Source organism: Variovorax sp. AC103 (assembly GCF_979254005.1).
The window spans coordinates 1-113,369 of sequence record NZ_CEEDFC010000011.1 but is presented as its reverse complement, the minus strand read 5'-3'; the positions used below and the strand labels follow the sequence as shown (position 1 = coordinate 113,369).

At 68.7% G+C, this 113,369-nt stretch carries 99 protein-coding genes, 1 tRNA gene and 1 riboswitch (1 of these 101 running past the window's edge); of the genes, 62 read left to right on the top strand and 38 right to left on the bottom strand.

Going from position 1 to position 113,369, the window contains the following annotated elements; genetic code table 11:
* The 6 genes from AC0IYU_RS17435 to AC0IYU_RS17410 all read right to left on the bottom strand — a co-directional run.
* Positions 1–449, bottom strand: the 5' portion of a protein-coding gene (locus tag AC0IYU_RS17435; protein ID WP_472119351.1) for an extracellular catalytic domain type 2 short-chain-length polyhydroxyalkanoate depolymerase. 1,006 nt of this gene lie to the left of the window's left edge; 449 of the gene's 1,455 nt are visible here — the first part of the coding sequence; its start codon is at positions 447–449; the stop codon falls past the left edge of the window.
* A 203-nt stretch (positions 450–652) separates the two neighbouring features.
* Positions 653–1,840 (bottom strand): substrate-binding domain-containing protein, encoded by a 1,188-nt coding sequence (locus tag AC0IYU_RS17430; protein ID WP_472119348.1) that lies wholly within the window; start codon positions 1,838–1,840, stop codon positions 653–655.
* A 132-nt stretch (positions 1,841–1,972) separates the two neighbouring features.
* On the bottom strand, positions 1,973–2,200 hold the full coding sequence (locus AC0IYU_RS17425; RefSeq protein WP_472119344.1) for a hypothetical protein: 228 nt from the start codon (positions 2,198–2,200) through the stop codon (positions 1,973–1,975).
* Between the two features lie 56 nt (positions 2,201–2,256).
* Positions 2,257–2,595: a hypothetical protein gene (locus tag AC0IYU_RS17420; RefSeq protein ID WP_472119341.1), complete on the bottom strand. Its 339-nt coding sequence runs from the start codon at positions 2,593–2,595 to the stop codon at positions 2,257–2,259.
* 46 nt (positions 2,596–2,641) lie between these two features.
* Positions 2,642–3,763, bottom strand: coding sequence for a DUF4272 domain-containing protein (locus AC0IYU_RS17415; RefSeq protein ID WP_472119339.1), 1,122 nt, complete (start codon positions 3,761–3,763; stop codon positions 2,642–2,644).
* A 51-nt stretch (positions 3,764–3,814) separates the two neighbouring features.
* Positions 3,815–5,350 (bottom strand): sigma-54 interaction domain-containing protein, encoded by a 1,536-nt coding sequence (locus AC0IYU_RS17410; protein ID WP_472119337.1) that lies wholly within the window; start codon positions 5,348–5,350, stop codon positions 3,815–3,817.
* Between the two features lie 108 nt (positions 5,351–5,458).
* Between AC0IYU_RS17410 and AC0IYU_RS17405 the strand changes: the two genes are divergently transcribed.
* From AC0IYU_RS17405 to AC0IYU_RS17385, 5 genes are all read left to right on the top strand, one after another.
* Positions 5,459–6,658, top strand: coding sequence for a cation:proton antiporter (locus tag AC0IYU_RS17405; RefSeq protein WP_472119334.1), 1,200 nt, complete (start codon positions 5,459–5,461; stop codon positions 6,656–6,658).
* 85 nt (positions 6,659–6,743) lie between these two features.
* Complete coding sequence (locus tag AC0IYU_RS17400) at positions 6,744–7,448, top strand: TetR/AcrR family transcriptional regulator (protein WP_472119331.1); 705 nt, start codon at positions 6,744–6,746, stop codon at positions 7,446–7,448.
* Positions 7,445–8,986, top strand: a complete 1,542-nt coding sequence (locus AC0IYU_RS17395; protein WP_472119328.1) for an efflux transporter outer membrane subunit — start codon at positions 7,445–7,447, stop codon at positions 8,984–8,986. The genes AC0IYU_RS17400 and AC0IYU_RS17395 overlap by 4 nt, the downstream gene beginning before the upstream one ends.
* Complete coding sequence (locus tag AC0IYU_RS17390; protein WP_472119325.1) at positions 8,983–10,200, top strand: efflux RND transporter periplasmic adaptor subunit; 1,218 nt, start codon at positions 8,983–8,985, stop codon at positions 10,198–10,200. The genes AC0IYU_RS17395 and AC0IYU_RS17390 overlap by 4 nt, the downstream gene beginning before the upstream one ends.
* A gap of 18 nt (positions 10,201–10,218) precedes the next feature.
* On the top strand, positions 10,219–13,365 hold the full coding sequence (locus AC0IYU_RS17385) for an efflux RND transporter permease subunit (protein WP_472119323.1): 3,147 nt from the start codon (positions 10,219–10,221) through the stop codon (positions 13,363–13,365).
* Positions 13,366–13,463: 98 nt separating this feature from the next.
* Here AC0IYU_RS17385 and AC0IYU_RS17380 read toward each other — a convergent pair whose 3' ends face one another.
* The 3 genes from AC0IYU_RS17380 to AC0IYU_RS17370 all read right to left on the bottom strand — a co-directional run bounded on the left by AC0IYU_RS17380 (position 13,464) and on the right by AC0IYU_RS17370 (position 16,688).
* Positions 13,464–14,987: a tripartite tricarboxylate transporter permease gene (locus AC0IYU_RS17380; protein ID WP_472119320.1), complete on the bottom strand. Its 1,524-nt coding sequence runs from the start codon at positions 14,985–14,987 to the stop codon at positions 13,464–13,466.
* Between the two features lie 89 nt (positions 14,988–15,076).
* Positions 15,077–15,628 carry a tripartite tricarboxylate transporter TctB family protein gene (locus tag AC0IYU_RS17375; RefSeq protein ID WP_472119317.1) on the bottom strand — a complete coding sequence of 184 codons (552 nt, stop codon included), beginning with the start codon at positions 15,626–15,628 and terminating at the stop codon, positions 15,077–15,079.
* A 100-nt stretch (positions 15,629–15,728) separates the two neighbouring features.
* Positions 15,729–16,688 (bottom strand): tripartite tricarboxylate transporter substrate binding protein, encoded by a 960-nt coding sequence (locus AC0IYU_RS17370; RefSeq protein WP_435483570.1) that lies wholly within the window; start codon positions 16,686–16,688, stop codon positions 15,729–15,731.
* A gap of 137 nt (positions 16,689–16,825) precedes the next feature.
* Between AC0IYU_RS17370 and AC0IYU_RS17365 the strand changes: the two genes are divergently transcribed.
* From AC0IYU_RS17365 to AC0IYU_RS17340, 6 genes are all read left to right on the top strand, one after another.
* Positions 16,826–17,509 carry a response regulator gene (locus AC0IYU_RS17365; protein ID WP_435435846.1) on the top strand — a complete coding sequence of 228 codons (684 nt, stop codon included), beginning with the start codon at positions 16,826–16,828 and terminating at the stop codon, positions 17,507–17,509.
* On the top strand, positions 17,506–18,942 hold the full coding sequence (locus AC0IYU_RS17360) for a sensor histidine kinase N-terminal domain-containing protein (RefSeq protein WP_472119314.1): 1,437 nt from the start codon (positions 17,506–17,508) through the stop codon (positions 18,940–18,942). Before AC0IYU_RS17365 ends, AC0IYU_RS17360 begins: the two co-directional genes overlap by 4 nt.
* 18 nt (positions 18,943–18,960) lie before the next feature.
* Entirely contained in the window at positions 18,961–19,395 is a 435-nt protein-coding gene (locus tag AC0IYU_RS17355) for an RNA-binding S4 domain-containing protein (protein WP_435483567.1), read from the top strand.
* Positions 19,396–19,442: 47 nt separating this feature from the next.
* Entirely contained in the window at positions 19,443–20,249 is an 807-nt protein-coding gene (locus AC0IYU_RS17350; protein WP_472119311.1) for a PPK2 family polyphosphate kinase, read from the top strand.
* 141 nt (positions 20,250–20,390) lie between these two features.
* Complete coding sequence (locus AC0IYU_RS17345; RefSeq protein WP_472119308.1) at positions 20,391–20,582, top strand: hypothetical protein; 192 nt, start codon at positions 20,391–20,393, stop codon at positions 20,580–20,582.
* A 51-nt stretch (positions 20,583–20,633) separates the two neighbouring features.
* Complete coding sequence (locus AC0IYU_RS17340; RefSeq protein WP_472119307.1) at positions 20,634–21,305, top strand: DUF7716 domain-containing protein; 672 nt, start codon at positions 20,634–20,636, stop codon at positions 21,303–21,305.
* Between the two features lie 8 nt (positions 21,306–21,313).
* Here the strand turns inward: AC0IYU_RS17340 and AC0IYU_RS17335 are convergent, their stop codons facing one another.
* Positions 21,314–21,985 (bottom strand): hypothetical protein, encoded by a 672-nt coding sequence (locus AC0IYU_RS17335; RefSeq protein WP_472119305.1) that lies wholly within the window; start codon positions 21,983–21,985, stop codon positions 21,314–21,316.
* A gap of 147 nt (positions 21,986–22,132) precedes the next feature.
* Here AC0IYU_RS17335 and AC0IYU_RS17330 point away from each other — a divergent pair, with 147 nt between their 5' ends.
* The 3 genes from AC0IYU_RS17330 (at position 22,133) to AC0IYU_RS17320 (ending at position 24,777) form a co-directional block, all read left to right on the top strand.
* Positions 22,133–22,495: a c-type cytochrome gene (locus tag AC0IYU_RS17330; protein ID WP_472119303.1), complete on the top strand. Its 363-nt coding sequence runs from the start codon at positions 22,133–22,135 to the stop codon at positions 22,493–22,495.
* Positions 22,496–22,598: 103 nt separating this feature from the next.
* Positions 22,599–24,494 carry a sensor histidine kinase gene (locus AC0IYU_RS17325; RefSeq protein ID WP_472119681.1) on the top strand — a complete coding sequence of 632 codons (1,896 nt, stop codon included), beginning with the start codon at positions 22,599–22,601 and terminating at the stop codon, positions 24,492–24,494.
* 40 nt (positions 24,495–24,534) lie between these two features.
* Complete coding sequence (locus tag AC0IYU_RS17320; RefSeq protein ID WP_472119301.1) at positions 24,535–24,777, top strand: ATP-binding protein; 243 nt, start codon at positions 24,535–24,537, stop codon at positions 24,775–24,777.
* 70 nt (positions 24,778–24,847) lie between these two features.
* Here the strand turns inward: AC0IYU_RS17320 and AC0IYU_RS17315 are convergent.
* From AC0IYU_RS17315 to cysS, 6 genes are all read right to left on the bottom strand, one after another.
* A tRNA-Ser gene (locus AC0IYU_RS17315) sits at positions 24,848–24,940 on the bottom strand.
* A 27-nt stretch (positions 24,941–24,967) separates the two neighbouring features.
* Positions 24,968–26,236 (bottom strand): aspartate kinase, encoded by a 1,269-nt coding sequence (locus AC0IYU_RS17310; protein ID WP_435435827.1) that lies wholly within the window; start codon positions 26,234–26,236, stop codon positions 24,968–24,970.
* A 55-nt stretch (positions 26,237–26,291) separates the two neighbouring features.
* Complete coding sequence (tilS, locus tag AC0IYU_RS17305; protein ID WP_472119299.1) at positions 26,292–27,269, bottom strand: tRNA lysidine(34) synthetase TilS; 978 nt, start codon at positions 27,267–27,269, stop codon at positions 26,292–26,294.
* Positions 27,270–27,282: 13 nt separating this feature from the next.
* Positions 27,283–28,263 carry an acetyl-CoA carboxylase carboxyltransferase subunit alpha gene (locus AC0IYU_RS17300; protein ID WP_116908786.1) on the bottom strand — a complete coding sequence of 327 codons (981 nt, stop codon included), beginning with the start codon at positions 28,261–28,263 and terminating at the stop codon, positions 27,283–27,285.
* 16 nt (positions 28,264–28,279) lie between these two features.
* Entirely contained in the window at positions 28,280–28,930 is a 651-nt protein-coding gene (locus AC0IYU_RS17295; RefSeq protein WP_435435824.1) for a DNA-3-methyladenine glycosylase family protein, read from the bottom strand.
* Between the two features lie 17 nt (positions 28,931–28,947).
* The gene (cysS, locus tag AC0IYU_RS17290; RefSeq protein ID WP_472119297.1) at positions 28,948–30,324 is read right to left on the bottom strand and encodes a cysteine--tRNA ligase; all 1,377 of its coding nucleotides are present in this window, start codon (positions 30,322–30,324) and stop codon (positions 28,948–28,950) included.
* Between the two features lie 201 nt (positions 30,325–30,525).
* Between cysS and AC0IYU_RS17285 the strand changes: the two genes are divergently transcribed.
* The 6 genes from AC0IYU_RS17285 to AC0IYU_RS17260 all read left to right on the top strand — a co-directional run bounded on the left by AC0IYU_RS17285 (position 30,526) and on the right by AC0IYU_RS17260 (position 34,644).
* Positions 30,526–31,116 carry a tetratricopeptide repeat protein gene (locus AC0IYU_RS17285; RefSeq protein ID WP_435483557.1) on the top strand — a complete coding sequence of 197 codons (591 nt, stop codon included), beginning with the start codon at positions 30,526–30,528 and terminating at the stop codon, positions 31,114–31,116.
* A 75-nt stretch (positions 31,117–31,191) separates the two neighbouring features.
* Positions 31,192–31,797, top strand: a complete 606-nt coding sequence (locus AC0IYU_RS17280) for a peptidylprolyl isomerase (protein ID WP_472119294.1) — start codon at positions 31,192–31,194, stop codon at positions 31,795–31,797.
* Positions 31,798–31,823: 26 nt separating this feature from the next.
* Positions 31,824–32,336, top strand: coding sequence for a peptidylprolyl isomerase (locus tag AC0IYU_RS17275; protein WP_472119291.1), 513 nt, complete (start codon positions 31,824–31,826; stop codon positions 32,334–32,336).
* 33 nt (positions 32,337–32,369) lie between these two features.
* Complete coding sequence (locus AC0IYU_RS17270) at positions 32,370–33,146, top strand: UDP-2,3-diacylglucosamine diphosphatase (RefSeq protein ID WP_472119288.1); 777 nt, start codon at positions 32,370–32,372, stop codon at positions 33,144–33,146.
* A 17-nt stretch (positions 33,147–33,163) separates the two neighbouring features.
* Complete coding sequence (locus tag AC0IYU_RS17265; RefSeq protein ID WP_472119285.1) at positions 33,164–33,955, top strand: M90 family metallopeptidase; 792 nt, start codon at positions 33,164–33,166, stop codon at positions 33,953–33,955.
* A gap of 92 nt (positions 33,956–34,047) precedes the next feature.
* Entirely contained in the window at positions 34,048–34,644 is a 597-nt protein-coding gene (locus AC0IYU_RS17260; protein ID WP_472119282.1) for a hypothetical protein, read from the top strand.
* An 84-nt stretch (positions 34,645–34,728) separates the two neighbouring features.
* Here the strand turns inward: AC0IYU_RS17260 and AC0IYU_RS17255 are convergent, their stop codons facing one another.
* A complete protein-coding gene (locus tag AC0IYU_RS17255; RefSeq protein WP_472119280.1) occupies positions 34,729–37,599 on the bottom strand; it encodes a DUF349 domain-containing protein in 2,871 nt (956 codons plus the stop codon).
* A gap of 199 nt (positions 37,600–37,798) precedes the next feature.
* Positions 37,799–41,635: a DUF748 domain-containing protein gene (locus AC0IYU_RS17250; RefSeq protein WP_472119277.1), complete on the bottom strand. Its 3,837-nt coding sequence runs from the start codon at positions 41,633–41,635 to the stop codon at positions 37,799–37,801.
* 595 nt (positions 41,636–42,230) lie between these two features.
* Between AC0IYU_RS17250 and AC0IYU_RS17245 the strand changes: the two genes are divergently transcribed.
* The 3 genes from AC0IYU_RS17245 to nrdR all read left to right on the top strand — a co-directional run bounded on the left by AC0IYU_RS17245 (position 42,231) and on the right by nrdR (position 44,976).
* The gene (locus AC0IYU_RS17245) at positions 42,231–43,067 is read left to right on the top strand and encodes a lytic transglycosylase domain-containing protein (RefSeq protein ID WP_435435813.1); all 837 of its coding nucleotides are present in this window, start codon (positions 42,231–42,233) and stop codon (positions 43,065–43,067) included.
* A 32-nt stretch (positions 43,068–43,099) separates the two neighbouring features.
* Positions 43,100–43,225, top strand: a riboswitch (ZMP/ZTP riboswitch).
* Between the two features lie 41 nt (positions 43,226–43,266).
* Complete coding sequence (glyA, locus tag AC0IYU_RS17240) at positions 43,267–44,511, top strand: serine hydroxymethyltransferase (RefSeq protein WP_435435812.1); 1,245 nt, start codon at positions 43,267–43,269, stop codon at positions 44,509–44,511.
* A gap of 21 nt (positions 44,512–44,532) precedes the next feature.
* The gene (gene nrdR / locus AC0IYU_RS17235; RefSeq protein WP_435435811.1) at positions 44,533–44,976 is read left to right on the top strand and encodes a transcriptional regulator NrdR; all 444 of its coding nucleotides are present in this window, start codon (positions 44,533–44,535) and stop codon (positions 44,974–44,976) included.
* A 7-nt stretch (positions 44,977–44,983) separates the two neighbouring features.
* Here nrdR and AC0IYU_RS17230 read toward each other — a convergent pair whose 3' ends face one another.
* The 6 genes from AC0IYU_RS17230 to pilV form a co-directional block, all read right to left on the bottom strand.
* Positions 44,984–45,577, bottom strand: coding sequence for a GspH/FimT family pseudopilin (locus AC0IYU_RS17230; RefSeq protein WP_472119274.1), 594 nt, complete (start codon positions 45,575–45,577; stop codon positions 44,984–44,986).
* On the bottom strand, positions 45,565–45,990 hold the full coding sequence (locus tag AC0IYU_RS17225; RefSeq protein WP_435483547.1) for a type IV pilin protein: 426 nt from the start codon (positions 45,988–45,990) through the stop codon (positions 45,565–45,567). Before AC0IYU_RS17225 ends, AC0IYU_RS17230 begins: the two co-directional genes overlap by 13 nt.
* Complete coding sequence (locus AC0IYU_RS17220) at positions 45,987–49,373, bottom strand: pilus assembly protein (RefSeq protein ID WP_472119271.1); 3,387 nt, start codon at positions 49,371–49,373, stop codon at positions 45,987–45,989. Before AC0IYU_RS17220 ends, AC0IYU_RS17225 begins: the two co-directional genes overlap by 4 nt.
* Before the next feature lie 158 nt (positions 49,374–49,531).
* Positions 49,532–50,221, bottom strand: coding sequence for a pilus assembly protein (locus AC0IYU_RS17215; protein WP_472119268.1), 690 nt, complete (start codon positions 50,219–50,221; stop codon positions 49,532–49,534).
* Entirely contained in the window at positions 50,218–51,210 is a 993-nt protein-coding gene (locus AC0IYU_RS17210) for a PilW family protein (protein ID WP_472119265.1), read from the bottom strand. Before AC0IYU_RS17210 ends, AC0IYU_RS17215 begins: the two co-directional genes overlap by 4 nt.
* Complete coding sequence (pilV, locus tag AC0IYU_RS17205) at positions 51,188–51,772, bottom strand: type IV pilus modification protein PilV (RefSeq protein ID WP_472119262.1); 585 nt, start codon at positions 51,770–51,772, stop codon at positions 51,188–51,190. The genes AC0IYU_RS17210 and pilV overlap by 23 nt, the downstream gene beginning before the upstream one ends.
* A gap of 169 nt (positions 51,773–51,941) precedes the next feature.
* On the opposite strand from pilV, the gene ribD reads away from it, so the two are divergent.
* From ribD to AC0IYU_RS17125, 16 genes are all read left to right on the top strand, one after another.
* Positions 51,942–53,069, top strand: coding sequence for a bifunctional diaminohydroxyphosphoribosylaminopyrimidine deaminase/5-amino-6-(5-phosphoribosylamino)uracil reductase RibD (ribD, locus tag AC0IYU_RS17200; RefSeq protein ID WP_472119259.1), 1,128 nt, complete (start codon positions 51,942–51,944; stop codon positions 53,067–53,069).
* Between the two features lie 44 nt (positions 53,070–53,113).
* A complete protein-coding gene (locus AC0IYU_RS17195) occupies positions 53,114–53,779 on the top strand; it encodes a riboflavin synthase (protein WP_472119257.1) in 666 nt (221 codons plus the stop codon).
* Positions 53,776–54,930, top strand: a complete 1,155-nt coding sequence (gene ribBA, locus AC0IYU_RS17190) for a bifunctional 3,4-dihydroxy-2-butanone-4-phosphate synthase/GTP cyclohydrolase II (RefSeq protein ID WP_435435802.1) — start codon at positions 53,776–53,778, stop codon at positions 54,928–54,930. The genes AC0IYU_RS17195 and ribBA overlap by 4 nt, the downstream gene beginning before the upstream one ends.
* A 6-nt stretch (positions 54,931–54,936) precedes the next feature.
* Positions 54,937–55,401, top strand: a complete 465-nt coding sequence (gene ribH / locus AC0IYU_RS17185; RefSeq protein WP_472119255.1) for a 6,7-dimethyl-8-ribityllumazine synthase — start codon at positions 54,937–54,939, stop codon at positions 55,399–55,401.
* Positions 55,398–55,952, top strand: a complete 555-nt coding sequence (nusB, locus tag AC0IYU_RS17180) for a transcription antitermination factor NusB (protein WP_435435800.1) — start codon at positions 55,398–55,400, stop codon at positions 55,950–55,952. The genes ribH and nusB overlap by 4 nt, the downstream gene beginning before the upstream one ends.
* Positions 55,949–57,154, top strand: a complete 1,206-nt coding sequence (locus tag AC0IYU_RS17175; RefSeq protein ID WP_472119252.1) for a pyridoxal phosphate-dependent aminotransferase — start codon at positions 55,949–55,951, stop codon at positions 57,152–57,154. The genes nusB and AC0IYU_RS17175 overlap by 4 nt, the downstream gene beginning before the upstream one ends.
* Positions 57,151–57,609 (top strand): tol-pal system-associated acyl-CoA thioesterase, encoded by a 459-nt coding sequence (gene ybgC, locus AC0IYU_RS17170; protein ID WP_472119249.1) that lies wholly within the window; start codon positions 57,151–57,153, stop codon positions 57,607–57,609. Before AC0IYU_RS17175 ends, ybgC begins: the two co-directional genes overlap by 4 nt.
* Positions 57,606–58,325 carry a protein TolQ gene (tolQ, locus tag AC0IYU_RS17165; protein WP_435435797.1) on the top strand — a complete coding sequence of 240 codons (720 nt, stop codon included), beginning with the start codon at positions 57,606–57,608 and terminating at the stop codon, positions 58,323–58,325. Before ybgC ends, tolQ begins: the two co-directional genes overlap by 4 nt.
* Before the next feature lie 15 nt (positions 58,326–58,340).
* Positions 58,341–58,778 carry an ExbD/TolR family protein gene (locus AC0IYU_RS17160; RefSeq protein ID WP_116908760.1) on the top strand — a complete coding sequence of 146 codons (438 nt, stop codon included), beginning with the start codon at positions 58,341–58,343 and terminating at the stop codon, positions 58,776–58,778.
* 3 nt (positions 58,779–58,781) lie between these two features.
* A complete protein-coding gene (tolA, locus tag AC0IYU_RS17155) occupies positions 58,782–59,747 on the top strand; it encodes a cell envelope integrity protein TolA (protein ID WP_472119246.1) in 966 nt (321 codons plus the stop codon).
* A gap of 97 nt (positions 59,748–59,844) precedes the next feature.
* Entirely contained in the window at positions 59,845–61,575 is a 1,731-nt protein-coding gene (locus tag AC0IYU_RS17150; RefSeq protein ID WP_472119243.1) for a peptidoglycan D,D-transpeptidase FtsI family protein, read from the top strand.
* A gap of 102 nt (positions 61,576–61,677) precedes the next feature.
* On the top strand, positions 61,678–62,190 hold the full coding sequence (locus tag AC0IYU_RS17145; RefSeq protein ID WP_472119240.1) for a sigma-70 family RNA polymerase sigma factor: 513 nt from the start codon (positions 61,678–61,680) through the stop codon (positions 62,188–62,190).
* Positions 62,166–63,230 (top strand): FecR domain-containing protein, encoded by a 1,065-nt coding sequence (locus AC0IYU_RS17140; RefSeq protein ID WP_472119238.1) that lies wholly within the window; start codon positions 62,166–62,168, stop codon positions 63,228–63,230. The genes AC0IYU_RS17145 and AC0IYU_RS17140 overlap by 25 nt, the downstream gene beginning before the upstream one ends.
* Before the next feature lie 88 nt (positions 63,231–63,318).
* Entirely contained in the window at positions 63,319–65,859 is a 2,541-nt protein-coding gene (locus AC0IYU_RS17135; RefSeq protein ID WP_472119236.1) for a TonB-dependent siderophore receptor, read from the top strand.
* Between the two features lie 92 nt (positions 65,860–65,951).
* Positions 65,952–67,181 (top strand): SprT-like domain-containing protein, encoded by a 1,230-nt coding sequence (locus AC0IYU_RS17130; protein ID WP_472119233.1) that lies wholly within the window; start codon positions 65,952–65,954, stop codon positions 67,179–67,181.
* Complete coding sequence (locus AC0IYU_RS17125; protein WP_472119230.1) at positions 67,178–72,436, top strand: AAA domain-containing protein; 5,259 nt, start codon at positions 67,178–67,180, stop codon at positions 72,434–72,436. The genes AC0IYU_RS17130 and AC0IYU_RS17125 overlap by 4 nt, the downstream gene beginning before the upstream one ends.
* Here AC0IYU_RS17125 and AC0IYU_RS17120 read toward each other — a convergent pair.
* Together AC0IYU_RS17120 and dnaE are read right to left on the bottom strand one after the other, a co-directional pair.
* Positions 72,411–72,767: a YgiW/YdeI family stress tolerance OB fold protein gene (locus tag AC0IYU_RS17120; RefSeq protein WP_472119227.1), complete on the bottom strand. Its 357-nt coding sequence runs from the start codon at positions 72,765–72,767 to the stop codon at positions 72,411–72,413. The genes AC0IYU_RS17125 and AC0IYU_RS17120 overlap by 26 nt on opposite strands.
* Positions 72,768–72,855: 88 nt before the next feature.
* The gene (gene dnaE, locus AC0IYU_RS17115; protein ID WP_472119224.1) at positions 72,856–76,374 is read right to left on the bottom strand and encodes a DNA polymerase III subunit alpha; all 3,519 of its coding nucleotides are present in this window, start codon (positions 76,372–76,374) and stop codon (positions 72,856–72,858) included.
* A 61-nt stretch (positions 76,375–76,435) separates the two neighbouring features.
* Between dnaE and AC0IYU_RS17110 the strand changes: the two genes are divergently transcribed.
* The 5 genes from AC0IYU_RS17110 to AC0IYU_RS17090 all read left to right on the top strand — a co-directional run bounded on the left by AC0IYU_RS17110 (position 76,436) and on the right by AC0IYU_RS17090 (position 81,777).
* Positions 76,436–77,227 carry a sulfurtransferase gene (locus tag AC0IYU_RS17110; RefSeq protein ID WP_472119222.1) on the top strand — a complete coding sequence of 264 codons (792 nt, stop codon included), beginning with the start codon at positions 76,436–76,438 and terminating at the stop codon, positions 77,225–77,227.
* A 13-nt stretch (positions 77,228–77,240) separates the two neighbouring features.
* Positions 77,241–77,963, top strand: a complete 723-nt coding sequence (locus AC0IYU_RS17105; RefSeq protein ID WP_472119219.1) for a response regulator — start codon at positions 77,241–77,243, stop codon at positions 77,961–77,963.
* Positions 77,908–79,518: a sensor histidine kinase gene (locus tag AC0IYU_RS17100; RefSeq protein ID WP_472119216.1), complete on the top strand. Its 1,611-nt coding sequence runs from the start codon at positions 77,908–77,910 to the stop codon at positions 79,516–79,518. Before AC0IYU_RS17105 ends, AC0IYU_RS17100 begins: the two co-directional genes overlap by 56 nt.
* A gap of 155 nt (positions 79,519–79,673) precedes the next feature.
* A complete protein-coding gene (locus tag AC0IYU_RS17095) occupies positions 79,674–80,204 on the top strand; it encodes a tripartite tricarboxylate transporter TctB family protein (RefSeq protein ID WP_472119213.1) in 531 nt (176 codons plus the stop codon).
* A gap of 4 nt (positions 80,205–80,208) precedes the next feature.
* Complete coding sequence (locus tag AC0IYU_RS17090; protein WP_435483523.1) at positions 80,209–81,777, top strand: tripartite tricarboxylate transporter permease; 1,569 nt, start codon at positions 80,209–80,211, stop codon at positions 81,775–81,777.
* A 125-nt stretch (positions 81,778–81,902) separates the two neighbouring features.
* Here AC0IYU_RS17090 and AC0IYU_RS17085 read toward each other — a convergent pair whose 3' ends face one another.
* From AC0IYU_RS17085 to AC0IYU_RS17070, 4 genes are all read right to left on the bottom strand, one after another.
* On the bottom strand, positions 81,903–82,826 hold the full coding sequence (locus tag AC0IYU_RS17085; RefSeq protein WP_472119210.1) for a pirin family protein: 924 nt from the start codon (positions 82,824–82,826) through the stop codon (positions 81,903–81,905).
* 40 nt (positions 82,827–82,866) lie between these two features.
* Positions 82,867–83,418, bottom strand: a complete 552-nt coding sequence (locus AC0IYU_RS17080) for a flavodoxin family protein (RefSeq protein ID WP_472119207.1) — start codon at positions 83,416–83,418, stop codon at positions 82,867–82,869.
* Positions 83,419–83,551: 133 nt separating this feature from the next.
* On the bottom strand, positions 83,552–83,962 hold the full coding sequence (locus AC0IYU_RS17075; protein WP_435483520.1) for a DoxX family protein: 411 nt from the start codon (positions 83,960–83,962) through the stop codon (positions 83,552–83,554).
* 78 nt (positions 83,963–84,040) lie between these two features.
* Positions 84,041–84,742, bottom strand: coding sequence for a pirin family protein (locus tag AC0IYU_RS17070; protein WP_472119204.1), 702 nt, complete (start codon positions 84,740–84,742; stop codon positions 84,041–84,043).
* Between the two features lie 163 nt (positions 84,743–84,905).
* On the opposite strand from AC0IYU_RS17070, the gene AC0IYU_RS17065 reads away from it, so the two are divergent.
* The 5 genes from AC0IYU_RS17065 to AC0IYU_RS17045 all read left to right on the top strand — a co-directional run bounded on the left by AC0IYU_RS17065 (position 84,906) and on the right by AC0IYU_RS17045 (position 90,120).
* Positions 84,906–85,859, top strand: coding sequence for a LysR substrate-binding domain-containing protein (locus tag AC0IYU_RS17065; protein ID WP_472119201.1), 954 nt, complete (start codon positions 84,906–84,908; stop codon positions 85,857–85,859).
* A gap of 119 nt (positions 85,860–85,978) precedes the next feature.
* Positions 85,979–87,070, top strand: a complete 1,092-nt coding sequence (locus tag AC0IYU_RS17060; RefSeq protein ID WP_472119199.1) for an NAD(P)/FAD-dependent oxidoreductase — start codon at positions 85,979–85,981, stop codon at positions 87,068–87,070.
* Between the two features lie 7 nt (positions 87,071–87,077).
* On the top strand, positions 87,078–87,980 hold the full coding sequence (gluQRS, locus tag AC0IYU_RS17055; RefSeq protein ID WP_472119196.1) for a tRNA glutamyl-Q(34) synthetase GluQRS: 903 nt from the start codon (positions 87,078–87,080) through the stop codon (positions 87,978–87,980).
* Positions 87,977–88,759, top strand: coding sequence for a tRNA (guanosine(46)-N7)-methyltransferase TrmB (trmB, locus tag AC0IYU_RS17050; RefSeq protein WP_472119193.1), 783 nt, complete (start codon positions 87,977–87,979; stop codon positions 88,757–88,759). The genes gluQRS and trmB overlap by 4 nt, the downstream gene beginning before the upstream one ends.
* Before the next feature lie 176 nt (positions 88,760–88,935).
* The gene (locus AC0IYU_RS17045) at positions 88,936–90,120 is read left to right on the top strand and encodes an ABC transporter substrate-binding protein (RefSeq protein WP_472119191.1); all 1,185 of its coding nucleotides are present in this window, start codon (positions 88,936–88,938) and stop codon (positions 90,118–90,120) included.
* Positions 90,121–90,165: 45 nt separating this feature from the next.
* Here AC0IYU_RS17045 and AC0IYU_RS17040 read toward each other — a convergent pair whose 3' ends face one another.
* Positions 90,166–90,888, bottom strand: coding sequence for a Crp/Fnr family transcriptional regulator (locus AC0IYU_RS17040; protein ID WP_472119188.1), 723 nt, complete (start codon positions 90,886–90,888; stop codon positions 90,166–90,168).
* A 135-nt stretch (positions 90,889–91,023) separates the two neighbouring features.
* On the opposite strand from AC0IYU_RS17040, the gene AC0IYU_RS17035 reads away from it, so the two are divergent.
* The 12 genes from AC0IYU_RS17035 to AC0IYU_RS16980 all read left to right on the top strand — a co-directional run bounded on the left by AC0IYU_RS17035 (position 91,024) and on the right by AC0IYU_RS16980 (position 104,385).
* Positions 91,024–91,614 carry an HD domain-containing protein gene (locus AC0IYU_RS17035; protein WP_472119186.1) on the top strand — a complete coding sequence of 197 codons (591 nt, stop codon included), beginning with the start codon at positions 91,024–91,026 and terminating at the stop codon, positions 91,612–91,614.
* A gap of 25 nt (positions 91,615–91,639) precedes the next feature.
* The gene (locus tag AC0IYU_RS17030) at positions 91,640–92,407 is read left to right on the top strand and encodes a class II aldolase/adducin family protein (RefSeq protein WP_472119183.1); all 768 of its coding nucleotides are present in this window, start codon (positions 91,640–91,642) and stop codon (positions 92,405–92,407) included.
* A gap of 107 nt (positions 92,408–92,514) precedes the next feature.
* Entirely contained in the window at positions 92,515–93,441 is a 927-nt protein-coding gene (locus AC0IYU_RS17025; RefSeq protein WP_435483512.1) for a LysR family transcriptional regulator, read from the top strand.
* A gap of 77 nt (positions 93,442–93,518) precedes the next feature.
* Positions 93,519–94,946 (top strand): FAD-dependent tricarballylate dehydrogenase TcuA, encoded by a 1,428-nt coding sequence (gene tcuA, locus AC0IYU_RS17020; protein ID WP_472119180.1) that lies wholly within the window; start codon positions 93,519–93,521, stop codon positions 94,944–94,946.
* Positions 94,930–96,165, top strand: a complete 1,236-nt coding sequence (gene tcuB / locus AC0IYU_RS17015; protein WP_472119177.1) for a tricarballylate utilization 4Fe-4S protein TcuB — start codon at positions 94,930–94,932, stop codon at positions 96,163–96,165. Before tcuA ends, tcuB begins: the two co-directional genes overlap by 17 nt.
* 38 nt (positions 96,166–96,203) lie before the next feature.
* Positions 96,204–96,992 carry a class II aldolase/adducin family protein gene (locus AC0IYU_RS17010; protein ID WP_472119173.1) on the top strand — a complete coding sequence of 263 codons (789 nt, stop codon included), beginning with the start codon at positions 96,204–96,206 and terminating at the stop codon, positions 96,990–96,992.
* A gap of 40 nt (positions 96,993–97,032) precedes the next feature.
* On the top strand, positions 97,033–98,001 hold the full coding sequence (locus AC0IYU_RS17005; protein WP_472119170.1) for a tripartite tricarboxylate transporter substrate binding protein: 969 nt from the start codon (positions 97,033–97,035) through the stop codon (positions 97,999–98,001).
* 13 nt (positions 98,002–98,014) lie between these two features.
* Positions 98,015–98,923 (top strand): amidohydrolase family protein, encoded by a 909-nt coding sequence (locus AC0IYU_RS17000; RefSeq protein WP_472119167.1) that lies wholly within the window; start codon positions 98,015–98,017, stop codon positions 98,921–98,923.
* 18 nt (positions 98,924–98,941) lie between these two features.
* A complete protein-coding gene (locus tag AC0IYU_RS16995; RefSeq protein WP_472119164.1) occupies positions 98,942–99,937 on the top strand; it encodes a Bug family tripartite tricarboxylate transporter substrate binding protein in 996 nt (331 codons plus the stop codon).
* A gap of 7 nt (positions 99,938–99,944) precedes the next feature.
* Positions 99,945–100,928: a D-2-hydroxyacid dehydrogenase gene (locus AC0IYU_RS16990; RefSeq protein ID WP_472119161.1), complete on the top strand. Its 984-nt coding sequence runs from the start codon at positions 99,945–99,947 to the stop codon at positions 100,926–100,928.
* Between the two features lie 36 nt (positions 100,929–100,964).
* A complete protein-coding gene (locus tag AC0IYU_RS16985; protein WP_472119158.1) occupies positions 100,965–101,963 on the top strand; it encodes a tripartite tricarboxylate transporter substrate binding protein in 999 nt (332 codons plus the stop codon).
* Between the two features lie 109 nt (positions 101,964–102,072).
* Positions 102,073–104,385: a glycoside hydrolase family 3 N-terminal domain-containing protein gene (locus AC0IYU_RS16980; protein WP_472119156.1), complete on the top strand. Its 2,313-nt coding sequence runs from the start codon at positions 102,073–102,075 to the stop codon at positions 104,383–104,385.
* Positions 104,386–104,432: 47 nt separating this feature from the next.
* Here AC0IYU_RS16980 and AC0IYU_RS16975 read toward each other — a convergent pair whose 3' ends face one another.
* The 6 genes from AC0IYU_RS16975 to AC0IYU_RS16950 form a co-directional block, all read right to left on the bottom strand.
* A complete protein-coding gene (locus tag AC0IYU_RS16975) occupies positions 104,433–105,950 on the bottom strand; it encodes a YadA family autotransporter adhesin (RefSeq protein WP_472119154.1) in 1,518 nt (505 codons plus the stop codon).
* A gap of 40 nt (positions 105,951–105,990) precedes the next feature.
* Positions 105,991–108,243: a phosphocholine-specific phospholipase C gene (locus AC0IYU_RS16970; protein WP_472119151.1), complete on the bottom strand. Its 2,253-nt coding sequence runs from the start codon at positions 108,241–108,243 to the stop codon at positions 105,991–105,993.
* Positions 108,244–108,333: 90 nt separating this feature from the next.
* Entirely contained in the window at positions 108,334–108,537 is a 204-nt protein-coding gene (locus AC0IYU_RS16965) for a hypothetical protein (RefSeq protein ID WP_435483500.1), read from the bottom strand.
* A gap of 181 nt (positions 108,538–108,718) precedes the next feature.
* Positions 108,719–109,717, bottom strand: coding sequence for a phosphonate ABC transporter, permease protein PhnE (phnE, locus tag AC0IYU_RS16960; RefSeq protein ID WP_472119148.1), 999 nt, complete (start codon positions 109,715–109,717; stop codon positions 108,719–108,721).
* A complete protein-coding gene (gene phnC, locus AC0IYU_RS16955; protein WP_472119145.1) occupies positions 109,714–110,547 on the bottom strand; it encodes a phosphonate ABC transporter ATP-binding protein in 834 nt (277 codons plus the stop codon). Before phnC ends, phnE begins: the two co-directional genes overlap by 4 nt.
* A gap of 17 nt (positions 110,548–110,564) precedes the next feature.
* A complete protein-coding gene (locus AC0IYU_RS16950) occupies positions 110,565–111,509 on the bottom strand; it encodes a phosphate/phosphite/phosphonate ABC transporter substrate-binding protein (protein WP_472119142.1) in 945 nt (314 codons plus the stop codon).
* Positions 111,510–111,646: 137 nt separating this feature from the next.
* On the opposite strand from AC0IYU_RS16950, the gene AC0IYU_RS16945 reads away from it, so the two are divergent.
* A complete protein-coding gene (locus AC0IYU_RS16945) occupies positions 111,647–112,546 on the top strand; it encodes an HAD-IIA family hydrolase (RefSeq protein ID WP_472119139.1) in 900 nt (299 codons plus the stop codon).
* Here the strand turns inward: AC0IYU_RS16945 and AC0IYU_RS16940 are convergent.
* Positions 112,483–113,369, bottom strand: an 887-nt coding sequence (locus AC0IYU_RS16940; RefSeq protein WP_472119136.1) for a MurR/RpiR family transcriptional regulator, incomplete at its 5' end; no start/stop codon positions are given. The two genes, AC0IYU_RS16945 and AC0IYU_RS16940, sit on opposite strands and share 64 nt — an antisense overlap.

The window sequence follows — 113,369 nt, the reverse complement described above, 5'->3', positions numbered from 1 at the left end:
TTCTGGTAGTAGGTCTTCAGGTCGTCCATCACCGGCTGCTTCACGGTGTTGTCGGAGGTGCCCGAGAACAGGTACACCTTGGAGCCGCTCAGGTTCGACACCGGATCGACGGTGCCGCTGGCAGCCCAGCTGTTGGTGGTGCTCACGAGCGAGGACACCGGGATGCTGGTGCCGTGCGTCATGCAGCGACCCGTGGCGTTGAGCACCGAGCCCTCGGCGCAGTAGTACGGGCCGCCGGCCACCACGCCGGCGCCGCGCTTGAAGGTGGCCGAATAGGCCACGTGCAGCTGCACCGACATGAAGCCGCCGGCCGACAGGCCCGACACGCTCACCTCCGCCGGGTTGGTGCCCAGCGCCGGCAGCGGCACCGCCGCCGTCGCGGCATGCGCCGCCATTGCCATGGCCGCGGCTGCGGCCATCCCCTTCCAGTTGAATCTCATCGCTGGCATCGCTGTCTCCTGTTTTTAGGTGCGTCGAACGCTTGCTTGCTGACGAATCGGCCGTGGAAACGCGCCGTGCGAGAACGCTGGCGCTTCGCCCGGCGGCCATCCGGGGCGAAATGGGGGGCGGCGCTTAGGGATCGCCGAACTTTCAAGAACACCGCGGAACCGGCTTTGCCGGGCCGCAGGTGCGCGCAGCCTGGGGGCGAGCCTTACCTTTTGTTCTTGATGGGGATGTCCATCTCTTCGGGCTTGATCTCATGCACCAGCTCCGGCACGCCCCACGCGAACGCCGGGTCGACCTTGATCTTGAAGTGGTACATCGACTGCATCGCCTGGTGGTCTTCCTTGCGGAAGGTCATCTTGCCCTTGGGCGTGTCGAAGCTCATGCCTTCCATGGTGCTGATGAGCTTGTTGGTGTTGGTGTCGCCGTTGGTCTTCTTCAGCGCCGTCACCACCGCCATCGCGGCCGAGAAACCGCCGGCCGTGAAGAAGTCCGGCGGCGACTTGAATTCCTTGTAATGCGCCGACACCATGGCGTCGTTCACCGGGTTCTTCGGCAGGCCGAAGTAGTAGTACGCCGCGCCTTCCATGCCCGGCAGGCTCTTGTAGGCCGCCATGGCCGGCAGGATGTTGCCGCCGGTGGCGATCTCGATGCCGTAGCGCTTCAGGTCGAGGTCGACGATCTTGAACGGGTTGCCAGCGCCGGCCCACACGATCCAGATGATCTTGCGGCCCGGCTGGTCCTTCAGCTTGTCGATCAGGCGCTGCGCGCCGGCGGTGAAGTCGGTGGTGGCGGGCGGCAGGTATTCCTCGTGGACCAGCTTGGCCTTCTTCAGCGCGGAGCCGAAGGCCTTCACGCCATCGCGGCCGAAGGCGTTGTCCTGCGCCAGCGTGGCGACGGTGACGCCGGCCTTGTCGACGGCCACCGCGTTGGAAATCGCGTCCTGGCTCGAATTGCGGCCGGTGCGGAAGATGTACTTGTTCCACTTGTCGCCGGTGATCGAGTCGGCCACGGCGGGCTCGACCAGCAGGATCTTCTTGTACTCCTCGGCCACCGGCAGCATGGCCAGCGCCACGCCCGAGGCGGTCGGGCCGACGGCCAGCGCGGCTTTGTCGTCCGAGTAGGCGGCCGCCAGCAGCGACTTGCCGAGGTCGGGCTTGCCCTGGTCGTCCTTCTCGATGACGACGATCTTCTTGCCGTTGACGGCCATGGTGCCGCCGGTGGCGTAGTCCAGTCCCATCATGAAACCGGTCTGGGTCTGCTTGCCGTAGGCCTCCAGCGCGCCGGTCTTGCTGTAGATGTGGGCGATGCGAATTTCGTTGGATTGAGCCCAGGCGGGCGCGGCGGCTGCGCAGGCGGCAAGTGCGGCCAGGGCGACGAGGTGGCGACGGTTCATTCTTTGTCTCCTGATTAAGGTGACTGAATATTGCACACTTCGTGCCACGCGCTAAGCCATTGATAACAAACGTTTCTCCATTCGAGAAACGGCGACTTCGACTGGAATCAGAACACTTGCACTGTCTGAATTTTAGTCAATTGTCTTTTTATCAGTCAGGGTTTTCGCGGAGGCCTGGCGCTCGGCGATCCATTGCTTGAACTGCCGCTCGGCCTGCATGCGGAACTCGTTGCGCGCGTGGTTGCAGGCGGCGTGGGCCAGGCGGCGGTGTTTTGGCGACCGCACGCCGCCGAAGGTCGAGTCGACGAGGTGCTCGACGGTGGCGGATTCAGGTCGGCCGAACGGCTCGCTGAAGTCCATCGGAAGGCCGCACCAGTGGCAATTGGGACCGAAGGTGGAACGCAGGGCTTGCACGCTCACAGGCTTGCGTACTCCAGAATTTCCTGGCCCATCAGGTTGCAGTCCTTGCCCGACACGTAATAGATGAGCCGCATGCGGTAGTTGCCCTTGTAGATCGAGCCCCACACCTCCAGCACCTTGAACTGCTGCTGCTTGTTGGCGGGGTTGCGGATCGGCGGCATTTCCTTGACGGCGGGGTCGATCTGGATGCGGTCGTCCTCGCCGAAGTGGAAGGTCAGCAGCTTCCTGGCGCGAGAAACGGCTTCACTCGCGCACTGGGGCGCGGGCGCCGCGCTGGCGAAGCTGGCTGTAGCGCAGGCCGCAACGAGCACAAGGGAACGGATCGATGTCTTCATGAATGCAAAACAGGAGGATGGCCGGAGGAAGCGAGATTGTCGGGCGTCATGTGGGCGTGTCGATGTCGTCCCAGTCGTGGTCTTCGAAGCGAACCAGCCAGTTCAGCGCGCGATGCCGCTCCAGCACGACGCCGGCGTCGACGCCCGGAGGAGGCGCATCTTCCTTGAGACGCGCCTGGCGCACGAGCCAGTGCAGCCTGTAGTGCAGGTCCAGCGCATCGAGCAACTCGCCGTCCGGGCGCACCTTCGCGGCCCGCATCACGCCGTCCACGTCACCGGCATTCAGCATCAGGCGCGTGGCCAGCGGCACGTCGCAGATTTCTGCGGGAAACGGCAGTGCATCGACAAGGCCCAAGGCCCACTCGAGCACGAAGAGGCACTCGAAGCGCCAGCCGAACTGCGCCACCGTCGACTCGCCGGGCGCGTCGTCGGAAAGAAAGGCCTGCTCGTCGGGCGACAGGTGCGCCTGCGCGGACGGCAGCCGCCTGAACAGGTCGTCCATGGGCAGCGGCTCGCCGCTCGCGACCGACTCGGCGCGGGCCGATACGGCCAGCAGCGCGAACGCCCTGCCCGCCAGCTCCTGCGGCGTGCGCAGGCGCAACTCGGGCTCCGAAACAAGAGGCGGCAGGTGCTGCGGCACCGGCATGCCGCGCGATGCGAGCAGCGCCTCGGATCGCGCCTTTCGCTGCCATGCCTCGGCGGGATAGGGAATCGCGGCCTCCTGGTCGGGCTCCTCGCCCGCGGCTGAGAGCAACACCCGGCCGTTGGGGTCGCGGATGCCGCCGTCGGGCAGGAACACGATGGCGTTCGCGCGCTCCGCCCATGCAGAAAACGCGTCGAGCTGCGACTCGCCGATGGAGAAACTCAGGTGCTGGCGTACCCGCTGGATGTGTCGCATCACGTGATAGCGGTTGCGCGACATCTCGCCGTTGCCCCTGCTCAGCACATAGCCCACGAAGCCCGAAAGATGCGCCGCGAGCGCCGGATCGGAAAGATCGCGGCGCGCATGCAGCGTGTGCGGGAAGTCGAGCGCCGGCACGTCGGCGCGCGTGCAGTAGGCATTGATCAGCACGCCCTCGCCCTCCCCCGCGTCAGGCAATGCCGTGGATGCGGCCGGTGCGGCGCCCGAGCCGGCCAGCGCCTTCAGTCGTGTCAGCAAACCCTTCATGGAAATCCTCTCCCTGTCGATCAAGATCCGGCCGCCATCGGCCACCGCCAATTACTGGTTCGTCATGCGCTCATACAGCGTCGCCCGCGAAATCCCGAGCAGCCGCGCGGTCGCCAGCTTGTTGCCGCCCGTCGATGCCAGTGCCGCCGCGATCGCCTTGCGCTCCAGCTCGACCACCTGCTGCGCGAGCGGGCGCAGCAGCGCGGCTTCTTCGTCGGCGTCGTGCGCGTTCTGCAACACGGCGGGCAGCTCGATCTGCTCCAGCCCGGCTTCGCGCAGGATGCGCTCCAGCTGCACGGCGTCGATGCGCTGCGAGTCGCTGCGCATGGTCACCTGCTCCAGCACGTTGCGCAGCTCGCGGATGTTGCCGCGCCAGTGCTGGCCGGCGAGCAAGGCGAGCGCGTCGGGCGTGAGCTCGGGCGGGGCCTCGCCGCTGCGCAGCGCCATGTCTTCGCCCAGCGCCTCGACCAGCGCAGGAATGTCGGCGCGCCGGTCGCGCAGCGGCGGCACGCGCAGCGGCAGCACGTTGAGCCGGTAGTACAGGTCTTCGCGGAACTGGCCGCGCCGCACCAGCTCGGGCAGGTCGCGCGAGGTGGCGGCGATCACGCGCGCGTCGAAGGGCACGAGCTTGTTGGAGCCCAGCGGCTCGATCTCGCCCTCCTGCAGCGCGCGCAGCAGCTTGGCCTGCAGGCCGAGCGGCATGTCGCCGATTTCGTCGAGGAACAGGCTGCCGCCGTCGGCCAGCTTGAACTTGCCCTCGCGCCCCCTGCGGTCGGCGCCGGTGAAGGCGCCGGGCGCGAAGCCGAAGAACTCGGCCTCCAGCAAGGTGTCGGGCACGGCCGCGATGTTGACGCTGACGAACATGCCCTTGGCCCGCGCCGAAGACGCATGAATGGCGTGGGCAAGCAGCTCCTTGCCGGTACCGGTCTCGCCCAGCAACAGCACCGGGCTGGTCGACTGCGCGGCGCGGCGCGCATGGCGCTTCACCTCGACCGCCGCGGGGCTGCTGCCGATGAAGCTCGCAAAGGTGTACTTGGAGCGGCGCTGGCCGTCGGGCGCATGCTGGTAGAGCGGGTTGTTGCGCTGGCTCGCCAGCTCGCGCCGCGCGTCGTCCAGGTCGCGCTGCAGCAGCGCGAACTTGCTGATGAGCGGCTGCAGCGTGGTCTCGGGCTGGTCGAACAGCACGATGCCGATGGCGCCGATGACGTCGCCCGCTCCGCCCTGGGGACCGTCGCTTTCCGCGCGCAGCGGTATGCGGCTGACCACGAAGGTGCCGGCCTTGTTGGTGAGCAGGTCCACCAGTATCGGCTCGCCGGTTTCGAGCACGCGCCGCATCTGCGTGTTGGGAATCACGTCCTCCACCATGTGCCCCATGAACTGGTCGATGGACGAGAAGCCCAGTGCCGGCAGGAAGCGCCGGTAGCCCTCGTTGACCCACACGATGCGCCCGCCGCGGTCGACCAGGAACATGCCCTGGCTGATGCTGGAGAACAAATGGAACATCGAGCGCGCTGCGAGCGCGAGGATGCCTTCTGCGTCGAGGGGCAAGGCGGGCGGAGCGGTGGGAGCGGCTGGCATGGCGGGCATCGTAGCGCTCCGGCGCGGCTTCTCCTGCCCTCCTACTGCGCCGGCCCCCGCGCTCATGACAAACTCCGGCCGCCTCCTTTGACCTTCAGGCCTCGCGGCCACGACCCCATGAGCACATCCGAGATTTTCCTGATCGCCATGCTGATCATCTTCACCGCGCCCTACCTCGTGTGGCGGCTCGGGCGCACCGAATACTTCGCGCCGCTGGTGGTGGTGCAGATCGTCACCGGCATCGTGCTGGGGCCGGGGGTGCTCGGCGCGGTGTTCCCCGAGTACTACAAGTTCGTCTTCAACGCGCCGGTGATCCAGTCGCTCAATGCCATTGCGCAGTGGGCCGTGATGCTGTTCGTTTGGATCGCCGGCATCGAGCTCGACCTGCGCAAGGCCTGGGAACACCGGCGCGAAAGCGGCGTGACCGCCGGCCTGGCACTCGGCGTGCCGCTGCTCTTCGGCAGCGTGGCCGCGCTGGGCATGCTGGCGTTTCCCGGCTGGATGGGCGCAAAGGCGCAGACCTGGCAGTTCGTGCTGGGCATCGGCATGTCGTGCGCGGTGACGGCGCTGCCCATCCTCATCCTGTTCATGGAGAAGCTTCAGATCCTGCGCCAGCCCATCGGCCAGCGGATATTGCGCTACGCGAGCCTGGACGACATCGCGATCTGGGGCGTGCTGGCACTGATCCTCATGGACTGGGAGCGCGTGGGCAGGCAGCTCGCGTTCCTGGTGCTGTTCGCCGTCGCGAGCGCGGGCTTCCGCTGGCTGATGGTGCGCATTCCGGAGCGCGACCGCTGGTACCTGGGCCTGGTGTGGCTGGCGGCCTGCGGGCTGGGCGCCGACTGGTGCGGGCTGCACTACATGGTGGGCGCATTCATCGCAGGCGCGGTGATGGACGCCGACTGGTTCGACCAGAAGCAACTCGACGGCCTGCGCCACAACGTGCTGCTGGTGGTGATGCCGGTGTTCTTCCTGAGCACCGGGTTGCGCACCAACTGGGAGGTGGGCGGCGCGGCGGTGTTCGTGGCGGCGGGCGTGCTGCTGGTGGCGTCGGTGAGCGGCAAGCTCATCGGCACGCTGCTGGCCGGCCGCATCCTGCGCTGGCAGCCGGGCGAAGGCGCGCTGATCGGCTGGCTGCTGCAGACCAAGGCGCTGATCATGATCATCTTTGCCAATGTGCTGCTGGACAAGGCGCTCATCACCAACGAGGCGTTCACGGCCCTGCTGCTGATGGCGGTGGCGAGCACCATGCTCACGGTGCCGGTTGTTGCGCCGCGGCTGCAACGGATGAAAGAGATTGTTTTTCGCACCAGGTAGCCACAGGCGGTGGCCGTCGCCCCGGGCCTTCAGCAGGCCTTAAGTAAATCAATCGTTTGATTTCATGCGTGGTTTAATGCCACGCATGAACGCGAGCGAACCCCTCCTACCCGGCCCCCAGGCCCCGCGCCGCGCACCGCGCGCCGACGGGGCCGAGGCACGCCACCGCTTGCTGCACACGGCGCTGCGGCTTTTCGCGCAGAAGGGCTTCGCCAAGACGTCGACCCGCGAGATTGCGCGCGAGGCCGAGGTCAACATCTCGGCCATCAGCTACTACTTCGGCGACAAGGACGGGCTGTACGCCGCCACCTTCAGCGAGCCGATGGGCGGCGACGCCAACGACCTGGTGGCCGCCTGCAAGGTGCCGGGCCAGCCGCTCGAGGACACGCTGCGCATCTGCATGGTGTCGATGATCGACCCGCTCAAGCAGGGCGAGATCGTGCGGCAATGCATCCAGCTGCACATGCGCGAGATGCTGGAGCCGACCAGCCGCTGGGCCGAAGAACTCGACCGCGAGATCAAGGGCCCGCACCGCGCCATTGCCGAGCTGCTGTGCCGCCACCTGGAGGTGGACCGCGCGGACGACGACATCCACCGCCTGACATTCGCCATCACCGGGCTGTCGATGCAGCTCTACGTGAGCCAGGACTTCATCGAGGCGCTTCGCCCTTCGCTGCTGCGCACGCCGCGCGCCATCGACACCTGGGCCGACCGCCTCACGGGCTATGCGCTGGCGCTGGTGGAGGCCGAAGCGGCCCGCCGCCGCGCCGAGAGAAAGCACAACAAATGAGAAGACTCCGACTGAAACTGATCGCCACCCTCTTCCTCCCGCTGAGCCTGGGCCTGGCGGGTTGCTCGCTGACGCGCCCGCCCGCGCAGGTGGAGGCGCCCTTCCCCGCGCAATGGAACGCCCCGCTGCCGCACGGCGGGTCGCTCGCGTCGCTGGCCGACTGGTGGCGCCAGCTCGACGACCCCTTGCTGGTGGAGCTGATCGCCGCCGCCGAGGCCGCGAGCCCCAACGTGGCGAGCGCCGCGGCGCGCGTGGCCGAGGCGCGCTCCGCGCGCGTGCAGGCCGGCGCGGCGCTGCTGCCGAGCCTGGACGGCACGGTGTCGGCCAGCCGCGGCACCTCGGGCTTTTCTTCGGGTGCGCCGAGCTCGGGCAGCAGCGGGAGCAGTGCCGGCAGCAGCGAGCTGTCGGCCAGCACGCCCGTCACCACGCTGCAGGCAGGCCTGCAGTCCAAGTGGGAGGTCGACCTGTTCGGCCGCCTGCGCGCCGACCGCGACGCCGCGCAGGCCAAGCAGGACAGCGCCAACGCCAAGTGGCACGACGCCCGCGTGGCGGTGGCCGCCGAAACGGCCAATGCCTATTTCTCAGAGCGCGCCTGCCAGGAGCAACTGCGTGTGTCCGAGTCGGACGCGCGCTCCCGCTCGGAGACATCGCGCCTGACCGAGCTGTCGGCGAAGGCGGGCTTCACCGCACCGGCCGACGCCGCGCTGGCCCGCGCCAGCGCATCGGACGCGTCCGGCCGCCTGACACAGCAGCGTGCGCAGTGCGCGGTACAGCGCAAGGCGCTGGTCGCCCTCAGCGGCATCGATGAACCCACGCTCGCGCAGAAGCTCGCGGCCTCGCCCACGCAGCGCGTGCTGCCGGCCGTGGGCAGCATCGCCAGCGTGCCGGCCGAGGCGATCTCGCAACGTCCGGACGTGTACGCGGCCGAACTCGGCGTGGCCTCGGCCAGCGCCGACGTGGGCTCTGCCGAGGCCGAGCGTTATCCCAAGCTCACGGTGTCGGGCAACATCGGCCGCTCGCAACTGCGCGTGAGCGGGTTCCGCCAGTCGCTCGAGACCTGGACCGTGGGCCCCGTGTCGCTGACCGTGCCGCTGCTCGACGGCGGCGCGCGCAAGGCCAACACCGACGCGGCCAAGGCGCGCTACACCGAGGCCGTGTCGCTCTACCGCGCGAACGTGCGCCAGGCGGTGCGCGAGGTGGAAGAAGCGCTCGTGAACCTCGACGCCACCGACGCCCGCACCACCGACGCCGACAGCGCGGTGCAGAACTACCAGGCCTCCTTCGACGCCACGCAGGCCCGCTACAGCAGCGGCCTGGCGAGCCTGTTCGAGCTGGAGGACTCGCGCCGCACGCTGTTCACCGCGCAGACGGCGCGCGTCTCGCTGCAGCGCGAGCGCACCGAGGCCTGGGTGGCGCTGTACCGCTCGATGGGCGGCGGCTGGAACCGCACCGCCTCCGCATCCCCCGGCGCATCCCCCTCTTCCGAATCGTCCTCTCTGACCATCCCACCGGCCGCCAAGGTCGCGACGTCGCCATGAAAACAATGAAGCGTTCCACCCTCGTCATCGCGCTGCTGGCGCTGGTCATCGTCGTCGCCGGCGCCTTCTTCGTCATGCGCAAACCGTCCGACAAGGCGAGCGAGCCGACGGCCGCCGCCAAGGACGGCGCGAATGCGCCCAAGCCCGCGCTCACCGTCACCGTCGCCAGGCCCGAAACCACCGAACTCATGCTCACGCTCGCGGCCAACGGCAACGTGGCCGCCTGGCAGGAGGCCGTGGTCGGCTCCGAGTCGAACGGCCTGAAGCTCGCCGAAGTGCGCGTGAACGTGGGCGACGTGGTCAAGAAGGGCCAGGTGCTGGCCGTGTTCTCGCCGGAGACGGTGCGCGCCGACATCGCGCAGAGCCGCGCCTCCCTGGCCGAGGCCCGCGCCACCGCGGCCGACGCCGCCGGCAACGCCGCGCGCGCCCGCACGCTGCAGGCCACCGGCGCGCTGAGCCAGCAGCAGATCAACCAGTACCAGACCACCGAGCAGACCGCCAAGGCGCGCGTCGAGGCGGCCGAGGCCGTGCTGGCCGCGCAGGAAGTGCGCGGGCGCAACACGCAGGTGCTGGCGCCCGACGACGGCGTGATCTCCGCACGCACCGCCACGGTCGGCAGCGTGGTCGCCGCCGGCACCGAGCTGTTCCGGCTGATCCGCCAGGGCCGGCTCGAATGGCGCGCCGAAGTGACCTCGGCCGAACTGAGCCGCATCGCCGTCGGCACGCCCGCCTTCGTGGTGAGCGCCAGCGGCGCGCAGGTGCGCGGCAAGGTGCGCAGCATCGCGCCCACGGTCGACCCGCAGACGCGCGCGGCGCTGGTGTATGTCGACCTGCCCGCGGTGCAGCAGAACACCGGCATCAAGGCCGGCATGTTCGCGCGCGGCGACTTCGAGCTCGGCCGCAGCGCGGCGCCCACCGTGCCGCAGAGCGCCATCGTGCCGCGCGACGGCTTCAACAACGTCTTCCTGCTCAAGCCCGACAACAAGGTGATGCAGCTGAAGGTGCAGGTCGGCCGCCGGCTGAACGACCGCATCGAGATCACCAGTGCGCTGCCCGAAGGCGCGCAGGTGGTGGTGCAAGGCGCGGGCTTCCTCAACGACGGCGACCTGGTGCGCGTGGTGGAGGCGCCCGCTCAGCCCGCTCAGCCCGCTCAGTCCGCGCAGCCCGCCCGGCCGGCCGCCTCTGCCGCGGCTTCCGCCGCCGCGGCCAAGTAACCCATCAAGGAACACGCCATGAACGTTTCCGCCTGGTCCATACGCAACCCGATTCCGGCGGTGATGCTGTTCGTGCTGCTCACCTTCGGTGGGCTGCTGTCGTTCAACGCGATGAAGGTGCAGAACTTTCCGGACATCGACCTGCCGACCGTCACGGTCTCGGCGTCGCTGCCCGGCGCCGCGCCTTCGCAGCTGGAGACCGACGTCGCGCGCAAGCTCGAGAACTCCATCGCCACCGTGCAGGGCCTGAAGCACATCACCACCAAGGTGCAGGACGGCGCCGCCACCCTCATCGTCGAGTTCCGCCTCGAAAAACCCGTGCAGGAAGCCGTGGACGACGTGCGCTCCGCGGTGCAGCGCGTGCGCGCCGACCTGCCGGCCGACGTGCGCGACCCGGTCGTCACCAAGCTCGACCTGGCGGGCCAGCCGGTGCTGGCCTTCACCATCGCGTCGTCGCAGATGGACGACGAGGCGCTCAGCTGGTACGTGGACAACGACATCACGAAGAAGCTGCTTGCGCTGCCCGGCGTGGGCGCGGTCAACCGCGTGGGCGGTGCGACGCGGCAGGTGCACGTGGACCTCGACCCGGTCAAGCTGCAGGCGCTGGGCGCCTCGGCCGGCGACATCTCGCGCCAGCTGCGCCAGGTGCAGACCGAAAGCGCGGGCGGCCGCTTCGACCTGGGCGGCAGCGAGCAGCCGGTGCGCACGCTGGCCACGGTGCAGTCGGCCGACCAGCTGGCCGACATGCAGATCGCACTGAGCGACGGGCGCCGCATCCGGCTCGACCAGGTGGCGCGCATCAGCGACACCATTGCCGAGCCGCGCGCGGGCGCGCTGCTCAACGGCAAGCCGGTGGTCGGCTTCGAGGTGGCACGCAGCCGCGGCGCCAGCGAGGTGGAAGTGGGCCACGCGGTGCAGAAGGCGCTGGCCGACCTGCGCGTGCAGCGCCCCGACATCGAGCTGACCGAGGCCTTCAACTTCGTCGACCCGGTGGAAGAGGAATACAACGGCTCGCTGCACCTGCTGTACGAAGGCGCCATCCTGGCGGTGATCGTGGTGTGGCTCTTTCTGCGCGACTGGCGCGCCACCTTCGTGTCGGCCGTCGCGCTGCCGATGTCGGTGATTCCGGCCTTCATCGGCATGCATCTGCTGGGCTTCTCGGTCAACGTGATCTCGCTGCTGGCGCTGTCGCTGGTGGTCGGCATCCTGGTGGACGACGCGATCGTGGAGGTCGAGAACATCGTGCGCCACCTGCGCATGGGCAAGTCGCCCTACCAGGCGGCCATGGAAGCGGCCGACGAGATCGGGCTGGCGGTGATCGCCACCACCTTCACGCTGATTGCGGTGTTCCTGCCCACGGCCTTCATGAGCGGCGTGGCCGGCAAGTTCTTCAAGCAGTTTGGCTGGACGGCCTCGCTCGCGGTGTTCGCCTCGCTGGTGGTGGCACGGGTGCTCACGCCCATGATGGCGGCCTACATCCTGAAGCCCATCGTCACGCAGGAAACCGAGCCCGGCTGGATGCGCTGGTACATGCGCGCGGTGACCTGGAGCACCCACAACCGCTTCAAGACGATGGTGATGGCCACCGTCTTCTTCATCGGTTCGCTGGCGATGATTCCGCTGCTCAAGACCGGCTTCATTCCGCCGGACGACAACTCGCAGACGCAGATCTACCTGTCGCTCGCGCCCGGCTCCACGCTGGCGCAGACCACGGCCGCGGCCGAGGAAACGCGGCGGCGCGTGATGCAGATCGCGCATGTGAAGAGCGTCTACACCACGGTGGCGGGCGGCAGCGCGGGCGGCGACCCGTTCGCGAGTTTCGGCACGCCCGAGACGCGCAAGGCCACGCTCACCATCAAGCTCGACCCGCGCGGCGACCGGCCGCGCAAGCAGGTGATCGAGAACCAGATCCGCACCGCGCTGGAAACGCTGCCCGGCGTGCGCAGCACGGTGGGCCTGGGCGGCTCCGGCGAGAAGTACATCCTGGCGCTGACCGGCGAAGACCCGGTGGCGCTGGCCTCGGCCGCCAGCGCGGTCGAGAAGGACCTGCGCACCATTCCCGGCCTGGGCAACATCACGTCCACCGCGAGCCTGATCCGCCCCGAGATCGCCGTGCGCCCCGACTTCGCACGCGCCGCCGACCTGGGCGTGACCAGCTCGGCCATTGCCGAGACCTTGCGCGTGGCCACGCTCGGCGACTACGACCAGTCGCTCGCCAAGCTCAACCTGGCGCAGCGGCAGGTGCCGATCGTGGTGAAGCTGGAAGACTCGGCGCGCCAGGACATCGACCTGCTCGGGCGCCTGTCGGTGCCCAGCGCGCGCGGGCCGGTGATGCTGAACCAGGTGGCCTCGCTCAGCATGGAAGGCGGCCCGGCGGTGATCGACCGCTACGACCGCTCGCGCAACGTGAACTTCGAGATCGAGCTGTCGGGCGTGGGCCTGGGCGACGCCAAGGCGGCGGTGACCAAGCTGCCTTCGATCGTGAAGCTGCCGGCCGGCGTGCGCGTCACCGAAGTGGGCGACGCCGAGGTGATGACCGAGCTGTTCGCGAGCTTCGGCCTGGCGATGCTGACGGGCGTGCTGTGCATCTACATCGTGCTGGTGCTGCTGTTCAAGGACTTCCTGCACCCGGTGACGATCCTGTGCGCGCTGCCGCTGGCGCTCGGCGGCGCGTTCGTGGGCCTGTTGATCGGGCAGAAGGCGTTGTCGATGCCCTCGCTGATCGGACTGATCATGCTGATGGGCATTGCCACGAAGAACTCAATTCTTCTGGTGGAGTACGCCATCGTGGCGCGACGCGACCATGGCATGAGCCGCTGGGACGCGCTGCGCGACGCCTGCCACAAGCGTGCGCGGCCCATCATCATGACCACGCTGGCCATGGGCGCGGGCATGCTGCCGATCGCGGTCGGCTTCGGCGCGGCCGATTCGAGCTTCCGCTCGCCGATGGCGATGGCGGTGATCGGCGGGCTGATCACCTCCACCGTGCTGAGCCTGCTGGTGGTGCCGGCCGTGTTCACCTACATCGACGACATCGAGCACTGGATTCGGCGCACCGTGCGCAAGCTGCGGGGACAGCCGGCGGATCCGCATCTGGACGACGACCTGGCCGAGACGCCACCGCCCGCGCACGCGGCGGGCCACGCCAAGCAAGCCGGCCTGTAGCGCAGGTCGGGCATGCAGGGCACGCGAGCAAAGCGGCGCCCGAAAACGAAAAAACCGGATGCTGGCGGCATCCGGTTTTTTTTTGAGCGCGAGAAAGGTCAGGCGTCCAGTTGCGCCAGCCGCTTCAGCTTGCGTTCGCTCATGCGCTTGGCCAGGCGCGGCAGCACCAGCACGGCCACCACGATGATCACCAGCGTGATCGACATCGGACGCTGGAAGAACACCGCGGCGCTGCCCTCGCCGATCGACATGGCGTTGCGCAGTTGCGCTTCGGCCAGCGGGCCGAGGATCATGCCGACCACCACGGGGGCGGTCGGAAAGTCGAAGCGCCGCATCACCACGCCCAGGAGGCCGATGGCGTAGAGCAGGAACAGGTCGAAGGCGCTCTGGCGCATGCCGTAGGCACCCACCGTCGCGAAGATCAGGATGCCGGCGTAGAGCTGGGGCTTCGGAATCTTCAGCAGCTTGACCCACAGCCCCACCATTGGCAGGTTCAGCACCAGCAGCATCACGTTGCCGATGTACAGCGACGCGATCAGCGCCCACACCAGCGCGGCCGAGGTGGTGAACAGCTGCGGGCCCGGCTGGATGCCGTAGTTCTGGAACGCGCCCAGCAGAATGGCCGTGGTGTTCGACGTGGGAATGCCCAGCGTGAGCAGCGGAATCAGCGCGGCCGTCACCGTGGCGTTGTTGGCGGCTTCGGGGCCGGCCACGCCTTCGATGGCGCCGGTGGTGCCGAACTCGGCCTTGGCGTCCTTGTCCTTGGCGAGCTTCTTTTCCATTGCATAGCTCAGGAAGGTCGGGATCTCGGTGCCGCCGGCCGGGATGCAGCCGAACGGCGTGCCGATGGCGGTGCCGCGCAGCCACGCGGGAATGGAGCGCTTCCAGTCGCGCTTGGTCATGTGCACGCGGCTGAGCTTGTTCTGGCCCTCGGTGACCTTGCCTTCGTAGAGCACGGCATAGAGCACTTCGGCCACCGCGAACAGGCCGACCGCGACCAGCACGATTTCGATGCCGTCGAGCAGCTCGGGCACGCCGCCGGTGTAGCGGCCCTGGCCCGAGATCTGGTCGAGGCCGACGCAGCCGGCCGCAAGGCCGACGAACAATGCCGTCATGCCGCGCAATGTGCTCTTGCCGAGCACCGCGCTCACGGTGGTGAAGGCCAGCAGCATCAGCAGGAAGTACTCGGGCGGGCCGAGCTTGACCGCGAACTCCGCCACGAAGGGCGCGAACAGCGTGACGATGACGGTGGCGATGGTGCCGGCCACGAAGGAGCCGATGGCCGCGGTGGCGAGCGCCGCGCCCGCCCTGCCGCTCTTGGCCATCTTGTTGCCCTCCATCGCCGTCACCATGCTGGCGGTTTCGCCGGGCGTGTTGAGCAGGATGGACGTGGTCGAGCCGCCGTACATGGCGCCGTAGTAGATGCCCGAGAAGAAGATCATCGAGGCCGTGATGTCGACCTTGCCGGTGATGGGCAGCAGCATGGCCACCGCCACGGCCGGGCCGATGCCGGGCAGCACGCCCACGGCCGTGCCCAGGGCACAGCCGACCAGGCACCAGAGCAGATTGATCGGGGTGATCGCCGTGGCGAAGCCCGCCATGAGTGCGTTGAAGATTTCCATGTCAGGCCTCCCGCCGGGCCGTCCCAAGGGAGGCCTGCGCCCCCACGGGGGGCAGTGAATACACGAAGTGATGAGCGTGGGGGTTCATATCAAAGCCACCCGGTCGATGTGAGGCCCGGCAGGCTGATGGCCAGGAACTGCGTGAACATCCAGAACACCGGAGCGGCGATGAGCACGCCGGTGACGAAGTCGATGGCGAAGGTGCGCGGCGAATTCACGCCGGCCTGCCCGCTCGCGCGGCGCAGCCCCTGCACGGCCAGCACGTAGCACAGCGTGCAGCTGAGGATGAAGCCCAGCGTGGTGATGAGCGCCGCATTGAGCAGCAGGCCGGCCGAGACCCAGATGAAGCCGGGCCAGTAGGCGCGGTCGGCACCGGTGGGCGCGTCGAGCTCGCGAAAGCCGCCGGTGCGCGCTTCCCAGAGGATCCAGGCGCCGCAGAGCACGAGCACCACGGACACCATCCAGGGCAGGAAGTTGGGGCCGACGCCGCCGTAGCCGGCTTCGGAAGAAATGCCGATGGCGCCGAAGGCCAGCGCGAGGCCGGTCAGCAGGACGCCCGCGCCGACGAGGGTTTGCGGCCATACAGCCGCCGCTTGAGCCGCTGTGTCTGGCGGCGAGACCGAGGGTTCTGGAGTTGTCATTTTTTGCGCCCGGAATGTGGAGCTGGATTTGAAAACGGCACGCTGTCGTCTCTTGCGAGGACAGCGTGCCATTCGGCAGGCATGTGGCGCGCCGTGCGCTTCAGACCATGCCGGACTTGGTCATGATGGCCCTGAGGCTGGCGAAGTCGTCGTCCACGAACTTGGCGAACGCATCGCCCGACAGCACGGCCGGCGTCCATTCGTTCTTCTTGAGCGACTCGGCCCACGACGCGCTCTTGAGCGCGGCCAGCACCATGTCGGTGAGTGCCTTGCGCTGCTCGGCCGAGATGCCGGGCGCGCCGTACACGCCGCGCCAGTTGCCGATTTCGACGTCGATGCCCTGCTCCTTGAGCGTGGGCACGTTGATGCCCGGCAGGCGCTGGGCGGAGGTGACGGCAATCGCCTTCATCTTGCCGGCGGCGATGTATTCGGCGAACTCGCTGTAGCCGCTGCCGCCGATGGTGACGTTGCCGCCCAGGATGGCGGCGGTGGCCTCGCCGCCTCCGCGGAAGGCCACGTAGTTGATCTTGGAGGGATCGGCGCCGACCTTCTGCGCGATCATCGCTGCGGCGATGTGCTCGGTGGAGCCGCGCGAACCACCGCCCCACTTGACGCTGCCCGGGTCCTTCTTGAGCTGGTCGACCACGTCCTTCATGGTCTTGAACGGCGAATTGGACGGCAGCACGAACACGTTGTATTCGGTGGTCAGGCGCGCGATGGGCGTGGCCTGCTCGAGCTTGACCGGCGGCTTGCCGGTGATGATGCCGCCCAGCATGACCGAGCCCATGACCATCAGCGCGTTGGCGTCGGCCTTGGAGCCGTTGACGAACTGCGCCAGGCCCAGTGCGCCGGCAGCGCCGCCCTTGTTGTCGTAGGTGACGGTGTCGGCCACCTTGGCGTCGCTCAGTGCCTTGCCCAGCGCACGGCCGGTGGTGTCCCAGCCGCCGCCCGGGTTGGCGGGGATCATCATCTTGACGTTGGCAGCGGCCCGGGCCGACAGTGGCAGGGCGCCGGCGGCGGCCAGCGCGGCCAAGGACTTCAGAAAGGTATCGCGACGCATTGTGGTGTCTCCTGAAAACTGGAAGGAACTTGAAAGGAACCTGACTTGAACCTGAGCGCTATCATGCGCCGCCCCGCTGTCAGTTGGCTGTCCGCCAGACTGGGGAAAACACCGAAGCAATCACCCCGCTGTCCCGTATGAAGCTGCTGCTGGTCGAAGACGACCCCTCGATGCAAATCACCCTGCAGCGCACCCTCGGGCGCCGCCGCATCGACGTGCGCGTCTGCGGCGACGGCGCGCAGGCCGTGGCCCAGTGGCACGCCCTGGAGCCCGACGTGGTGGCGCTCGACCTGAGCCTGCCCAACCTCGACGGCCTGCAGGTGCTGGCGCAGGCCCGCGCCGAAGGCCTGCGCACGCCGGTCCTGCTGCTGACGGCGCGCGGCACGGTGGGCGACCGCATCATGGGCCTGAACGCGGGCGCCGACGACTACCTGCCCAAGCCCTTCGACCTGGACGAGCTGGAGGCCCGCATCCGAGCGCTGCGCCGGCGCAGCCACGGCGTCACCGGGCAGGACGCAGGCCTGAACCCGCAGGAGATCGGCGGGCTGCGCTTCGAGCCCGACAACGGCGCCATCTACAACCGGGCCGAGCTGCTGGAACTCACGCCGCGCGAGCTGGCGCTGCTGAAGGCGCTGATGATGAAGCCGGGCCACGCCGTGACCAAGGAGCGCCTGTTCGAACTGGTGTTCCCGGGCGAAGCCGACGTGCAGTACGAGGCCATCGAGGTGGTGGTGTACCGGCTGCGCAAGAAGCTCGCGGGCACGGGCGCGGTGCTCATGACCATGCGCGGGCTGGGCTACCTGCTGCGTCCGGAAACATGACCCGGGTCTCTTCGCTTCGTGCGCGGCTGCTGCTCGGCATCCTCGCGCCGATTGCGGTGTTCATCGTGATCAACAGCGTGAGCGTGTACCGCCAGAGCCTGGCGGCGGCCACCACGGCCTACGACCGCACGCTGCTGGCCTCGGCCAAGACCATCGGCGAACAGCTCGACGTGGAAGGCTACGACGATCTGGCGCAGCTGCGCGCCATCGTGCCCTACTCCGCGCTGGAGGCCTTCGAGGCCGACAACCGCAGCCGGTTGTTCTACCGCGTGTCGGCGCTCGACGGCGAAATGATCTCGGGCTTTGCCGAGCTGCCCTTCTGGCGCGGCCGCATTCCCGACCGCAGCGCCTACGCGGCGCTGGTCGACTTCTACGACGCGCAGTTTCGCAACCAGCCGGTGCGCGTGGCGGTGTTGTTGCAGCCCGTGGCGAGCGCGCGGGGGCGCGGCATGGCGGTGGTGCAGGTGGCCGAAACGCTGGAGCTGCGCGAGACGCTGGCGCGCAAGCTGCTGGTCGACATGCTGTGGCGCCAGCTGCTGCTGATGGGCGTGATCGCGCTGGCGACCGTGTACGTGGTGCAGCGCGCCACCCGGCCGGTGCGCGAGCTGGGCGAGGCCATCGAACGGCGCCAGACCGACGACCTGACGCCCATCGACGCGCCTGACGCGCCGCGCGAGCTGCGTCCGCTGATCGACGCCACCACACAGGTCATGGGCCGGCTGCAGCGCCTGCTCGACCACCAGAAGCGCTTCGTGCGCGACAGCGCCCACCAGCTGCGCACGCCGTTGGCGGTACTGAAAGTGCAGGTGCAGTCGGCGCAACGCGGCGACGTGGCGCCCGAGCAGGCGCTCGGCGAAATCAGCCAGACGGTGGAACGCGCGACGGCGCTGGCCAACCAGATGCTGTCGCTCGCCAAGGTCGAGCAATTGCGCCAGCAGCCGGAGTCGGTCACGCTGGACTTCGGCGAGGTGGTGCGCGGCATCGCGCTCGACCTGTCGCCGCTGGTGGCGGACAGGGCGCTCGACTTCGAGCTGGCCATCGACGGGCCGGTGCCCGTTCAGGCCCACCAGTGGATGCTGCAGGAGCTCACGCGCAACCTGCTGCACAACGCGATCAAGCTGAGCCCGGTGGGCGCGGCGCTGTCGGTGTCGGTGCGGCCCGAGGGCGCGCAAGCCGTGCTCACGTTGCGCGACAGCGGCCCCGGCATTTCGCCCGAACTGCGCCAGCGCCTCTTCGCGCCCTTCTCGGCGGGGAGCGCGTCGAGCGGGTCCGGGCTGGGCCTGGCGATCTGCCGCGAGATCGTGCTGGCGCTGGGCGGGCGCATCGCGCTGGACAACCGCAAGGCCGGGCTGCCGGCCATGCAGGACGGCGCCGCACAGGTCATCGGGCTGGACGCCGTCGTACATCTCCCCTTGTCGCGGCACAATTCCTGATATTCACTCCCGATATCCATGGAACGTCTGCGCATCGATAAATGGCTCTGGTCCGCCCGCTTCTTCAAGACGCGCTCGCTGGCCGCGGAGGAAATCGGCAAGAACCGCGTGCAGGTGAACGGCGACGTCGCCAAGGCCTCGCGCGAGGTCAAGTCCGGCGACACGGTTTCCATGCGCATGGGCCCGCTGACGCGGACCGTGACCGTGCGCGGCGTCAGCGGCCAGCGCGGGCCGGCGCCCGTTGCCCAACTGCTCTACGAGGAAACGCCGGAGAGCCTGGCGGCGCAGGCGAACTTTCGTGAACTGCGCCGCGCCGGCACCGAGCCGGCACTGGCCATCGAGCAGGGCCGCCCGACCAAGCGCGACCGGCGCGATCTCGACGGCGCGGTGCGCCATGCCGAGTGGGACAACCGCTGGAGCGCCTCGCTGGACACGGACGACGACGAGCGCTGATCGCTTAGGCTGTGGGCTTCCTTCGTTCTTCACGGGAGTTCCGCTTCATGGCCAGCTTCAAGAAATACCGCGTCGCCAGCAAGTTCAAGCTGTCGCACATCGACCCCGACGACACGCCCTTCTGCGAGGGCGACGAAGCCTCGCAACGCAGCGAGGTCGATGCGCTGGCCGTCGAGCTCGACGAACTGCAGGACCTGCTGCACGCCGAGGGCAAGCGCAAGCTGCTGCTGGTGCTGCAGGGCCTGGACACCAGCGGCAAGGACGGCACCGTGCGCTGGGTGTTCTCGCGCACCTCGCCGCTGGGCGTGCGCGTGACGGCCTTCAAGGCGCCCAACGACGAGGAGCGCGCGCACGACTACCTGTGGCGCTGCCACGCCGCCGTGCCGCGAACGGGCGAGATCATGGTGTGGAACCGCAGCCACTATGAAGACGTGCTGGTGCCGGTGGTCGAAGGCTGGATCGACAAGGCCGAGGCCAAGCGCCGCTATGCGCAGATCAACGACTTCGAGCGGCTGCTCGTCGAGACCGGTACGGTGGTCGTGAAGTGCATGCTGCACATCGACAAGGACGAGCAGCGCGAGCGCCTGCAGGCGCGCATCGACACGCCCGGCAAGCAATGGAAGTTCAGCATGGACGACCTCGAGGTGCGCACCAAGTGGAGCGCGTACCAGCAGGCTTACCAGAACGCGCTGAGCGCCACCTCGAGCGACCACGCGCCCTGGCACGTGGTACCGGCCAACAGCAAGCGGCACCGCAACGTGATGGTTGCGCAGCTGCTGGTGAGGACGCTGCGGCAGATGAAGCTGAAGCCCCCGCCGCCGGACCCGGCGCTCAAGGGATTGATCGTCAAGTGACCGTGCGGGCGAGGAAAGCGGTTTGGTTTCCTGTTTGTAAAGTGCGGCTTCGCCTACGGGGTACCCTGCGCTGCGTCACTAAGCTTCAACTCGTACCGATTCAGGTGCATTTGCGCTACCACACAGAAGGACTACATCAACATGAAAAAAACCATCTTCGTTCTTGCAGCTTGCCTGCTGGCTTCCACCGCTGCCTTGGCGCAGCCCGGCCCGCGTCATGGCGCCGGCCCGGGCCCGCGCTACGAACGGCCGCACCATCGCCCGCAAAAGGTGTGGGTGCCGGCGCATCGCGAGCATGGCCGTCTGGTGCGCGGTCGCTACGTCTGGCGTTGATCGGCTGCATGCGGAGGCCTCTTTCTTCTTCGGTTGAAGGAGGCCTCTGAAATGCCGCATTTGCTGAATTTTTGCCAGGCCGTCGAAACACTGGCGGCCTGCCTCGACGACGACGACATGTACCGTCGCTTCAGCTGGGTCTACGCCAGCGAGGACGTTCCGCTGCACCACGCACGGTTCCACCTGTCCAGCGACGAAGACGAGTGCGAAGACCCCGTTGAAGACGCGCTTGACCGCGAAATGCCGGCCTTCGCCGCTGCAAACAAGCTCGTGCACTACCTCGAGGCCGCGACCTTCGTATCGGTGCTGACCGTGCAGAAGGAACAACAGCCGCTGTCTTCGCTCGACGACTTTGCCGAGGCGCTCAAGCACTATCACGAGGAGGATGCGTTCCTCGACCACGGCCACTTCGCGAGTGACGACTGGACCGCCAAGGCCCCGGTCATCGCGGGCATCTCCCGGGAACTGTTTGCCGAATACGACCTGCAGCTGGTCGAGTGCCCCGCGCATCGCGTCGGCGATGCCGCACGCGCCACCGCGGCGCTGCTGAAGATCAGTGTGGGGGACGCGCTGGCGCGTTGCCGTCAGCTGCCCGTGTCGCTGGGCATGCGCATCGGTGGACGGGACAGGGAAGAGATCGAAGCGCGGTTCGCCGCGCTGTCACTGCCCCTGAAGCGAACGACCCACAGGTCGCTCGCCTGGTTGCCGCCGGACGGCGACTGAACCGAACTTCAGGAACGGCGGATGAGTGCTTGCGCGAGCACACGGCACTTGCCGAACTCGCAGCGCACGGCCCAGGTGCCGCCGTTGTCGCACGGCACGTTGTAGGTTTCGTACCCAGGGCCCTTGGCCGTGAGTTCGGCGCGCGGCTGCAGGTTGCACCGGCCGGCCTTGGCCAGCGTTTCCACGTTGTAGGTGTCGATGCCGGTGCGGCGCGGCTTCACGATGACGCCGGGGTCGAAGGTGTTGCCGTAGAAGCTGTCGCGCACGTTGGTGTCGAGGTTGCGGTAGCCACGCTTGGCCATGCAATGCACGATGGCGATCTGCTGGTGTTCGGCGATCAGTTCGGCGTCGGGACGGCCGTTCCAGTCGATGATGGCGGCGGTGATGCCGGTGTAGGAGGCCGCGGCAACGATGCCCTGGCCGTGGACCGTGATCAATCCGAGGCCCAGCGCCGCCCACATCGCATCGCCCGTTTCGCTGCGTGCCGTGATGCGGTTCGCTGCGGTTCGGCAGTCGGCCACGTCGTTGTCGTAGCGCACCGGGTCCACGCCTTGCATGGCCACCATGGGCACATAGGCCGTGCCGTGACCCGTTCCGGGCTCGGTGGGTGTCGGCGGTGGCGGGGTCACGCAACCGGCCAACACCGCAGCGGCAAACGCAATGCTCAGCAACAGCTTCATGCAATCCCTCTTTTTCTTCGCGATAGTTAACAGATTTAACCATACATCTGGTTACTCTTGAGCCACCTTGTCGCGCTGGCACGACGGCGAGCTGCACACCCCAGCCCTTCGCCAGCAGCTACGATCGCGCGCCAGCAACGAAGCCCCATGCACAAGAACACCCGCGCCCCGCGCCTCGCTTCACCCATCGCGATCGCCCTGCTCCTGACCTTGGCGTCGGCGGCGCACGCGCTCGATGCCCCGGTGCAGCCATCGGCCGCCGACCTGGCGCGCAGGAACGGCTGCATGGCCTGCCACGGGCTGGTGCACAAGCAGGTCGGGCCGGGTTTCGCGCAGATCGCGGACCGCTACCGCAACGACGGCAGCGCACCGGTGCGCCTGGCCGCGAAGATTCGCAGCGGCAGCGTGGGCACCTGGGGCCGGGTCATCATGCCGCAGCAGGCCCAGGTCTCGCAGAGCGAGGCGCAGGCCTTGGCGCAGTGGGTGCTGTCGCAGCCCTCGGCGCGCTGAACTGCACGCTTCACATCGGCCTTGAACGCGCGCCCACCCACCTCGACGCCTCTTGAACTTCCGCCTCGCCCCCTTCTTCGCCAACGTGGTGCTTGTCCTGTCGATGGCACTGCTGGGCGTCATCGGCGCGTTCTTCGGCGGAACGGCCGGGCTGAAGCACTCCGACGCCGTGCTGCACCTGACGCACGCCGACTGGCAGGTCGGCGACTCGCCGGGTTTCAGCGCGCCGCCGCTCATGCACGACAGCAGCGCCCTGCCGGACACCTGGCAGCCGGTCGAACTGCCCCTCGCGCTGCCCATCGCGCTGCTGCGGCAGGCCGAGACCGCAAGGGCCGCCGGAGCGACCCGAACGACCTGGATCAGGCTGTCCACGCGCGACCTGCCCCCTGCTTCCAGCCCGCTGGCGATCTACGGCGTCCGGATCAAGACCGACGGCACCATCGCCGTCTATGCCGACGGCCGACTGGTGCACCGGGCACAGCAGTCGGGGCCGCTGTGGAACAGCACCCGCACCCCGCTGTGGGTACCGCTGGACCACAGCACCGACCCCACGCCGCCCACCGAAATCCTCCTTCGCCTCGAACACACGCGAAGCGCCCAGGTGGCGCTTTCGTCGTTGTGGGTGGGGCCTGCCGATGCGCTGCGCGGCCGCTACGGCATGCGCCAGTGGCTGCAGCAGGAACTGCCCGCGATGCTCAGTGCAGCGTTCATGGCGGTCGGCGTTTTCGCCCTCTTCGTCTGGTTCAGGCGCCGCGATGAAACAGGCTACCTGCTGTTCTTCAACCTCTCGGCCACCTCCTTCATGCGGGGGCTGCATTTCTACGTGGGCCAGCCGGTCGCCAACGACTGGTTTGCCTGGCTGACCGTCAACTCGCTCTTCTGGCTGGTGATGGTCGTGCACTTCTTCCTGCGCCAGCTGCACGGCCGGCAGCTCAAATGGCTGACCCGTGGCGTGGTGGCGGCCACCACCGCCGTCGGCATCGCCACCATGCCGGGCCTGGCCATCGTGCAGAACACGCCGCAGGTGACGCCGCTGATCTACGCGGTGGCCGCGCTCATGGGCCTGGCGGTCTGCCTGGTGGGCGGCGTGAGCGCATGGCGCCGCTCCAACGAAGGGCGGCTGGTGGCGGTCGGAATCGGCATCTGCGTGCTGCTGGGCGCCACCGACTGGCTGCTGCAGAACAACTTCATCAGCCCCGAAGGCTGGTACCTGGGGGCCTACACCAACGCCGTGACCTTCAGCGTGTTCGGCGCGCTCATGTACCGCCGCTACGTGCACGCCATCGGCGAGGTCGAGCAGCTCAACGCGAGCCTCGCGCAGCGCCTGCTCAAACGCGAAGCCGAGCTCGAACTCAGTCACCGGAAGCTGCGCGAGATCGAACGGCTGCAGACCATCAGCGACGAACGCCAGCGCCTGATGCAGGACATGCACGACGGACTGGGCTCCTCGCTGATCAGCGCCATCCGCTCGGTGGAAGGCGGCGGCATGAGCGACGACAAGGTTTCGCAGATTCTCAAGAGCTGCCTGGACGACCTGAAGCTCACGCTCGACTCGCTGGAGCCGATCGAGGCCGACCTGCTGCTGCTGCTCGCCACGCTGCGCTACCGGCTCGAACCGCGGCTCGAAGGCACCGGCGTGTCGCTGCGCTGGGAGGTGCAGGAGTTGCCCGCGCTGGAATGGCTGGACCCGTCGAGCGCGCTGCACATCCTGCGCATCGTGCAGGAGAGCATCTCGAACATCCTGCGGCACACCCGCGCGACCGAAATCCGCGTGGGCACCTCGATCGCCGATGCGGGCGTGCAGGTGACGATCGAGGACAACGGCCAGGGCTTCGACGTGCAGCGCGTGACGGGCAACCCGTCGGCGTCAGGGCGCGGGCTGCAGAACCAGCGGCGGCGGGCCCAGGCGATTCGAGGCCTGGTGCGCTGGGAGTCGAAGCCGACGGGCACGCGGTTCGTGCTGTGGCTGCCGCTGCAGCGGGAAGCCAAGGGGGTCTAGCAGGTGGATTTCGCGCAGCCACGCGCACAGAATCGGCCCCATGGCACACCACACTCCCGCCCGGCCCCACCGCCCCGGCTGGCTGCCCGATGTGGACACCGCGCGTTGCACGGGCTGCGGCTGGTGCGTTGCCGCGTGCGACCTCCATCTGCTGAGCCTGGAGGTCAGGCAGTGGCGCAAGTCGTCGGTGCTGCACGACGCAGGCAAGTGCACCGGCTGCAGCGATTGCGCCGTGACCTGCCCGTTCCACGTGATAACGATGCGAAAAGTCGCGGGCACCTGAACGCGGGCCTGCCCCACGTGTGCAGCACAAAGAAAAAAGCCCCTGCAGCTGGGCTGCAGGGGCTTTTGTCTGGCGGAACCGGAGGGATTCGAACCCTCGATGAGGCTCTACACCCCATACTCCCTTAGCAGGGGAGCACCTTCGGCCACTCGGTCACAGTTCCTGAAAGAAGCCGCAATTATGCCATCACTTAAGCGGTCGGTTGATCGAGATCGAACGCTTTATGCAGTGCGCGCACTGCCAGTTCCATATATTTTTCGTCGATCACGACCGAAGTCTTGATTTCGCTGGTCGAGATCATCTGGATGTTGATGCCCTCTTCGCTCAACACGCGGAACATCTTGCTCGCCACACCCACGTGGCTGCGCATGCCGATGCCCACGATGCTGACCTTGCAGATCTTGGTGTCGCCCACGATCTCGGTCGCGCCCAGCGAAGGCATCACCTTCGACTGCAGCAGGTCGATCGTCTTCGCATATTCGTTGCGATGCACGGTGAAGCTGAAGTCGGTCTTGCCGTCCTTGCTGAGGTTCTGGATGATCACATCGACCTCGATGTTGGCGTCCGCCACGGCACCGAGGATGTGATACGCGATGCCCGGCTTGTCGGGCACGCCCAGCACCGAGATCTTGGCTTCGTCGCGGTTGAATGCGATGCCGGATACGACGGCTTGTTCCATGTTTTCGTCTTCCTCGAAAGTGATCAGCGTGCCGGACTTGGCCTCTTCATTGATGTCGATGTCCCACGGCGTGAAGCTCGAGAGCACACGCAGCGGCACCTTGTACTTGCCGGCGAATTCCACCGAGCGAATCTGCAGCACCTTGGAGCCCAGGCTCGCCATCTCGAGCATCTCTTCGAAGCTCACGGTCGTCAGGCGGCGCGCATCGGGCTCGACGCGCGGGTCGGTCGTGTAGACCCCGTCGACGTCGGTGTAGATCAGGCATTCGCTCGCCTTCATGGCGGCGGCAATGGCCACGGCCGAGGTGTCGCTGCCGCCACGCCCGAGCGTAGTGATGTTGCCCGCGTCGTCCACGCCCTGGAAGCCGGTGATGACCACCACCTTGCCGGCATTCAGGTCGGCCAGCACGCGCGCGTCGTCGATGCTCTCGATGCGGGCCTTGGTGTACGAGTTGTCGGTGCGAACCGACACCTGCCAGCCCGCGTAGCTGACCGACTCGACGCCTTCGGCCTGCAGCGCGATGGCCAGCAGTGCGGAAGACGCCTGCTCGCCCGTGGAGGCCAGCATGTCGAGTTCGCGGCTGTGCGCCACGCCGGGCTTGCTGGGCGCCAGCTCCTTGGCCAGGCCGAGCAGGCGATTGGTCTCGCCGCTCATGGCACTCGGAACCACGATCATCTGGTGGCCGGCGCGTGCCCACTTGGCAACGCGCTTGGCGACATTCTTGATGCGCTCGGTCGAGCCCATCGACGTACCGCCGTATTTGTGAACGATCAATGCCATGGGTGAAATCTGAGAAAAGAAAAGGGCCGCTTGAAGGGCGGCGCCCTGCAAGCTGTCAGAGCAAAGTCTTCGGCGAGGGCGGGGCATTGTACCAATGCAGGAAATCGCCCCGCCGCTCGGCAAAGCCGGCAGCCACCTTGAGGTGGATCCGGTGGCCGCGCGTGGTGCACGCACGCACCTGGTCGAGCAACTGGTCGAGCTGCGCGGCGCTGGGCGCGCCGCCGTGCGACTGCACCAGCCAATGGCGCAGCACGTTGGCCTGCCGGGCGCGCGACAGCGCTTGCAAGGCGACGATGCGGGGCGGGTCGCCGACCGTCTGCAGGTCTTGCGCGGCTAGCTCGCCCAGCAGTTGCTGGCCCTGCGCGGCATGGCCGATGCTGCGAGCGAAGGTGGCGCGGAATTGCGGGAACGCCTGCGCCAATGCTGGCAGCAGCAAGGCGCGGATGCGGTTGCGCGTGTAGCGCGCATCGACGTTGGTCGGGTCCTCTGTCCAGGGCAGGCCGCGCCCTGCCAGCCAGTCGCGAATGTCGGCGGCGGGCACGTCAAGCAAGGGGCGGTAGATGTCCAGCCCGTTGCGCTGCGCATGCGCCGGCATGGAGGCCAGCCCCGGAAGCCCGGCACCGCGCGACAGCGCCAGCAGCAGGGTCTCGACCTGGTCGTCTGCATGGTGCCCGAGCGCTACGGACTTGATAGCAGCACCCGCACCATCCATGCGCGTCATCTCGGCAAAAGCCTCGTAGCGCGCGCGGCGAGCGGTGTCTTCGGGACTGTCGCCCGGCGCGTGACGCGCATCGACATGGTGAACCACCAGCGGTACGGCCAGCAGCTCGCAAACCGACCGGCAATGCCGCACGAAATCGTCGGCCGCAGCCTGCAGCCCGTGATGCACATGAAAGGCGACCACCTGTCCGGGCCAGCGCGCCGCGCAGGCGGCCAGCAAGGCGGTCGAATCAGCGCCGCCGCTGAACCCCACCGCCAGCGGCCATTGCGCCGGCTCGAACGCGGCCATGGCGCGTTCGAAAGCGGCGTTCATGGCCGAATGCGCTTTATCTGCCGTTGTCGGCCTTGGTGTCGTTGAAACGGCCGTAGCTTTGCAGGCGCTCGTAGCGGCGGTCCAGCAGCTCCTTCGGCTTCAGGTCGCTGACCTGGCGGAACGCGTCGTTCAGCGCGCGCTTCAGGAAGGCGGCCATCTGGCGATGGTCGCGGTGCGCGCCGCCGACCGGCTCGTTCACGATCTTGTCGACCAGGCCCAGCGCCTTCAGGCGGTGCGCGGTGATGCCCAAAGCATCGGCCGCTTCCTGCGCCTTCTCGCTGGTCTTCCACAGGATGGAAGCGCAGCCTTCGGGGCTGATCACGGAGTAGATGGAGTACTGGAGCATCACGAGCTGGTCGCCGACCGAGATGGCCAGCGCGCCGCCGGAGCCGCCCTCGCCGATGATGGTGACGATGATCGGCACCTCGAGCTGCGCCATCTCGAAGATGTTGCGGCCGATGGCTTCCGACTGGCCACGCTCTTCGGCATCGATGCCGGGGTACGCGCCGGGCGTGTCCACGAAGGTGAACACCGGCAGCTTGAACTTCTCGGCCGTCTTCATGAGGCGCAAGGCCTTGCGGTAGCCCTCGGGCTTGCTCATGCCGAAGTTGCGCGCGGTGCGCTCCTTCGTGTCGCGGCCCTTCTGGTGGCCGAGCACCATGCAGGGCACGCCGTTGAAGCGCGCGAGGCCGCCCACGATCGACAGGTCGTCGGAGAAGTGCCGGTCGCCGTGCAGCTCGACGAAGTCGGTGAAGATTTCGTTGACGTAGTCGAGCGTGTAGGGGCGCTCCGGATGCCGGGCGATCTTGGTGATCTGCCAGGGCGTCAGGTCGCTGTAGATGTCCTTGGTGAGTTGCTGGCTTTTCTTGCCGAGCTGATCGATTTCTTCAGAAATGTCGACCGCCGATTCGGTCTGTACATAGCGCAGTTCTTCGATTTTGGTTTCGAGTTCAGCAATGGGCTGCTCGAAGTCGAGGAAGGTTCGTTTCGCCAACGTCTTCTCCTGTTGTTCAATACGCGACTGGAACCGGGTCCAGCGATCGCCAAATATACCAAGTCGCCACGCTGCAATACGGGGCCCAGGCCACGGCGACGTCGCGGGCATCGCTGCGGCTGACCGGGTCGCCCGAAAAGTAGTTGACGCTGATGCCGTTGAGCAGCCCCACGTCGTCGACGGGGAGCACGTTCGGGCGCATCAGGTGGAAGATGAGGAACATCTCGGCCGTCCAGCGGCCAATGCCGCGGATGGCCACGAGCTCCTCGATGATGAGCTCGTCCGCCATGTCCTTCCACGAATCGACGTGCGCCACGCCGGAATCGAAATGAAGGGCCAGGTCGACGAGGTACTCGATCTTGCGTGCCGACAGCCCGGCCGCGCGCATGTCGTCGACCTTGAGCTTGAGCACGTTGGCCGGCGTCAGCTTGCGCGGCAGCGCCACGAACTTGTCCCAGACCGTCTGTGCCGCCTTCACCGAAATCTGCTGGCCAACCACGCTGCGCGCCAGCGTGGTGAACGCGTCACCGCGCGACTCGAGGCAGGCGTTGCCGAACTTCGGAATCAACCGCTTCATGACGCGGTCTTTCTTGGCCAGGTGCTTGCAGGCCTCCTCCCAGTAGTCCGGCGTGTAGATCTGAATGCTGGACTTCCGGGTGGCGGGCATGGGGTTGGTCGTACCGTTCACTGCGCAGCCGCCCAGGTCGTGCCGCTGGGTGAATCCTTGAGCACAATGCCCTGCTCGAGGAGTTCCTTTCGAATGCGATCGGCTTCGGCGAAGTTCTTCGCGGCCTTGGCGGCGGCGCGCGCGTCGATCTGCGCCTGGATGGTCGTCTCGTCGAGCGTGGTGCCTGCGCGCAGGAAAGTCTTCGGATCGTCCTGCAGGATCTGCACGCACGCGCCCAGCGCCTTCAGCAGGCCGGCCTGCACGGGCGACTTCGTGCGGTTCACTTCGCCGGCCAGGTCGAAGAGCACCGCCACCGCCTCGGGCGTTGCGAAGTCTTCGTCCATGGCGGCCTTGAAGCGCGCCGCGTAGGGGTCGGCCCAGTCGATCTTCACGTCTGCGGGCGCCACCAGGTCGAGCGCCGTGTACAGCCGCTTGAGCGAGGCGCGCGCATCGTCGAGGTGCACGTCGCTGTAGTTGAGCGGACGCCGGTAGTGCGCGCGCAGCACGAAGAAGCGGATGGTTTCCGCGTCGTATTTCTTGAGCACATCGCGGATCAGGAAGAAGTTGCCCAGGCTCTTGGACATCTTCTCGTTGTCGGTCACGATGAAGCCGTTGTGCATCCAGAAGTTGGCCAGCGGCTTGCCGGTGGCGCCTTCGCTTTGCGCGATCTCGTTCTCGTGGTGCGGGAACTGCAGGTCTTCGCCGCCGCCGTGGATGTCCAGCGTCTCGCCGAGCAACTCGCAGGCCATGGCCGAGCACTCGATGTGCCAACCCGGACGGCCGGGGCCGAACTCGCTGGCCCACTTCACTTCTTCGGGCTCGCTGGCCTTGGCGCTCTTCCAGAGCACGGGGTCGAGCGGGTCGTCCTTGCCGTCGAGCACGGCCACGCGTTCGCCCGCGTGCAGTTCGTCGAGCGACTTGCCGCTGAGCTTGCCGTAGCCGGGGAACTTGCGAACGGCATAGTTCACGTCGCCGTTGCCGGCGCGGTAGGCCAGGCCCTTCTGCTCCAGCGTGCCGATCATCGACAGCATCTGCGGGATGTAGTCGGTGGCGCGCGGCTCGTGCGTGGGGCGCTCGATGCCCAGCGCGTCGGCGTCTTCATGCAGCGCGTCGATCATGCGGTCGGTCAGCGCCCGGATGCTCTCGCCGTTTTCCACCGCGCGGCGGATGATCTTGTCGTCGATGTCGGTGATGTTGCGCACGTAGGTCACGGCGAAGCCGCTCACCTTGAGCCAGCGCTGCACCACGTCGAACGCGATCATCGAGCGGGCATGGCCGAGGTGGCAGTAGTCGTAGACCGTCATGCCGCACACGTACATGCGCACCTGTCCGGGATGCAATGGGGAGAATTCCTCCAGTTCACGCGACAGCGTGTTGTAGATGCGCAGACTCATGAGATTCGGAAAACGTCATTTCGCGCACGTGAAGCACGGGCGACAGACGGTGTTTTTCAGGGGTGACGGGGGCTGTGGCGGCAAGGGGTTGGACATGGCCCCTCGGCTACAATCCGGCCAAGTATAAACGGCTGCCGCCGCGCAGCGTTCGGGTGTTCCCCAAGCCCGCATCTCCCCATTTCCGTTCTCTGCCGAGGCTTCATGAAGCACGCCGCATTCTCCAGACTCTCCATCGCCTTCGCATTGCTGTTCGGCCTGTGGGCCTCGGCCGCGCATGCCAACGACTACGACGAGGTGAACATGCTGCTGCGCCAGGGCAAGCCCACCGAGGCCCTGGCCAAGGCCGACACCTACATCGCCGGCAAGCCGCGCGACCCGCAGATGCGTTTCCTGCGCGGCGTGATCCTCACCGAGCAGAACAAGCAGGCCGAAGCCATCATCGCGTTCACGCAGCTCACACAAGACTTCCCCGAGCTGTCCGAGCCTTACAACAACCTGGCCGCGCTCTACGCCTCGCAAAGCAAGTTCGACCAGGCCCGCGCCGCGCTCGAGCAAGCCATCAAGCTCAACCCGAACTACGCCACGGCGCACGAGAACCTCGGTGACGTGTATGCCCGCCTTGCCGCGCAGGAATACGTTCGCGCGCAACAGTTCGCGAGCACCAACCCGAGCGTCGCGCCCAAGCTCTCGCTGATCCGCCAGATCTTCTCGACGAAGGCCGAAGCCGACGCAGCCGCCCTGCCCGCAGCACCCGCCGTGCTGCGCAAGCCGGTCGGGCGCACCAGCAAGTAACTGCCGCCGCCGGCATGGGCGCCCACAGGCGCTGCTGCACGGCCCACGCCTCTTCATTCGCACACGGAGCCTCACTTGACGATCCACGCCTCCTCCCGGTTCAACCTGTTCAGCCGCCGCAGCGCGCTCGTGCTGGCCGCCGCGCTCACGTTCGCCGCCACCGGCCACGCGCAGACGGCCGCCGCGCCGCGCGTCAAGCTCGCCACCTCGGCCGGCGACATCGTGCTCGAGCTCGACGCCGCCAAGGCGCCCAAGTCGGTCGAGAACTTCCTGCAGTACGTCAAGGACAAGCACTACGACGGCACGGTGTTCCACCGCGTCATCGACGGCTTCATGATCCAGGGCGGCGGCTTCACGGCCGACATGCAGCAAAAGCCCACGCGCGCGCCCATTCCCCTGGAAGCGAGCAACGGCCTGAAGAACGACAAGTACACCGTTGCCATGGCCCGCACCGGCAACCCCAATTCCGCGACCTCGCAGTTTTTCATCAACGTGAAGAACAACGACTCGCTGAACGCGCCCAACCCCGACGGCTACGGCTACACGGTGTTCGGCAAGGTCGTGGCCGGCACCGACGTGGTCGACAAGATCCGCGGCGTGGCCACCGGCAACAAGGGCGGCATGCAGAACGTGCCGCTCGAGGCCATCACCATCAAGTCCGCTTCGCTGCTGGCGAAGTGATCCATTTTCCGAAGAAGGAGTCCCTCATGAGCAACCCCCAGGTCGAACTGCACATCAAGAACCACGGCGTGATCACGCTCGAACTCGACGCCGAAAAAGCGCCGAAGTCGGCCGAGAACTTTCTCTCGTACGTGAAGAAGGGCCATTACGACAACACGGTGTTCCACCGCGTGATCCCCGGCTTCATGGTGCAAGGCGGCGGCTTCGAGCCCGGCATGCAGCAAAAGCCCACGGGCGCCGAGATCGAGAACGAGGCCAACAACGGCCTCAAGAACGACAACTACACCGTGGCCATGGCCCGCACCAGCGCGCCCCACTCGGCCACCGCGCAGTTCTTCATCAACATCGCCAACAACGGCTTCCTGAACCACACCGCCCCCTCGGCGCAGGGCTGGGGCTATGCGGTGTTCGGCAAGGTCATCAACGGCACCGACGTGGTCGACAAGATCAAGGCCGTGAAGACGGGCCGCAAGGGCTTCCACGACGACGTGCCGCTCGAAGACGTGGTGATCGAAAAGGCCGTCGTCATCGCCGAATGACGACCTGCGGGCACGGTGCGGCATGAACGCGGCATGAGCACGGTGGCGAATCCGGCTTTTCCAGAGCTGGTAGCGCCGCCCGCGTGGCGCACCGTCGACCTGATCTCCGACCTGCACCTGCAGGCCGGCGAGCCTGCCACCTTCGAGGCCTGGCAGGGCTACCTGCAGACCACGCCGGCCGATGCGCTGTTCATCCTCGGCGACCTGTTCGAGGTATGGGTGGGCGACGACTCGGCCGCCCAGGCCGGTTTCGAGGCGCAGTGCGCCGAGCTGCTGCGCCGCACGGCGCAACGCCTGCCGGTGTTCTTCATGCACGGCAACCGCGACTTCCTGGTCGGCCCCGCACTCGCGGCGCAATGCGGCTTCACGCTGCTCGACGATCCCACGGTGCTGGTGCTGCACGGCCAGCGCTGGCTGCTGAGCCATGGCGACATCCTCTGCCTGGAAGACACCGAGTACCTCAAGTTCCGCGCACAGGTTCGCACGCCCGAATGGCAGGCCGCGTTTCTCGCGCGCCCGCTGGAAGAACGCCGCGCACTCGCGCGTTCCATGCGCGTGCAGAGCGAAGACCGCAAGCGAAACCCCTCGACCGTCTGGGCCGACGTCGACACCGACGCCGCGCGCAACTGGCTGCAGCAGGCCGGTGCACACACGCTGGTGCACGGCCACACCCACCGCCCCGCCGACCACGACCTGGGCCACGGCCTGCGTCGTGTCGTGCTGAGCGATTGGGACGTTGCAGCGCACCCACCGCGCGCGCAGTTGCTCTGTCTTTCCACCGCCGGCGCGCAGCGCGTCGATCTGCGCTAGACGCGCCGCCGCCGCCGATGTTCAAGTGGCTGCGCCGGTTGCGCGCCCTGCCCCCGATTCCCGAGGCCGCCTGGCAGGCTGCGCTCAAGCGCTATGCCTTCCTGGGCGCCCTGCCCGAGCCCGACCGGCAGCGCCTTCGCATCCTTACCGCCGAATTCCTGCGCGACAAGGAATTCCATGGCGCCAAGGGCTTCACCATCACCAACGAAGTGGCGCTGGCCATCGCCGCGCAGGCCGTGCTGCCCGTGCTGCACCTGAAGGGCGGGCTCAACTGGTACGACGACTTCGTCGGCATCGTGGTGCACCGCTCCGAGGTGGTGGCAAGGCGCAAGGTGGTCGACGACGCGCAGGTGGTGCACGAATACGGCGAGGTGGTCGCCGGCGAGGCCATGGACCGCGGCCCGGTCATGCTGAGCTGGGACGACGTGCTGGCGAGCAGCCTGACCACCGAGCGCGGCTACAACGTGGTGATCCACGAATTCGCCCACAAGATCGACATGCGCAACGGGGACGCCAACGGCTGCCCGCCGCTGCCGCCCGGCTTTGCGGGACAGCGCAGCGCACGCGAGTCTCGCGCCGTGTGGCACGCCGTGCTGCAGTCGGCCTACGAGGGCTTTCGCGAGCAGACCATCATGGCGGACCGCTTCGGCGCCGAGCCGCCGTGGCTCGACGCGTACGGCGCCACATCGATCAGCGAGTTCTTCGCGGTGGCCTGCGAGGCCTATTTCGTGAACCGCCCGAACTTCGGACGCGACTTCCCCGAAGTGCTGGCTATCTTCGATGAATTCTTTCGGCCTAAACAGCCCTGAACGCACGTCCACCCTCATTTGTTTGCTATCTAGTTGATAGCAAAAGAGTCTTTACCATCGACGGGTCAACAACTCGTTAAAAAGGTAAAAACATGAGGGATTGGTTGTATCAAGTGACCGGCAAGGCGTGGCTCGCGCTGGTCGTCGGCATCGGCATCCTGGGGTGGGCGGGCTACGCGCAGTTCAAGGCCGGCGCCGACACGCACGGCACGGCGGTGGAAGACCTGGTGGCGAAGAGCGGCACCATCGTCAGCGGCAGCGAAATCACCGAAACCACCAAGCGCCGCCGCGGCGGCAGCACCACGCGCCACTATTTCGTGCTCGACGCCAAGCTGGCCGACGGCAGCACCGAGAAATGGCGTGTCGACTACGCGATCGGCCGCAACAAGCTCGAACCGCTGATCGACGAGGCCGTCGACGTGCGCATCGATCCTTCGGACAACAACCTGGTCTACGAAGTGAAGCTCAAGGGCAAGCCGGTGGTGGCGCTTGCCGACGTGCAGCAGATCATGGAGAGCAAGGACAAGGCCGCGGCCTCGAACGCCACGGAAAAGGGCACGCTCATCGTGGGCACGGTCGCCCTGCTGCTGGGCATCGGCGGGCTGTTCCTGCGGCGCAGGCTCGGCACCAGCCAGGCGGCGGAACAGGCTGCGGCGGTGCAGACGCCGGTGATCGGCGAAAAAGTCTGAGCCTGACCGCGGCCGACTGAAGTCGACCCCAAAAAAAGACGCCCCGCGGGGCGTCTTTTTCATGGCCGCAGCCTTCGGGCCTGCTTACTTGCGCAGCAGTGCCTTCAGCGCATTCTGCAGGCGGCGCGCGCTGGTGGCGTCGTGCGCCGCAGCCAGCACCTTGCCCGCGTCCTGGCCCCAGGTCTGGCTCGGTGCCGGGTCACCCCGCTTGGTGAGCAGCTTGAGTTGCAGCGCGCGGCGCGCATCGAGCTGCTCCGCCGGCGTTGGCACTTCGGCGGCCATTTCGAGGCGCAGCAACGCTTCGGCGGCATCGGTGGCGGCAGCCGACGGCGCAGCGCCCAGCGCTTGCGACCAACCGGTACGAACGGCGGGCGACACCGCACGGCCCAGCTCCTGCACGCTCGGCAGGCGGCTGGCGTCGCGCTGCTCCCACGCGCCCAGCACCTGGGTCAGCGCTTCACCGTGGGCTTGCGCCGCCAGCTTGCGCAGTGCCATGTCCGCACGTTCCAGCGCCTCGCGCTGTGCGCGGAAGGCGGCATCGCCCAGGCGAGGACCGCGGTCTTCGAAGCGCGGCGGACGGTCGCCGAAACGGTCCCCGCGGTCGCCACGCGCATCGGAGCGAGGCGCACCGCGATCGCCGCCGGGGCGACCCGGGCCTCCGGGGCCGGGGCGGCCGCCGTCGCGCCGGTCGCCGAATCGGCCACCCGCGCCGCGTGCCGCGGGCGCTGCTTCGTTTTTCTTGCTGCTCGGACGGTCGTCGCCGCGCATGGCCACGACGGGCTTGGGCGCGGGCTTCGGCGCCGCGGCAGGTGCCTCGACCGCGGCAGGCTCACCAGCCTCGTGTGCCGATTCGTCGGCGCGGGCAGACGCATCGGCGCCATCGGCGGGTGCCACCAGATCGGCCGGAGCCGCGGTTGCCGCATCCGTGTGCGTGCCTGGCGAAGCTTCAGCGTCGCTCGGGCTCGGCGCCTGCTCGGCGCTTTCTCCGAACTCGGCGGCGGCCTGGCCCGGGGCCACGATCTCGGTCGCGCCGACCGACGGGCCGTCACTCGAAGCGGCGGCGCGCTCGGTCTTCGGCGCGGGTGCCGGTGCGGGCGGCGGTGCTTCACCGCGCAGCGCGCCTTCGAGGCGCGCGATAGCGGCGCGGATCTTCTGCACGTCGCCGCCGGCATTGGCTGCGTCGAGCGCCTTGGAGGCGTCGAGTACGTAGCGGTCGTGATCGCTCATGGCCGACGATGCCTTTTCGCGCTCGGCGGTCTTGCGGTTGAACGCTTCGTCGATGGGTGCGCGGAAGGCGTCCCACAGCTTTTGTTCGTGGCGGCGGTCGAGCGGCACACCCTGTGCCTCGGCCTGCCAGCGCTGTTGCAGTGCCTTGACGGCGTCGATGCGCAGCACGGGCTGGGCGCCGAGCTCGACGGCCTCGGCAATCATGGCCTGGCGGCGTTCGACGCTGGCCTTCTGCGCCGTCTCGAACGGTGCGCGGGCGGCGCCGAAGGCTTCGTTCCACTGCGGCTGCAGCTCGGCGAACAGCTTCTCGCCCACGTGGCCGGCATCGCGCCAGCGGTCGGCAAACTGGTGCAGCGCGCGGTTGTGCGCCTTCAGGTCGGTGGCGCCGGCGTGTTCGGCGGCCCAGGCCTTGACCTCTTCGATCAGCGCCACGCGGTGCGCGCGGTGCTCGGCCGCATCGGCGCGGACCTTTTCGAGCCAGGCCTCGACCACCTTGTGGGCTTCGTTGCAGGCTTCGTCGAAGCGCTTCCACAGCGCGTGGTTCGGCACGCCGCCCTGGTCGGACTGCTTCCACTGGTCGCGCAGGGCGCGCAGCGTTTCCTGCATCTTGCGGCCGCCGAGGGCCTGGCCTTCGGGGCGCTTGAGCAGGCCTTCGGCCTTGGCGACGAGGTCTTCACGGACCTTGTCGGCGCTCCAGCGTTGCCAGCCTTCGAGTTCGCCGGCAGCCACCAGCGCGGCATGCACGCGTGCTTCGAGCGCGGCATCGACCATCTTGCCGTGCTCCTTGAGCACCGCGCGCAGCGCGGCGGCGGCACCGGCGCTGGCCTTGCCGTGGCCTTCGGCGGTTTCCTGTTCGAGCTTGGCGAGCGCAGCCTGCACCGCGTCTTGCGCGGCGGCACGCACGGCCGGGTCCACCTTGGGTGCGGCGGGGCGCGCAGGCGCGGCGGCGGCCTTGGGGGCGACGACTTCGCCGCGCGCGGCGCGCAGCTCGTCGGCCCACACGGGCACTGGCGGCAGCGGGGCCGAGGCGTCGGCGGCGGCGGCAATCGCCTGGGCCAGCGCGCCATGGAAGGCGTCGGACACCACCAGCAGTTGCGACTTCGAGGCGTCGAGCTGCGGTGCGAACTTGGCGTCCAGGCTGGTCCAGTTGGCGTCGGCCGTGATCTCCGTGGCCTGCTGCTGCCAATGGGCAACGTCGGCGCGCAGCGATTCTTCGGCACCCTGGGCGTCCTTCCAGCCCTTGGTGGACAACACCTCGAAGCGCTGCGCCAGCAGCACCGCGGCTTCGCGATGCACCTGGGCGCGGTGCTGCAGGTCTTCGATGCCCTTCACGCGCTCGGCCAGCCTGGCCTTCAGCCCGGCCAGCGGTTCGCGCGACAGCGGCGCGCCGGCCTTGGCGGCGTCACGCTGCCAGGCCAGTGCATCGGCGATGTTGAGCTTGGACTGGCCCAGCAGCGCCTCGGCCTTTTGCGCCCATTCGGCGGCAATGGCCTCCTGGCCCTTGGCGCGCTTGATTTCGTCGAGCTTTTCGCGCAGCAGGCGCGCGGCGCCCTTGTCGCGACCGCTCAGCTCCTTGAAGACCTCTTGCATCTGCTCGGGCGCGGGGTTGCCCGCGAGCCAGTCGCGGATGCGCGCGGAACGCTCCCCGGAGGTCGGCGCGGTGAAGGCGCCGCCGGTGAGCGTGTCGAGGGCTTGGAGGTCGTTTGGCTTGGAAGAGGTAGAGGTCACTGCGCGAAATCGTTGTCTGGGTAGAGAAAGCGAAGGCGCCGGCAAAGGCCGGCGCACATCGACATTTTCACCCACTTGCGGTTGGCCGCTGAATTTCGCCCTGAAACAGGGCGAACACCGGGTTGTGGGCGTGGAGGTTAACGGACTACATATATAGCGAGCTCGGGGAAAAAACCAAGTCCCTTCCCGGCACTGCGCTTCACTTCATTGTCAGGCTGAGTTCTGCGCCCGGCTTCCAGTCGCTGCCGCTGGCCGTGGTGCGCACGGCGCCCAGGAACAGCCGCTCGCTCGGCACCTTCTTCGCGAGCAGGTAGTCGCGCACGGCCGCGCCGCGCTCGACCGCCAGCTGGCGCATCGACTCCTCGTCGACCGGCACGCTGGCGAACAGCAGGTTTTCCATCTCCTTCAGGGGCAGGTCCTTCGCCAGCCCGACAAGGTTACGTGGCTTGGTGATGTCGGCGCGCTTGTAGACGGCCGTCAGCAGGTCGGGGTACTCGGCGTCGGTGACCGGGGGTATGTCGGTGCCCGTCTGGCCGCCGCGCACCGCCACCCGGCGCTTCTCGGCATAGGTCAGCTGGCGCACGCGCTGGCGCTGGTAGGCGTCGCGCTCCTTGTCGAGGCTGGAGGTACCGACCACCGTCATCTGCAGCGTGGGCCGCTCGGTCAGCGCCTTGGCCACCTTGTCCAGGCCTTCCTTCGCGGCAGGGCTGAGGTCGGAAGCGCCGGCCTCGAAGGTGATGGCGCTCGACTCGCCGCTGCCACCGCCCAGGCCACCCGTGAGCAGGCTGAACGGCGCCGTCACGGCCTTGACGATCAGGTTGACCACGGCCTTCCAGATCAGCGGCCCGATGCTGAACTGCGGGTCGTTGAGCGAGCCGCTGAGCGGCAGGTCGACGTCGATCACGCCGTTTCGGTCGGCCAGCAGGGCCACGGCCAGGCGCACAGGCAGGCTGGCGGGCGCGCCCGCCACCTCGTCGCCGAACTGCAGCTGGTTGAGCACCAGCTTGTTGGTGGCCGTGAGCTGACCGTCGGGCGCCACCTTGTAGGTGACGTCCATGCTCATCTTGCCGCGCTCGATGCCGTGGCCGGCGTAGCGCACCGAATACGGCGAGAGTGGCGCCAGGTCGAGATCGCGCATCTTGGCGGTGATGTCGAGCTCGATCGGCTTGACCAGCGGGTTCAGCTTGCCGGTGATCTCCAGCGCCGCGGTCTGCTGTGCCTTGCCGCGCAGTTCGAGGTCGGCCAGCGCGGGCCTTCCGCCCTCGCCCTTCGGCGGGCTCGACGAGAAGGAGCTGAGCTTGCCGGTCAGTTCGCTCAGGTCGGCCGAGTAGTTGGGCTTGACGAACAGGTCGGTGAAGTCGATCTTGCCGTTGACCAGGCTCATCGGGCCGAAGTTGATGACCGGGGCGAGCTTGCTGTCGGCGGCTGGCACGGCCGGCGCGGCTTGCGCCGTGGTGGTGGCCGTCGGCCGGGCGGGCTCGAGCGCGCCGCCGACCATGGCCTCGGCCGACACCGGGGCGCCGCCCGAAGGCCGGGCCGGTGCCGCACGGGTCGTGGTGGTCGCACCGCCCGGGCCCTTGCGGGTGCTGGCGTCGCCGGTGGTGGCCACGGCTGCGGCGTCGGCTTCGGCCTCGCCCTTCTTGGTGAGGTTCAGCAGGTTGAGCCGGCCGGTGGAATCGACGATCACGCGAGCGAAGAAGTCGGTGAGCGTGGTCTCGCGCACGTCGACGCTCGGCGCCGCGTTCGGCGCCATGCTGACCTGCAGGCCGCGCAGGCTCAGCGTCTTCCAGCTCAGCAACTGGTTGGTGTTGCGGTCGAAGCCGGGCGACTGGGTGAGCGACACGCTGTTGGCGCGGAAGTCGTCCAGCGCGGTGTCGCCGGCCAGCTTGATGCTCATGCCCGCCGGCAAGGTCGCATAGCGCACGGTGCCGCGGTAGCTCGCGAAGGCACGGCGGATGTCGACGTTGAGCGCGTCCGCGTAGTAGGCCTTGAAGGCATGCGCGGGGAACGATGCCACCTCGAGCCGGCCTTCGGCCGCGAGCGGCTTGAGCACGATGTTGCCCTTGTAGTCGAAGCGGCCCGGATCGGCCGCGCGGCCGGCGGAACCGATGCGCCCCGACACCTGCAGCGGCGAAACGACGTCGGTGTTCGGCGAGATCTTCTGGGCATTGAGCATGAACGCCGTGACTTCGACCGCCACCGGCGTGGCGCTCGCCTTGTCCGAGTACGACAGGCTGCCGTTGTCGACCGCCAGCGTGCCGATGGTCAGCGCCCATGGCTTTGTGTTGGCGCCGGGCTGCGGTGCTTCGGCCGCGGCGGGCTTGGGCGCGGCGACCTTGGCGTCGGCTTCCTTCGCGCCGTCAGCGCCGGCGGGCGCCTTCAGCCAGCGCTCGAACATCCAGCGCTTCTCGTTGTCGCGCTCGATGCGCACCTTGGGGTTGGTGGCGGTGAACGAGGCCACGTTCAAGGTGTGCTTCGTCATGTCGGCCTCGGCATCGACCAGCTCGAAGCGCCCGACGCTGGCCAGCGCCGTCTTGGCCTGCGTCAGCGCCAGGCCGTCGGCGGACAGGCGGCGCGCCTTGAACTTCAGGTCGGGCTGGGCCCAGGCAATGTCGATCTGCCCGCTGAGCTTGCCGTCCAGCGTGGGCTCCAGGCTCTGCGCCAGGTAGGGCGCGGCCAGCGACAGCGGCAGCGCGTCGACTTCGGTCTGCACGTCGGCCACCTTGTCGGTGGCGCGGCCCTTGAACTTGAGCGAGGCGCCGGCAATGGCGGTGCTGCCGCTGAACTCGGCCGGCTTTTCCATCGGCCAGGTGACGCCGGTGACGTCGAAGCCGAGCGCGGTCATGTCGATGGCCGCGGCCGGCTTGACGGTTTCGTCGCGCCAGCCGATGCGCCCGCCGCTCAAGGCCAGCTTGTCGACCTGCACCTTCAGCACCGGCTTTTCAGCCGGTTTGCCCGCCGGCGCGCTGGCCGCGGCCGCAGGCAGGGGCGCGACTTTCTCGGTCGCACCCGTCGCGGGGTCGGTCGCGAGCAGGTTGAGTTGGCCCGCAGCATCGCGCGCCACCGCCAGCTGCGGATTCACCAGGGCGATCTCGCTCAGATGGAACACCGATTCGAGCGGACGCACATCGGCCAGCGCCAGCTTGAGCGACTCGAAGCCCAGCAGGTCCCGCCCGCGTGCGTCGGCCACCTTGGTGGTGTGCGCCTCGACCGTACCGGTGATCTTCAGGCCGTTGGTGGCACCGTGCTCGAAGGCGATCTTCAGGTCGGCGTCCAGGCTGCCCGCCTGCAGGCGCACCGGCAGGCCGCCCGGCATGTAGCCCAGGTATGGCACGAGGTCGAGGCCCTTGAACTGCACCTGCGCGTCGGTCTTGCGGCTGTCGGAGAAAGGCGCGGTGAAGGCGGCCGAGTCGAACTTGCTGCCGTTGAGCACGAAGGCCAGCTTGGGCTCGGTGTTGATGTCGCGCTTGGAGTCGAGGTTGCTGAGGAACGGCACCTTGAGCACGAAGTCGCGCAACTCGTGCTTGCGCTTGACGGTCTGGTCGTCGAAGTCGACCGCGCCTCCGTTGATCGCGATGTTGTAGATGGCGAAGCGCGCGGGCTTGGCATTCGGGTCGGACGGCGGGCCGGCCGAGAGCTTGGCCAGGATGTCGTCGATGTCGTACTTGCCGTCGGCCAGGTGCGTGAGCAGGATAGCCGGCGCGTCGACGGTGACGGTGTCGATCACCGGGGCGAAACGGAAGATGGACTGCAGTTCGGCGTCGGCGTAGATGCGGGCGATGGCCACCTGCGGCTTGCTGCCGTCGGCGGTCGCGATGCGCAGGTCATTCAGCGTGAGCTCGAGCGTCCAGGGCTTGAAATCGATCTTGCCGACGGTGACCTGCCGGCCGAGTTTGTCGCTCGCGATCTTCTGGATCTGGCTCTTGGCGATGGGGGGCACGGCCAGCCAGGCAACGACCCAGAACACCAGCAGAACCAGCAAAGCGACGATCCCACGCCGCACCCATTTGTTTTGTTTGATCGAAGCTGCATCCATCGCGGGAGTGTGCCGCAAAGAGGTGCACCCAGAAACAAGAAAGCCCGGCGACTCGACTGCTGTCTTGTCGTCGGGCTTGATGGCGGGCACAAGACCCATGCCATCGATTCGCGCGACAGGAAGTCGATGGTTCCCACCGTGCTGGCAGCAAGAGATTGCCACCGTGGTTCCTCGGACGCTGAGCCTTCGACTTGCACCTCGGGCTGCGGGACTTCGGAAAAACGCCTGAAACCTCAGGCCCGTCCAGATTAGGCGGCGCTCCCTCGGATTGCAAACGCGTTTTACAAAGGGATTTCCCCTAAGCAGAAACGCTTCGAAACCGTCACTTTTTTAAGCACCCATTAGCATAAAGATTCAATTCCTTATGCTTGACCGGGTATTTAGCCACGCTAGAATCCGCCCTGCTCTGACCGCCCGACGCGGCAGGGCCCCCTGAATCCGCTGCCGAATCCCAACCGGCTTGATCAGGCCACCGCGCTCCCAACCCCCTTCACTCCATGCGCGGAGCCTGATTCGTACCAATCCAAGCGCCGCTGCCTTCATCCCTCGCCTTCACCGGCGTTGCGTTTCGGGTGCCGCACAGAAAGGAAGAGCGATGAACAAGGCGTTTGATGCCACAGCCCGCGGGCTAAGGACCTTCGTGTCCGATGTGGCAGACGGCTTTTTTGAGATCACCCACAACGGGTTTGCACTGGTCGGCCTGGCCATCGTGTTCGCGGCCCTCGCCCTCGTGGCGCGGCCCGACCTGCGCAAGACCGGCGAGGAGCAACTGATGGGCTGGCTGCAATCGCGCAAGCCGGCGCCGGAGGCCACCGACCTGGAGCCGACCGCCATCGAGCGGACCACGGCCGCGAGCCCCAGCGACCTGCCCAAGCAGCAGGCCGCCGTGGCTTACTGGCTGAGCAAGAAGTACCGCGTGGCCGCCGAGCCGCTGAGCGTGCTGGTGGCCGAGGCCTACGGCATCGGCAAGCGCACGAAGATCGACCCGACGCTGATCCTCGCGATCATGGCCGTCGAGTCCAGCTTCAACCCGTTCGCCCAGAGCCAGGTCGGCGCGCAGGGTCTGATGCAGGTCATGACGCGCGTGCACGGCGACAAGTACGAAAGCGCGGGCGGCACGCTCACCGCCTTCGACCCCGTGACCAACATGCGCGTGGGCGTCAAGGTGCTGCAGGAATGCATCGCCCGCGCCGGCTCGCTCGAAGGTGGCCTGCGCTACTACGTGGGCGCGGCCAACTTGGAGGACGACGGCGGCTACGCCAGCAAGGTCATGGCCGAACACGAGCGCCTGCTGCAGGTGGCCAACGGCCGCGCGCCGTCGACCACGGTCACGCCGCCGGGCGTGCGTGCCCAGCCGCTTCCGGTGGTGGCACCGGCCAAGCCTGAAGAGGCCGAGCCGGCCAAGGTGGCCCTGCTGTCTTCCGTCTCCTGACATTCATCTTGCCGGGTGCGGTGCGCTACACTCGGCGGGTACGCGACTGGCGATAGGCGCAGCACCCGCACAAGGTGCCCCGCGCTGACGTGGAATACCACTGGGAAGCGTGCCGCCTGACCACATCGGGCGTTCAGCCGTTCGCCTGGGCAGCCCTTGTTTGGTTGAAGAACAAGGACCTCGTCTTCAAAGGACTGCCATGTACCAACGCAATATCCTGGTCGAACAGACCGATCCCGAAATCTGGGCCGCAATTCAAGCCGAAAACGCGCGCCAGGAACATCACATCGAGCTGATCGCCAGCGAGAACTACGCCTCGCCGGCCGTCATGGCCGCCCAGGGCTCGCAGCTCACCAACAAGTACGCCGAAGGCTACCCGGGCAAGCGCTACTACGGCGGTTGCGAGCACGTCGACGTGGCCGAGCAGCTGGCCATCGACCGCGTCAAGCAGCTCTTCGGCGCCGACGCCGCCAACGTGCAGCCGCATTGCGGTGCCTCGGCCAACGAAGCCGTGATGCTCGCCTTCCTGAAGCCTGGCGACACCATCATGGGCATGAGCCTGGCCGAAGGCGGCCATCTGACCCACGGCATGCCGCTGAACATGAGCGGCAAGTGGTTCAACGTCGTGAGCTATGGCCTGGACGCCAACGAAGCCATCGACTACGACGCGATGGAGCGCAAGGCGCATGAACACATGCCCAAGCTGATCATCGCGGGTGCTTCGGCCTACTCGCTGCGCATCGATTTCGAACGCTTCGCCAAGGTGGCCAAGGACGTGGGCGCGATCTTCATGGTCGACATCGCCCACTACGCCGGCCTCGTGGCCGCGGGCGTGTACCCCAACCCCGTGCCGCACGCCGACATCGTCACCTCCACCACCCACAAGAGCCTGCGCGGCCCGCGCGGCGGCATCATCTTGATGAAGTCGCAGCACGAAAAGGCCATCAACAGTGCCATCTTCCCGGGCCTGCAAGGCGGCCCGCTGATGCACGTGATCGCCGCCAAGGCCGTCGCGTTCAAGGAAGCGATGGCGCCCGAGTTCAAGGCCTACCAGCAACAGGTGGTCAAGAACGCGCAGATCGTGGCCGACACCCTCACCCAGCGCGGCCTGCGCATCGTGAGCGGACGCACCGAAAGCCACGTGATGCTGGTCGACCTTCGCGCCAAGGGCATCACCGGCAAGGAAGCCGAAGCCGTGCTGGGCAGCGCCCACATGACGATCAACAAGAACGCGATCCCCAACGACCCCGAAAAGCCGATGGTCACCAGCGGCGTGCGCATCGGCACCCCCGCCATGACCACGCGCGGCTTCAAGGACGAAGAGGCCCGCGCCACCGCCAACCTGATCGCCGACGTGCTCGAGAACCCGCGCGACGCGGCGAACATCGACGCCGTGCGCGCCAAGGTGCACGCGCTGACGAGCCGCTTCCCTGTCTACCGCTGATCCACCCGAAGACCTGACCGCATGAAATGCCCTTTTTGCGGTCATCTTGAGACGCAGGTTGTCGAAACCCGCGTTTCGGAAGACGCCGACTTCGTTCGCAGACGCCGCCAGTGCGGCGCCTGCGACAAGCGCTTCACCACCTACGAGCGGCCCGACGTCAATTTTCCCGTTGTCGTGAAGAAGGACGGCAGCCGTGCCGATTTCGACTCCGCCAAGGTGCGCGCCTCGATGATGCTGGCGCTGCGCAAGCGGCCGGTGAGCATCGAGCAGATCGACAACGCCCTGCTGCGCATCGAGCAGAAGCTGCTGGCCAGCGGCCTGCGCGAAATCGAGTCGACGAAGGTCGGCGAACTCGTGATGCGCGAGCTCAAGAAGCTCGACAAGGTCGCCTATGTGCGCTTTGCCTCGGTGTACCGCAGCTTCGAGGACGTGGACGAATTCAGGCAATTGCTGCGCGACATCTGACGCCCACTCAGCCGCGCTCCTCTTTTTTGGCGGCCTTGCCGCAGACCCCGGTGCCGCAGTCTCCCTGCTGGTCCGGATTGCAGACCCGGGCCCGCCCCGATGCCGACACCACGATCGACGCCCTGCGGCCCGTGTCGGCCTTCAGCGTGAGACATCCCGCACCGAAGCCCGCACGGTTGGCCTGGCGCGAGAATCCGTTGCTGTCGTAGCGCACGCCCTGCGCAAATCCGTCGCCGAGCGATGCATCCACGCTGACACCGTCCGGCAACCCGTCGAAGCGGCGCAGCGTCGTGGGTGAATCGGGGCCGGTGGACCCGCGCGCACCCGTTGTCACGACCCAGCCCCCGGACCAGTCACTGCCCGCGAGCGCGGTCACCCGCACACTGCGGGAACGCTGGATGGCTTCCATGCGCGCAAGGCTCAAGGCGGCATTGAAAGCCTGCGCCGCTCCGGCCAGGCGCTGGTTGAGCAGCAGTTGGCGAAAGCTCGGCATGCCGATGCCGGCGAGCACCGCCACGATGGCCACGACCACCATCAGTTCCAGCAGCGCGAATCCGCCCGCGGGCCCCGCCCTGCATGCCCCGGCGTTCACTGCCAGCACCTCGTGCGCTGCGTGCCGTTGCAGCCCTTGGCGCCCGTGCTGTCGATCCAGAGTGCGCCAACCTGCGGATCGGCATATGCGGGCTTCAGGCTCGCAGTCAGCCGGATGCAACTGTCGATGCTGCCGAGTCCCTCGCAGTTGCCGCTCTCGATGATGTACTTGCCCGCCGCACCGCCGCCGCTTGAATCGCCCGAATCCCCCGTGTAGTGCCGATAGCGGCCGGCCTGGGTGTAGTGGCGCTCCTGGTGCTGCATCTGCTGCATCAGCGCGGCGCGGGCCTCGCTGCGCCACCCTTGGCGTACAACGTCCATGTAGGAAGGGTACGAAATGGCAGCCAGGATGACGGTGATCGCAACGACCATCATCACTTCGATCAACGTGAATCCACGCGCGCGATGCGCAGCCGCGTTCATCGCCTCGCCTCCCGGGCATCCACGACCTGGCGCCAGTTCAGGCGCCCCGCCACCTGCGAGACCGTGCCGCCCGCTACGGGCTGAGCCGTCGAGAAACCGCTCTTGCCGCCACGCCCGCCTGCCTGGATGACGGCCAGGCGGCGGGTGTGCGTACGGCGCCCGAACACGTCGGTGGCGCTGTAGACGCTTTCCCCCAACTGCACCACCTGCGGTGTGCCGGGAATGCCGGCGTCCGAGGGCACGCAGGTGCCACCCTTGGACAGGCCGGTCAGGGCATTCACGGCGCAACTGCGTCCGCCGCCACCGCCGCATGCGGTGGCGGCGGGAATGAGCGTGTTGAAGAACAGCAGGCCGTCGCTCAACAAGGGCTCGGCGACCACGCGCTCGCCCTTGTCGCGGGACTCGGGCAGGTCGAGGTACCAGCCGCGCCGGGTAGCCGTCTTGCTGTCGAAGGCGCCGTATGCAAATGCATCGCCGACGATGGAGAAGGGAGCCGATCCGCCGGCCGCCATCGCGCGCCGCGGCTCAAGCTGCGTGCGCGCGGCGCGCAGCCCGATGGCCTCGCCGTTGTCGTACACGCCATAGACCGTCTGCACGCCACGGCTCGAGCGGCCCAGGTCTTCCGGACCCACGAACTTGCCGGTGCCGAACAGCACGATCGCTCCACCGGACGGGCCGATGCCGACCTTCGGCGCCACGGTGATCGGCTGGCGCCTGGCGCCCTCGCCCCACGCGACCATCAGCGGCTGCTCCTTGAACGGCAACGCATTGCCCGCGCGCCACGGCGCATTGGCGGTGAAGGCGAACTTCCACAGATTGCCCTGCGTGTCGCCCGCGTACAGGAAGCGCGTGGCACCGTCGGCGCCCGCGTAGTCGCCCGGTGCGCCCAGGGCGTTCACCACGGTGGCGTCCGTGGGGGCCGGCAACACGATCTTGTGATAGTTGACGTCCAGCACCCACGGCGCGTTCGCGGGCTTGTCGAGCGACAACAGGAACAGGGCGGCGCGTTTTTCCGGGTTGGCGTTGTTGAAGCCGGACGGCACCACGGCAAACCATCGGTACCTGGCCGGCTCGGTGCGCGTCGCCGCGGTGGTGCGGAACTTCAGGATGCGTGGCGGCTGTGTCTGGTGCCCCATGTCGGCGTCGTCCGCGGCGCCGAACTCCCACATCACATGGCTCGAGGAAAAATGGGCCGGGTTGCTCACGTCGAGCGCGAGCACCCCGGTGGCACCGCCGCCCATGCCCGAGACCAGCACGCTTCGCCAGGCGCCGTCGGCCTGCTGCACATCGGCCACCGTCGCAGAGCCGTCGACAAGGCTTCTAGGCACATGGTCCGGCGAGGTGTAGGCCGCCAACCAGGGCAAGAGCGCGCGCGGAACATAGGCGAACAGCTCCTCGCCGGTGCGGGCCGAGAACGCATGCAGCATGCCGTCATTGGCGCCGACGTACACCGCCGGAACACGGCCACCACGGCCTTCCGCGAAGAAAGGAACCGAGTGAGCCACGCGCCCCATGACGGAATCGCGCACGCGAAAGACGCCGCCGGCAACAGACTCCTCACGGCGCCGATCGCCTCGCAGATAGGCCAGCCGATCGGGGCCCAAGTCATCAGATGCAGCAGGATCGGCATGGGGCGTTGCGCTCAGGTGGCCCTTCGACACCCCGTCGAGCGCGCTCCATTCGAACGGCATGCCTGCGCCGGCGGCGGACAAGGTGAAGATCCGCCGGCTCGCCGGATCGCGCGCCGGCACGGCCGGCCTGGCCGCGGGGCTGCCGCTCAGCAAGGCGCCGGCGTCCCAGTCGGGAAGATCGCGACGGCGCACGGCACCGGTGGCAGCGTCGTGAGTCAATGGAAACGACAGCAGGGTGCCCGCCCCGCGCTGTCCCGCGGACTGCGACACAAAGAGACTGGCGCCCTCCTTCGAAAGGCCTGACGACGAGATCGCGCCGGTGCCCATGCCGTCCGCGTCGGGCTGCGCAGCCCGCGCCAGGGCCCGTCGCATCGCCGTCGCCATCTCCAGGGGCGCACCGGCAAGAAAGTAAGTCCTGGGTTGTGGCTGGCCGTCTCCACCTAGGCCTTCCGCCCACTCGGCATTGCTTTTCACATCCGGGCGGCCCAGCCCGTCGGAGGTCCGCAAAGGGTTGCCATCGCCGTTGGTGTCGACGAAGCCGCCGTACTTCGCCGCCAGCGAGAGCCCGCTGACGCGCTGCCCCGTGTCGATGACGAAGGTGCGTGCGCGCACGTCCGGGTGGTCGTCACGAATCGTCTGGGTGTTGGCCCGGTAGGCGAGCCCCACGATGCCGGACGGACGCGCCGAGGACAGCGCCTCGTCCTCCGCGAACGCGCCCACGAGGCGTTTCCAGCCACCGTCGTCGGGCCGGTCGTCGTGCTGTGGCGCATTCCCGATGACGACCACGTGGTTCTTCTGGCAACCGACCGCCACCGGGTCCGCCACGCCACGGCCAAGACCGATGCCCTGCAGGTAGCGCAGTGACTCGTCGTACAGCGTGCGAACGGCGTCGGGCTGGCCGTAGACACCGCCGCGGCCGACGCGATGGATCGCATCGACGACACCTTTCGCCGGGCCCGGTCCCGTCTTGAAGACACCGGTGACGGCATCCCACTCCGCCTGCGCGTTGGCCACCTTGTCGAAGGCCGCATCGACCTTCAGCGGACCGGTGTGCTTCATCGGCGCGAGCAACGCACCGCCCGCCAGAGCGCCGAAGACCGAGAAGCGCATGTGTTCCGAATGGGTCTGGACGACGCCGACCGGCTTGTGATGGCCGCTCGGATAACGCAGGCACAGCGCGCCGCGTGTGGCCGCCTCGTCCGGGGTGCACACCGCCACGCGCGCCAGGTACGCGCCGTGGCGCCGGTCGCTTCCGGGCTCGGCGCACGAACCCGTGGCGGAAGGGCCGACGAAGACCTGATCGCCGCAGTTGTTGAAATGAAGGGCGTCGCCCGTGGTCAGCGGCGTGAACAGTTCCGCGCGCGCCTTCAAGACCTTGTCGGGAAAGTGCGCGCTGCGATAGAAGCTCGCTGGCAGTTCTGCCCGCCGCAAGACCGTTCGATCGACCTCGTCCACCGCGCGGTCGCCCCCGGTCAGCGCCAGCCGCACACCGTCGATGCTGGACGTCGCGGCCCAGTTCAACAGGTTGCCGCTCCATTGGCGATTGCAGACGATTTCGCCGCCGGCGCCCTTGCCTGCCGTGGCCTCCCGCTTGAAGTAGCCGTCGGTGCTCGCGTAGCTGTAGCAGCCCATGGGGTCCCACAGGCCGGTGTGGCGCACCGTGGCGTCGAACTCGCCGCGGTAGGCCGCGCCGGCATTCGAGACATCGAGCGCGAGGTCGAGCACGACATTGGGATCGACGCGCGACGCCAACGAAGCCAGCGGCTCGCTCGGCAGTACCGCGTCGGGCGGCGTGGCCGCATGGGCGTGGCGGCCCGCACAAACGGCGCAGATGGCGCAGAGTGCGCAGAGTGCGCAGAAGGCCCGCACAGCCAGGCACGGAGTTCGAAGGCAACGCATCGATTCGCTTCTCACGAAGGGCAGCCGGGACTGGCCGCCGTTTTGAACAAGGTGGTCTGCAAAACCACCTGCGTTTCTTCGCGCACGCCGTAGCCGATGGCCGTCACGCGAAAAAGGTAGCGGGCACCATCGGCGCTCGCGCTCTGGAGCTGGTCGGCCTGCCAGCCGCCATGGCTGCGCACGGCCTCGACGATGTAGCGCGGCGGCCGGGCCGACACCGCGCCGGCGCTCGGTCCCGTGCCTGTGCCGCCGCTGAGATAGGTCTGGCCGGTGAAGTCCCCGTAGGCCACCGACGTGCCCGCATCGGCCGAGAAATCCGCGCCCATCCACGCGGGTTCGTTGCCCGGTGCGACCGGCGCGCACAGCCCCTGGCGATCGCCGCCGGCACCGCACCCCGCCGCGAAGGCCGTGATGTCCCTGCTGTTGAAAACACACAGGCGCTGGCGGGTGTCGTCGTTGGGGCCAAGCACATCGGCTTCGGCGTCGAGCAGTGCGGCCTCGGCAGCCTGGAACGCCACCTCGGTGTCGCGGTCGTTGCGGGCACCGCGCTCACTCACGAGCGAGGTCTGTGCCGCCCCGAGCCCGAGCACCGTGACCACCAGCAGCATCAGCAGCACGACGATCAGCGAGAACCCGCGCGCCGGGCCCCCAGCGGCGCGGCTCATGGCGCGGTTCATGGCGCGGTTCATGGCGCGGTTCATGGCGTGGCGTCTTTCAGCGGGTTGCGCAGCATCACTGTGAACGTGGCCACGCGACGCAGCCGCCCGTCGGCCGCGGGCCTGAAGCTCACGCCGGGAAACTCGCGGCCCAGCGGGTACAGCACCTCGTCCGCCCCACGCGGCCAGCCGTTGGCGCGCGCGCTGCGCGCCACCAGGCCGAACCGCAGCCCCACCACCTTGCGCCATTCGGCGGCCGACTTGGTGGCCGATGGCGCGCGGGCTTCCAGTTGCGCCGCGTCGAGCCAGCGCTCGGGCACGCCGTCGCCGTCGCTGTCGTGGCCATAGACGACGTTGAACACCTCGACGCCCCGCGCCAGCGGCTCAGCACGGAAGCTCCCGCTCTCGTCGCTGCGGTACTTGCAGTAGAGCTCGGGCTCGCCGTCGGTGGCATTGGCGACGAAGAAGAAACTCCATGCGCGGTCCGCGGACGTCTGCTGGCCCGGCATGGGGCCCGGCTGGGGGAAGCCCATGCAGTCGACCATGGTGCCGTCGGGCTCGGTGGCATCGCCGTCCGCGCGGCTGCGGCCAAAGAAGCGCACGAGCAGGGAATCGCTGCCATTGACGCCCCGGCTGTTGTGGGTGCCGTAGCTTTCGTCCTTGCCCCCGACGCGGGCGTTGCGCGCTCCCACGATGTGCAGCTCCGAGGGGTCGTCCGACGCCATGCCCGTGCGCGGGCTCGTGCTCGAACTTGGCAAGGAGATTGCGCCGTCGGCGTCCACGCGGTCCGGCGCATAGTCGGCGTAGCCCGCCTGCCGAACAATGCCCTTCACGACGAAGCCGGCGAACCGGAGGGTGTCTTCCACCGCCTGTGCCTCGGCATCCGCGGTGAACAGCTGCTTGCTGCCGACGAATGCGGCCGTGGCGCACAGCACCACGAACAGCGCAAGACCCATCGCGACCAGCAGTTCGACGAGCGCCACGCCGCATTGGCGCGCGCGTCGTGCGGATTCAGGAACCGACGTGGCCGTCATCGGACGCACCTGGCACCAGTTGCATCACCAGCCGGGGTGCGGGCGTCGTCTGCCCGGTCACCGCCGTGCCGCGCGGCGTCCAGCCGAGCTTGACGACCACGCTGCGGCCGGTATGGCTGCAGGGCCACACGTAGGCGCCCGCCGCTTCGCTCCACGGCGCCTCGTCGAAGCACACGCTGACGCGCGCATCGGGCAACACGGCGGCGACGCGCTGCTTCCATTCGCGCAGGTCCCAGGCGGCAAGCTGCGCGGCCTTGCAAGGCGCACCCACCGTGGCGCAGGACGGCCCCGCGACTGCGGGTGCCGTGGCTTCGGTCCAGTGCTCGAGCAGATAGGCGTTCGCGGCGTCGTTTTTGGCCGCCACGCCCTTGTTCATGCGCGCCTTCTCCGACAGGTCGCGCACGAGGTTGACGGCCGCCGTGAACGTTGCCGCCTCGTTGCTGGTGCGGGCAGCCGCCAGCAGCATGCCCATGGCGCCGAGCAATCCCATGCTCAACACCACGATGGAAACGAGTACCTCCACGAGCGAAAAGCCCGCGCTGAAATGCTTTCTTGAAGCCATAGGCCGATGTCCTCCCTGCGCGTGTGCAACTTGAGTCGCCTCTGTTTCGCGCCATCGAAAACCGAGCCTAAGCGGGCACCGGCATCGCGGCGCGTACCGTTCGTCCGCGTTCGAATGCCGCTCGTATGATCCAGCGACACCGCTGCCAACTTCTTCCGCTCGAGCCCTCATGCCCTCTCACGAACAAGACGCCCTGCACATCGCGACCGCGCTGCGCCTGGCCACGTCGGCACTGCTGCTGACCGATCCGAACCCGCGCGTGGGCTGCGTGCTGTGCGACGCTGAAGGCCGCGTGCTGGGCCAGGGCCACACGCAAAAGGCCGGCGGCCCGCATGCCGAAGTGATGGCGCTGCGCGACGCCGCTGCGCAAGGCCGCTCGGTCGAAGGCGCGACGGCGTACGTCACGCTCGAGCCCTGCTCGCACCACGGCCGCACCGGCCCGTGCTGCGACGCGTTGATCGCGGCCGGCGTTCGCCGGGTGGTCGCCTCGCTGGCAGACCCGAACCCGCTGGTCGCGGGCCAGGGCTTCGAGCGACTGCGCGCGGCGGGGGTCGAGGTCAAAGTCGGTCCGGGCGCGGCCGAATCGCGCGAGCTCAACATCGGCTTCTTCAGCCGCATGGTCCGCCAGCGGCCCTGGGTGCGCATGAAGGTCGCTGCCTCGCTCGACGGCAAGACCGGCCTGGACAACGGTGTGAGCCAGTGGATCACCGGCGAGGCGGCCCGCACCGACGGCCACGCCTGGCGCGCCCGCGCCAGCGCGGTGCTGACTGGCGTCGGTACGGTGCTGGAAGACAACCCGCGGCTGGACGTTCGCCTGGTCGACACCCCGCGCCAGCCGCACCTGGTCGTGGTGGACAGCCGGCTCCAGACACCGCCCGATGCTCACATATTCATAGCTGGCCGCGCGGTCTGGATCTACGCGGCCAGCCGCAACGAAGAAAAGGCGGGGGCGCTCGAAGCCCGCGGCGCCACCGTCACCTGCCTGCCCAACGCCGACGGCAAGGTCGACCTGCCGGCTCTGATGGCAGACCTGGCCGCGCGCGGCGTGAACGAACTGCACGTCGAATCGGGCCACAAGCTCAATGGCTCGATGCTGCGCGAAGGCTGCGTCGACGAGCTGCTGGTGTACCTGGCGCCCAAGCTGATCGGCAGCGGCATGGACATCGCGAGCCACATCCATGCGGGCGGTCCGCTCACCTCGCTGGCAGGCGTTCTGCCCCTGCAATTCAGGTCGGTGGACCTGCTCGGACCCGACCTGCGCGTGGTGGCGCGGGTTGCCGGAAAGGACGCGTTCTAGCGTTTACCCCGAACAGGCCTCGTTCTCTGCGAAAATGCGGGGATATGTTCACCGGAATCATCACCGGCGTGGGGCGCATCGCCGCCATTCACGACCTCGGCACCTCCTCCTCCTACGGCAAAAGACTCAGCATTGCGGTGCCTGACGGCTACCTCGATGACGTCGGGCTCGGCGACAGCATCGCGCTCAACGGCGCCTGCATGACCGTCACCACGCTCGTCCCCGAGCGACAGCAGTTCACCATCGACATTTCGGCCGAGTCCCTCGACAAGACCGCCGGCCTGACCGACGAAGGCGGCCGCGTCAACCTCGAGAAGGCCCTTCGCGCGAGCGACCGCCTGGGCGGGCACATCGTGTCCGGCCACGTGGACGGCATCGGCAGCGTGAGCTTCTTCGAGCCGTTCGGCGAAAGCTGGCAATTGCGCGTGGTCGCGCCTCCCGCGCTGGCCCGCTTCCTGGCCTACAAGGGCTCGATCACCATCAACGGCGTGAGCCTCACCGTCAACAGCGTGAGCGACATCTCCGACGGCGCCGAGGTCAGCATCAACCTGATCCCGCACACCGTCGAGAACACCTCCCTCGGCGGCTTGAAGGCCGGCTCGAAGGTCAACCTCGAAATCGATACCGTGGCGCGCTACGTGGAGCGCATGCTCCAGGCGGGCGTGCTGGTGCCCCCTGCTTCCACGTATTCCAAGGACACAGCCGAATGAACGCCTCCGTCACGCCGATCGGCGCTCCCCGCGCCGCGCGCGCCCCCGCCTCGATCTCGCCGGTCGAGGAAATCGTGGCCGAACTCGCCGCCGGCCGCATGGTGATCCTGGTGGACGAGGAAGACCGCGAGAACGAAGGCGACATCGTCGTCGCGGCCGACCACATCACGGCCGAATCCATCAACTTCATGGCACGCCATGCCCGCGGCCTGATCTGCCTGACGCTGTCGCGCGAAATGTGCGAGCGGTTGCAGCTGCCGCCGATGGTGCAACGCAACGGCGCCAAGCATTCGACCGCCTTCACGGTGTCCATCGAGGCCGCCGAAGGCGTGACCACCGGCATTTCGGCCGCCGACCGCGCGCGCACCGTGCAGGCCGCCGTGGCGCCCAACGCCGTGGCCGCCGACCTGGTGCAGCCCGGCCACATCTTCCCGTTGCAGGCGGTGGACGGCGGCGTGCTGATGCGCGCCGGCCATACCGAAGCCGGCTGCGACCTGGCCGCCATGGCCGGCTGCTCGCCCGCCTCGGTGATCTGCGAGGTGATGAACGAAGACGGCACCATGGCCCGACTGCCCGACCTGCAGATCTTCGCGGCCGAGCACAACCTGAAGATCGGCACCATCGCCGCGCTTATCGAGCACAGGAGCCGCGTCGAATCGCTGGTCGAGAAGGTCGGCTGCCGTGAAATTCAGACCGCCTGGGGCGCTTTCACGGCCCACGCCTTCATCGACAAGCCCAGCCGCGGCGTGCACCTGGCGCTGGTGCGCGGCACCTGGGCCCCTGAAGACACGGTGTCGGTGCGCGTGCACGAGCCGCTGTCGGTGCTCGATGCGCTCGAAATCAATCGCTCGCTGCACTCGTGGAGCCTGGACGCCAGCCTGTCGCACATCGCGACCGAGGGCAAGGGCGTCGCCGTGCTGCTGAACTGCGGCGAAACCGGCAGCGAGCTGCTCGCGCAGTTCGACGGCACCGCGCGCCCCGCGCAGGCCCCCGAGCGTGGCCGCATGGACCTGCGCAGCTACGGCATCGGCGCGCAGATCCTGCGCGAATGCGGCGTGCACAAGATGAACCTGCTGGGCACGCCGCGTCGCATGCCGAGCATGGCCGCGGGCTACGGCCTCGAAATTGCCGGCTACCTCACGAAGGACTGAACGACCATGCAAGGTGCAAACAAGGGCGAGAGCAAGCCGCTCGACGGAAAAGGGCTGCGCATCGGCATCGTGCAGGCGCGCTTCAATGCCGACATCACCGCTGCGCTGGCCGCGGCCTGCCTCGCGGAGCTCGAGTCGCTCGGCGTAAGCGGTTCCGACATTCACCACCTGCACGTGCCCGGCGCGCTCGAAGTGCCGATCGCCCTGCAGGCGCTGGCCGAGCGCGGCGGCTACCACGCGCTCGTGGCGCTGGGCTGCATCATCCGCGGCGAGACCTACCACTTCGAGCTGGTGGCCAACGAATCGGGCGCCAGCGTGAGCCGCGTCTCGCTCGACTACAAGTTGCCCATCGCCAACGCGATCATCACCACCGAGAACCTAGAGCAAGCCGTTGCCCGCCAGACCGACAAGGGCCGCGACGCGGCCCGCGTGGCGGTCGAAATGGCGCGACTGCTGGCCACCCTTTCATGACCGACGACACCTCCAAGCCCCTCAAGCCCGTCACCGCCGCAGGCGACAAGCCGCGCCAGTCGCGCGTCGGCCTCACCAGCACGGGTGCGCGCAAGGCTTCGGCCAAGTCCAACCGCAGCCGCGCGCGCGAGTTCGCGCTGCAGGCGCTCTACCAGCACCTGGTAGGCCGCAACGACCCGACGGACATCGACCATTTCACGCGCGACCTCGCGGGCTTCCACAAGGCCGACGCCGCGCACTACGACGCGCTGCTGCACGGCTCGATCGAAGGCGCCGAGCAGCTCGACGCGCTGATCCGCCCGCTGCTGGACCGCAAGTTCGAGGAAATCTCGCCCGTGGAGCACGCCGTGATGTGGATCGGCGTGTACGAGTTCCAGAACTGCCTTGACGTGCCCTGGCGCGTGGTGCTCAACGAGTGCATCGAACTCGCCAAGGAATTCGGCGGCACCGACGGCCACAAGTACGTGAACGCCGTGCTCAACGGCCTGGCGCCGCAGCTGCGTCCCCTCGAAGTGGAAACCGACCGCGCGTCGGGCAAGGCACGCCCGTGAGGATTTCGACGCGCGCCCAGCGCATCGAGCCGTTCTACGTGATGGAGGTGGCCAAGGCGGCGGGCGCCCTGGCGCGCGAGGTCGCCCACACCGACCGGCCGATGATCTTCCTGAACATCGGCGAGCCCGACTTCACCGCCCCGCCGCTGGTGCAGGAAGCCGCCCTGCGCGCCGTGCGCGCGGGCGCCACGCAGTACACGCAGGCCACCGGCCTGGACCTCCTGCGCGAACGCATCAGCGGCTGGTATCGCCAGCGCTTCAACGTGGATGTGCCGGCACGGCGCATCGTCGTCACCGCCGGTGCCTCGGCCGCGCTGCAGCTGGCCTGCCTGGCGCTGATCGAATCGGGCGACGAGATCCTCATGCCCGACCCCAGCTATCCGTGCAACCGCCATTTCGTGAGCGCGGCGGACGGCAAGGCGGTGCTGGTGCCGACCACGGCCGAAGAGCGCTTCCAGCTCACCGCCGACAAGGTGAAGGCGGCATGGACCGACAAGACCCGCGGCGTGCTGCTCGCCTCGCCGTCGAACCCGACCGGCACCTCGATCGCGCCCGATGAGCTGCGCCGCATCCACGAGGTGGTGTCGCAGCGCGGGGGCATCACGCTGATCGACGAGATCTACCTCGGCCTGTCGTACGACGACGCCTTCGGGCAGACCGCGCTGGCCATCGACGACAACGTCATCAGCATCAACAGCTTCAGCAAGTACTTCAACATGACCGGCTGGCGCCTGGGCTGGCTGGTGGTGCCCGAGGCGCTGGTGCCGGTGGTCGAGCGCCTGGCGCAGAACCTCTTCATCTGCGCGAGCACGGTGTCGCAGCATGCGGCGCTGGCCTGCTTCGAGGACGCCAGCATTGCCGAGTACGAACGCCGCCGCGCCGAGTTCAAGGCGCGCCGCGACTGGTTCATTCCGCAACTCGACGCGCTGGGCCTGAACGTGCCCGTGGTGCCCGACGGCGCTTTCTACGCCTGGGCCGACTGCACGGGCTTCGCTGAAAGGCTGGGCATCTCGGGCAGCTGGGACTTTGCCTTCGAGACCATGAAACGCGCCCACGTCGCCGTCACGCCGGGGCGCGACTTCGGCACGGCCGAGACCGCGAAGTTCGTGCGCTTTTCCACCGCCAGTTCGATGGCGCACCTGCGGGAAGCCATCGAGCGCCTGCGCCCCATGGCCGACCGGGCGGACCACAAGGCGCAATGAGCTACGCGTTCCCGATCCGCGTCTACTGGGAAGACACCGATGCCGGCGGCATCGTGTTCTATGCCAACTACCTGAAGTTCATGGAGCGCGCCCGCACCGAATGGCTGCGCTCCCTGGGCATCGAGCAGCGCAGGCTGCGCGAGGAAACCGGCGGCCAGTTCGTGGTGAGCGAAACGCAGCTCAAATACCATCGCCCTTCCCGGCTCGACGACGAACTGCTGGTTACAGCCGATCTCCAACAATTGGGCACTGCGTCGTTGATAATCGGTCAGCGCGTGCTATCAAAAACAGAGCAAGAGCGAACAGGGGCCGCGGCACCTGTCTTGCTGTGCGAAGGCACGATCCGCATCGGCTGGGTGGATGCCGCCACGTTGCGTCCAGCGCGCATACCGAAACAAGTCACGGGAACCCTCGAGCGCTACAGCGGCTCCATGACTCAACCTATCAAGCCATGAACCAAGATCTTTCAATCATCAATCTCCTGCTCCACGCGAGCTTCGTGGTGCAGCTGGTCGTGCTGCTGCTGGTGATCGTCTCGATCGCCAGCTGGGCAGCGATCATCCGCAAGTACTTCTCGCTGCGCCGCATGCGCGCACTGAACGACGACTTCGAGCGCGAGTTCTGGTCTGGCACCAGCCTGAACGAACTGTTCGCCTCGGCCGCGCAGAACGCCAAGTTCGCCGGCCCCATGGAGCGCATCTTCGCCTCGGGCATGCGCGAGTATCAAAAACTGCGCGAGCGCCACGTCACCGACGCCCCCACGCTGCTCGACGGCGCCCGCCGCGCCATGCGCGCGAGCTTCCAGCGCGAGCTGGACGCGGCCGAACAGAACCTCTCGTTCCTGGCGACCGTGGGCTCGGTGTCCCCGTATGTCGGCCTGTTCGGCACGGTCTGGGGGATCATGCATGCCTTCACCGGCCTGGCCGCGCTCACGCAGGTGACGCTGGCCACCGTGGCCCCCGGCATTGCCGAAGCGCTGGTGGCCACGGCCATCGGCCTGTTCGCCGCCATTCCGGCGGTGGTCGGCTACAACCGCTTCGCCCGCGAGATCGACAAGATCGCCATCGCCCTGGAGACCTACATCGAGGAGTTCTCCAACATCCTGCAGCGCAACCTGTCGTCCAACCCGGGCGCGGGCGGCGCGTCGTCGGTGGCTCCGGCCAACCGCTGAGCGGAGGCGCAACGCATGCCCGCCGTTTCATCCCGGGGCCGAGGACGCCGCACGATCAACGAGATCAACATGGTCCCGTTCATCGACGTGATGCTGGTGCTGCTGATCATCTTCATGGTCACCGCCCCGCTCATCACGCCGAGCGTGATCAACCTGCCCACGGTCGACCGCGCCAACAAGCAGCCGGACAAGCCCATCGAGATCGTCATCAAGAGCGACGACGAAGTGCAGATCAAGAAAGACCCGTCCACCGGCACCGGCGGCACGTCGATCCCCATGACCCAGATCGGCGCCGCGGCCAAGCAGGCCCAGGGCGGCGACAACGACCGCCCGGTGGTCATCAGCGCCGACAAGTCGGTGAAGTACGAGACCGTGGTCAAGGCCATGAACCAGCTCAAGCGCAGCGGCGTCGAGCGCGTGGGCTTGTCAGTCACGACCACGGGCGGCAAATAAGGCATGTCGCTCGCACTGGATCGCCCCGAGTTCGCGCCGCCGCCGCAGCGCGGCACGCCGCGCGCCATCGTGCTGGCCCTCATTGCGCACGGCCTGCTGATCGCCGCGCTCACCTGGGGCGTGCGCTGGAAAAGCGAGGCCGACGAAGGCGCTGTCGATGCGGAGCTGTGGTCGTCCACGGTGCAGCAGGCCGCGCCTCGCCTGCAGGCACCGCAGGCGCCCGCCCCGGTTCCCACGCCGCCGCCGCCCGCACCTGCTCCCACACCGGCGCCAACGCCAGCGCCGCCGCCGCCGCCTCCGCCCCCGGTGGCCAAGGCGCCCGAGCCCGCTCCCGCGCCCAAAGCGCCCGACATTGCCCTGGAGCGTGAGAAGAAGCTCAAGGAGCAAAAGGAACTGAAGCAGCGCGAGCTCGAAAAGCAGCAGGAGCAAAAGAAGAAGGAGCTCGAAGCCAGGCAGCGCGCGGAGGACGAGGCCGACAAGAAGCAGGCGCAGTTGAAGGAGCAGCAGCAGAAGAAGCTCGCCGACCAGAAGAAGCAGCAGGAAGCCGAGGCCAAGCAGGCCGAAGCCAAGAAGGCCGAGGCCGCCGCGAAGCAGGCCGCGGCCGACCGTGCCGCCACGCTCAAGCGCATGCAGGGCCTTGCGGGCGCCAGCGGCGCCGACGACGCGAAGGGCACGGCCATGCGCACGTCCGGTCCGTCCAGCGGCTATGCCGGTCGCATCGCCGCCGCCGTGCGGCCGAACATCACCTTCCCCGATGCCGATACCGTCAACGGCAATCCGGCCGCCGAGTTCGAGGTGAGCCTGGCGCCCGACGGCACCATCGTTGGCGTGAAGCTGAGCAAGTCGAGCGGCCTGCCGGGCTGGGACGACGCGGCCGAGCGCGGCCTGCGCAAGACCGACAAGCTGCCGCGCGACACCGACGGGCGCATCTTCCCGTCGCTGATCGTGTCGCTGCGCCCCAAGCGCTGACCGCTGCGCGCGTCTGGCTCGCGTCTAACGCGCAGCTAAGAAAACGGGGCCCTTCCGGGTGACTTGCACGTCACCCGGAACTTGATAATCAGGGCTCATGAATCCCAACGGCCGCATCCGATACGGCAGCAGTCCACTGCTCGCCAGCCCCACTCCCGTGTGGCGCAGCAAGTTCATCGTGGCCAGCATCGCCTTCGGCTTCCTGCTGCTGGCCGGCCGCGCTGCCTACGTGCAGATCTTCAACAACGACTTCTTCCAGCACCAGGGCGAAGTGCGCTACCAGCGCACGCTGGAGTTGCCGGCCAACCGCGGGCGCATCCTCGACCGCAACGGGCTGATCCTGGCCTCCGACATGCCGGCGCCCAGCATCTGGGCCATTCCAGAAGACATCGAGCGCGACGACCCCGCCACGCAAGAAAAGCTCAAACAGGCCGCCAGGCTGCTCGGCATGCCGCTGAAGGACATCGACAAGAAGCTCGAGGACGAAGACAAGAGCTTCGTCTGGCTCAAGCGCCAGGTCGACGAGCCCATTGCCAGGCAGGTGGCCGCGCTCGGCATCAAGGGCGTCTACCTGCGCCGCGACTACCGGCGCCAGTACCCCGAGGGCGAGGCGGCGGCCCACCTGGCCGGCTTCACCAACGTGGAGGACATCGGCCAGGAGGGCGTGGAGCTGGCGTTCAACAACGAGCTGGCCGGCAAGTCGGGCTCGCGCCATGTGCTGAAGGACCGGCTGGGCCACATCGTGGAGGACACCGAGGACCAGGTGCCGCCCACCGCCGGCCACGACATCCAGCTGAGCATCGACGACCGCGTGCAGTTCGTGGCGTACGAGAAGATCCGCGACGCCGTGGTCGCCAACAAGGCGCGCGCGGGCAGCGTGGTGGTGGTCGACGCCCGCACGGGCGAGCTGCTGGCCATGGCCAACTACCCGAGCTACGACCCCAACGACCGCCACGCCCTTACCGGCGAGCAGCTGCGCAACCGCGCCATGACCGACGTGTTCGAGCCCGGCTCGACCATGAAGCCGATCACCGTCGCCACCGCGCTGCAGCTGGGCCGTGTCACGCCCAACACCATCATCGACACCAACCCGGGGCGCATCACCGTGTCGGGCGCGACCATCCACGACGACGAGAACTTCGGCGTGCTGACGGTGCAGGGCGTGATCCAGAAATCGAGCAACGTCGGCGCCACCAAGATCTCGCAGCGCATGTCGGCGCAGGAGATGTGGAACTCGCTCACCGCCGTGGGCATCGGTCAGAAGCCGCAGACGCCCTTCCCCGGCGCGGTCACGGGGCGGCTGCGGCCGTGGAAGTCGTGGCGGCCCATCGAGCAGGCCACCATGTCGTACGGCTACGGCCTGTCGGCGTCGCTGTTCCAGATCGCGCATGCCTACACCGCCTTCGCGCACGACGGCGAGGTGATTCCGGTGAGCCTGCTGAAGAATACCGGCGAGGAACCGGCCGGTGTGCAGGTGTTCTCGCCGCTCGTGGCCAGCGAGGTGCGCCAGATGATGCACCTGGCCGCCGCGCCCGGCGGCACCGCGCCGCTCGCGCAGACCCAGGGCTACTCGGTGGGCGGCAAGACCGGCACCGCGCACAAGCAGGTCGGCAAGGGCTACGCGAGCAACAAGTACCGCGCCTGGTACACGGGCATGTCGCCCATCGACAAGCCCCGCATCATCGTCGCGGTGATGATCGACGAACCCGGCGCGGGCAAGTACTTCGGCGGCCTGGTGGCCGCGCCGGTGTTCAGCCAGGTGGTGCAGCAGACGCTGCGCATCCTGAACGTGGTGCCGGACCTGGCTGTGGCGCCGATGGCGCACTGAGCGCGGCAGCAGGGCGGGCCGATGTGGCCTGCAGTAGATCGAACGTAGACAGATGGATAGAATGCGAACTATTCTCATCTTCGCGCGTTCCGCCGCCGTCCCGTGTCCGTCCTTCCGCTTCCGTCCGAGCCGGCATCCATCGATGCGATCTACCGCGAACACCATGGCTGGCTGCTGGGCTGGTTCCGCCGGCGGCTGGGCGGCGCGTCGTGCGCGGCCGACCTGGCCCACGACACCTTCGTGCGCCTGATGGTGTCGCGCGACGCGCAGGTGCTGAACGAGCCGCGCGCCTTCCTGCGCACGCTGGCGCACGGTGTGGTGGTGAACCACTGGCGCCGCCAGGACATCGAACGCGCCTGGCTCGAGGCCGTGGCCGTGTTGCCCGAACCGCTCGCGCCCTCCCCCGAGGAACGGCTGCTGGCGCTGGAAACGCTGTGCCGCATCGACGCCATGCTGGACAGGCTCAACCCCAAGGCGCGCACCGCCTTCCTGCTGGCACAGCTCGACGGCCTGGGCTACGCCGAGATCGCCGCGCAGCTGAAGGTGTCGCAGCGCATGGTCAAGAAATACATGGCACAGGCCATGCTGCAATGCCTGCTGCTGACGAATTCATGAGGAGCCTGGGCCTCCCGCCGCACGACGCGGCACCCGCACCGTCCCCGGCACCGTCCCAGGCACCGGCCTTCGAAGACCTGCAGCAGGCCGCCGAATGGTTCGCCGTGCTGCACGACAGCGCCGTGAGCGACGCCGACCGCCGCCGCTGGCAGTCGTGGCTCGATGCCGGCCCGCGCCAGCGCGCCGCATGGCACCGCGTGGAAAGCATCTCGGGCGAGTTCAGGGCGCTGTCCGGCCTGCCGGCGCGCAGGGCGCTCGAACGCGGCACGGCCACGGCCGGCCGGCGGCGCTCGGTGCTGCGCGCACTGGCGCTGCTGCCGGTGGCGGGCATCGCGGGCTGGATGGCTTCGCGCCACCTGCCCTGGCAAGGCTGGGTCGCCGCCCACCGCACCGACACCGGCGAGCGGCGCGAGCTCGTGCTGGCCGACGGCAGCCGCCTGTGGCTCAACACCGCCACCGCACTCGACATCGACTTCTCGCCGAGCCTGCGCCGCATCGTGCTCTACAAGGGCGAAGTGCTGGTCACCAGCGGGCACGACGACGCCAGCCCCGTGAACCCCTTCCGCCCGCTCGTCGTCGACGTGCCGCAGGGCCGGTTGACCGCGCTGGGCACCCGCTTCGCGGTGCGGCACGAAGAAGGCGGCGCGGTGCGGCTCGCGGTGTTCGAAGGCGCCGTCGCCTCGCGCCCGAGCGAGGGCGGCGAGTCGCTCACGCTGGTGGCCGGGCAGCAGGCCCGCCTCTTTGCCGACCGCGTCGAGACCCCCGAGCCCGTGGCGGGCTACGCCGAAGACTGGACGCGCGGCATGCTCGTGGCCGACGGCATGCGCCTGGGCGACTTCATCGCCGAGCTGGCCCGCTACCGGCCGGGCTACCTGGGCTGCGCGCCCGAGGTGGCCGACCTGCGCATCGTGGGCGCCTACCCGCTGGCCGACACCGAGCGCATTCTTTCGGCGCTGCAGGCCACGCTGCCGGTGCGCGTGCGCCGGCCGACGCCGTGGTGGACGGTGGTCGAGGCGGCGCAGGACACGCCGAAGCGCTGATTCAAGAATTTTTTCGGCGGGCGGGTTCCCTTTTGGCGGCGCCGGTTGGCAAGACAAATACCAACCTCCTTTTTGCCCGAAAGCCGCCATGCCCGCGCCCTTGCCGAACCGCCCTTCTTTCCGCCCCTCCCGTCCACGCACCAACCGGCAGCTAGCGCGGGCGCTGCGTGGCGCGACGGCCTTGCTGCCCGTGGTCGCCGCGGTGCAGGCCCTGCCCGCCATGGCACAGGCGCAGCCCCAGCCCGCCGCGTCGCGCGACTACGCCATTCCCGCCGGCCCGCTGGGCACCGTGCTGAGCCAGTTCGCGAGCCAGGCCGGCGTGCTGCTGTCGAGCGACGCGGCCATGACCGCCGGCCTGAACGGCTCCGGCGTGCGCGGCCGCTTCACGGTCGACGAAGGCTTTGCCATGGCGTTGGCCGGCACCGGGCTGCAGGCCGTGCGCGGCGCGGGCAACGTGTATGCGCTGCAGCGCGGCCAGACCTCCGAGACCTTGTCGGAAGTGCGCGTCACGGGCCAGCGCGCGGGCTCGCTCGCGCCGGTGACCGTCACCGCCAACGCGGAAGAAGAAAGCGGCAAGGGCCCGGGCAAGGGCTTCGTGGCGCAACGCAGCACCGGCGGCACCAAGACCGACACACCGCTGCTGGAAACCCCGCAGTCCGTCTCGGTGGTCACGCGCGACCAGATGGATTCGCAAGGCGCCACCACGCTGGTCGAGAGCCTGCGCTACACGCCCGGCATCGTCGCGCAGTACGGCAACACCGACCTGCGGCTGGACTGGCTCACGCTGCGCGGCTTCACGCCGCCGGCGCGCTACCTCGACAACCTGCGCCTGCCCTTCGGCGCGCGCGGCTACTCGCAGCCGCGCATCGAGCCCTGGGGGCTGGAGCGCGTGGAAGTGGTGAAGGGACCGTCCTCCGTTCTCTACGGCCAGTCGACGCCCGGCGGCCTGGTGAACATGGTGAGCAAGCGCCCGACGCTGGAAACCGTGCGCCAGGTCGAAGTGCAGCTCGGCAGCCACAACCGCCGGCAGACGGCCTTCGACTTCGGCGGTGCGATCGACGACGACGGCGTGTGGAGCTACCGCCTGGTCGGCCTGCACCGCGAAGCCAATACCGCCTACGACTACGTGTCGGAGAAGAAGAGCTACTTCGCCCCGTCGCTCACCTTCCGCCCTTCGGACGCCACCCGCATCACGCTGATGGCCCACTGGCAGACGCTCGATTCGCCCGGCGGCGGCGGCGCGCCCGCGCTGCCTTCGGCCGGCACGCTGGACACCAGCCGCTACGCCGCGCTGCCCACGCGCGCCTTCGTCGGCGAGCCCGGCTACGACCGCTTCAACAACCGCCAGCACTTCGTCGGCTACGAGGCCGAACACAAGCTGAACGACACCTTCACGCTGCGCCAGAACCTGCGCTACGGCAAGGTCGACGCGTACACGCAGCGCGTGCAGGCCTTCTGCCTGGCCGCCTGCAACCCGTCGTCGCTGCTGCGCTATGCGTGGGCCTTTCCCGAGACCGCCAAGCTCATGACGGTCGACACCCAGGTGCAGGCCGACTTCACGACCGGCCCGGTGCGCCACACCGCCCTGGCGGGCGTGGACTATTCCGACGAGAAATCTTCGTTCGACGAAACCAACCTGCGCATCATCACCACGCCGTTCAACGCCTACCTGCCGGTGTACGGGCGCGACAGCGGCCAGGTGCCCTCGGTGGCCACGCACATCGAACAGCGGCGCCGCCAGAGCGGCTTCTACCTGCAGGACCAGATGCACTGGAACCGCTGGAGCCTGGTGCTCGCCGGGCGGCAGGACCGCGCCATCACCGACACCCGCACGCTCACCATGACGCCGCGCCGCCTGGCCGCCGCCGACCAGCGCGACGGCAAGTTCACCGGCCGCGCCGCGCTGATGTACAGCTTCGACAACGGCGTGGTGCCGTACCTGAGCTACTCCACCTCGTTCCAGCCCGCGGCCGGCACCGACCGCCTGGGCAACGTGTTCCAGCCGACCACCGGCAAGCAGACCGAGGTGGGCGTGAAATACCAGCCCGCGGGCTCCAAGGCCCTGCTGACCGCGGCGGCGTACGAACTCACGCAGCAGAACGTGCTCACGCCCGACCCGCAGAGCCGCTCGTTCAGCGAGCAGACCGGCGAAGTGCGCGTGCGCGGGCTGGAGCTCGAGGCGCGCGGCCAGGTCCTCAAGGGGCTGGACGCCATCGCCTCCTATGCCTACACCGACAGCCGCGTGACACGCGCCAACCCGAACGCGGCCGGCGTCAGCATCCAGGGCAACCGCTTCGCCTACGTGCCGCAGCGCCAGGCCGCCTTCTGGCTGGAGTACGCCTTCCAGAACGAAGCGCTGGCCGGCCTGACCGTGGGCGGCGGCGTGCGCCACACCAGCGCCACTTACGGCGACAACGCCAACCAGTTCCGCATTCCGGGCGTGACGCTGTTCGACGCGGCGGTGCGCTGGGACCTGGGCCGCGTGCGGCCCGCATGGAAGGGCGTGCGCCTGGCGCTGAATGTGGCCAACGTGGCCGACAAGACCTACGTGGCCACCTGCCTCTCGTCCACCGGCTGCTACTACGGCGAGCGCCGCAGCGTGTACGTGACGGCCGGCTACAGCTGGTAGGTGCAGGGCGCGGCAAGGACAAGGCGGGGAACGGACGGCGTGGGCCGCTCGTTTAGGATCGTCGGCAACTCACTGTTACCGGCGCTCCAGACATGGTCGACACCTCCGAATCCACACCCGCCGTCCGCCTCGAAGACCTGACCCCGCTGCCGTACCAGCAGGCCCTGGCCGCGCACTTGCAAGTGCACGAGCCCGAGGTCTGGCGCTGGGCCGCCTCGGCCGAGGCACGCGAGGAACACGCTGCCGCGGTGCGCGCCGAACTGCTGCGCAACTCGTACCGGCTCGACGCGACGGCGCATCCCGAGCTGCACGCGCACGCCCGGCTCGCGGCGCAGCGCCTGGGCGTCACGGCGAGCATCACGCTCTACCAGGCGCGCGACGGCGCGATGAATGCCGCGATCCACTTCGTGCCGGGCGAGGCGCACATCGTGCTCTCGGGCCCGTTGCTGGAGCGCCTGCAGGGACCCGAACTGCAGGCCGTGCTGGGCCACGAACTTGCGCACTACCTGCTGTGGGCGCGCGACGGCGGCAAGTACCACGTGGTCGACCGATTGCTGCACGCCGCCTCGGCCGACCCGCGTGCCGATGCGAGCCACCTGCACGCCGCGCGGCGCTACGCGCTGTACACCGAGGCCTTCGCCGACCGCGGCGGCTGCGTGGCCTGCGGCGCGCTCGAGCCCGCGGTGAGCGCGCTCATCAAGATCGAGACCGGCCTCACGCAGGTCAACGTCGCAAGCTACCTGGCGCAGGCCGAGGAGATCTGCGCCGACCCGGCCACGCAGACGCGCGGCACCAGCCACCCCGAGGTGTTCGTGCGCGCCCGCGCCATGCGCCTGTGGACCGAGCGCCAGCACGACGCCGAAGACTGGCTGGCCACCGCCCTCGAAGGCCCGCTCGACCTGGGCACGCTCGACATGCTCGGCCAGCAGCGCGTGGGTGCGCTCACGCGCGGCGTCATCGCACAGCTGCTGCAGCATGCGTACCTGCAGTCGGAGCCGCTGCTCGCGCATGCGCGCCGCTTCTTTCCCGACTTCGCGCCGCCCGCGTCGGCCATGCCGCCGCCCGAGCCGGTGCCCGCCGGGCTGCACGACTACCTGGCCAGCGTGCTGGTCGACTTCGTCGCGGCCGACCCCGAGCTCGACGACGTCACGCTCGCCGCCGCGCTCGGCCTGGCCGAAGCGCTGGGCTGCGCCGAGCCGCTCGAACAGCGCGTGGTGAAAGACCTGCGCTTTCCCAAGCGCAGCCTCACGCGCGTGAAGCGCGACGCCACCGCCCTGCTCGACAAGGCCTCCACCCAACACCAGCAGGCCGCCGCCGCATGACCACCGCCCCCGCTCCCCTCCTGCAGCTGCTGGACACCGCCGATGCCCACGGCGGCCTGCAGACCGACGACGTGCTCAAGCTCGTGCTGCCGCTGCTGCGCGAAGTCTCCGCGCTGCACGAGCAAGGCAAGGTCGCCGCGCTCGGCAACGTGTTCGCCTACCGCGTGACCGATGCGCCAGCGCTGGCGCTCGCGCACCCCGAGGGCGCGGACCCGCACCGCAACCTCGAAGCCATCGCACCGCTGGAGCAGCCCGCCGCGTCGGTGCTGCGCGTGGTGGGCGAAGCGCGCGTCACCATCGATGCCGACGACGGCCTCTCGGTGGAAAACCTCGCGGTCATGGCCGATGCCGGGCCCGACGCCGTGCCCACGCGCCCTGCGTACCTGCCCGGCTACGCCGCGTGGGAGCTGCGCCTGGCGCACCACGACTCCCTCGGCGACATCCTGTGCCTGGGTCAGGTGCTCGCCAGCCTCTCTTGCGGGCTGGACTTCACCATCGGCGAAGAGCTGACGCGCTTCGCCGCGCACCGGGGCAACCTGTTCGAACTGAACCGCCGCCTGCATCCGGTGGTGGCCGCCGTGATCTTCGAGATGACCGCGCTCGACCGTCACGAGCGCGCGCGCGACCTGCCTTCGGTGATCCGCCGGCTCGAAACCTACCGCGACCAGCCGCTGGACCTGAACCTCGGGCTGGGGCTGGACCGCATCGCCCCCGCGAAGAACGGCGCCAGCCAGCGCCGCCAGGCCATCCAGCTGCACCTGCGCGACCGCCTGTTCGACCTGTCGCGGCGCAACCGCCTGCTGTACTTCAAGCCGACGCAGGCGCATGTGAACCTCACCATTGCCAGCGTGCCGCTGGTGGTCGACATGCACAGCATCCGTGTCGACCAGCTCTGCGTGTGGGACGGCCGCTTCGCCGCCGACATCGCCAGCTGCGACCCCGTGCCGCTGGCGCGCTGGCTGCGCTTCGAGGACCAGCCCTACCTGCCCGGCGCGCTCGACCGCATCCTGCAGGAGGCGCGGCGCGACCGCTCCGAATACGGCTTCTCGCAGATGTCGCTGGTCATCGCCTTCCTGCGCTGGCACAACCTGAAGGAAGGGGCTGCCGGCGGCGCCGAGCAGGCCGAGCGCATCGCCTCGCCGCTGCTGATGCTGCCGGTCGAACTCTCGCGCAAGAAGGGCGTGCGCGACCAGTACCTGCTCGAAGCCGCGACCAGCGAGGCGCAGGTCAACCCCACGCTGCGGCATCACCTGCGCCAGCTGTACGGCATCGTGCTGCCCGAGACGGTGGACCTGCGCGAGACCTCCATCGAGCAGTTCCACGCCCAGCTCTCGGCGCAGATTGCCCAGAGCGAGCCCGGCGTGCAGCTGCGGCTGGTGAAGCAGCCCGAAATCGCGGTGATCCACCAGCGCGCGCGCCAGCGGCTCGAACAGTTCAAGCGCCGCGCGCGCGTGCGCACGGCGTCCGCGGTGCCGGTGGCCGCACAAGATTTCAGCTACGCGCAGGACGACTTCCGCCCGCTCGGCCTGCAGCTCTTTCATGCGCGCGTGCGCCCGGTGCCCCTGCCGGTGCGCGACGCCGTCGGCGCCCGTCCGCAGCCGCGCGCCCCGCAGATGGCCGCCTCCGTGGCGGAAGAAACCGAACGCACCACGCTGCAGCTGCGCGAGAGCACCGGCAACCCGTACCAGTGGGACATCGACCTCACGGCCGTGACGCTGGGCAACTTCAACCACCGCAAGATGTCGCTGGTGCGCGACTATTCGGGCCTGGCCGAAAGCGACATCGCGAGCGAGGCCTTCGACCGCGTTTTCTCGCTGCAGCCGCGCCAGGTCGATGCCGAGGCGCCGCCCGCCCTGCCGCTGGCCGCGCAGTGGCCGGTGGTGCAAGGCGACGCCACGCAAACCGCCGCCGTCGCGCTGGCGCGCACCGGCACCAGCTACATCATCCAAGGCCCGCCGGGCACGGGCAAGTCGCAGACCATCACCAACCTGATTGCCGACTACGTGGGCCGCGGCCAGCGCGTGCTGTTCGTCTGCGAGAAGCGGGCCGCCATCGACGTGGTGTTCCACCGCCTGCGGCAGCAGGGGCTGGACGAGCTCTGCTGCATGATCCACGACTCGCAGGGCGACAAGAAGGCCTTCGTGCAGAACCTGCGCAAGACCTACGAGCAATGGCTGGAAGCGCCCGAGGCGCTCGCGCAGGAGTCGGCCGAGCGCACCAAGGTGCTCGACGCCATGGACCTCGACCTGCGCGCGCTGGAACGCTTCGACGCCGCCATGCGCGACGTGCCCGCGCACATCGCCGTGACGCTGCGCGAACTGGTGGCACGGCTCATCGCGCTGAAGGCCGACGACCCCGCGCTCACGCCGCTGCAGGCCGAAGCCCTGCCCGCCTTCTCGGCATGGCGCCAGCATGCGGAGCTGGTGTCGCGGCTGCACCTGGCCGTGACCGAAAGCCTGGGCGCGCCCAGCCTGGCGCAGCACGTGTTCGCGCAGCTGGCGCCCTCGCTGCTGAAGCAGGAGAAGCCGCTCGCGCGGCTGGTCGAACTCAGCGAGCGCGCCATCGCGCAGAGCGGCGCATGCCGCGATGCGCTCGTCGACGCGTGGCCGCCGCTGGCCGACGAGCAGGCACTGTGGCGCGATGCACTGGCCGTGGTGGCCGACGCGCGCCGCGTGGCTGCGCTGGCCGCGCGCGGGCAGCTCACGCTGCTCGACGCCGCGCACCCGAGCAGCCTGGCATGGACCACTGCCTTGGCCGAGCGCCGCAGCCTGCAGCAGGCCCTCGACGCCGCTCTGCAGCGCACCGGCCACTGGCGCGACAAGCTCTCGCCCGGCGACACCGAGGCCGGCCTCGCACAGGCGCGCGCGCAACAGGGCTCGATGCTGCGCTGGCTGCAGCCGTCGTGGTGGCGGTTGTCCGGTGAACTGAAGCGCCGCTACAACTTCGCAGCGCATGCCGTGCGCCCGCAGCCCAGCCAGGTGCTCGAGGAGCTGCTGGCCGAGCACGGCGCTCGCGCCGCGCTGCACAAGCAGCTTGCGCAGATCGAGTCCGGCTACGGCTGCACCGATCCCGAAGCCTTTGCGCAGCAGTTGCAGGCGCTGCGCAGCATCGACGACAGCGCCAGCCTGAGCGCGGCGTTCCAGGTGCACCTGCGCACGGAAGCAGCAACCGGCGCCAGCCGCAGCGTCGAGAAACTCGCCGCGGCCGGCGCGCGCACCGACACCCTCGACGCCCTGTGGCGCGACCTGCTCCAGGACGCCGGCGCCCAGCCCTTGAACGCGCTCGAAGCGCTGGCCCGCACGCTGCGCGAGCAGGCCGATGCCCTGCCCGGCGTGATCGTACCGCTGCAGGAACTGGCCGATGCCGACCCCGCCGTGGCCGCCGCGCTGCGCACACTGCCGCTGCCACCCGACGCCATCGAGTTCGCCGTGGCGCGCGAAGGCCTGGAGCGCGTGTACCGCACCGAGCGCTGGCTGCCGCGCTTCGACGGCGCCGCGCTCGCGCGCCATGCGCAGCGCCTGGGAGACGCCGAGCGCCAGTTGCTGGAGCGCAACGCGCGCACGCTGGCCGCCGCGGTGCGCCAGCGTTTCCGCGACCATGTGCAGAAAAGCGCCCTGCCCGCCAGCCAGCTGGACGCCGACGACAAGCTCTTCAAGAAGAGCTACAACGCGGGCCGCCGCGAGCTGGAGCACGAGTTCGGCAAGACGATGCGCTACAAGGCCATCCGCGAGCTGGCCAGCGGCGACACCGGCCGCGTGGTGCGCGACATGAAGCCCATCTGGCTCATGAGCCCGCTGTCGGTGTCCGACACGCTGCCGCTCGCGGCCGACCTGTTCGACGTGGTCATCTTCGACGAGGCCAGCCAGATCCCGGTGGAAGAAGCCGTGCCCGCGCTGTACCGCGCGCCGCAGATCATCGTGGTGGGCGACGAAATGCAACTGCCGCCGACCAGCTTCTTCTCGTCCAGCCGCGACCCCGAGGACGACACCGTGTCGGTGCAGGACACGGACGCCGATGACGGGGATGACAGCGGCGAAGGCGACCGCATCGCGGTCGTGCTCGACGCCGACAGCCTGCTCAACCAGGGCGCGCGCAACCTGCCGGCCACGCTGCTGGCCTGGCACTACCGCAGCCGCTACGAGTCGCTCATCGGCTTCTCGAACGCGGCCTTCTACGCCGGCAACCTCTACACCATTCCGGACCGCAGCCTGCCTGCGCCGGAGCGCGGCGAAATCCTCGTGCAGTCGCGCAGCCCGTCGAACGAGTCGGTGGCTGCGCACGTCGATGCCCTGCTGTCACGCGCCATCAGCTTCCACCGCGTGACCGACGCGGTGTACGAGAACCGCATCAACGACGGCGAGGCGCGCCACATCGCGCAGCTGGTGCGCGAACTGCTCCGGCGCGAAACCGGGCGCAGCCTGGGCATCGTGGCGTTCTCGGAGGCGCAGCAAGGCGAGATCGAGGACGAGCTCAACGCACTGGGTGCGGCCGACACCGACTTCGCGGCCCGGCTCGAAGCCGAATACGTGCGCGAGGAAGACGACCAGTTCTGCGGCCTGTTCATCAAGAACCTGGAGAACGTGCAGGGCGACGAGCGCGACATCATCCTGCTGAGCATCTGCTACGGCCCCAACCCCGAAGGCCGCATGCTGATGAACTTCGGCCCCATCAACCAGCGCGGCGGAGAGAAGCGGCTCAACGTGATCTTCAGCCGCGCCAAGCACCACATGGCGGTGGTCTCGACCATTCGCCACGAGGCGATCACCAACGACCACAACGAGGGCGCGGCGGCGCTGAAGAACTTCTTGCGCTACGCAGAGTGCCTGTCGCGCGGCGATGCGGACACGGCGCGGCGCGTGCTCGAAGGCATGAACCCGCTCACGCGCGGCGCCAGCCCGGTGGCGCGGCACGGGCGCGCGGACGATGTCACGGTGCAGCTCGCCGCCGCGCTGCGCGCACGCGGCCATGCGGTCGACGAACAGGTGGGGCAGTCACGCTTTCGCTGCGACCTGGCGGTGCGCGTGGAGGGCAGCACGCACTACGCGCTGGGCATCCTGGTGGACACCGCCACGCATTACGAGAACCGCAACGTGCTGGAGCGCTATGTGTCGCGACCCCGCATCCTCGATGCCTTCGGCTGGCAGGTGATGCAGGTGCTGGCCAAGGACTGGCTGCATGCGCCCGAGGCCGTGCTCGAGCAGATCGAGCAGGCCTTGGAGAAAGCCAGGGTCAGCGCACCACGCTCAGGCGCTTGACGTCGAGCTCGGCCTTGCCGACGAGGTCCTTGTCGAACTCGCCGGTGACTTCGACGCGCACCTTGTCGTCGATCTTCACGCCGGGCGGGAAATGCTTGGCGTCGATCTCCACCTTCATGCGGCCGGAGTCGTCGGCGAAGGTGTAGTGCTCACCACCGTCGTGCGAGACGATGAAGCCGCGCAGCGTGGCGTGCTGGTCGTCCTTGCCGGTGTCGAGCAATTGCTTCACGGTCATGGCCGGCACCGAGCTCGGGCCGACGTACTGGGCCGAGGCGGCGAAGGGCAGCGCCAGCGCCAAGGCCAGCGTGCATGCGAGGGTTGATTTTTTCATGGCGAGTTCCTCCTTGAACTTCGGGATTGCAAAGGCAGGAAGGATCGTAGCGAGCCCTCGAAAGGGCCCACGTCGGCGAAGCCCTTGATCAGTCGTAGACGATCAGCGCCTTGCCTGCGTCCGCCTGCGCGGTCCAGCTGGCCAGCGCCGCGTCGGTGGGGAAGAACTTGGCGCGCTCGCCCAGCTGCAGTTCGACCTGTGCCCCGCCCCGCGCCATCGACAGGCGCACCGGCAGGCCCTGGATCAGGTCGCCCACTTCGGTCTGCTCCTTGCGCGGCGGAAAGTCCTTCAGCAGCCGCGCGATGTCGGGCGCCTTGCCGTTCACCGCCACGCGCAGGAACTTGCCGAAGCGGCAACGCGCCGTGGCCAGGTCCCACACCTGCTGCACCTGGAAGCGTGCCTCGAAGCCGCCGCGCGCGGGCTGCAGCTTGCCGCTGACGATGACCAGTTCGTCGTCCTTCAGCGTGTTGCGGTTGGCATTGATGAGCGCCTCGTCGGCGGTGGCGTCGATGGACTCCGACTTGTCGTCGAGCTTGAAGATCGCCAGCCGGCCGCGCTGGCCGTTGATCACCCGGAAGTCGCTCACGATGCCTGCGATCACCTGCTGGTCGCGGCTGTCGAGCAGGTCGCCGATCTCGCGCTTGCAGAAGCGCCGCACCTCGTGCGAGACCTCGTCGAACAGGTGGCCCGACAGGTAGAAGCCCACGGCCGTTTTTTCGAGCGTGAGCCGCTCCTTGACACCCCAGGGGGTGGCGTCGACCAGGTCGGGCTCGGCGTTGGCCGAGCCGTGTTCGGCGTCGCCGAAGATGTCGACCTGCGCCGCATTGGCCGCCGTGGCGTTGGCGAATTCGAAGGCGCGGTCGACCGAGGCGATCAGCGACGCGCGGTTCTGCTGGATGGCATCGAAGGCGCCGGCCTTGATGAGCGCCTCGACCGTGCGCTTGTTGATGCGCTGGCGGTCGATGCGCACGCAGAAGTCGAACAGGCTCTTGAACGGGCCGCCCTCCTCGCGCGCCCTCACCACGGCCTCGACCGCGAGCTGGCCCGAGCCCTTCACCGCGCCCAGGCCGTAGCGAATCACCTTGTCGGTGACCGGCTCGAAGCGGTAGTTGCCGCGGTTCACGTCCGGCGGCTCGAAGGTGATGCCGAAGTTCTTCTGTGCGTCTTCGAACAGCAGCTTGAGCTTGTCCGTGTCGTCCATTTCCACGGTCATGTTGGCGCAGAAGAATTCGGCCGTGTAGTGGACCTTGAGCCAGCCCGTGTGGTACGCCAGCAGCGAGTAGGCGGCGGCGTGCGACTTGTTGAAGCCGTAGCCCGCGAACTTCTCCATCAGGTCGAAGATTTCGTCGGCCTTGTCCTGCGGAATGCCGTGCGTGGAGAGCGCGCCCGCGCGGAATTTCTCGCGGTGCTCGGCCATCTCCTCGAGCTTCTTCTTGCCCATGGCGCGGCGCAGCAGGTCGGCGCCGCCGAGCGAGTAGCCGCCCAGGATCTGCGCGGTCTGCATCACCTGCTCCTGGTAGACCATGATCCCGTAGGTCTCCGACAGCATCTCGGCCACGGCCGGGTGCGGGTACTCCACGTCTTCGCGGCCGTGCTTGCGCGCCACGAAGCTGGGAATCAGGTCCATGGGACCGGGGCGGTACAGCGCGTTCAGCGCGATCAGGTCTTCCAGCCGTGTAGGCCGTGCGTCCTTCAGCATGCCCTGCATGCCGCGCGATTCGAACTGGAACACCGCCTCGGTCTTGCCTTCGGAGAACAGCCGGTAGGTGGCCGCGTCCTTCAGCGGGATGTTCTCGAACGCGAAATTCTCCTGGCCCTTGTGGCGCGCGACGATGAAGTCCTTGGCGATCTCCAGGATGGTGAGCGTGGCCAGCCCCAGGAAGTCGAACTTCACCAGGCCGATGGCCTCGACGTCGTCCTTGTCGTACTGGCTCACGGCCGAGTCGCTGCCGGGCTGCTGGTACAGCGGGCAGAAGTCGGTGAGCTTGCCCGGCGCGATGAGCACGCCCCCGGCGTGCATGCCGATGTTGCGGGTCATGCCTTCGAGCTTTTGCGCCAGCTCGACCAGCATGCGCACTTCTTCTTCCTTCTCGATGCGCTGCGCGAGCTGCGGCTCCATCTCGATGGCGTAGTTGTTCTTGTCGCCCTCGATCTTTTTCTCGGGCGGGTACTGCAGCGTGACCGACATGCCCGGCTTGTTCGGAATCAGCTTGCTGATGCCGTCGCAGAACATGTAGCTCATGTCCAGCACGCGGCCCACGTCGCGGATGGCCGCGCGCGCGGCCATGGTGCCGAAGGTGGCGATCTGGCTCACGGCATTGCGGCCGTACTTGTCCTTCACGTAGTCGATCACGCGGTCGCGGTTGCCCTGGCAGAAGTCGATGTCGAAGTCGGGCATCGAGACGCGTTCGGGGTTCAGGAAACGTTCGAACAGCAGCTTGTATTCGAGCGGGTCCAGGTCGGTGATCTTCAACGCGTAGGCCACCAGCGAGCCCGCGCCCGAGCCCCGGCCCGGGCCCACCGGGCAGCCGTTTTCCTTGGCCCACTTGATGAAGTCGCCCACGATCAGGAAGTAGCCCGGGAACCCCATGTTCAGGATGGTGTTGATCTCGAACTCGAGGCGTTCAACGTAGCGCGGACGTTCGGCGTCGCGCTTGGCTGCGTCGGGGTAGAGGTGCGCCAGGCGCACTTCGAGCCCCTCGAAAGACTCCTGGCGGAAGAAGTCGTCGATCGGCATGCGCACGCCCTCGGCGATGAAGGGCGTCGGAAAGTCCGGCAGCTGCGGCTTGCCGAGCACCAGCGTCAGGTTGCAGCGCTTGGCGATTTCCACCGTGTTGGCCAGCGCGCTCGGCACGTCGGCGAACAGCGCCTGCATCTCGGCGCTCGACTTGAAGTACTGCTCGTCGGTGAAGCGGCGCACGCGGCGCGGGTTGCCGAGAATTTCGCCTTCGGAAATGCACACGCGCGCCTCGTGCGCCTCGTAGTCTTCGCGGGCCGCGAACTGCACCGGGTGCGTGGCGACCACCGGCAGCTTCAGGCGGGCGGCGAGCTTCACGGCGGCAATCACGTGCGGCTCGTCCTCGGGGCGGCCGGCGCGCTGCAGCTCGATGTAGAAGCGGTGCGGGAACAGGCCGGCCAGCCGCAGGGCCAGTTCGGCCGCGCGCTCTTCCTGTCCCTGCAGCAGGGGCTGGCCGAGCGGGCCGGCTTGCGCGCCCGACAAGGCGATCAAGCCGCCCGAGAGTTCCTCGATCCATTCGAGCTTGCAGGCCGCCTGCGATTGGCCGCGGCTCACGTTCTGCGTCCAGGCCCGCGCGAGCAGCTCGGACAGGTTCAGGTAGCCCTCGGTGCTCTGCACCAGCAGCACGATGCGGGTGAGCGCGCCGGGCTCCTTGCCCAGCCCGTCGACGAACACTTCGGCGCCGATGACGGGCTTGACGCCCTTGCTGCGGCCCTGCTTGTAGAACTTGATCGCCCCGAACAGGTTGTTCAGGTCCGTGATGGCCAGCGCGGGCTGGTTGTCGGAGGCGGCGGCCTTGATGGCTTCGTCGATCCGGTTGGTGCCGTCGACGACGGAAAACTCGGTGTGCAGGCGCAGGTGAACAAACATCGGTCCATTGTAGAAACCACCGCCCCACGATGTGGGTTGACGATCCCTACAATCGCCCCCCGTGCAAGAGATTTTGAATATCGCGGCCTACAAATTCGTAGGCATAGACGACAGCCCCGTGCTGCGTGAAGACCTGCGCGCCCGCGCCCAGGCCCTGGACCTCATGGGCACCATCCTGCTGGCGCCCGAGGGAATCAACCTGTTCCTGGCCGGCACCGCCGACGGCGTTCGGGCTTTTCTGGCCCATTTGCGCGCCGATGCGCGCTTTGCCGACCTGGAAGCCAAGGAAAGCTGGTCGCAGGCCCAGCCCTTTCGCCGCATGCTGGTGAAGCTCAAGCGCGAGATCATCCGCATGGACCACCCCGCCATCCAGCCCTCGGCCGGCCGCGCGCCCGGCGTGGACGCGCCGACGCTCAAGCGCTGGCTCGACCAGGGCCATGACGACGAAGGCCGTGAAATTGCGCTGCTCGACACGCGCAACGACTTCGAGGTCGACGAGGGCAGCTTCGACGGCGCGATCGACTGGCGCATCACCAAGTTCACCGAATTCCCGCCCGCGCTCAAGGCGCACCGCGCCGACTTCGCGGGCAAGACGGTGGTGAGCTTCTGCACCGGCGGCATCCGCTGCGAGAAGGCGGCGATCCTGATGCGCGAAGAAGGCGTGGAGCATGTGCTGCAGCTCGAAGGCGGCATCCTGAAATATTTCGAACAGGTGGGCGGTGCGCACTACCACGGCGACTGCTTCGTGTTCGACGGCCGGCGCGCGTTGTCGCCCGACCTGAGTGCGCGCGCGGCCGACGCCAGCGCGCGCGCGTCGGAAGACGTCGACCTGAATCTCGGCCTCAAGAAGTAACCGGCAGCCTCCCATGCGCATCCTCCTGGTGGAAGACGAACTGGACATGGCCTCGTGGCTGATCCGGGCGCTGACCCAGAGCGGCTTCGTCGCCGACCACGCGCCCGACGCGCGCACGGCCGAGGCCTTCATGGCCGGCACCGAGTACGACGCCATCGTGCTCGACCTGCGCCTGCCCGACAAGCACGGCCTGAGCGTGCTGGCCGACATGCGCAATGCCGACGACCGCACGCCGGTGCTGATCCTCACCGCGCAGGGCGCCCTGCAGGACCGGGTGCGCGGCCTGAACCTGGGCGCCGACGATTTCCTGACCAAGCCTTTCGAGCTGGTCGAGCTCGAGGCGCGCCTCGCGGCGCTGGTGCGGCGCAGCCGCGGCAAGCAGCACCCGCGCCTGCAATGCGCCTCGCTCTCGTACGACAGCGAAAGCCACGCCTTCACCTTGCGCGGCACGCTGCTGTCGCTCACGCCGCGCGAGCAGGCCGCGCTCACCGCGCTGCTGATGCGCAGCGGCTCGCCGGTGGGCAAGCCGCAGCTGTTCGCCAAGGTGTTCACCAACGACAGCACCGCGGGGCCCGACGCCATCGAGGTGGTGCTGCACCGGCTGCGGCGCAAGCTGGCCGACAGCGACGTGCGCATCGTCACCGTGCGCGGCCTGGGCTACATGCTCGAGAGCATTGCCGATGGATCCTCAGCCCCCCGTGCGCCCCTCGCTTCCGACCTCGCCGACACCGACTGAGCCCCAGCGCTTCGGCATCCGCGCGCGCCTGCTCGCGCTGCTGCTGCCGGGCATGGTCGCGCTGCTGGCGCTGGACAGCTGGAACGACTACCACGCGCTGACCGACTCGCTGGTGGTCGCCTACGACCAGAGCCTGCTCGAACCCGTGCAGGCGCTGGCCAACGGCATCGTGGTGGCCAGCGACGGCAGCGTGCGCGTGCAGGAGCCCTTCTCGATCCAGGCGATGTTCGAGTCGACGCACCTGCGCTACAAGTACCTGCATGTCGGGGTGCAGCGCATTCCCAAGGGCGAGACGCTGGACGTGAACTCGCCCGAGACCACGCTCATGGGGGTGCCGGGCCTGCCCCGCCCACCCGAACACATGCAGCAGCGCCCGCCCGACGGCACGCCGGTGTTCTACGACGCGGTGCACGAACAGCACCCGGTGCGCGTGGCCGCGCTGCGCCAGACGGTGTACGACCACGTGCACCCGGGCGTGTCGTACAGCGTGCTCGTGCAGGCGGCCGAGGGCACCGGCCCGCGCACCGACGCGCAGGCCGAATCGCTGCGCCAGGAGCTGCTGCGCGACACGCGCATGGTGCTGGTGATGGCGCTGCTGGTGTGGCTGGGCGTGGCCTGGACGCTGCGCCCGCTGGACCGCCTGCGCCGCTCGCTGCGCGAGCGCCCGCGCGACGACCTGAAGCCGCTCGATGCCAGCGGCGTGCCGCAGGAAGTGGCACCGCTGGTGGACGCGGTGAACCACCACATCGCGAGCCACCGGCGCATGGTGGCCGAGCAGTCGCAGTTCCTGGCCGATGCCTCGCACCAGTTGCGCACGCCGCTGAGCATCCTGTCGATCCAGGCCGGCTACGCGGTGCGCGAGACCGACCCGGCACGCATGCGCGAGTCGCTGCACGCCATCGTGGCGCAGCTGTCGCGCACGCGCCGCCTGAGCGAGCAGCTGCTGGCGCTGGCCCATGCCACCACCGAGGACGACGTCGCGCCGGCCGGGCTGCCCGTGGTCGACCTGAACGCCATTGCGCGCGGCGTGGTGCTGCAATACCTGCCGCTGGCGCGCGAGAACGACCAGGACCTGGGCTGGGTCGACGCGCGCGGCGACAGCGCCGCCCAACACATCGCCGCCCCTGACGACGACTCCGACGGCACCGACGAGGCAGACGACGCGAACGACACGCCCGTGCTGCCCGTGGCGGCCAACGCCGCCGAACTGCACGAGGTGCTGGCCAACCTCGTGCACAACGCCATCAAGTACACGCCACGCGGCGGCAACATCACGGTGACCGTGCGGCGGGAAGCCTCCCACGCATTGGCGGAGGTGTGCGACAGCGGCCCGGGCATTCCGCCCGAGCGGCGCGACAGCGTGTTCGAACGCTTCCATCGCGATGCGTCCGTGGGCGCGGGTGCCGCGCACGGCGCGGGCCTGGGCCTGACCATTGCGCGCAGCTATGCGAGGCGCAACGGCGGCGAGATCGAACTCGACAGCGCGGACATGCCCGAGAGCGCAACGGGCGGCGGACTGCGCGCCATTCTTCGGCTGCCGCTGCACGCCTTCTGACGGGCCCGCGAAGGCCGTTTTTGCAAGGGTTTCACCGGATACGACGGTACGTGATTACACGTATTTTGAGGGTCGGCGAGGCGTTTGAGACTTCTCCGAAAGGGGATTGAAAGCCTCGATTCCTAGACTGCGCTCCTTCCCAACGAAGGAGACTTATGCAGCACCCGCTCGGTGAAAATCCGGCCTCGCACGCGCTTCGGCCCACATCGAAATTCAAGAAAGACTACTACGGCGGCGCCCTGCTGATCGTCATTGGCCTGGCCGCCGTCTATGCCGGCGTCGGGTACCGCGTGGGCGAGCTCGCGCACATGGGACCGGGCTTCTTCCCGGTCGCGCTGGGCGCGCTGCTGGCGCTCACGGGCCTGCTGATCGCCGTCTCGGCGCGCGGCGACAAGCCCACTGCCGGCGCCAGCGAAGAGGCCGCCTCGCACGGTCACCCGGGCGGCATGCCCGACATTCGCGGCGGCGTCTGCATCATCCTGGGCATCCTCGCGTTCCTGCTGTTCGGCGAGTACGGCGGCCTGCTGCCGGCGACCTTCGCCATCGTGTTCATCTCGGCGCTCGGCGACCGCGACAACACGCTGACCGAGGCCTTGCTGCTCTCCCTCGCGATGTGCTTCATCGCGGTCGTCGTCTTCTGGTGGGCGCTCAAGCTGCAGCTCCCCCTGTTCCAGTGGGGAGGCTGAAATCATGATCGGTCAATCGCTACACGACCTGTGGTTCGGCTTCGGCGTGGCCTTCCAGGGCTCGAACCTGATGTGGTCCTTCTTCGGTGTGCTGGTGGGCAACCTGATCGGCGTGCTGCCGGGCATGGGCGCGCTGCAGGCCATCTCGATCCTGCTGCCGCTCACCTACGTCATGCACCCGGTGCCCGCCATCCTGATGCTGGCCGGCATCTTCTACGGCTCGCAGTACGGCGGTGCCATCGGCGCCATCCTGATGAACATGCCTTCGCACCCGCCGCATGCGGTCACCTGTCTCGACGGGTACCCCATGACCAAGCAGGGCAAGGGAGGCGTCGCGCTCGGGGTGACGATGATCGCCTCGTTCTTCGCGGCGTCGGTCGGCATCATCGTGATGATCTTCGCCTCGCCGCTGCTGGTGCAGATCGCCTTCAAGTTCGGCCCCACCGAGATCTTCTCGATCATGATGCTGGGTCTGCTGGCAGGCTCCACCATGTCGCGCGGCTCCCCGCTCAAGGGCGTGGCAATGACCCTCTTCGGCCTGCTGTGCGGCGTGGTCGGCACCGACGTGAACAGCGGCAGCTTCCGCTTCGCGTTCGGACTGCCTGAACTCAGCGACGGCCTGGAGCTGGTGGCGATCTCGATGGGCCTGTTCGGCGTGGCCGACTTCCTGCTCAACGTGAACCGCATGAAGGCCATCGGCGACACCGGCACGCTCAAGCTGAGCGACATGCGCCCGAGCAAGGAAGAGCTCAAGCGCGCCTTCCCCGCGATGATCCGCGGCACCATCGTCGGCACCGTGTTCGGCGCCATGCCCGGCACAGGCCCGACCATCACCACCTTCATCGCCTACGCGCTGGAGCGCAAGGTGTCGAAGACGCCGAACAAGTTCGGCACCGGCATGATCGAAGGCGTGGCCGGCCCGGAGGCCTCGGCCCACTCCAAGACGCAGGTCGACTTCATTCCGACGATGAGCCTGGGCATTCCGGGCGACGCGGTGATGGCGCTGATCCTGGGTGCGCTGCTGATCCAGGGCATCCAGCCCGGCCCGCAGCTCATCACCGAGCATCCGGACATCTTCTGGGGCCTGATCGCCTCGTTCTGGATCGGCAACGTGATCCTGGTGGTGCTGAACGTGCCGCTGATCGGCGTATGGGTGAAGCTGCTGAAGGTGCCCTACAAGTACCTGTTCCCGGCTGCGATGTTCTTCATTGCGACCGGCGTGTACAGCACGCAGAACAGCCTGTTCCAGATCTGGGAAGTGCTGGTGTTCGGCATCGTCGGCGCCTTGCTGATGTCGCTGGAGTTCTCGGTCGCGCCCATCCTGCTGGGCTTCGTGCTCGGGCCGATGGTGGAAGAGAACTTCCGCCGCGCGCTGCTGCTCTCGCGCGGCGACATGTCGGTGTTCGTGACGCGCCCGATCAGCGGCACCTTCATCGGCCTGTGCGTGCTGCTGCTGGCCGGCGTGGGCTTCTCGGCCTGGCGTGCCCGCGGTGGGCGCAATGCGGTGATCGAATTGCCGAAGGCCCCGTCGGGTGCGTCGCCCTCCGAAACCGTGGCGATCGGCAACGAGTAATCCGCTCACCCCGCGTGGTGCTCTTCGCGCCACGCAAAAACAAAAGGGCCCGATGCGTCGGGCCCTTTTTTCGTCTGCGCAAACCGCGCGGTGTCAGACCGGGGTCACACCGGGTCCTACCGGACTTACACCGGCGTGGTGCCCGTGTCCGGCTCGCGCACGCCGAAGGGCTTGCCCGGCAGCGGAATGAATTCGGTCTCTCCGGGCACATGGCCCATGCGCTGGGCTGCCCAGTCGGCACCCGCTTCGAGGATGCGCTCGCGCCGGCTGGAGACGAAGTTCCAGGTGATGTAGCGCGGGCCGTCGAGCGGCTCGCCGCCGATGACCATCAGCCGCGCCGCAGTGCTCGACGTGAGCACCGCGCCCTGCCCGTCGGACAGCACGGCCATCGTGTGCGCGGGAACCGGCTCGCCGTCGACGGCAATGTCGGCATCGACCGCGTACACGGCCAGCTCGGGCGCCAGCGCAGGCAATTCGAAGCGCCCGCCCGCGGGCAGCGCGATGTCGAGGTACACGGTGTGCGAGAGCGTCTTCACCGGCGAGCGCGCGCCGAAGGCCTCGCCCACCAGCACGCGCACGTCCGCGCCCTGCGCCACCAGTTCGGGAATCGCCTCGGCCGGCGTGTGCTCGAAACTGGGCTCGGCTTCCTCATGCGCCTGCGGCAACGCGGCCCACAGCTGCAGGCCGTGGTTGACGTAGGTGTCGGCCTTCAGGCGCTCGGGCTTGCGCTCGGAGTGCACGATGCCGCGCCCGGCGGTCATCCAGTTGATGGCCCCGGGCAAGATTTCCTGCACGCTGCCCAGGCTGTCGCGATGCATCATCGCGCCCTTGAAGAGATAGGTGACCGTGGACAGACCGATGTGCGGATGCGGCCGCACGTCGTGCTCGCTGCCCGGCTGCTCGGTGGCCGGGCCGAAATGGTCGAAGAACACGAAGGGGCCGACCGAGCGGCGCTGCGCCGCGGGCAGCAGGCGCCGCACCTTGAAGCCACCACCCAGGTCCTTGTCGTGCGGTGTGAGCAGCTGGGGGTCTTGGGTGGCGTCGGTCATCGTGTTCTCCGTGAGGGCTGGGTATGGACTGGTTGTCGAATTACCCGCGTGATGTTGCCACTGCGGCAATGCGCTCGCCGAACGCGCGGGCGGTGTCGAGGTCGCCCTTGGGAATCTCGGCCGAACTCGCATCCGACGGCGACTGCGTCAGCAGGCCGCCGTAGCCGCCCACGTAGTTCATCGAGTCGCGCGTGGCCGCCTTGTTGTTGGTCGGCAGGATGCCCATGCTGACCCAGATGCCGCTGTGCTGCATCGCCAGCGTCCACAGGTAGCTCATGGTGGTGACCTTGTCGCCGTTCATCGTCGCGCTGTTGGTGAAGCCCGCGAAGAGCTTGTCCTTCCAGCCCTGCGTGTACCAGACCTTGGACGACGCATCGGCAAACTTCTTGAACTGCCAGCTCACGCCGCCCATGTAGGTGGGCGAGCCGAAGACGATCATGTCGGCGGCGGCCAAGGTTTCCCAGCCGCCTTCGGGCAGGTTGCCGTCGGCGTCGATGGCGAGCAGCTGCGCACCGGCACTGTCCGCCACGGCCTGCGCCACGCGTTGGGTATGGCCGTAGCCGGAATGGAAGACGACGACGATGTTTGCCATGGTGAGAGCTCCTGAAGGGATGTGGGGGGTTTTTCGCGCAACACCGAGGAACCGGCCTTGCCGGGCCTGCGGTGTTGCCCCCGGCGAGAGGGGATTAGAAGCGACACGCAGTGCGCGACGCCTGGGGGAGAGCTTAGTTTCTATCGATGCTGAAGCGGCCCGGGCCGAAGGCTGCGAAGGACAGCAGGCCGCCGGCGATGGCCATGTTCTTGAAGAACTGGATATTTTGCGTCGCGTCGGCCCAGAACTTGTGGAAGAACAGTGCGGTGGCCACCGTGAAGATCGCCATGATCAGCGCCGTCCAGCGCGTCTTGAAGCCGACCAGCAGCGCGATGCCCAGGCCCAGTTCCACAATGATCGCGATCGCTGCGGCAACTTCGGGCAGCGGCAAGCCCGCTACCTTGGTGATGTAGCCGACGGTGCCCGCGAAGCCCATCAGCTTGCCGAAGCCGGCAGGGATGAACAGCGTGGCGATCAGGATGCGGCCGACGAGCGCCAGTGTGTCCTGGGCTGCAGCAAGGGGGTGGTTGGTGGTAGTTGCCATGGTTGAAAACTCCTCGGTTGTTGAAATGTGAAAGGGAACAGAAAAAAGCCGTGTGCGCGAGGCACCCGGCAGGGGAAATCAGGCGGCCAGGTCGAACACCAGCACTTCGGCGTCCTTGCCCGCGCCCAGTGCCAGTTGCGACTCGCCTTCGAGCATCGCGGCGTCGCCGCCCACGAGCTTCTGGCCGTTCACTTCGAGCTCGCCGCGCACCAGGTGCACGTAGCTCTTGCGCGCCGGGTCGAGCGCCAGGCTGGCCTTTTCTTCGCCGTCGAGCAGGCCGGCGTACAGGCGGGCGTCGGCATGCACCGTCACCGAGCCGTCGCTGCCGTCGGGCGAGGCGACCAGGCGCAGCTTGCCGCGCTTCTCGGCGTCGCTGAACGCCTTCTGCTCGTAGCCCGGGGTAATGCCGTGCACGTTCGGCTGGATCCAGATCTGCAGGAAGTGCGTGGTCTCGTCCTTCTTGTGATTGAACTCGCTGTGCATCACGCCGCGGCCCGCGCTCATGCGCTGCACGTCGCCGGGCGGAATGGACTCGATGTTCCCCATGCTGTCCTTGTGCGCCAGTTCGCCCGACAACACGTAGCTGATGATTTCCATGTCCTTGTGGCCGTGGGTGCCGAAACCGGCGCCCGCCGCCACGCGGTCTTCGTTGATCACCCGCAGGTTGCCGAAGCCCATGTGGGCCGGGTCGTAGTAGCCGGCGAAGGAAAAGCTGTGGAACGAGCGCAGCCAGCCATGGTCGGCATAACCGCGTTCCTGTGATTTACGGACTTGCAACATCGTGAACTCCTTGGCGGCCCTGCCCCAATGGGGGCTGTCCGGGCCTTCTTTGCATGCCGCGCCGGATGCGCAGCGGATGTGAAGAACTTTAGGCCCGCACCCCCTTCGAAAAGACGCCGCGGTTTGATGGCACCATTCAAATAATTTGATCAATGGAGCCGCCATGCCCAGCCCCCGAGATGTGCTGACCCCCGACGCCCTGTCGATGCTGCAGACCGTGGCCGCCACCGGCAGCTTTGCCGCGGCCGCCCGCGCGCTCGACCTGGTGCCCAGTGCGCTGAGCTACCGGGTGCGCCAGATCGAGGACGCGCTCGACGTGCTGCTGTTCGACCGCAGCGCCCGCCAGGCCAAGGTGACCGAGGCCGGCGCCGAGTTGCTGCGCGAGGCCGAGCGCCTGCTGAGCGACATCGACGCGGTGGCCAATCGCGTGAAGCGTGTGGCCACCGGCTGGGAGCCGATGCTGACCATCGCGGTCGACAGCGTGATCGCGCGCGACCCGCTGCTCGACCTGGCCACCGCCTTCTTCGCGCTGGAGCCGCCCACGCGGCTCAAGCTGCGCGACGAGACGCTGCTGGGCACCATCGAGGCACTGACCAGCGGCGAGGCCGACCTGGCCATCGGCGCGGTGATCGACGCGGCGAGCCTGACCTTCACCGCCACCGGCATCCGCAGCCGGCTGATCGGCGAGCTGCGCTTCGTCTACGCCGTGGCGCCGCACCATCCGCTGGCGCGCCTGCCGCAGCCGCTGAGCGACGCCGTGCTGCGCCAGCACCGCGCAGTGGCGGCCGCCGACTCGGCCCGCCATGGAACGCCGATGACGGTCAACCTCATGGGCGGGCAGGACGTGCTCACGGTGCCCAGCATGCAGGCCAAGATCGCGGCGCAATTGCATGGGCTGGGCGGCGGCTTTCTTCCCGAGCCGATGGCGCGGCCCTACATCGAGGCCGGCCACCTGGTCGAGCTGAAGACCGAGCGCAAGGCGCCGCTGGGCACCATGCATTGCGCATGGCGGGTGCGCAGCGCGGGCAAGCCGGGGCGCGCGCTCGAATGGTGGCTCGCGCAGTTCGAGCACGAAGGCACGCGGCGTGCGTTGCTGGAGCGGCACCGGGGTCGATAAGGATGACGCAGATTCCGCGCGGCCGCGCTAAGGGTGTGCCCTCAGGCGAAGCCCCTGCCGGACCGATGTAGAGTGCGGACACATCCAACCGCATTCCCTCCAGAAGAAAAGAGTCTTTCATGACCACTCGCGCCAAAGCACAGTCGGCAAAGCCGGCCGACCGCCACCGAACCCCAGCCACCCCGCGCCACTACGCCGTCGTCGGCGCCGGCATCGCCGGGGTGGCCTGCGCCCGCACGCTGGTGCAAGCCGGCCACAGGGTCACGCTGTTCGAACGCGACGCCACGGCCGGCGGGCGCATGGCGAGCATCGACACGGCCTTCGGCCGCTTCGACAGCGGCGCGCAGTACTTCACCGTGCGCGATCCGCGCTTTGCACTGGCGCTGGAGACCGCGCCCGGTGTGTGCAAGCGATGGAGCGCCAACCTGGTGCGCGTGCTCGACGCCCACGGCCGCGTGGCCGAGGCCGCCCTGCCCTCGCTCGAACCGCATTGGGTGGCCCAGCCCGGCATGCACGCGCTGGTGGCCCATTGGGCCAAGCCGCTGGGCGACAGCCTGGTCACCGGCACGCAGGTCACGCAGATCGAGCCCGATGCGCTCGACCCCAAGCGCTGGCAGCTGCGCACCGCGGGCGCGGAAGACTCCCAGCACGTGTACTCCGGCTTCGACGCCGTCCTGCTGGCCGTGCCGCCGTCGCGCGCCCGCGCGCTGCTGGGCGACGGCAAGCTCTCGGCCACGCTGAGCCGCAAAGTGGAGCCGGTGCGCATCGCTCCCTGCTGGACGCTGATGGTCGCCTACCCCCAGGCCAACCAGCCCACCATGTCGCACCTCGGCCCGCAATGGAATGCGGCGCGCAGCACCCACCACCGCGTGGCGTGGCTGGCGCGCGAATCGTCCAAGCCCGGCCGCGAACGCATCGAGCGCTGGACGCTGCAGGCTAGCGCCGCCTGGTCGCAGGAGCACCTGCGCGACGACGCACCGCGCGTCGAGGCCAAGTTGCTGCGCGCCTTTGCCGAGATCACCGGCATCCATGCCACGCCCTCGCATGCCCAGGCGGTGTGCTGGAACGAAGCGCAGACGCAGGTGCCGGTGGGCACCACCCACCTGTGGGATGCCAAGGCACGCATCGGCGTGGCCGGTGACTGGTGCACGGGCCACCGCGTGGAAGACGCGTTCCTTTCGGGCCTGTCGCTGGCACTTGCAGTGATCTGATGGCGGAATGGGGGAGACCGGCCGCTTCGCGCCCTCGCCCACCGGGCCGCTGCATGCGGGCTCGCTGGTGGCTGCGCTTGCGAGCTGGCTCGACGTGCGCGCCCGCGGCCCGCAGGCGCGCTGGCTGATTCGCATCGAGGACGCCGACACCGAGCGCTGCCTGCCCGGCATGGGCGAGCACATCCTCCAGCAACTGGCCGCCTGCGGCCTGCTGCCCGACGAAGCCCCCGTGTGGCAGACGCAGCGCACCGCGCGCTACGAGGCCGCACTGGCCACCTTGCAGGCGCGTGGCCTGGCCTACCCCTGCGGTTGCTCGCGCAAGGACATCGGCGAGGCGCTGGCCAGGCTCGGCCAGACACCTGAACGGCACGGCGAGCGTGTTTACCCCGGCACCTGCCGCGACGGCCTGCACGGCAAGCCCGCGCGCGCCTGGCGCTTTGCCGCTTTCAAGCTGGACGCCGGCGTGTGCTGGACCGACCGCCGCCTGGGCCCGCAGCAGCAGGACGTGGGCTGCGAGGTCGGCGACTTCGTGCTGTGGCGCGCCGACGGGCCCTGGGCCTATCAGCTCGCCGTGGTGGTCGACGACGCCGAGCAGGGCGTGAGCGACGTGGTCCGCGGCGAAGACCTGGCCGACAACACGGCGCGCCAGGTGCTGCTGCAGCGCGCGCTCGGTTTCCCCACACCCGGCTACCTGCACACGCCGCTGGTGCGCGGCGCCGACGGCGACAAGCTGTCCAAGCAGAACGGCGCCACGTCGATCGACACCGGCTCGCCGCAAGCCGCGCTGGCCGCGCTCGACCGCGCCGCGCAGGTGCTGGGGCTGTCCCCCGCCACGTCCACCGATTGCGCCGCCGCATTGGCCGCCTGGGTGCCCGAATGGCGCGCTCTCTACAATTCGCGGCCCTCATGAACATTCCCGACACCGTGCCCCACGACCTCCCGCCCAGCGACGATGCGCCCGCCTCCGAAGACGGTGACAGCGGCGACAGCAGCCGCGACGTGTCCAAGCCGCACCCGCTGCACCGCCGCCTCAAGAGCTTCGTGAAGCGCGCCGGGCGCACCACCGACGGCCAGGCGCGCGCCTTCGCCGAGCTGGGCCCGCTGTTTTTGCTGCCCTACCAGGCCGAGCCGCTCGACCTCGCGGCAGCCTTCGGCGGGTGCGACGCACCGACGGTGCTGGAGATCGGCTTCGGCATGGGCGAGGCCACCGCGCACATCGCCACGGTGCTGCCCGAAACCAACTTCCTGTGCTGCGAGGTGCACGAGCCCGGCGTGGGTGCGCTGCTCAAGCGCATCGGCGAGCAGTCGATCCCGAACATCCGCATCTGCGCGCACGATGCGGTCGACGTGCTCGACCACATGCTGCAGCCCGGCACGCTGGCCGGCGTGCACATCTTCTTTCCCGACCCGTGGCACAAGAAGCGCCACAACAAGCGCCGCCTGGTCCAGCCCGAATTCGTGACCAAGCTCGCGCAGCACCTGCGCCCCGGCGGCTACATCCACTGCGCCACCGACTGGCAGCCCTACGCCGAGCAGATGCTCGAGGTGCTGGCCGCCGAGCCGCTGCTGCGCAACACGGCCGAGGCCTACGCGCCCAAGCCCGCGTACCGCCCGCTCACCAAGTTCGAGAATCGCGGCATCAAGCTGGGCCACGGCGTGTGGGACCTGGTGTTCGAGCGCGCCGCCTGAGCGGGCGCCGGCCGGGGGCGGGCGCGCAAGGCGCCAAAGGGCCGAAGGGCCAAAGGGCCGCAACCTTTGAAGCCGGGCCGCCCGGCCCGGTGATTTGCGCGATCTACGCGTCCTCCGCCTTCCCCCTTGGCCCTGAAATTGCTACACTTTTTTACTACTGTTAAAGAAAGTGTCCAATGAACGCATCGCGCAGGGAATGGCTGGCCAAGGCATATGGTGCGACGCTGTTGGCCAGCGGCGTCGGCGGCATGGCGGGCCCCGTCATGGCGCAGACCACCCGCGCCGCGGCAGGTGGCGCAGGCGGTGCCCCGCGCGTGGTGCTGCTGGGCCAATCGGTGCCGCTCACCGGCGGGGCCAGCGAAATCGGCAGCGCCTTCGCCGCCGGCAGCCGCCTTGCAGTGACCGACTTCAATGAACGCAACGCAGCCAGCGGCCTCCAGCTGAAACTGCTGCAGCTCGACGACGGCTACGACGCCGCCCGCGCCACCGCCAACGCGCGCACCCTGCTCGGCGCGAACAAGGCCGACATGCTGTTCGGCTTCGTCGGCACGGCCAGCAGCGAGGCCGGCGCGAATGTCGCCACGCAGCAAGGCAGCCTGCTGTTCGCGCCCTTCGCGGCCGCCGACAACCTGCGCGGCACCGACCATCCCAACGTGTTCCATGTGCGCCCCGGCATGATCGACGAGGCTCTCAAGATCGTGCGCCAGTGCGCCACCGTGGGGCAGACGCGCGTGGCGCTGGTGGGCGACGACGACGCCATGGGCCGCGCCGGCCTCGCGGCGGTCGAGCAGGCCATCGCCGAGCTGAAGCTGCCCGCGCTGGTCGCCACCGCGCTGGTGCCGCCCAACGGCGACAAGCTCGGCGCCGCGCTGAAAGGCGTGCAGCAGAAGTCGCCGCAGGCCATCGTGCTGGTGTCGCTGTCGGGCACCACGGCCAACGCCATCCGCACGCTGCGCAAGAGCGGCTACACGGGCAACTTCATGGCCTTCTCGATCGTCGGCATCGACCCGCTCTACGCCACGCTGGGCAAGGACATCGGCGGCATCGTCATCTCGCAGGTGGTGCCCTCGCCGCGGCCCTCGGCCATTCCGATCGTCAAGGAATACCTCGCGGCCGTGGACACCTCCGACCAGACCGCGTCGTACGAAGGGCTCGAGGGCTTCATCGCGGCCAAGGCGGCCGGCGAAGCGGTGCGCCGCGCGGGCCGCGGCTTCAACACCGCGACCCTGCAACGCACCATGACCGGCATGACCGACTACGACGTGGGCGGCTTTCGCATCAACCTGCGTCCGGGCCTGCGCGACAACGTGCGCCGCATCGACCTGATCAGCATCTCGGCCGACGGGCGCATCCTGCGCTGAGCTGCGCACGGGCCGATGCCCGTGCGTGCCTCCCTGCAACGGGCATCAGCCGGTGCTCACCAGCGCCTGCAGCGCATCGAGCGACAGCAGTTCGATGCGCCCGTAGCCCAGCGCGATCACGCCCTCGCCGGCCAGCGCATTGAGTTCCTTCGACAGCGTTTGACGCGTCACGCCGAGCATCATCGCCAGCGCCTCCTGCGACAGCATCACCACATGGCGAAGGTGCACCGACTGCGTGGCGTCGCCGCGCGCCAGCACCAGCAGCCGGTGCGCCACCCGTGCGCGCAGGCTGCGCAGGGTGGCGTCTTCCGTCAGGCCGTAGAGCATGCGCACGCGCGCCGCCAGCAGCGCGACCATGGCATTGGAAAAGACCACGTCGCGCATCTGCCGCGCGAAGGCCTCGGGCGGCACCACCAGCAGGTCGAGCGCCTCGAGCGCGGTGGCATCGTGGGTGCGGGGCGACCCGTCGATCAGCGTGATCTCGCCGAACCAGATGCCCGGCTCCAGCATCGCGAGGATGGCCTCGCGCCCGTCCTGGCGCAGCGACGAAATCTTGATGGTGCCGGCCACCAGCCCGTAGAAGCCGCCGCCCGCCGCCTCGATCGAGTCGCCCTGGCGGAACACCATCGCGCCGCGGCGCACATGGATGAGCTCGGCCGCGCCCACCAGCGCGTCGCGCTGCGCGCGCGGCATGCTGGTGAACCACGGGTTGCGTTCCAGCGCCGCGCGATGCGGGGCGGAAAGGCGTGGCTTGGTGGTGGGAGGCATCTGTCCGCAAGGGTGGGCCGTCCCCCTGGGGACAGGGGTTTACGAGCACCTTGCATTGTCAAATTTTTGACAGTTGGGCGTCAAGCCGGGGTCTAAAGTGGCCGGCACCCCACGAACAGAAAACGGAGCCCCCCGATGAATGCACGCGCAAGTTTCAGGAGCATGCAGGAGAGCACGCGCGAAGACTGGCAATTGATCGGCGGCGAGTTCATGCAGTTCACCGGCGGCCTGCCCGCGCGCGTGATCAAGCACCTGCAGATCCTCGAAGGCGACTACGGCGGCTTTCCGGTCGACCGCTACACCCACTCGCTGCAGACCGCCACGCGCGCGCTGCGCGACGGCCGCGACGAGGAGTACGTGGTGTGCGCGCTGCTGCACGACATCGGCGACACGCTGGGCAGCTTCAACCACCCCGACATCGCTGCCGCCATCCTCAAGCCCTTCGTGAGCGAAGCCAACCTGTGGATGGTGCAGCACCATGGCATCTTCCAGGGCCACTACTTCTTTCACCACATCGGCCTGAACCGCGACATGCGCGACAGCTTCAAGGACCATCCGCACTACGAGCGCACGGCCGAGTTCTGCGCGCTCTACGACAACCCCGCCTTCGACCCGCAGGCCGAGACCCTGCCCATCGGCGAGTTCGAGCCGATGCTGCGCCGCGTGATGGCGCAGCCCAGGCAAAGCATCTACAAGGCCGCGCTCACCGAGCCTGCGGCCGCCTGAGACTCTTCCCAAGGACACACACCCCATGAACGCCTTCTCCCAACCCGAAATCCAGAAGCTGGTCTCCGCCGAGGAGTGGCAGCTTCGCATCGACCTCGCCGCCTGCTACCGCCTGGTGGCGCTGTACGGCTGGAGCGACCTGGTGTTCACGCACATCAGCGCGCGCGTGCCCGGCCCCGAGCACCACTTCCTGATCAACCCCTACGGCCTGATGTTCGACGAGATCACCGCGTCCAGCCTGGTCAAGGTCGACCAGCAGTGCAACAAGGTGATCGACTCGCCCTACCCGGTGAACCCGGCGGGCTTCGTCATCCACAGCGCGGTGCATGCCGCGCGCGAAGACATCCAGTGCGTGCTGCACACCCACACCAAGGCCGGCATCGCGGTGAGCGCGCAGAAGAACGGCGTGCTGCCCATCAGCCAGCAGTCGACCTTCGTGCTGGCCTCGCTGGCGTACCACGACTACGAAGGCGTGGCCTTCCGCGACGACGAGAAGCCGCGCCTGCAGGCCGACATGGGCCACGCCAACTTCCTCATGCTGCGCAACCACGGCCTGCTGACCTGCGGCAAGACCATTGCCGATGCGTTCCTGTCGATGTACACCTTCGAGAACACCTGCCAGATCCAGATCGCGGCGCAGTCCGGCGGCAGCGAGCTCACGCACGTGAACCCGAAGATCGTCGAGGGCGTGGGCCAGGCGATGAAGGTGCAGACCGGCGGGCTCGGCGGCAGCTTCGTGTGGCCTTCGCTGATTCGCAAGCTCGACCGGGTGGACGACAGCTACAAGCAGTAAGACGACACGGCGTTTCCGGTTTCCACGGCTGCCAGCGCCTGCGCGACGGGTGCCGGCGGCCATTTTTTTGTCCGTGTCTCCTGGCGGGTGTGCGCGATGATGCGCGCATGGAACTGAGACAACTGCGCTACTTCGTCAAGGTCTGCGAACTCCGCAGCATGGGGCGCGCCGCGCTCGAACTCGGCGTGGTCACCTCCGCGCTGAGCCAGCAGGTCAGCCGGCTCGAGGGCGAGCTGTCGACGCGGCTCTTGCAACGCAGCTCGACCGGCGTCACGCCCACCGACGCGGGCCTGGCTTTTCTGCACCAGGCGCAGCTCACGCTGCGCCATGCCGACGATGCGGTGCGCGCGGCGCAGCAAGCCCGCCTGTCGGGCCACGTGAGCGTGGGCCTGGCCCCCACCACCGCCACCGTGCTGGGCGTGCCCCTGATGCGGGCCATGCAGGAGCGCTACCCCGAGGTGCGGCTGCACATGGTCGAGGCACTGTCGGGCCACCTCACGCAAATGCTGCAGTCGCGCCAGCTCGACCTGGCCGTGCTGTTCCAGACCGACACGCCGCGGCGCTGGAGCGTCACGCCGCTGCTGGACGAAAAGCTTTTCGTGGTCGCGTCGCCGACGCTGGCGCAACGGCCCACGGGCGCCAAGGTGCGCCTGGCACAGCTGGCCGATGTGCCGTTGATCCTGCCGAGCGGCAGCCACGGCCTGCGCGCCACGCTCACGGCGGCCTTTGCGCGGGCGCGGGTCACGCCGAACATCGTGGCCGAGGTCGACGGCCTCGCGCTGCTGATGGACGCGGTGCGCGCCGGCTACGGTGCCACCGTGCAGCCCGGCGCCGCCACGGCCCGGCACGACCGCGACGACCTGGAGCTCACGCAGATCGGCGACGCCCACGTCGGCCGCCGCAACCTGCTCGTGAGCCTGTCGGACGACGAGCTTTCGCCCGCCGCGCTGGCCGCACGCGTGGTGGTCGCGGACACCGCCCGCGCCCTGGTGCGCGAGGGCCGCTGGACCGGCGCCAGTCTTCACAAGAACTGAACACCCGTTGCCCCAACCGGCCTTTCGCGTGAAGGCCCCGTTGCCTAAAGTCTCCTGCATTCCAAGGAGACCCACGAGTGATAGACGTACTGGTTGTCGGTGGCGGCAATGCTGCGCTGTGCGCCGCGCTGATGGCGCGCGAGGCCGGCGCTTCGGTGTTGCTGCTCGAAGCTTCGCCCAAGGCATGGCGCGGCGGCAATTCGCAGCACACCCGCAACCTGCGCTGCATGCACGACGCGCCGCAGGACGTGCTGGTCGAGGCCTACCCTGAAGAGGAGTACTGGCAGGACCTGCTGAAGGTGACCGGTGGCCTCACCGACGAGCACCTGGCGCGCCTGGTGATCCGCGCCTCGTCGAACTGCCGCGACTGGATGCGCAGCCACGGCGTGCACTTCCAGCCGCCGCTGTCGGGCGCGCTGCACGTGGCGCGCACCAACGCCTTCTTCATGGGCGGGGGCAAGGCGCTGGTGAACGCGTATTTCCGCAGCGCCGAACGGCTGGGCGTGCAGATCCGCTACGACACGCCCGTGGCCTCGGTGGCGCTCGACGGCGACCGCTTCGTGGCGGTGTGCACCGACGCCGGCGAACGCATCGAAGCCAAAAGCTGCGTGCTGGCCGCCGGCGGTTTCGAGTCGAACCGCGAATGGCTGCGCGAAGCCTGGGGCCAGAACGAGCGCGGCGAATGGCCGGCCGACAACTTCCTGATTCGCGGCACGCGCTTCAACCAGGGCGTGCTGCTGAAGTACATGATCGCCGCCGGCGCCGACAGCATCGGCGACCCGTCGCAGGGCCACATGGTGGCCATCGACGCGCGCGCACCGCTGTACGACGGCGGCATCTGCACGCGCATCGACTGCGTGTCGCTCGGCGTGGTGGTCAACCGGGAGGCCGAGCGCTTCTACGACGAAGGCGAAGACTTCTGGCCCAAGCGCTATGCGATCTGGGGACGCCTGGTGGCGCAGCAGCCGGGGCAGATTGCGTGGTCGGTCATCGACCAGAAGGCGGTCGGGCGCTTCATGCCGCCGGTGTTCACCGGCACGCAGGCGAACACGCTGGGCGAACTCGCGCAGAAGATCGGCCTGGACGAAGCCACCTTCGTGCGCACCGTGCAGGACTACAACGCCGCCTGCCGCGTCGGCCGCTTCGACCACACCGCGCTGGACGACTGCCACACCGAAGGCCTCGCCCCCGCCAAGACGCACTGGGCGCGCCCGCTCGACACCGCGCCTTTCTACGCCTACCCCGTGCGCCCCGGCATCACCTTCACCTACCTTGGCCTGAAGGTCGACGAGACGGCGGCCGTGCGCTTCGGCGGCCGGCCCAGCCCCAACCTGTTCGTGGCCGGCGAAATGATGGCCGGCAACGTGCTGGGCAAGGGCTACACGGCGGGCGTCGGCATGAGCATCGGCACGGCCTTCGGCCGCATCGCCGGCACGCAGGCAGCGAAAGCCGCCAGGACCCTTTCGACAAATTCCCCGGAGACCGCCCTTGCAGCAGCTCACTGATCTCGTCGCACGCGCCCGTGCGGATGCCGACGGCATCGGCAGCGCCCCGCCGCCGCCGCGCGTGATCCCGATCCAGCCCGCCCTGCCGCTCACGGCCAGCGAAGGCGAGGTCGCCCGCATCCTGCAGATCTGCAACGCCTGCCGCTACTGCGAAGGCTTCTGCGCCGTGTTCCCCGCGATGACGCGGCGGCTCGAATTCGGCAAGGCCGACACGCACTACCTGGCCAACCTGTGCCACAACTGCGGCTCCTGCCTGCATGCCTGCCAGTACGCGCCGCCGCACGAGTTCGCGGTGAACGTGCCACAGGCGATGGCGCAGGTGCGCATGCAGACGTACCACGACTACGCCTGGCCGCCCGTGATGGGCGCGCTGTACAAGAAGGCCGGCCTCACCGTCGCGCTGGCCCTGGCGGGCGGGCTGGCGCTGTTCCTCGTGCTGGCCGTGGCCATGTCGGGTTCGCTGCTGCACGCGCCGCTGGCGGGCAACTTCTACGCGATCTTTCCGCACAACTTCCTCGCGCTGCTGTTCGGTACGGTGTCGCTGTTCGTGGTGCTCGCGCTGGCGATGGGCGTGCGGCGCTTCTGGCGCGAGGTGTCGCCCGCAAACGACCCGGGCAATGCGCCCGCCATGCCCGGCGTGCGCGGCCCCGCGAGCACCGAAGCGGTGAGCGACGTGCTGCGCCTCAAGTACCTGGGAGGCGGCCACGGCGAAGGCTGCAACAACGAGGACGACCGCTTCACGCTGTGGCGCCGGCGCATGCACCACTTCACCTTCTACGGCTTCATGCTGTGCTTCGCCTCGACCTGCGTGGCGACGCTGTACCACTACCTGTTCGGCCTGCACGCGCCCTATGCGCTCACCAGCCTGCCGGTGCTGCTGGGCACGGCGGGCGGCATCGGCCTCGTGGTCGGTCCCGTCGGCCTGCTGTGGCTCAACCTGCGGCGCAACGCCGCGCACGGCGACGTGGCGCAGCGGCCCATGGACCGCGGCTTCATCGCCCTGCTGCTGCTCACCAGCCTCACCGGCCTGGCGCTGCTCGCATGGCGCGACACGCAGTTCATGGCGCTGCTGCTGGCAGTGCACCTGGGCGTGGTGATGGCGCTCTTTCTCACGCTGCCCTACGGCAAGTTCGCGCACGGCATGTTCCGCTCGGCGGCGCTGCTGAAGTCCGCGATCGAGAAGCGCCTGCCCAGCCGCCTGCAGCTGGGCGCCGACTGAACACAAGACCGAATCCTGCAATCGAAAGGACCCCCGCGATGACGAACCCTGGCGTGCTCCAGATCCCTTCCATGAAAGACCGCTGCTCCGAAGCCGAGTGGCAGGCCCGCATCGACCTGGCTGCGTGCTACCGGCTGGTCGACCTGTTCGGCATGTCGGACATGATGGCCAACCACATCTCCTCTCACGTGCCCGGCGAGCACGGCGCCTTCCTCATCAACCCCTACGGAATGATGTACGAGGAGATCACCGCGTCCAGCCTCATCAAGGTCGACGCCGATGGCCGCATCCTCTCGTCGCCCGACTTCGGCGATCTGAACTACGGCATCAACAAGGCCGGCTACGTGATCCACAGCGCGGTGCATGCGGCGCGCCCCGACGTGGCCTGCGTGATCCACACGCACAGCTGGGCCTCGATGGCGGTGTCCTCGCTCGAATGCGGCCTGCTGCCGCTCACGCAGACGGCCATGCGCTTCCTGAAGATCGGCTACCACGACTACCAGGGCGTGGTGCTCAACACCGAAGAGCAGGCCTCGCTGCTCGCCGACCTCGGCCAGGGCGAGGCCGTGATCTTCCGCAACCACGGCGCGCTCGTGGTGGGCCGCAGCGTGGGCGAGGCCTTCAACTGGATGCACCGGCTCGAGCTGGCCTGCCGCGCGCAGATCGGCGCGATGTCGTGCAACACACCGCTCAAGGCCGTACCGCAAGAGGTGCTCGAGGAAACCTGGAACAACTACCAGCCCGGCACCCGCCGCCCCTACGGCCTCATGGAATGGCCCGCGCTGCTGCGCAAGCTCGACCGCATGGACCCGAGCTTCCGCGACTGATGCCCAAGCGCACACCGAAGAACCAAAGAGACAACGCCCCATGAAGAGAAGATTCCTCCCCGCCGTGCTGACGGCGCTTGCAGCCGCCTTCGCGCTGCCCGCGCTCGCGCAGCAGAAATTCCCGCAGAAACCGGTCACGCTCGTCGTGCCGTTCGCGCCCGGCGGCAACCTCGACGTCGTCGCGCGCACGTTGGCACCGGCGTTGGGCCAGATCCTCGGCCAGTCGGTGATCGTGGACAACCGCGCGGGTGCCGGCGGCGCCATCGGGGCGTCGTACGTGGCGCGTGCGCAGCCCGACGGCTACACGCTCCTGGTCAGCACGCCCAACGCGCTCGTCGTGCTGCCGCTGATGACGAAGACGACCTACGCGCTCGACAACTTCGCCCCCATCGGCCTGGCCGCCACCACGCCGCTGGTGATCGCGGTGCGCGGACAAGGCCCGTACAAGGACATCGACGCCGTGCTCTCGGCCGCGCGCAGCAAGCCGGGCCAGGTCACGGCCGGCCATGCGGGCCCGGGCACCACCAACCACATCGCGCTGCTGCAGCTCGAACAGGCCGGCAAGCTGAGCCTGAACACCGTGCCGTACAAGGGCTCCGCCCCGGCGCTGACAGACCTCCTGGGCGGCCAGATCGACCTCGTGGTGGACCAGCTCACGAGTTCTGCCGCGCACATCCAGTCGGGCATGCTGCGCGCGGTGGCCGTGATGTCCAAGGACCGCGACCCCGCCTTGCCGAACGTGCCCACGCTGCGCGAGGCCGGCCTGAAGGATTTCGACGCCACGACCGCGACCGGCCTGCTCGCGCCCGCTGGCACGCCACCGGACGTCATCCACACGCTCAACGCCGCGCTGCGCAAGGCGCTGGCCGACGAGACCGTGAAGCGCCGCTTGATCTCCGTCGGCAGCCCCGGCCAGGCCTCGTCGCCCGACGAATGGCTCGCAACGCTGAAGAAGGAAGACGCCAGCGCGCACGTGCTCGCGAAGACCGGCAAGCTCAAGATCGACTGAGGGAGCACGCGCCATGACCCGCCCCTGCCTGCCGCCCCACGACGCCTTCGCCCCTGTCACGTTCACGCCGCCGCCCGGCGCCTGCGACAGCCACGCCCATGTCTTCGGCCCCTACGACCGCTTTCCGCTGGCCGACGACCGCAGCTACACGCCCGCCGAGCATCCGGGCGCGGCCTTCATCGCGCACCTCGACCGGCTGGGGCTCACGCGCGGCGTGCTCGTCACCGGCAGCGCCAGCGGCACCGACAACGGCGCCGTGCTCACCGCGCTCTCGCAATACCCGCAGCGCCTGCGCGGCATCGCCGTACCGCAGGCCGACACCACCGATGCCGAGCTCGACCGCTGGCACGCAGCGGGCATCCGCGGAGTGCGCGTCAACCTGTTCAAGCGCGACGGCCATGCCGTGTACCGCAACGGCGTGGGCATCGAAGTGCTCGAAGCGCTGGCGCCGCGCATTGCCGGGCGCGGCTGGCACGCGCAGATCTGGATCCACGCGCCGGACCTGATCGAGCTGGCGCCACGCCTGCAGCGCCTGGGCCTGCCGCTGGTGATCGACCACATGGGCCGCATGGCGGCGCTGCGCGGCGTGCATGACGAAGGCTTTCGCACGCTGTGCCGGATGCTGGCCGAGGGCAATGCCTGGACCAAGATCTCGGGCGCCGACCGCAACACCGGCATGGGGCCGCCCTACGCCGACATCGACCCCTTCGCTGCCGCCCTGCTGCAGGCCAACCCCGGGCGCGTGGTGTGGGGCAGCGACTGGCCGCACATCAACTACTTCGAGGCTGCGCAGGTGCCGGACGACGGCGCGCTGCTGAACCTGCTCGCGCGCTGGCTGCCCGACGAGGCGCTGCGCAGGCGCGTGCTGGTCGACAACCCGGGCGTGCTGTACGACTTTCCCACCGGGCGCCCCGCTACGTAACCCTTCGAGGACAGAACAATGACACGAGACAAAGACACCTTGCTCCCCCGCCGCCGCCTGCTCGGCACGGCCGCGTTGCTGGCCACCGGCCTGGGCGCCTTGCCCCAGGCCCGCGCGCAGGCGGCCTATCCGTCGAAGCCGGTGCGCGTGGTCGTGGCCTTCACGGCGGGCGGCACTACCGACATCCTGGCGCGCGCGGTGGCGCAGAAGCTGGGCGAGAAGTTCAAGCAGTCGTTCATCATCGACAACAAGCCCGGTGGCGGCGGCAACATCGGCACCGAGTTCGTGGTGCGCGCGCCCGCCGACGGCTACACGCTGATCGTCAATTCGGTCGGGCCGATGGCGGTCAACCAGACGCTCTACAAGAACATGAGCTACGACCCGCTTGCCGACCTCGTGCCGGTGGTGCAGATCGCCGACGTGCCCAACGTGCTGGTCGTGCACCCCGATCTGCCCGTGAAGACTCTGGAAGAGTTCATCGCCTACGCCAAGGCCAACCCGAACAAGCTCAACTACGGCTCCACCGGCGTGGGCACCTCGTCGCACCTGTCGAGCTTCATGCTGAGCAAGCGCGTGGGCGCCGAGACACTGCACGTGCCCTACAAGGGCGCCAACGCGCTCAACGACCTGCTCGCGGGCCGGGTGCAGTTCATGTTCGCGACCATCCCCTCGGTGATCGCGCACATCCAGGCCGGCAAGCTGCGCGCCATTGCGGTGAGCAGCCCGAAACGCTCGCGCTCGATGCCCGACGTGCCCACCGTGGCCGAGAAAGGCTTTCCCGGTTTCTCCGCCGGCTCGTGGTTCGGGTTCTTCGCGCCCAAGGGCACGCCCGGACCGGTGATCGCACTGCTCAACACCTCCGTGAACGAGGCCCTGCCGTCGCTGCAGGCGCAGATGATCCGCGAAGGCGCCGACCCGATCGGCGGTTCGCCCGAGCAGTTCGGCAAGTTCGCGCGCAGCGAGTATGAAAAGTGGAAGCTGATCGTGCACGAATCGGGCGCGACGGCCGAATGAAACACCCATGACGGACAGCGCCCCCCTTCGCATCCTGCTCTCCCCCGGCGCGCAGCGGCAGACCGCCGCCGGCCTGCGCCACGCCCTGGGCGGCCGTGCGCACACGCTCGTGGCCCTCGGGGAAGACGCCGACGTGGCCTTCGTCTCGCGCGACGTCACCGGGCTGTCGACCAAGAACAGCGTGCTGCCGCACACCAAGGCCTTTCACGACAGCCTGCGCCACGCGGCCTCGCTGCGCTGGGTGCACGCGCATTCGGCGGGCGCCGACCGGCCCGTGTACGGCGAGCTGCGCGCGCGCGGGGTCGAGGTGACCACGTCGTCGGGCGCCAACGCGGGCGTGGTGGTGCAGAGCGCGCTGGCCGGCGTGCTGATGCTGGCGCGGCAGTTTCCGCAGTTGCTGGCGGCGCAGCGCGCCAGGACCTGGGCGCCGCTGATCGGCACGACGCAGCCGCGCGACCTCGCGGGACAGACCGCCGTGGTGGTGGGCTGGGGCCCGATCGGGCAAGGGCTGGGTGCGTTGCTGGCGGCGCTGGGCCTGCGCGTGGTGGCGGTGCGCGGCAGCGACGCCCCCGCCGCTGCGTCGGCGCAGCACAGCGTGCCCTTCGAGCGGCTGCACGAGGTGCTGCCACAGGCCGACTGGCTGCTGCTGGCCTGCCCGCTGAGCGAGCGCACGCGCGGCCTGGTCGACGCGGCGGCGCTGGCCGTGCTGCCGGCCGGCGCGCGGCTGGTGAACGTCGCGCGCGGCGAGGTGGTCGACGAACCCGCGCTCATCGGGGCACTGCAGGGCGGCGCATTGGCCGGCGCCTTCCTCGACGTGTTCGCGAACGAGCCGCTGCTGCCCGCGTCCCCGCTGTGGGACTTGCCGAACGTGATCGTCACGCCCCACACCGCCGGCCACTCGGACGGCAACGAAGGGCGCGTGGCCGCCATCTTCCTGGACAACATGAGGCGCTGGTGCGCGGGCGAAGCGCTCGTGAACCGGGTCGCCTGACAACGCCTTCCTCACAACAACACGCAGACAAACCCGATGAACACCCCACGCCCCCGATTTCTTCGCACCGGCCTCGCCGCGCTGTTCCTCGCCGCGGCGGCCTCGTGCGCCGTTGCCGCCGATCCCGCCGATGCCGCCGCGTGGCCCACCAAGCCGATCACCCTCATCGTGCCCTTCGTGGCCGGCGGCACCACCGACATCGTGGCGCGCACTTTGGGCCAGAAGCTGTCGGAGTCGCTCAAGCAGCCGGTGATCATCGACAACCGCGGCGGCGCGGGCGGCACCGTGGGCGCGGGCATCGCGGCCAAGGCGCCGGCCGACGGCCACACGCTGTTCCTGGCGACCATTGCGCATGCGATCGCGCCGGGCCTCTACAAGCGCCTGCCCTACGACTTCCAGCGCGACTTCGAGCCGGTGGCGCTGGTCGCCTCCACGCCCAACGTGCTGATCGTCAACGAGAAGGTGCCCGCGAAGACGGTCGCCGAACTCGTGGCCTACATCAAGGCGAACCCCGGCAAGGTCAACTTCGGCTCGGCGGGCAACGGCAGCACCGAGCACATCTCGGGCGAGCTGTTCCGCTCGATGACCAAGACGGACATCACGCACGTGCCCTACAAGGGCGGCGCGCCGATGATGGCCGACCTGATGGGCGGGCAGATCCAGATGGCCATCGAGACCAGCCCCTCGGCCTCCCCGCACATCCGCGCCGGCAAGGTCCGCGCGCTGGCGGTCACCACCCGGTCGCGTTCGCCCGCCTACCCCGGCGTGCCCACGCTCGACGAGGCCGGCCTCAAGGCCTACGACATGACCACCTGGTTCGCCCTCATGGCGCCGCACGGCACGCCGCCCGCACTGGTGCAGCGGCTGAATGCCGAGGTGGCCCGCGCGCTGGCGCAACCCGACGTGGCGAAACGCTTCGAAGAACAGGGCGTGACGGCCGGGCGCATGACGCCCCAGGAACTCGCCGCCTTCGTCGGCACCGAGACCACCAAGTGGGTGAAGGTGGCCAGGGAGTCGGGCGCCACCGCGGAGTGATCCCGGCACGGCGCACAGCGCGCCGCGCGGCACCGCCGGAGAAGGCCTGCGGGCGACGCGGACGCCCGCCGAACCCCGTCGGCCGGCGTTGTCTGCAGAATAGAGCGCCATGCACGTTCGAATTCCGGCCTTGACGGGCTCCGCCTCCGTTCTTCTCTCCCTCGCGCTTTTTCTTCCTCCCGCTTCCGCCGCGCCCGCCACGCCGGTCGCGGCGCCTGCCGCAGCGGACGTCGCGAATGCGGCGCAAACGCCCGATGCCCGCATCGAAGCGCTCATCGCGCGCATGACGACGCAGGAAAAAGCCGGCCAGCTCAGCCTGTACGGCCCCGCCGACATCGACACCCCCAACAACCCCCAGGCCGGCTGGCGCAACGCGCAGCAGGAAACCGCCGACGTGCGCGCCGGCCGCCTCACGGGCCTGTTCAACAACGCGGGCCTCGAAGGCAAGCGGCGGCTGCAGCAGATTGCGGTGAACGAAACGCGCCTGGGCATTCCGCTGATCTTCGGCGCGGACGTGATCCACGGCTTTCGCACCATGTTCCCGATGCCGCTGGCCGAGGCCTCCAGCTGGGAGCCCGCGCTGGCCGAGCGCACCGCGCGCGCGGCGGCGGTCGAGGCCACGGCCGACGGCTTCCGCTGGACCTTCGCGCCCATGGTCGACATCGCACGCGACGCGCGCTGGGGCCGCGGCCTCGAAGGCGTGGGCGAAGACGTGTACCTGGCAAGGCAGTTCGCCGCCGCGCGCGTGCGCGGCTTCCAGGGCCCCGACCTGTCGCGGCCCGACGCGATGCTGGCCACGCCCAAGCACTTCGCGGCCTACGGCGCGGCCGAGGGCGGGCTCGACTACAACGTGAGCGACATCTCCGAACGCACCCTGCGCGAGGTGTACCTGCCGCCGTTCCGCGCGGCGCTGGACGCCGGCGCGCTGTCGGTCATGAGCGCGTTCAACGAAATCGGCGGCGTGCCCTCCACCGCCAACCCGGCGCTGCTCACCGGCGTGCTGCGCGACGAGTGGAAGTTCAAGGGCTTCGTGGTGTCCGACTACACGGCCGACGAAGAACTGGTGGAGCACGGCTACGCCGCCAACCCGCGCGAAGCCGCCAAGCAGGCCTTCATGGCCGGCACCGACGTGAGCATGCAAAGCGGCCTGTACATGCGCTACCTGCCCGACCTGGTGGCCTCGGGCGAAGTGCCGATGGCGCGGCTCGACGAGGCGGTGCGCCGCGTGCTGCGCGTGAAGATGAAGCTGGGCCTGTTCGACGACCCCATGCACGGCCTGGACGGCCCGCCCGCCGCGCAGCGCGCCGAGAACCCCGCGTTCATCGAGCTGGCCCGCGAGAGCGCACGCCGTTCCATCGTCATGCTGAAGAACGACCGCATGCTGCTGCCGCTGCCCAAGGCCGGCACGAAGATCGCGCTGGTCGGCCCCTTCGCCGAAGGCACCATCGACCTGATGGGCGCCTGGAGCCTGTTCCCGGGCCAGTCGGCGCCGGTGGGCATCGACCAGGGCCTGCGCAACGCGCTGGGCGCCGATTCGTCGGTGACGGTGGTGCGCGGCTCGGGCATCGAGAGCGCGCTGCCCGGCGGCATCGACGCCGCGGTGGCCGCCGCGCGCAATGCCGACGTGGTGCTGCTGGCCGTCGGCGAGAGCCAGAAGATGTCGGGCGAGGCGCGCTCGCGCAGCGACATCGGCCTGCCGCAGGCGCAGCAGGACCTGGCCGAAGCCGTGGCCGCCACCGGCAAGCCGGTGGTCGTGCTGCTGAGCAACGGCCGCGCCATGGCGCTGAAGGGCGCGGTGCGCAATGCGCGCGCCATCCTGGTCACCTGGTTCCTCGGCGTGCAGACGGGCAACGCCATCGCCGACGTGGTGTTCGGCGACTTCAATCCCTCGGGCCGCCTGCCCGTGAGCTTTCCGCAGACGGCGGGCCAGGTGCCCTACTACTACGGCCACAAGCGCACCGGCCGGCCCACGCCGGAGAACGCACCCGAGACGGCCTTCAAGGCGCGCTACGTGGACGCCACCAACGAGGCGCTCTACCCCTTCGGCTTCGGCCTGGGCTACGCGCCGGTGCGCTACGACAGCGTCGAGCTCAGCCAAGAGCGCATGACCCTGTCGGACACCCTGCGCGTGCGCGCCACCGTCACCAACACCGGCCAGCGCGAGGCCGAGGAAGTGGTGCAGCTCTACATCGCCGAGCGCGCCGCGAGCGTGACGCGGCCGGTGCGCGAGCTGAAGGGCTTTCGCAAAGTGACCATCGCGCCGGGCGCCTCGCAGCAGGTGGAGTTCACGCTCACGGCCGACGACCTGAAGTTCATCGGCCGCGACATGAAGCCGGTGGTCGAGCCCGGCGAGTTCGACGTGTGGGTGGCGCCCTCGGCTGCGGGCGGCGTCCGCAAGCGCTTCGTGCTCACACGCGACTGAACACGCGTGCTTTTGACGCGCGCGACTGACGCGCGCGCGGCCCAGGCTCAGTCGAACACGCCCGTGAACGCCACCCGCGTCACCACGCCCGAGCTGGTGGCACCCACGCCCAGCGTCACGCTGTAGCGGCCGTCCTGCGAGGTCTGGCGCAGCGAGCCGCCCAGCGCGCTTTCGCTGCGGTAGTTGCCCAGCCCGACGGCGTAGCTCAGCTTGCCCGGCACCATCGGCGCCGCTTCCATGGCGGCCACGCCCGCAATGCCCGCGTAGGCGCGGCGCGCGTTGTCGTCGATCTGGCCCTGCAGCCGCGCGGCCGTGATGTCCGTGTAGGCCTTGCCCAGCGGCCCGCCCTGCGCGGCGACGGTGTCGGTGTAGGCGTTGGCCGTGGCCACGCCGTCCTGCACCATGCCCTGCACCTGGCCCACGTTGGTTGCGTCGGTGGCTGCGCTGCCTGGCGCGACGCCCGTGAGCTGCCGGTTGCCCAGCGCCACCTCGCCCACCGACGACTGCACGCCCGCCAGCCCGATTGCCGTGTACGCGGCCTGCGCGCCGCGCGTGGTCGCGCTGCCCGCGCCCAGCGCAACGCTGTTGGCGTGCGCGGCCGTGGCGTTGCTGCCGAGCGCGACGGCGTTGTCGGCGCTGGCGCGCGACGACGTGCCCAGCGACATGCTCTGGCTCGCATTCACGTAGGCGCCCGCGTCGTTGCCGAGGGCGATGTTGCCGTCGCCGCTCACATGCTGGCCTGCGCCGTTGCCTTGCGCCACGTTGCCGTTGCCCGTCACGCCCTGGCCGGCCGCGTTGCCGAACGACAGGTTCTGGCTGCCCTGCACGCCGCCGCCGGCGGCCTGCCCCATCGCGAGGTTGTTGTTGCCCGACACGCCCGCGCCGGCCTGCTGGCCCGACGACTGGTTGCCCGAACCGGTCACGCCAAAGCCTGCGCCCTGCCCCGACGCGATGTTGTTGCTGCCCTTGACGTTGTTGCCCGCGCCGCTGCCGTAGGACTGGTTGGCGTTGCCGGTCACGTTGATGCCGGCGCTGGTGCCGTAGGCCTCGTTGTCCGAGCCGGTGACCTGCTGGCCGGCGTTGCTGCCGAGCGTGTTGTTGCGGCTGCCGGTCACGTTCATGCCCGCGTTGGTGCCCGTGGCGTTGTTGTCCGAGCCCTTGACCGTGCTGCCTGCATGAAAGCCGGTGGCATTGTTGTGATTGCCCGTTACGTTGTCACCCGCGCTGCGGCCGAACGACTGGTTCCAGCCGCCGACCACGTTGACGCCGGCCTGGTAGCCGATGGCCTGGTTGGCGTTGTCGCCGCTCACGTTCGACCCGGCGCCGTCGCCGATGGCCAGGTTGTAGTTGGTGCTGACGTTGTTGCCCGTGTTGGTGCCCAGCGCCTGGTTGTTGGTGCCGGTGACGCCGGTGGTGCCGGTGCCGGTGCCGATGCCGAGGTTGGACTTGGCCGGGTTCCAGGTGATGGTCTGGGCCCGGGCCGCGGGCATGAGGCCCGCGCCCGAGCCGAGCGCAACGGCCAGCCCGAGCAGGGCTGCGCCGCGCGTTGTGCGCTTTTGCTTCATGGTTCTCTTTGTTGTTGTCGTTGTCGTGGCAGGCGCCGCGTCAGGCCGCCAGGTGCATCGCCATGGCCGGGTCGCTCACGCTGGGCTTGCCGGTTTCGACGCGGCCCGAGAAACGGCGCTCGAAGTCGGCGGCGCTCACGGTGAAGTCATACCAGTGGCCGCTGTCGTCCAGGTTCCAGTGCAGCATGCCGGTGGCGCCCGCGGCCACGTCGAGCGACCAGGGGCCGTCGGTGCGGTAGGCGTTGGCCTTGACCGACACCGTGCCGCCCGCGGTGCCGGTGTTGTGCACCTTCACGTAGACCTGGCCGTTGGCCGGCTCGTAGCAGACCTGCACTTCGGGCTTGAACCCCGCCGCATCGGTGGCCAGCGCGTCGCCCTTGAAGGTGCGCACGTAGCCGTTGGTGCTGTACACCCACAGCTCGTACTTGCCGCTGTCGGTGTCGCCGGAGTTCCAGTAGTCGGTGAGCTGCTTGCCGGCCTCCACGGTGTAGCGGCGCGGAATGCGGTCCAGGTGCAGCTTGTCGTACACGTGGTACACGGCGCCCTGCGTGCCGGTGTTGGCGAAGATCAGCGACACCAGGCCGCGCGGCTCCACGCGCGCGCTGGTGTGCAGCTCGTAGGGCAACGCGCGCGAATAGCGCGTGCCGGTCTCCTGGAACAGCGGCTGCGGCGTGGCGGGCGCGGTGGTCACCGGGCCCGTGGGCAGGAGCCGTTGCGCCGCGTTGATGGCAAGGTAGGTGCTGGTGTCGGGCAGCGCGGGCACCACCGGGTTGTTCGGGTTCACGAAGTCGAAGCACGACGTGAGGTCGCCGCACACCGCGCGATGCCACGGGCTCACGGCGTCCACCGTGATGTCGAAACGCTTCTCCAGGAACATGGCCATCGAGGTGTGGTCGAACACCTGCGAGTTGACCCAGCCGCCCTTGCTCCACGGCGAGACCACGTACATGGGCACGCGCGAGCTCAGGCCCCAGGGGCGAATCTTGCCGCTGGTGGTGTCGGCCGCGTTCAGGTAGGAGCCCGCGGCGACGTCGAAGTACTCGCCGTCCAGCGGCACGGTCGACTTGCCCATCAGCACGCCGCTGGCGTCGTACGACGGCACGGCCGGCATTGCCAGGTGGTCGAAGAAGCCGTCGTTCTCGTCGAAGGTGACGAAGAGGGCCGTCTTGCTCCACACCGCCGGGTTGGACGTCAGCGCGGCCATCACGTCGGAGATGAAGTCGGCGGCGCCGGCCACGCCTTCGCTGCTGCCGGGGTGCTCGGCCAGGGCCTGCGTGGGCAGAACCCACGAGACCTGCGGCAGGGTGTCGTTCATCACGTCCTGCTTGAGCTGCGCGAGGAAGTTCACGGCGCCGTCGGCCGCCGCGGGGCCACCCGTCAGGCCGTGTTCATAGATCGGCGAGCCCGGCTGCGCGGTGCGGAAGCTCTCGAAGGCCAGGCAGCCGTTCATGGCGCCCGTCCAGTTGTTGTTCATGTTCTGGTAGATGTGCCAGCTGATGCCTGCCCTTTGCAGCACGTCGGGCAAGGTGTCCCACTTGAAGGAGTTGTTGACGTACTTGTAGTTGTAGGCACTGGTGACGGGGTCGGTCTGGCCGGTGCCGTCGGCCTTCTGCGCCCTGCCCGCGACCCAGTTGGAAGGGCTGGGCCAGCAGCGCGAGTTGACGGGCTCGGAGTCGGTGTCCGTGCTGTTGATGCCCCGCTTGCGCAGCTCGGGGTTGAAGTTGGAGCCCGACCAGAACACCACGCGGTTCGGATCGGTGCCGGTGAGGATGGAGCAGTGGTAGCCGTCGCACAGCGTGAAGGCGTCGGCCAGCGCGAACTGGAACGGAATGTCCTCGCGAAGGTAGTGGCCCATCGTCACCTGGTTCTTGAACTGGATCCAGCGGTCCATCTTTCCCTGGTTCCATGCGCCTTGCATGTCGGGGAAATTGTGCGGCGCGCCGGAGCCGATCAGCGCATTGGCAACCGTCGAGTCGCGGCGGAAGGGCTGGATGTCGGGGCCGCCGACGGTGGGGTTGGGCTGGTAGTACACCGGCTTGCCGCTGGCCAGCGGAATCGGGAAGCGGTCACCGAAGCCGCGCACGCCTCGCAGGGTGCCGAAGTAGTGATCGAAGCTGCGGTTCTCCTGCATCAGGATCACGACGTGCTTGATGTCCTTGATGGTGCCGGTGTCGACCGCGGCCTCGACCGCAAGGGCCTTGCGGATCGCGGGCGGCAGCATGGTGAGGGCCGAGGCCGCGCCGACGGCGCTGGCCGTCTTGCGGAAGAAGTCGCGACGGTTGGTGTGGTTCATGGCAGTCTTTCAACGCGAGGACAGAAAGGGAGAAAAGGGGGGGACGAAGCGGAAGGTGCGGGAGGCGTGCGAGCAGGCAGGCTGCCCGCCTCAGGGCGCGCACTTCAGCACGGGTGCCGGCTGGCCGGGTTGCTGCGGCGTGGTGGCCGGCGGCGGGCTGCCACCGGGCGGCAGCACGGGCACACCGCCACCGCTGCCCCCTCCCCCACCGCCGCACGCGGCGAGGCCCAGGCACAAGAGGAAGCCGGCCGCGGCCGAAGCGAAGAGGCCATGCCGGGAAGCACGTGGAGTCATGACAGGTTCCTTTGATCGAGAAGAAGACGGAAGACGTGGAGCGAACGGGAGTCGGAAAACAGGCGAACGGGGGCCGCGCAGCCCCCTTGCGGGGTTGCACCGGCTTCGAGAAATCAGGGGTGTGGCGCGCCGGGCGAACCCACGGCGTGGGCGCCCGCGCCGCGCCGCGCAGGGTCAGGGCTCAGGCATAGCGGCTGCGCAGGCGCGCTGCGAGGCGGTCGAGCACCAGCACGGTGAGGAAGATGGCGATGAGGATCGTGCCGACGTGCGCGTAGTTGTACATGTCGTAGCGCCCCTTCAGTTCCTGCCCGATGCCGCCGGCGCCCACCAGCCCCACCACGGTGGCCATGCGCACGTTGCGGTCGAGCACGTACAGCGTGTAGGCGATGAACTGCGGCATCACCTGGGGCAGCACCGCGAAGCGCATCACCTTCAACCTGTTCGCGCCGATGGCGCGCAGGGCCTCCTGCGGCTTGTCGTCGGCGGTCTCGATGTCCTCCGCGTAGAACTTGCCGAGAAAACCTGCCGAGTGCAGTGCCAGGGCCAGCACCCCCGCGATGGGACCGAAGCCGTAGGCCAGCACCAGGAACAGCGCGCTCACGAGCTCGGGCACCGCGCGGAACATGCCGACCAGGCTGCGCGCCAGCGTGTACACGACGCGGTTCGGCGTGTAGTTCTTCGCGCTGCACCAGGCCAGCGGTGCGCTCAGCAGGATGGCCAGCAGCGTGGCCCAGATGGCGATCTCGAAGGTCTCGAGCATCTTCACCGCCACGTGCCAGAGATAGCCGAAGGGCTCCACCAGCACTTCTTGGCTGTCGACCCGCTCTTCCATCTGCAGCGTCTGCGGGTTGAGCTTGGGCTCGCGCGTCTCGACCGTTTCCACATGCGAGAACCACGGCAGCCGGTTGCGGTCGAAGCCCTCGATGCGCGCGGTCTCGGTGCGCTCGGACACCTGCGGTGGAAAGAGCGAACGCGCGATGGTGCCCAGCCCCGACAGCACCTGCGAGTGTTCGCGCAGGCCGACCGCCGCGAGCACGCCTTCGCCGGTGAGCGACAGCATGCGGCCCATCTCCACGCGCTGGCCGGCGAAGAAGCCCGCCACCAGCACGAGCAGCAGCACGGCAAGGCTGCGCGCGCCGTAGGGGCGCGGCAGGTTCCAGGCGGATGCGGGGCGGCTCATTGCGCGAGCTCCAGCACGCCTGCGCGCAAGGGCAATGCGGCTTCGGGTTCCATGGTCAGCCCCTCGGGCCGCGCGGCGTGGACGGCGTGGGCGGCGTCGGCGGTGCGGCCGTAGACCGCGTCGAACACCCGCGGATCGAAAGCGCCGGGCACCCCGTCGAACACCACCGCGCCGTGGCGCAGCGCGACGATGCGGTCGGCGAACTCGCAGGCCAGCTCGATCTGGTGCAGGCTGCACAGCACGGTGGTGCCGCGCTCGCGCGCCTGCCGGCGCAGCAGCGACAGCACGTCGTGACTCGTCCGGGGGTCGAGGCTGGCCACGGGCTCGTCGGCCAGCACCAGCGGCGGGTCGAGCATGAAGGCGCGCGCGATGCCCACGCGTTGCTGCTGGCCGCCCGAAAGCTCGCTCACGCGGCGCAGCAGGTGCAGCTCCTGCAGGCCGACCGCTTCGACCAGCTCGCAGGCCTTGCGGCGTGCGTCGTCGGAAAACAGACCCAGCAGCGCGCGCCAGGTCGGCATGGCCGGCAGTGCGCCGGCGAGCACGTTCTCGGCCACGGTGGAGCGCAGCACGAGGTTGAACTGCTGGTGGATCATGCCGATGCGCGGGCGGATGCGGGCCAGCGAACCGTCCGCGATGCGCACGCCCTCGACCTGCACCGCGCCCTGCGTGGGCTTCACCAGCCCGTTGGCCATGCGCAGCAGCGTCGACTTGCCCGCGCCCGACGAGCCCAGCACCACGCAGAACTGACCCGCGGGCACCTGCAGCGAGACGCCGCCGAGCGCCTGCGTGCCGTCGGCGTAGCGCATGGCGACCGATTCGAAATTCAGCATGGCGTGCCTTGCCCCGCTCAGCGCTGCGCGGCCTTGGCCAGGATGCGGCCCTTCAGCTCGTCGGTGAGCAGGCCCAGCTTCTCGGCCGCGACGTTGAACTCGTCTTCCGAGAACCTGGTGTCGTAGCCGTCGATCTTGCCGCCGCCGTAGCCGCGGATCATGTCGGGCGTGATGCCGGGGGCCTTGTTCACGGTCTGGAAGGCGTCCTTCAACTTGGCCTTCAGCGGCTCGGGCAGCTTCGAATTGAGCGCGAGCGGCGGGTACGGAATGGCCATGCTCTTCGCAATGACCTTCACCGTCTTCGGATCGACCGCGCCCTGCTTCACCGCCTTCTCGTACGAATCGAACGAGAGCGAGGCCACGTCGACCTGGTCCTGCACCAGCGCGGCCAGGCTGCTGGCGTGGCTGCCGGTCATGCGGATGGCCGAGAGGTCGCGCGCCGGGTCCATGCCCGCGTCCATCAGCATCGCGACCTGGAAGGTGAAGCTCGACGCCGAGTTGACGTCGCCGAAGGCCACGCGCTTGCCCTTCACGTCGCCGATGGAGGCGACGGGCCCGTTCGCCTTGGCGAACATGCCGGCGTAGTACACCGAGGCGCCCTTCTCCACCCCCACGGCCAGCAGCTGCGCGCAGCCGCGCTTGTGGGCCTTCACATAGGCCACGGGGCCGAAGAAGGCGATGTCGGCGAGCTGGTTGCACATGCCCTCGACCACGGCGCCGTACGACTGGCCCACCTTCAGGTCGAAGTTCAGGCCCGTGGTGCGCGTGATGGCGTTGAACACCGGCGCGTAGTCGGCCTTGGTGCCCGACTCGGTGCCGCCGTCGGCCGGAATCAGCAGCACGCGCAGCGGATGCTCGCGCGAGCCGTCGGCCACCGACTGGGCATGCGACGGGAGGGAGAGTGCCGCGGACAGCGACACGGCGGCGGCGGCCGTGGTCGCAAGGGCGATGAGCTTTTTCATGGGGTGTTTCTTTCGTTTCGAGGCGGTGTTCGGGAGCCGATGCCCGGAACTTTAGAAAACGAAGATGACAAGCAAATGAAATTTACTCATTCCAAATTCAATAAAACACTGAGCAATGTTCAATACAATCCGCCGCCATGAGCAACAACCCCAAGACACCAGGGACCGCCGCGGGCCATGACCGCCGAGGCAGCGTGGTCACCGATGCCCGCCTGGCGCGGGCCCGCCACCTGCTGGTCGACCTCGACGGCACGCTGGTGCGCCAGCAGGAGCCCATTGCGGGCGCGGCCGAACTGCTGGCGCATTTCGACGGGCGCTACGCCATCGTTTCGAACAACTCCACGCACACCGCGCCGGGCCTGTCGCAACGCCTGCGCCGGCTCGGGCTGCGCGTGCCGCCCGAGCGCATCGTGCTGGCTGGCGAGCTGGCCGTGCGGCAGCTGGCGCGCGAACACCCCGGCGCCCGCGTGCTGCTGGCCGCGAGCCCGGCGCTGCAGCGCTTCGCGCGTTCGCTGGGCTGCCAGCAGGTGCAGGCCGATGCCGACTTCGTGCTGCTCGCGCTGGACATGCACTTCAGCCACGCGCGGCTCGCGCTGGTGGTGAACGAGCTGCTGCGCGGCGCGCGCCTGGTCGTGAGCAATGCAGACGCCACCCACCCCGGCCCGCAAGGCCGCGTGGTGCCCGAGACCGGCGCGCTGCTCGCGGCCGTGGTCGCGGCCAGCGGCGTGCAGCCCTGGCGCGTGATCGGCAAGCCCGCGCCGCTGCTGTTCGAGGAAGGCCTGCGCTGCCTGGGCGCGCGCGCCGAAGACACGGTGGTGGTCGGCGACAACCCGCTCACCGACGCCGAGGGCGCCGCGCGGCTGGGCATGGCGTGCGTGCTGGTGGGCCAGGCGAGCGGCGCGGTCGCGCCGTCGGTGGCCGCGCTGCTCGCCGAGCCCGCGGAGACCGCCGCAGCCCGGTCCCCGTCTCCGTCTCAGTACCGCTTGAGCGACAGCACGTCGAAGGTCTGGCGCAGCGTGCGCACCGAGGTGTCGTAGTCCGACAGTGCCAGGCAGGCGATCAGCACGTCGATGATCGCCAGCTGCGCGAGCCGGCTCGTCATCGCCTCGGTGCGAAAGTGGGTCTCTCGCGCCATGGTGAACAGCAGCACGTCGGCATAGGCCTGGATCGGCGACTTGCCGAAATTGGTGATGCACACCGTCGACGCGCCCGCCTCCTTGGCCAGGCGCGTGGCCGTCACCGTCTCGTGCGAGCTGCCCGAATGCGAGATGGTGAGCACGGCCGTCTTCGCATCGGTGAGCGAAGCGCTGATGGCCTGCACGTGCGAGTCGACCGCCAGCTTCACGTTCAGGCCGATGCGCAGCATGCGGTAGTGCGCGTCTTCCGCGATGGTGGCCGAGCTGCCGATGCCGTAGACCTCGATGCGCTCGGCCTTGCGGAACAGCTTCACCGCGCGCTCCATCGCCTTGGCGTCGAGCGTGGCCTCGGTGTCGTGCAGCGTCTGCACGTTGCTCTGGAAGATCTTGCGGATCACCGCCGTGGCGTTGTCCTGCGGGTCGAGGTCTTCATGGATGAACTGCACCGGCCGCACCAGTTCCTGCGCGAGCGCGATCTTGATCTGCTGGAAGCCGGTGGCGCCCAGGTTCTTGCACAGGCCGACGATGCTGCCTTCGCTGGAGCCCGTGCGCTCGGCCACCTCGCTGACCGACATGTGCACCACCTCGCGCGGGTTCTTGACGATGAAGTCGGCGATGCGCTGGCCCACCGGGCCCAGCGACGACCACAAGGCCTGGATGCGCGCCAGCACGGCGGACACCTGGACGTCGGGGCCTTCGGAGGCGGGGGCGGAAGGGGTTGCGG

What these genes read in the sequence shown, in the direction of transcription:
- AC0IYU_RS17430 (WP_472119348.1), bottom strand. Translation starts at nt 1,840, where the DNA reads ATGAACCGTCGCCACCTCGTCGCCCTGGCCGCACTTGCCGCCTGCGCA.
- AC0IYU_RS17425 (WP_472119344.1), bottom strand. Translation starts at nt 2,200, where the DNA reads ATGGACTTCAGCGAGCCGTTCGGCCGACCTGAATCCGCCACCGTCGAG.
- AC0IYU_RS17420 (WP_472119341.1), bottom strand. Translation starts at nt 2,595, where the DNA reads ATGAAGACATCGATCCGTTCCCTTGTGCTCGTTGCGGCCTGCGCTACA.
- AC0IYU_RS17415 (WP_472119339.1), bottom strand. Translation starts at nt 3,763, where the DNA reads ATGAAGGGTTTGCTGACACGACTGAAGGCGCTGGCCGGCTCGGGCGCC.
- AC0IYU_RS17410 (WP_472119337.1), bottom strand. Translation starts at nt 5,350, where the DNA reads ATGCCCGCCATGCCAGCCGCTCCCACCGCTCCGCCCGCCTTGCCCCTC.
- AC0IYU_RS17405 (WP_472119334.1), top strand. Translation starts at nt 5,459, where the DNA reads ATGAGCACATCCGAGATTTTCCTGATCGCCATGCTGATCATCTTCACC.
- AC0IYU_RS17400 (WP_472119331.1), top strand. Translation starts at nt 6,744, where the DNA reads ATGAACGCGAGCGAACCCCTCCTACCCGGCCCCCAGGCCCCGCGCCGC.
- AC0IYU_RS17395 (WP_472119328.1), top strand. Translation starts at nt 7,445, where the DNA reads ATGAGAAGACTCCGACTGAAACTGATCGCCACCCTCTTCCTCCCGCTG.
- AC0IYU_RS17390 (WP_472119325.1), top strand. Translation starts at nt 8,983, where the DNA reads ATGAAAACAATGAAGCGTTCCACCCTCGTCATCGCGCTGCTGGCGCTG.
- AC0IYU_RS17385 (WP_472119323.1), top strand. Translation starts at nt 10,219, where the DNA reads ATGAACGTTTCCGCCTGGTCCATACGCAACCCGATTCCGGCGGTGATG.
- AC0IYU_RS17380 (WP_472119320.1), bottom strand. Translation starts at nt 14,987, where the DNA reads ATGGAAATCTTCAACGCACTCATGGCGGGCTTCGCCACGGCGATCACC.
- AC0IYU_RS17375 (WP_472119317.1), bottom strand. Translation starts at nt 15,628, where the DNA reads ATGACAACTCCAGAACCCTCGGTCTCGCCGCCAGACACAGCGGCTCAA.
- AC0IYU_RS17370 (WP_435483570.1), bottom strand. Translation starts at nt 16,688, where the DNA reads ATGCGTCGCGATACCTTTCTGAAGTCCTTGGCCGCGCTGGCCGCCGCC.
- AC0IYU_RS17365 (WP_435435846.1), top strand. Translation starts at nt 16,826, where the DNA reads ATGAAGCTGCTGCTGGTCGAAGACGACCCCTCGATGCAAATCACCCTG.
- AC0IYU_RS17360 (WP_472119314.1), top strand. Translation starts at nt 17,506, where the DNA reads ATGACCCGGGTCTCTTCGCTTCGTGCGCGGCTGCTGCTCGGCATCCTC.
- AC0IYU_RS17355 (WP_435483567.1), top strand. Translation starts at nt 18,961, where the DNA reads ATGGAACGTCTGCGCATCGATAAATGGCTCTGGTCCGCCCGCTTCTTC.
- AC0IYU_RS17350 (WP_472119311.1), top strand. Translation starts at nt 19,443, where the DNA reads ATGGCCAGCTTCAAGAAATACCGCGTCGCCAGCAAGTTCAAGCTGTCG.
- AC0IYU_RS17345 (WP_472119308.1), top strand. Translation starts at nt 20,391, where the DNA reads ATGAAAAAAACCATCTTCGTTCTTGCAGCTTGCCTGCTGGCTTCCACC.
- AC0IYU_RS17340 (WP_472119307.1), top strand. Translation starts at nt 20,634, where the DNA reads ATGCCGCATTTGCTGAATTTTTGCCAGGCCGTCGAAACACTGGCGGCC.
- AC0IYU_RS17335 (WP_472119305.1), bottom strand. Translation starts at nt 21,985, where the DNA reads ATGAAGCTGTTGCTGAGCATTGCGTTTGCCGCTGCGGTGTTGGCCGGT.
- AC0IYU_RS17330 (WP_472119303.1), top strand. Translation starts at nt 22,133, where the DNA reads ATGCACAAGAACACCCGCGCCCCGCGCCTCGCTTCACCCATCGCGATC.
- AC0IYU_RS17325 (WP_472119681.1), top strand. Translation starts at nt 22,599, where the DNA reads ATGGCACTGCTGGGCGTCATCGGCGCGTTCTTCGGCGGAACGGCCGGG.
- AC0IYU_RS17320 (WP_472119301.1), top strand. Translation starts at nt 24,535, where the DNA reads ATGGCACACCACACTCCCGCCCGGCCCCACCGCCCCGGCTGGCTGCCC.
- AC0IYU_RS17310 (WP_435435827.1), bottom strand. Translation starts at nt 26,236, where the DNA reads ATGGCATTGATCGTTCACAAATACGGCGGTACGTCGATGGGCTCGACC.
- tilS (WP_472119299.1), bottom strand. Translation starts at nt 27,269, where the DNA reads ATGAACGCCGCTTTCGAACGCGCCATGGCCGCGTTCGAGCCGGCGCAA.
- AC0IYU_RS17295 (WP_435435824.1), bottom strand. Translation starts at nt 28,930, where the DNA reads ATGCCCGCCACCCGGAAGTCCAGCATTCAGATCTACACGCCGGACTAC.
- cysS (WP_472119297.1), bottom strand. Translation starts at nt 30,324, where the DNA reads ATGAGTCTGCGCATCTACAACACGCTGTCGCGTGAACTGGAGGAATTC.
- AC0IYU_RS17285 (WP_435483557.1), top strand. Translation starts at nt 30,526, where the DNA reads ATGAAGCACGCCGCATTCTCCAGACTCTCCATCGCCTTCGCATTGCTG.
- AC0IYU_RS17275 (WP_472119291.1), top strand. Translation starts at nt 31,824, where the DNA reads ATGAGCAACCCCCAGGTCGAACTGCACATCAAGAACCACGGCGTGATC.
- AC0IYU_RS17270 (WP_472119288.1), top strand. Translation starts at nt 32,370, where the DNA reads ATGAGCACGGTGGCGAATCCGGCTTTTCCAGAGCTGGTAGCGCCGCCC.
- AC0IYU_RS17265 (WP_472119285.1), top strand. Translation starts at nt 33,164, where the DNA reads ATGTTCAAGTGGCTGCGCCGGTTGCGCGCCCTGCCCCCGATTCCCGAG.
- AC0IYU_RS17260 (WP_472119282.1), top strand. Translation starts at nt 34,048, where the DNA reads ATGAGGGATTGGTTGTATCAAGTGACCGGCAAGGCGTGGCTCGCGCTG.
- AC0IYU_RS17250 (WP_472119277.1), bottom strand. Translation starts at nt 41,635, where the DNA reads ATGGATGCAGCTTCGATCAAACAAAACAAATGGGTGCGGCGTGGGATC.
- AC0IYU_RS17245 (WP_435435813.1), top strand. Translation starts at nt 42,231, where the DNA reads ATGAACAAGGCGTTTGATGCCACAGCCCGCGGGCTAAGGACCTTCGTG.
- glyA (WP_435435812.1), top strand. Translation starts at nt 43,267, where the DNA reads ATGTACCAACGCAATATCCTGGTCGAACAGACCGATCCCGAAATCTGG.
- nrdR (WP_435435811.1), top strand. Translation starts at nt 44,533, where the DNA reads ATGAAATGCCCTTTTTGCGGTCATCTTGAGACGCAGGTTGTCGAAACC.
- AC0IYU_RS17225 (WP_435483547.1), bottom strand. Translation starts at nt 45,990, where the DNA reads ATGAACGCGGCTGCGCATCGCGCGCGTGGATTCACGTTGATCGAAGTG.
- AC0IYU_RS17215 (WP_472119268.1), bottom strand. Translation starts at nt 50,221, where the DNA reads ATGAACCGCGCCATGAACCGCGCCATGAACCGCGCCATGAGCCGCGCC.
- AC0IYU_RS17210 (WP_472119265.1), bottom strand. Translation starts at nt 51,210, where the DNA reads ATGACGGCCACGTCGGTTCCTGAATCCGCACGACGCGCGCGCCAATGC.
- pilV (WP_472119262.1), bottom strand. Translation starts at nt 51,772, where the DNA reads ATGGCTTCAAGAAAGCATTTCAGCGCGGGCTTTTCGCTCGTGGAGGTA.
- ribD (WP_472119259.1), top strand. Translation starts at nt 51,942, where the DNA reads ATGCCCTCTCACGAACAAGACGCCCTGCACATCGCGACCGCGCTGCGC.
- AC0IYU_RS17195 (WP_472119257.1), top strand. Translation starts at nt 53,114, where the DNA reads ATGTTCACCGGAATCATCACCGGCGTGGGGCGCATCGCCGCCATTCAC.
- ribBA (WP_435435802.1), top strand. Translation starts at nt 53,776, where the DNA reads ATGAACGCCTCCGTCACGCCGATCGGCGCTCCCCGCGCCGCGCGCGCC.
- ribH (WP_472119255.1), top strand. Translation starts at nt 54,937, where the DNA reads ATGCAAGGTGCAAACAAGGGCGAGAGCAAGCCGCTCGACGGAAAAGGG.
- nusB (WP_435435800.1), top strand. Translation starts at nt 55,398, where the DNA reads ATGACCGACGACACCTCCAAGCCCCTCAAGCCCGTCACCGCCGCAGGC.
- ybgC (WP_472119249.1), top strand. Translation starts at nt 57,151, where the DNA reads ATGAGCTACGCGTTCCCGATCCGCGTCTACTGGGAAGACACCGATGCC.
- tolQ (WP_435435797.1), top strand. Translation starts at nt 57,606, where the DNA reads ATGAACCAAGATCTTTCAATCATCAATCTCCTGCTCCACGCGAGCTTC.
- AC0IYU_RS17160 (WP_116908760.1), top strand. Translation starts at nt 58,341, where the DNA reads ATGCCCGCCGTTTCATCCCGGGGCCGAGGACGCCGCACGATCAACGAG.
- tolA (WP_472119246.1), top strand. Translation starts at nt 58,782, where the DNA reads ATGTCGCTCGCACTGGATCGCCCCGAGTTCGCGCCGCCGCCGCAGCGC.
- AC0IYU_RS17150 (WP_472119243.1), top strand. Translation starts at nt 59,845, where the DNA reads ATGAATCCCAACGGCCGCATCCGATACGGCAGCAGTCCACTGCTCGCC.
- AC0IYU_RS17140 (WP_472119238.1), top strand. Translation starts at nt 62,166, where the DNA reads ATGCCTGCTGCTGACGAATTCATGAGGAGCCTGGGCCTCCCGCCGCAC.
- AC0IYU_RS17135 (WP_472119236.1), top strand. Translation starts at nt 63,319, where the DNA reads ATGCCCGCGCCCTTGCCGAACCGCCCTTCTTTCCGCCCCTCCCGTCCA.
- AC0IYU_RS17130 (WP_472119233.1), top strand. Translation starts at nt 65,952, where the DNA reads ATGGTCGACACCTCCGAATCCACACCCGCCGTCCGCCTCGAAGACCTG.
- AC0IYU_RS17125 (WP_472119230.1), top strand. Translation starts at nt 67,178, where the DNA reads ATGACCACCGCCCCCGCTCCCCTCCTGCAGCTGCTGGACACCGCCGAT.
- AC0IYU_RS17120 (WP_472119227.1), bottom strand. Translation starts at nt 72,767, where the DNA reads ATGAAAAAATCAACCCTCGCATGCACGCTGGCCTTGGCGCTGGCGCTG.
- dnaE (WP_472119224.1), bottom strand. Translation starts at nt 76,374, where the DNA reads ATGTTTGTTCACCTGCGCCTGCACACCGAGTTTTCCGTCGTCGACGGC.
- AC0IYU_RS17105 (WP_472119219.1), top strand. Translation starts at nt 77,241, where the DNA reads ATGCGCATCCTCCTGGTGGAAGACGAACTGGACATGGCCTCGTGGCTG.
- AC0IYU_RS17100 (WP_472119216.1), top strand. Translation starts at nt 77,908, where the DNA reads ATGGATCCTCAGCCCCCCGTGCGCCCCTCGCTTCCGACCTCGCCGACA.
- AC0IYU_RS17095 (WP_472119213.1), top strand. Translation starts at nt 79,674, where the DNA reads ATGCAGCACCCGCTCGGTGAAAATCCGGCCTCGCACGCGCTTCGGCCC.
- AC0IYU_RS17090 (WP_435483523.1), top strand. Translation starts at nt 80,209, where the DNA reads ATGATCGGTCAATCGCTACACGACCTGTGGTTCGGCTTCGGCGTGGCC.
- AC0IYU_RS17085 (WP_472119210.1), bottom strand. Translation starts at nt 82,826, where the DNA reads ATGACCGACGCCACCCAAGACCCCCAGCTGCTCACACCGCACGACAAG.
- AC0IYU_RS17080 (WP_472119207.1), bottom strand. Translation starts at nt 83,418, where the DNA reads ATGGCAAACATCGTCGTCGTCTTCCATTCCGGCTACGGCCATACCCAA.
- AC0IYU_RS17075 (WP_435483520.1), bottom strand. Translation starts at nt 83,962, where the DNA reads ATGGCAACTACCACCAACCACCCCCTTGCTGCAGCCCAGGACACACTG.
- AC0IYU_RS17070 (WP_472119204.1), bottom strand. Translation starts at nt 84,742, where the DNA reads ATGTTGCAAGTCCGTAAATCACAGGAACGCGGTTATGCCGACCATGGC.
- AC0IYU_RS17065 (WP_472119201.1), top strand. Translation starts at nt 84,906, where the DNA reads ATGCCCAGCCCCCGAGATGTGCTGACCCCCGACGCCCTGTCGATGCTG.
- AC0IYU_RS17060 (WP_472119199.1), top strand. Translation starts at nt 85,979, where the DNA reads ATGACCACTCGCGCCAAAGCACAGTCGGCAAAGCCGGCCGACCGCCAC.
- gluQRS (WP_472119196.1), top strand. Translation starts at nt 87,078, where the DNA reads ATGGGGGAGACCGGCCGCTTCGCGCCCTCGCCCACCGGGCCGCTGCAT.
- trmB (WP_472119193.1), top strand. Translation starts at nt 87,977, where the DNA reads ATGAACATTCCCGACACCGTGCCCCACGACCTCCCGCCCAGCGACGAT.
- AC0IYU_RS17045 (WP_472119191.1), top strand. Translation starts at nt 88,936, where the DNA reads ATGAACGCATCGCGCAGGGAATGGCTGGCCAAGGCATATGGTGCGACG.
- AC0IYU_RS17040 (WP_472119188.1), bottom strand. Translation starts at nt 90,888, where the DNA reads ATGCCTCCCACCACCAAGCCACGCCTTTCCGCCCCGCATCGCGCGGCG.
- AC0IYU_RS17035 (WP_472119186.1), top strand. Translation starts at nt 91,024, where the DNA reads ATGAATGCACGCGCAAGTTTCAGGAGCATGCAGGAGAGCACGCGCGAA.
- AC0IYU_RS17030 (WP_472119183.1), top strand. Translation starts at nt 91,640, where the DNA reads ATGAACGCCTTCTCCCAACCCGAAATCCAGAAGCTGGTCTCCGCCGAG.
- AC0IYU_RS17025 (WP_435483512.1), top strand. Translation starts at nt 92,515, where the DNA reads ATGGAACTGAGACAACTGCGCTACTTCGTCAAGGTCTGCGAACTCCGC.
- AC0IYU_RS17010 (WP_472119173.1), top strand. Translation starts at nt 96,204, where the DNA reads ATGACGAACCCTGGCGTGCTCCAGATCCCTTCCATGAAAGACCGCTGC.
- AC0IYU_RS17005 (WP_472119170.1), top strand. Translation starts at nt 97,033, where the DNA reads ATGAAGAGAAGATTCCTCCCCGCCGTGCTGACGGCGCTTGCAGCCGCC.
- AC0IYU_RS17000 (WP_472119167.1), top strand. Translation starts at nt 98,015, where the DNA reads ATGACCCGCCCCTGCCTGCCGCCCCACGACGCCTTCGCCCCTGTCACG.
- AC0IYU_RS16995 (WP_472119164.1), top strand. Translation starts at nt 98,942, where the DNA reads ATGACACGAGACAAAGACACCTTGCTCCCCCGCCGCCGCCTGCTCGGC.
- AC0IYU_RS16990 (WP_472119161.1), top strand. Translation starts at nt 99,945, where the DNA reads ATGACGGACAGCGCCCCCCTTCGCATCCTGCTCTCCCCCGGCGCGCAG.
- AC0IYU_RS16985 (WP_472119158.1), top strand. Translation starts at nt 100,965, where the DNA reads ATGAACACCCCACGCCCCCGATTTCTTCGCACCGGCCTCGCCGCGCTG.
- AC0IYU_RS16980 (WP_472119156.1), top strand. Translation starts at nt 102,073, where the DNA reads ATGCACGTTCGAATTCCGGCCTTGACGGGCTCCGCCTCCGTTCTTCTC.
- AC0IYU_RS16975 (WP_472119154.1), bottom strand. Translation starts at nt 105,950, where the DNA reads ATGAAGCAAAAGCGCACAACGCGCGGCGCAGCCCTGCTCGGGCTGGCC.
- AC0IYU_RS16970 (WP_472119151.1), bottom strand. Translation starts at nt 108,243, where the DNA reads ATGAACCACACCAACCGTCGCGACTTCTTCCGCAAGACGGCCAGCGCC.
- AC0IYU_RS16965 (WP_435483500.1), bottom strand. Translation starts at nt 108,537, where the DNA reads ATGACTCCACGTGCTTCCCGGCATGGCCTCTTCGCTTCGGCCGCGGCC.
- phnE (WP_472119148.1), bottom strand. Translation starts at nt 109,717, where the DNA reads ATGAGCCGCCCCGCATCCGCCTGGAACCTGCCGCGCCCCTACGGCGCG.
- phnC (WP_472119145.1), bottom strand. Translation starts at nt 110,547, where the DNA reads ATGCTGAATTTCGAATCGGTCGCCATGCGCTACGCCGACGGCACGCAG.
- AC0IYU_RS16950 (WP_472119142.1), bottom strand. Translation starts at nt 111,509, where the DNA reads ATGAAAAAGCTCATCGCCCTTGCGACCACGGCCGCCGCCGCCGTGTCG.
- AC0IYU_RS16945 (WP_472119139.1), top strand. Translation starts at nt 111,647, where the DNA reads ATGAGCAACAACCCCAAGACACCAGGGACCGCCGCGGGCCATGACCGC.